Origin of the sequence: Mesorhizobium sp. M3A.F.Ca.ET.175.01.1.1, from assembly GCF_004791945.1 — a bacterium.
Lineage (GTDB): Bacteria > Pseudomonadota > Alphaproteobacteria > Rhizobiales > Rhizobiaceae > Mesorhizobium.
Genome location: NZ_SRTP01000009.1, coordinates 1 through 115,343 on the forward strand (window position 1 = coordinate 1; position 115,343 = coordinate 115,343).

Sequence of the window (115,343 nt, forward strand, 5' to 3'; positions counted from 1 at the left end):
CGAGGCCGACCGTGGTCGTGGTCTTGCCCTCGCCGGCCGGCGTCGGGTTGATCGCGGTGACCAGGATCAGCTTGCCGTCCCGGTTGCCCTTCACCGACTTGATGAACTCGGCCGAGACCTTCGCCTTATCATGGCCATAGGGCAAAAGATGCTCGTGCGGAATGCCGATCTTGGCGCCGATCTCCTGGATCTGCTTCTTCTTGGCGGCGCGCGCGATTTCGATGTCGGACTTGAATTCAGCCATGGGAATTGCCTCGAAGATCGGGTTGTCGGGAATGTATGCTGCCGGACCTAGAACTGTGGCCTCGGCAGGTTGCTGGCGAGATAGGCCGAGGTCAGCGTGTTGGCCATCAACAATGCGATGGTCATTGGGCCCACGCCGCCGGGTACGGGTGTTATTGCGCCGGCGTGGTCCGCCGCCTCGGCATAGGCGACGTCGCCGACCAGGCGGTTCTTGCCGTTGCCCTTCTCCGGCGCGGCGATGCGGTTGATGCCGACATCAATAACCGTGGTTCCGGGCTTCACCCATTCACCCCTGATCATTTCCGGCCGGCCGACAGCCGCGACGAGGATGTCGGCACCACGGCAGAGCTCGGGCAAATTTTTGGTCCGGCTGTGAGCGACGGTGACCGTGGCGTTCGCGGCAAGCAAGAGGTTCGCCATCGGCTTGCCAACAATGTTGGAGCGGCCCACGACGACAGCGTTTAGACCCGAAAGATCCTTGCCGTGCACGCGCTCGATCAACAGCATCGAACCGGCAGGTGTGCAGGGAACGAAAGCCGTATCGAGCTCACCAGTGCCGAGCTTGCCGACATTGACGAAGTGGAAGCCGTCGACGTCCTTCTCCGGCGCAATCGTCTGGATCACCTTGCCTGCATCGATGTGGCCTGGGAGCGGCAGCTGCACCAGAATGCCATGGATCGTCCGGTCACGGTTCAAGACCTCGATCAGGTCGATCAGGTAGGCTTCGCTGGTATCGGCGGGCAGCGTATGCTGCAGGGAATTGAAGCCGCATTCCTTCGCCGTACGCGACTTCGCTGCTACATAGACCTGGCTTGCCGGATCCTCCCCGACGATGATCACCGCAAGGCCCGGCGTTACATTCCTGGAGGCAGCCAGGTCGCTGCTCGCGCTTGTCACCTTTGCAATCACGCTGGCGGCAGCCGCCTTGCCGTCGATCACCTCAGCCATTGCCTCTCTCCGCTCCTGGGAATGAATGCCAACGGCACATCATGCGATGCCCTCAGCCGGCCGAACTCGCAATATGGTTGGCAAAAAGCTTGCAACCATTTGCGCGGCAAGTCAACTGTAAGGAAAGAATATTTCATATGAAGAAAATGAAATTTCGCCTCTGTCCATTTCGAATGTGCGGGGCGGCCTAGGCCAGACCTTCCTGCCACTCGACCGGCGCTACCATGTTCTGGCAATAGCGCTGAACCAGCCCGGCCCAGTCACCATAGGTATGGGTTCTGCCCGTAGGCGCCGGGGCATCCAGCCTGCGCGCCAGGACGGCAAGAACGTCGGATGTGCGCATCGGCACGAGGTCGGTGCAATCGCGCATCGCCGAGACAACCTCGGTGACGGGAAAGCACCGGCCTTCCACCGAGACGCGGTGCCTGTGGATGGCGTCAGGGCTGGTTTCGATCGCCTCAAGGGCCTCATGAAAGGCCTGCTGGAGTGTTATGGGCGAGTGTCCATCGTGGAGGGCAGGCAGTTTCATCGGCATCATCTCCAATCCTTGGCAGAAACGATCCTGAAGATGCGCATTCGCAGGCTCCCGGGAGGACCGCCATCAGACATCTCTGTTGCGCCCTGGTTTTACCATAAGGAAATAAAGTTGCACAGAGGGCAAGTTCGACCGCGCACCGATATTCGGCATACGGCGTTGCGGTCGTTCGATGGAAACGCCGGTCGCCGGTGCAAAAAAGAAGCCACCGCCTGCGCGGGCAGGGCGGTGGCTGAACAACCGCGGTTCAGGGTAAACGCGGTCCGGGAGGCGATTTTGTCCGTTCAGCCGGTGGCTGAATCCGTGCTGCTCAGAGAACAAAGAACCAGTTGGCGATGAGCACCACGACCACACCCGCCACCAGCGTCAGGTAGGGCAGGATGCCAGCTTTCCTGGTCGCGAGATCGGCGGAATTCATGCCGAGATCGTCCAGCATGTGGTCCGGGAACTTGCCACCGTCCTGGATGTAGTGTCGGAAGCAGAACACCGGGATGATCAGCGCTGCGGTAATCAGGCCAGCCCACAATGCCTTCGGGTTCCACACCTTGGCCCCGGCACCCATGAACATGGCGTTGACGAAGGCGAAGACCGCCCCGGTCGCCAGCAGCCAGGTCGGCGCCTTCCAGGGCCGATCGATATGGCCGTTGTCGATGCGGTGGATCCAGCCGGAGTTGAGGTTGAGGAAGTTGAAGATGATGTAGCCGCAGTTCGACACGGCCAGGATGAAGAAGAAGCTCGTCGCGTCGGCCGAAGCGATTGCCAGCACGATCAGGTTGAAGCAGAGGTCGGTCCACATTGCACGCGTCGGCGCGCCGTGTTCGTTGACGTGGCTGAGATAGCGCGGCAGCCAGCCATCGACCGAACCCTGGTAGAGGGTGCGCGAAGACCCGGCCATCGCCGTCATGATGCAGAGCACCAGTGCCAGGATCATCAGCATCACCAGCAAGGCGTGAACCAACTGGCCGCCGCCAACCATGCCAGCCAGCGCGTCTGCGACGCCCGAGCCATCGACGATCGGCGTCGCCAGCATGCCGTTCAGGCCCAGCACGCCCTGGAAGGTGAAGGGCACCAGGATGAACAGCAGCATGCACAGCAGGCCGGAATAGAAGATGGCCTTGAAGGTGTCGGTGCCAGGGTTCTTGAATTCGGACGTGTAGCAGACCGCGGTCTCGAAGCCGTAGGTCGACCAGGCCGCGATAAACATGCCGCCGAGCGCCAGCGTCCATCCCGCGATGTTCCAGGTGCCGGGTTCGGGCGCGTAGGCGGCCGCGAGCGGCACCAGCGGCGAGAAGTTGTCATAGTTGATCTGTCCGGTGAAGAACGGGACGACACCGACGATCAGCATCGGGACGATCACCAACAGACCAATGTATTTCTGCACGCTGGCGGTCCCCAGAATGCCGCGATGCTGGATCGCGAAGATCATCAGCATCAGGACCGCGCCGATGAAGAAGGTAGCGTTGAGCGAAAAGCTGACAGGCCCGAGCACGTGACTGTAGAGCGTCCAGTTGCGGACGGCAGGCGTTGCGGCGGCCGTCACTGCCGTAATGGCGTCGGCGGCACTCGTGCCGGCGTGGGCGCCGATGTAGGCCAGGACCTCCGGAGAGTTCTCGGTGAAGATCGGCACCGGCGCCAGCGAGTTGAGGATATACGCTGCAGCGATGGAGCAGCCGAGCGACAGCACCGGCGACCACGCGAACCAGTTGCACCAGACCGACAACGGCGCGATCAACTTCGAATAACGCAGCCACGCCGTCGCGCCATAGACCGACGCGCCGCCGGATTTGTTCGGAAACAGACCGGCGATTTCAGCATAGGTGAACGACTGGATGAAACCCATGATCATGGACACGGTCCAGATCAGGAAGGCAAGCTTGCCGGTCGTCCCGGCAATGCCGCCAATCGAGAACAGGACGAGGGCGGGGACGCCGCTTGCCACCCAGAAGGCGCCTCGCCAGTCAATGGTTCTATGCAGTTGCCCCGCGGCTCCTTCAGTGTAGGTGTCCGTTAAAGCGCTCATGGCTTTGAATCCCCATTGTTCGAGTTTTGAGTGTCCCAGCGGGCCGGCTTCTCCTTGCCGGGGGTCCTGTTTCCTGTCAGGCTTGTTTTTTTCCTAATAATAAAGTCTGGCTGCAATCGGCACTTCCGTCAAGCTGTTTTGTGCGCTTACCCCCAGACGGCGCGAGGGCCGGATAGCTGCGCTGCTCCCGGCACCCATAAGGCCAATCATTCCACCACCCGAACGAATGGGGATTCTACCCATCCGGGCGTTTCCAAACTTGAGTGAAACGGTGTCTGCTGGTATATCCGCGTATCCACTAGTATGAAAAAAAAATTCATGGTAGGAATTTTGGAGTTCAGTCATGCTCGTTGAGGACATCGGACGGATGTTAAGCAGTGACAGCCTGGCCCAAGCACGCGCCGCCGCGCCGGAGGAGGGGCGTCCCGTCAGTTTCCGCGAGGACGTGCGCAGCCTGCTGCTGCGGCTGCTTGTGTCGGTGGTGAAAGAACGGGAGCCCGAGGTTGCGGCGCTTCTGACCGGACAAGTCAGCATCGGTGAGCTGGAGGAACGGTACCGCATTCCTGCCCTGCAGGCGACCGGCATCTGGTTTCAACTGCTGACGATTTCAAACGAGCTGCTGGCGATCCGCTCGCGTCGCGAGCTGGAGCAGGCCGGAGGTGCCGACGACGTCGTTGGTTCGTTTGCCAACGTGGCCGCCGAGGCCGCCGCCGGTGGCTATTCGGCCGAAATGGTGCAGGAGGTGATGGACGGACTCTGGGTCGGCCCGACCATGACCGCGCATCCGACCGAAGCCAAGCGCGTCACCGTGCTGCAAATCCATCGCCGAATCTATCGCAAGTTGACCGAAATCGAGCAACAGCGTTGGGCGCCGCGTGAGCGCGACCTGCTCGTCGATGACCTGCGTGGCGAGATCGAGTTGTTATGGGCGACCGGCGAGCTCAGGATCGAGCGCCCATCGGTCGAGCGCGAGATCGCCTGGGGCCTGCATTTCTTCCGCGAGGTTATCTTCGAGGCCACTCCGATACTCTACGAAACCGTCGAGCTGGCTCTACGACGCCATTTTCCGAACTACGAGCTGAAGGTTCCGTCGTTCATGCGTTACGCCTCCTGGATCGGCGGCGATCGCGACGGCAATCCCAACGTTACGGCACGCACGACAGCCTTTGCGCTATCGGAAAACCGCAAGGCCGCTGTCGAGTGGCACATCCGTCAACTTCGCCGAATGGTGACGGTGCTCAGTGTCAGCGCCAACGTCGTAGACATTCCGGATTCCTTCCAACAGGCTCTCGAGCGCGCGCTGGCGGCCAGCGGTGCCGCAGCGGAGATACCGGCGCGGAACCCCAACGAGCCGTTCCGCCAGTTCGCAGCCGCTCTGCTTGCCCGCCTGGAGATGAATGTCGGCAAGGGGCAGGGTACAGCCTACCCGAACGTGGAGGCCTTCATCGCCGATCTTCGCTGTCTGGAGAAGGCGCTCGATCAGGTCGGCGCCCGCACCGCTGCTCGTCGCCTGGTTCGGCCTGTCGTGCGACAAGCCGAAAGCTTCGGTTTCAGCACGGTAGCGCTCGACATCCGCCAGAACTCGACCGTGGTGAATCGTGTGCTGGCCGAACTCCTTGCCGCCGGCAAGCCCGGCGAGCAAGCACCGCAGCCTGACACGGCCAAATGGTCGCAACGTATCCGCGAGATTCTGCGTAACGGCGAAAGACCGAAAATCGACCTCGAACGGGTGTCCGATGAAGCTCGCGAATTGGTCGATCTGATGACCGTGGTGCGGGATGCGGCGGCCGAGCGAAGTGGCGCCATTGGGGCATTCATTCTGAGCATGACCCGCTCGGCGGATGATATTCTTTCCGTCTACGCGCTCGCACAATTTTGCGGATTGGCGACGGCTGCCGACGGCAGCGGCACCATCAATCTTCAGGTGGTTCCGCTGTTCGAAACGATCGCCGATCTGCGCGCGGCGCCGGCAATTCTCGAGCAACTTATCGATGTGTCGATCGTTCGCCGCTCTGTCCGCGAATTCGGCAACCGACAGGAAATCATGCTGGGCTATTCCGATTCCAACAAGGATGGCGGCTTCCTGGCGGCCAACTGGGAACTGAACAAGGCGCAAAAGCGTCTCGCTGCCCTCGGCGCCAAACGAGGCATCGGCATCCGTTTCTTCCATGGACGTGGCGGTTCCGTCAGCCGCGGCGGAGCGCCGACGGGCCGGGCCATTGCCGCGCAACCCGCCGGCACGGTGGCCGGGGCGATGCGGGTGACCGAACAGGGCGAGGTAGTCTCTTCGAAATTCGCAAATCGCGGCACGGGGCTGCATCAGCTGGAGATCCTCGCCGCCAGTGTGTTCGCGCACAGCCTGAAGTCTGCGAACGAAGCGGAGCTGCGCGACAACCCGGAATTCAATGAAGCGCTCGAGGCGCTTACCGGCATGTCGCAGGCGGCCTATGCCGGCCTTATCGGCGAGCCCGGTTTCATCGGCTATTTCAACCAGGCAAGCCCGGTCGAAGAGTTGGCGCTTCTGAAGATCGGCTCCCGTCCGGCCCGGCGTTTCGGCGCGCGCGACATTGCTCATCTGCGGGCGATTCCCTGGGTTTTCGCCTGGAGCCAAAATCGCCATCTGCTGACCGGCTGGTACGGTATCGGGAGCGCCATCAACGCGTTCGTGACGGTTCGCGGAGAGTCCGGTCGCGAACTGCTGCGCCAGCTGTTTGAGCGCTCACGCTTCTTTCGTCTTGTCATCGATGAGGTCGACAAGACGCTTTACCAGGCGGATATGGATATCGGTCGCCAATATGCCGAACTCGTCAGCGACCGCGAGATCGGCGAGCGCATCTACCGCAAGATTGCCGCCGAATACGCCCTGACCAGCCGAATGATCGTCGATATCGCCGGTGGCACCGATTTTTCGCTGCGCTTTCCGGCGTTCAAGCGCAGTTTCGACCGCATCAGGCCGGAGATGGACAGCATCCACGCCTTGCAGGTCACACTTCTGCAGGAGGTGCGCGAGCGCGCCAAGGCCTCTTCCGGCTCGCAGCGGGCCGTCAACGCGCTCCTTCTTTCGATCAATTGCATCTCAGCCGGACTCGGCTGGACCGGATAGCGCCGGGCGACGCGCAGAGGGAGGAACACATGAACATACCCACAAGGCCAGGCGTCGGCAGCCTGGTTCAATTCTTTCGCGCAGGCGTGGCTCAAAGCGATGCGGCCGTCAGTGACGCAATGCAGCGCGAACTGCACCGGCAGCGCGACGAGATCGAATTGATCGCATCGGAAAACATCGTCTCCAAGGCGGTGCTCGAGGCGCAAGGGTCCGTGCTCACCAACAAATATGCCGAAGGCTATCCGGGCCGCCGCTATTATGGCGGATGCCAGTATGTCGACGAAGTCGAGGATCTGGCGCGGGAGCGGGCGAAGAGCCTGTTCGACTGCCGCTATGTCAATGTCCAGCCGCATTCGGGCAGCCAGGCAAACCAGTCCGTGTTCATGGCGCTGATGCAGCCCGGCGACACGTTCATGGGATTGAACTTGGCAGCCGGCGGACATCTTACCCACGGCTCGCCAGTGAACCAGTCGGGCAAGTGGTTCAACGTGGTCTCGTACGGGGTGCGGCAGCAGGACCAGCGCATCGATCTGGACGAAGTCCGGGATCTGGCGCGCAAGCACAGGCCGAAAGTAATCCTTGCGGGCGGTTCGGCCTATCCGCGCGTCATCGATTTTGCGGCGTTTCGCGAAATATGCGACGAGGTCAACGCAAAATTGTTCGTCGATATGGCGCATTTTGCCGGCCTCGTCGCCGGCGGCGTGCATCCTAGTCCGTTGCCGCATGCGCATGTGGTTACGACCACGACGCACAAGACGCTGCGCGGTCCGCGCGGGGGCATGGTGCTGTCCAATGACGAGGACATCGGCAAGAAGATCAGTTCCTCGGTGTTTCCGGGCCTGCAGGGCGGCCCGCTGATGCATGTCATTGCCGCCAAGGCAGTCGCCTTCGGCGAGGCGCTGACGCCGCAGTTCCGGAGCTACGCGACCAATGTGGTGGCCAACGCAAAGGAACTCGCAGATATATTGGTATCGGGTGGTGTCGACATCGTGTCGGGAGGTACCGACACACATCTCATGCTTGTCGACCTCAGGCGCAAGAATTTGACCGGCAAGGCCGTCGAAGCCGCGCTTGGGCGCGCCCACATCACCTGCAACAAGAATGGCATCCCGTTCGATCCGCAGGGACCGGCAGTCACTTCTGGCGTTCGCCTGGGCACGCCAGCCTGCACCACGCGCGGCTTCCTCGCCGATGAGTTTCGCCTGGTCGGGCAACTGACGATGAAGGTGATCGACGGCCTGTCGGCCAACGGTGAGCAAGGCAACGGTGAAGTTGAGGCGAATGTGCGCGAAGAGGTCGCTGCGCTGCTTCGCCGGTTCCCGATCTACAATTGAAGAACCGTGTCAGGACAATTGGCAAACGAGGTTGATGAGCTGCGGCACGGGGAGCTTTCGGGTTCAGAAATGAACGCCGCGCCGGTGTCCGCCAATGGCACGTTCAAGGTGCTTGTTGGCGAGCGCAACCCGCTGGTGGTGACCGCACTCGGCGGCATGATCGATCGCGACAGCCGGTTCGAGATGGTCGGCAGCGTCCAGACCGGTGAAGCGTTCCTGGATTCAGTCGCCCAAGGCCAACCGGCGTTCGACATCGCGGTGCTGGGCTGGAAGCTCTCCGACATGGACGGCGGCATGGTGCTGTCGGAGTTGCAGCGACGAAAGCTTTCCGCGCGCGTCATCATTTTCTCCAACGACCACGACGTGGCGATCCTGAAGCAATGCGTGCACCTTGGCGTACAGGGGTTTTGCTACCAGTTCGAGGATCCCTGCATACTTTTCGACACGCTGCTGGCGGTCGCGCACGGCCGTATCTGCATCCCCTATGTCGATGTTTCAAGAATCAACGAGTCGCCGCTTTCGAAGCTCACGCCGCGCGAGCGGGAGCTTCTCAGCGTTCTTGCCGATGGCTGGACGAACCTGCAGATCGCCACACGTACCGGGATCTCGGAAAATACGGTGAAATACCATCTGAAGAACCTGTATGACAAACTCGATGTCCGTAACCGCGCGATGGCGGTCGGTCTGTTTGCGAGCGAGAGAAACCGTGGCTCCCAACGAAACTCTTAAAGCGGGTCGCGCTGAAGGGGATCCAGGCTGCACACTTTTGCGCGACGCGCAGTAAAGCGCGTCGCGCTGAAAGCATTCTGCCGACGCTCCCGCAATCAATATGGATCGTGCGCTCGCTCGCGCCTTCACTCCGCCGCGAGCTTGTCCGCCACGCCATAGGTCGCCTGGTAGAGCGCGCGCTGGCGGCTGAGCGCGACCATGGTGTTGCGCAGCAGGATCGCCACCGTGATCGGGCCGACGCCGCCCGGCACCGGCGTGATCCATGAGGCGACGTGCCTGACGCTGTCGGTGTCGACGTCGCCGACGATGCGGCTTTCGCCGTCCGGTCCGGTCTCCGCATTGATGCCGATGTCGATCACGGCAGCACCCGGCTTGACCATGTCGGCCTTGATCAGCCGCGGCTTCCCGACGGCGACGAACAGCGCATCGGCGCGCCGCGCATGCGCCGCCACCGAGCGCGTCATGTGATGGCACACCGTCACGGTGGCGCCCTCGCTCATCAGCAGGAAGGCGATCGGCTTGCCGACGATCTCGGAATGGCCGACGACCACTACCTCGAGCCCCTTGAGGTCGAGACCCGTCTCTTTCAGCAGTTGGACGGAAGCAGCTGCCGTGCACGGGGCGAGATCGAGTTGGTTGTAGACGATGTTGCCGATCGAAGCCGGATGCATGCCCTCGACGTCCTTGAGCGGATGCACCGCCGCCTGCAGCGTCTTGATCGGGATATGCGCCGGGACCGGCCGCTGGATGATGATGCCGGTGACGCGCGGATCGGCGTTGAGCCCGTGGATCGCCGCTTCCAGCTCGCCTGCTGTGATATCGGCGGCGAAGCGCCGCTCCTCGAAGCCGATGCCGGCAAGCTCGGCCTTGGCGCGCTGGTTGCGGACATAGACCTCGACCGCGGCGGTGTCGCCGACGGTGATCGACACCAGCTTCGGCGCAAAGCCTTCGGCGGTGGCGATCGCCGCTTCGTCGCGCACGGAAGCGATGATGCGATTTGCGACCGGGCCACCCTTGAGATAGCGGCTGTCGTCAGACCGGGACATGGCTAAGACCTCCTGTCTTGGATTCAGATCGATACAGCTTGCGTCGATCATGCCTGTACATTATTCTTCTCATTAAAGATATTTTCCATATGTGCAACTCGTCGATGGAGGAGTGCCCGATGCCGAACACGCTCTATCCTTCGAAACGTTGTGGCCCGCCGCAGCTTCGTCAGGCGCGACTTATGGCGACGCACTTGTCGCTGCCGCACCACCGCTCCAAGAAACCTCGTCCACAGCCCTGACGATATGGAACCACTCGCAAGAGACAGCCTTCTCTCGCAGATCGGCGGCGAAACGGTGCTGCGCGGCTTGGTCAACGCCTTCTACGATCTGATCGAGACGGATCCACGCGGAAAGTCGTTGTTGCGATTGCTTTTTCGCGGACATGGTGTCGACCACGCGCGCGAAGAACAATTCAACTTCCTGTGCGGCTTCCTCGGCGGTCCCCGCCATTATCTGGAAAAGCACGGTCACATGGACGTGCGCCTCATGCATGCGCATGTGCCGATCTCGGCAGCCGACGCCGAGGACTGGCTGGCGCTTATGGATCAGGCGATCGCCAGCATGCAGCTCTCAGGTCCTCCTGTCGACAAGATGCGCGTCGCATTCCGCCGTGTCGCCTTGATGCTGGTCAACGATCTTGGGGAATGGGGAGTGCGAAAAGCGTAGCGCAGCGGCTCTGTTGGACTAGGCGGAGCGATGCGAACCTCAACGGTTTGCTGGCGGAGAGAGCGGGATTCGAACCCGCGTTACGGTTTCCCGTAAACACACTTTCCAGGCGTGCGCCTTCAACCACTCGGCCACCTCTCCGTCCTTGCATTCGCGCCGGCCGGTTTCGCCGCGCGGGTTGGGAGATGCATCTCCTTCGGGAAGTCCCAGTCGGGACCAGATGGGGGTGCCTTCAACCGGCGGGCAGCCCTTTCCCAGCGCCTGCAGCCGTTCAGGCAAACAAGGCGCGGGGCTCATCTAGTCGATCCTAAAGCGAATGCCAAGCCATAATGGCATCGCAAAGGCTTTTGCCGTGGATGGCCTTAAAGCGCGTCGCTCTGAAACGGAATGAGGCGGCGCGCTTTGATTGTCCCGGAACCGCTGCACACTTTCGGGCGACATGCATCAAGCCGGGCTTTCACAAAGGGGCCGGCGTTGGAATGATGTGCACAGGCCGTTTCGGCCGGGTTGCCGCGCTTGACTTCGGCCCCGGCGGCCTGTCGAGTGCCTGAATTCACTGTTTTCTGCGCAATTCCGGACGCGACAACCGCTGTGCTTTTCCTGGAACTGCCTGGGCTTTGCGAGGGGGCATCGTCCTGACATGGCGTCGATCGACCAGCAACCGAGGGGCAGGCCGGACAGCGGGCTCTCCTACGTCCCGGTAGCCTGGCTGATCATCGTCATGGGCCTATCCGCCTACGGCCTGATCTCGAACTGGCGGCTGATCGGTGACTTCAACCTGCCGGAAAGCGTCTCCTTCCTGATCTACAGCGGGCTGGCCGGCGGCGTCGTCACCATTCTGTGGGGCCTTTACCTGCTTGGCCTTGCCTTCAACCGGTCGGCGCGTTTCCCACGCCACTACACCATCTGGCAGGGGGCCATCATTCTGTGGCTCGTCCTGCGGCAGGCCTACACGCTCATGGTGCCCGACTTCGTCTTCTCGGCCGAAGCGCTGGGCTTCACGATCGCCGAAATCGCCATCGGCCTGCTCTGCATCTATTTGCTGCGGCGCGGTGCCGGAGCCGAAGCGGTCTATGCCAATCCTGAGACCGAGCGCCCGTCGCTGCTGGTCTCGCTGCTTGCGGCCTTGCTCGGAATCATCGTCGGCGGCGCCATCGGCGCCTGCGCCGGATTTTTCGCAGGGTCGCTGATCGCGGACGCAACCCATATGAGCTGCTTCGAGGGCGCCTGCGGGTTTTTCGCCGTCTTCGTCGGCCTTGCAGGGCTGGTGGTCGGGGCGATCGCGGGCGCAATCTTCGCCGTCTGGCGCGTCAACCGGCGAAAGACAGCGCCGGCGGCCTAAAGATCCCTTCCAAAAAAGGGTGGGGCCGGATTTTTCAGCGGGGAATGCGCGGTTCAAAATCGCGTGTCGCGATTGCGCGCCGGCAGCGCAGGCCCTATGTCGGTTGCGGGGCAGATGGGAGCTTTCCCGGGGAGCGTTGGATGCTGCGTTTCATCTTCCGGCTGGCGGCAATGGTTGCGCTGTCGATTTCCGTGATCATGGCGGTGATCGACGCTACACGCTCGGTCGCGGCATCGGCCCTCGTCATGACGCCGCTCAACACCAGTTGGCTCGCGGTGTCGCCCGATACCCGCGCGGCCTTCGAGACCTATGTGCGCGCCAAGGCCAATCCGCTGGTCTGGGACGCCGCCATCGCCTGGGTGCTCGGCCAGCCGGGCTTCGCGGTGTTCGCGCTGCTGGCGTTCCTGCTCTACGCCGTCGGCTACCGGCGGCGGCGCCATGAATTCGCTCCCAGCAACTGACACGAACCGCGGTCGCATGGGCTGAACTGGCCCGTCCGTCCGGTTTTCCAAAAGGTCAAAATTCCGCGTGAATTTTGTTTCGGGCCGTGCCAGATTGGCCGCGAGCGGGAGGGGCACGCACTTCCTGCCGGTGCCGCATGCCCGCCGGAGAACCGGGCAGGTCAGCGGTGCAACGGAAAATAACCGACAGGGTGTGGATCACATGAAACGTATCGTTCTCGGCCTCCTGGCCGCAACCGCAATGGTTCTTCCGGCCTTCGCCGCGGATGTGCAGCCGGCCATCCTCTACGATCTGGGCGGCAAGTTCGACAAATCCTTCAACGAGGCCGCCTTTCATGGCGCCGAGAAGTTCAAGGCCGAAACCGGGGTCGCTTACGTCGAATTCGAAGTGTCCAACGCCTCGCAGCGCGAGCAGGCGCTGCGCCGCTTCGCCGAGGACGGCCGCAACCCGATCGTGATGGCCGGCTTTGCCTGGGAAGATGCGCTGAAGAAGGTCGCGGCAGAATATACCGACCTCAACTTCGCCATCATCGACGATGCCGTCGACCTGCCCAATGTCCGCTCGCTGGTCTTCAAGGAGAACGAGGGCTCCTACCTCGTCGGCATCATGGCGGCGATGGCCTCGAAGTCGAAGAAGGTCAGCTTCGTCGGCGGCATGGACATTCCGCTGATCCGCAAGTTCGAATGCGGCTATGTCGGGGGTGCCAAATCCGCGGGCGCAACCGAGGTCATCCAGAACATGACCGGTGACACGCCGGCGGCATGGAATGACCCGGCCAAGGGTGGCGAGATCGCCAAGACGCAAATCGACCAGGGCTCCGACGTCGTCTACGCGGCCGCCGGCGGCACCGGAGTCGGCGTGCTGCAGGCGGCGGCAGATGCCGGCAAGCTCGGCATCGGCGTCGATTCCAACCAGAACGGGCTGCAGCCCGGCAAGGTGCTGACCTCGATGCTGAAGCGCGTCGACGTTGCCGTGTACAACGCCTTCATGGACGGCAAGAACGGCACCTTCAAGGGCGGCGTCGAAAACCTCGGCCTCAAGGAAGGCGGAGTCGACTACGCCATGGATGACAACAACAAGGCGCTGGTGACCGACGAGATGAAGGCCGCTGTCGAAAAGGCCAAGGCCGACATCATCGCCGGCAAGATCGAGGTGCATGACTACACCTCGGACAACAACTGCCCATATTGATCAGCGACGGAGCTGGATTTTTGGACCGCCGGGCGAAAGCCCGGCGGTTTCGCTTTTCCGGCAGCCCCCAAAGTGGAGCGAGGCAGCGTTCTGTGGAAAGCTGAATCGCTCAACGTTTGGACATCATCGCCTGGATCCGCTCTTTCAAGATACGATACTGCTCAAGCGAGGTATCAGAAAAGGCTTCGCTGCGATCCGATCGAAGATCGAGGTAGGTTGGGGGCACAGGGAATTGACTTTGAGAGAAATCCAGACGCCTGCCATCTACGAGATTGTAAAAATGCCAGGCGCCGTCGACATCGGTTTTTGCGATATCGCCTCCGAGGAGATCCTGAACGACGAGCGCTGAAACACTGCACTGGCCCTTTGCCGGATTTTCCGGCAACCACTTCGAGGAAGTCTCGACAGACCAGGCGTTTTGCAAGGCAGATCGCAGAGCCTCGATTGGTTCTGGCTGGCTCATCGTGCTTCCCGGACTGCTGTTCATAGCGAGCCGGCGAGATAGCCTAGCGCGAAAACTGCCAGCAGGGCGAGCGCGATCACAAATCCAAGCCTGCGACCGAGGGAATGCAGACCGACTCCGTAAGGCTTGCGCTCGAGCCTGTGGATCACAATGGGCGGCGGCCTCGCTTCGGCGTCGGCGAGGCCGGCAAGCCGCAGCTGCGGCAGGTCGGCGAGCCCGCGCTGGACAAGGCGCCAGCGCTCGTCGGAAACCGCGTTTGCCGGCTCTGCCGGACCCAAGCCACGCATGCGCTCGGCAAGCCTCAGCACAGCATTGCGAAAGGCGGGGTCGACCTTAAGGTCGCGCTCGGCGCACGCCCGCTCCCGTTCATCCATCAGACCGAAAACATAGTCGCCGGCCCTTGCGATGCGGTCTCCTTCACCTGGCATGACCGTCCTTCTTAAAGCTCGTTTTCTTACGGCTCACCAGTGCGGCGGCTTGGTCACCGGCACGTCGGGAGACGCCTGCTCCTCCAGGGCGAGGAACCGGTCGGCAAGGGCGGCAAGCTTGCGTTCCATGCGCTCGATCACCTTCCATTGCTCGGCGAGCTGGCCGGACAGTTCCTCGATCGTCTTTTCCTGCTCGGCGGCGCGGATTTCCAGCGTCGTCAGCCGATCCTCAGGCATGGTCATTCAAAACCCGGTCTCCGTGAATGTGAAGCTCTCGGCCACCTTCGAAATTGACAAGCGCGGGGGGATTTGTCGAGAGTGAATGGCGTTCCGGCCAATTGGCACGGGCGGGGCATCATGCTAGGCGTTTTGACCAAGCGATAAAAAAATAAGAGTGGGACAGGCTGCATGGCGCAGGCCGCAATCGAGCTCATAGGCATCAACAAGAGTTTCGGCGCCGTGCGCGCCAATCGCGACATCAATTTGGAAGTTGCGCGCGGCACGATCCACGGGATTGTCGGCGAGAACGGCGCCGGCAAGTCGACGCTGATGTCGATTCTTTATGGCTTCTACCAGGCCGACAGCGGCGAAATCCGCGTCGGCGGCAAACCGGTGTCGATCACCACCTCCAACGACGCGATCGCGCTTGGCATCGGCATGGTGCACCAGCATTTCATGCTGGTCGACAATTTCACCGTGCTGGAAAATGTCATCCTCGGGGCTGAAAACGATGCGCTCTTGAAGAGCAGCATCGCCAAGGCGCGTTCGGAGCTCGAGCGTCTCGAGCGCGAATACGGCCTGGAGGTCGATCCGGACGCCATCATCGAGGAATTGCCGGTCGGCCTGCAGCAGCGGGTCGAAATCCTGAAGGCGCTCTATCGCGGCGCCGAGATCCTGATCCTCGACGAGCCGACAGGGGTGCTGACGCCGGCCGAGGCCGACCACCTCTTCCGCATCCTCAAGCAATTGAAGGAGCAGGGAAAGACGGTGGTGCTGATCACCCACAAGCTGCGCGAGATCATGGCCATCACCGACACCGTCTCGGTCATGCGGCAGGGCACGATGGTGGCGACAAGGGTCACCAAGGAGACCACGGTCGGCGAACTGGCCGAACTGATGGTCGGGCGGCGCGTGCTGCTCCGGGTCGAGAAGGGTGAGTCGGAAGCCGGCGCGATAAAACTCTCGGTCAAGAACCTGACGGTGAAGGACCAGCGCGGGGTCACCATGGTCGACGACGTCTCCTTCGACGTGCGCGGCGGCGAGATCGTCGGCATCGCCGGCGTCGCCGGCAACGGCCAGTCCGAGCTGCTCGAAGCGATCTCCGGCATCCGCCACGCCGTCTCCGGCGAGGTCATGCTGGGCGGCAAGCCGGTCGACCTCACCGGCAAGGCCGATCCGGGCGAATTGCGCGACCGCGGCCTCGCCCATGTGCCGGAGGACCGCCATCATGTCGGGCTGGTGCTGGCCTTCGAGGAGAACGAGAATTCGATCCTCGGCTATCACGACGACGAGCGCTATCTGAAGGGGCCGTTCCTCAACGTCGACGCCATCCTGGCCGACGCGAAGGACAAGATCGAGAAATACGACATCCGCCCCGGCAATCCGCGGCTGAAGACCGCCAATTTCTCCGGCGGCAACCAGCAGAAGATCGTGCTGGCGCGTGAGATGGAGCAGGACCCCGGCGTGCTGATCGTCGGCCAGCCGACCCGCGGCGTCGATGTCGGCGCCATCGAGTTCATCCACAAGCGGCTGATCGCCATGCGCGACCAGGGCAAGGCGGTGCTGGTGGTATCGGTCGAGCTCGACGAGATACGCTCGCTCTCCGATCGCATCCTGGTGATGTTTGCCGGCCGCATCGTCGGCGAGCGCGGCCCGGAGGCGACAGAAGGCGAGCTTGGCCTGCTGATGGCCGGTGTCGAGCACCAGGAGGCCGCCGAATGAGCACGCCTTACGCCAAGCTGCCGGCCTGGGCCGATTACGGGCTGATCCCGCTGATCAACCTGTCGGTCGCCTTCGTCGTCGCCGGCTTCGTCGTCATGCTGGTCGGCGAGAACCCGTTCCGCGCCGCCGTCATCCTGGTCGAAGGCGCCTTCGGCAGGGGATCCGGCATCGCCTTCACGCTGTTCTACGCCACCACCTTCATCTTCAGCGGGCTGTCGGTGGCGGTCGCCGTCCATTGCGGGCTGTTCAACATCGGCGGCGAGGGGCAGGGCTACATAGCCGGCCTCGGCATCGGCATCGTCTGCCTCGCCTTCGACAGCATCCTGCCGTGGTGGCTGACCTTCCCGCTGGCGATCATCGCCTCGGCCGGCATGGGTGCGCTATGGGCGCTGATCCCGGCCTATCTGCAGGCCAAGCGCGGCTCGCATATCGTCATCACCACCATCATGTTCAACTTCATCGCCGCCAGCGTCATGGTCTATGCGCTGGTCGACGTCCTGAAGCCGGCCGGCTCGATGGCGCCGCAGACGCGCAACTTCCTGCCCGGCGCGGAGCTGCCGAAGCTCAACTGGATCCTCGAGCTGTTTGGCGCCAAGATCCGCTCGGCGCCGCTCAACGTCTGCTTCCTGCTGGCGCTGGCGATGGCCTTCCTGGTCTGGCTGCTGATCTGGCGCACCCGGCTCGGCTACGAGATGCGCACCTATGGCCACAGCCCGAAGGCGGCGCGCTATGCCGGCATTTCGGAAACCCGCATCATCCTCATCGCCATGGTGCTCTCCGGCGCGCTGGCCGGCATGATGGCGCTCAACCCGGTGATGGGCGACCAGCACAATGTCGCGCTCGACTTCGTCTCCGGCGCCGGCTTCGTCGGCATCGCGGTGGCGCTGATGGGGCGCTCGCATCCGGTCGGCATCGTGCTGGCGGCGATCCTGTTCGGCATGCTCTACCAGGGCGGCGCCGAGCTCGCCTTCGAGATGCCGGCGATCAGCCGCGACATGATCGTCATCATCCAAGGCTTGGTGATCCTGTTCGCCGGCGCGCTGGAGCACATGTTCAGGCCATACATCCAGGCGCTGTTCGCCTCCTTCAGCCCGAAATCGGTCGGCATGCAGGCGGTCAAGGGCAAGGGGGCCTGAGATGGACACTTTCAACGCCATCATCCAGGTGCTGGACTCGACCATCCGCCTCTCGGTGCCGCTGCTGCTCGCCTGCCTCGCCGGCCTCTATTCGGAGCGGGCCGGCATCTTCGACATCGGCCTCGAAGGCAAGATGCTGGTCGGCGCCTTTGCCGGCGCGGCCGCGGCGTCGGTCTTCCATTCCGCCTGGATCGGCCTTGCCATGGCCATCCTGATCGCAATCGCCTTCGCGCTGGTGCACGGCTTTGCCTCGATCACCCATCGCGGCAACCAGATCGTGTCCGGCGTGGCGATCAACTTCGTCGCCGCCGGCTCGACCATCATCCTCGGCCAGGCCTGGTTCGAGCAGGGCGGACGCACACCGGCGCTGCAGCCCGGCGAGCGGTTCGAGGCGATCATCTGGCCGGGCGCCGACGCGGTCAGGGGGGTGCCGATCCTCGGGCCGATCTATTCCGAGCTGATCTCCGGCCATTCGATCCTGGTCTACTTCGCCTTCGCCATGGTGCCGTTCACCTGGTGGGTGCTGTTCCGCACCCGCTTCGGGCTGCGCATGCGCGCGGTCGGCGAGAACCCGGCCGCCGTCGACACCGCCGGCATCTCGGTCGCCTGGCTGCGCTACCGCGCGCTGATCTGCACCGGCGTGCTTACCGGCGTTGCCGGCGCCTATCTCTCCATGGTGCAGAACGGCGGCTTCGTGAAGGACATGACCGCAGGCAAGGGCTACATCGCGCTGGCGGCGCTGATCTTCGCCAAGTGGAAGCCGGTCAACGCCATGTTCGCCTGCCTGCTGTTCGGCTTCCTCGACGCGCTGTCGATCCGCCTGCAGGGCACGCCGCTGCCGATCATCGGCAAGGTGCCGGTGCAGTTCATGCAGGCGCTGCCCTATGTGCTCACCGTCATCCTGCTCGCCGGGTTCATCGGCAAGGCGATCCCGCCGCGCGCCGGCGGTGTGCCTTACGTCAAGGAACGTTGAGATCGAGAGCGCTGAGCATCTGGAAATACTGGGTCTGGGAAGGTTGGGACACATGCGCAGAATTGGCGCGGCCCCGACGCGACCGGCTTTTGAACAAGATCGTCGGAGAGAAGTACTGAATGTCGCATGATCTGTTCAAGGCGGCGAAGGCGGCGATGACGAAGGCCTATGCGCCCTATTCGAAATTTCCGGTCGGAGCGGCGCTGCGCACCGAGGACGGGCGCGTCTTCACCGGCGCCAATGTGGAGGTGGCGTCCTATCCCGAAGGCTGGTGCGCCGAGACCACGGCGCTTGCCCATTATGTGATGGGCGGCGGCGGCAAGATCACCGAGATCGCCGTCATCGCGAAACGCATGGCCAAATGCTCGCCCTGCGGCGGCTGTCGGCAAAGGCTGGCGGAGTTCTGCCGGCCGGACACGAAACTCTATCTCTGCGACAATGGCGGCGTCGTCGAGACAGTGACCATGGGCGACATGCTGCCTTTCGGCTTCAAGGGCGACACATTGATATGAAGGAAGCGCTGGATCATCTGGTCGAGAAACTGGACGGGCTGGCGCCGGCCACGGCCCTTGTGCTGGGCTCCGGCCTTGGCGGCCTGGTCGACCAGGTCGAGGACGCCCGCCGCATTTCCTATGCCGATCTGCCGGGCTTCCCGCGCAGCGGGGTCTCAGGCCACGCCGGCGAGGTGGTGGCAGGGCATTTCGCCGGGACCCCGGTGCTGATGCTGTCCGGCCGCGCGCATTATTACGAGCACGGCAATGCCGCGGCGATGCGCCCGGCGCTGGAGGTGCTTGCCGGTCTCGGCATCTCGCATCTCATCCTCACCAACGCCGCCGGCTCGCTTGATCCGGGGATGGGTCCGGGATCGGTGATGCTGATCACCGATCACATCAATTTCTCCGGCTCCAACCCCTTGATCGGGGAGCCGAGCGACCGCCGTTTCGTCGGCCTCACCGGGGCTTACGATGCCGGGCTGCGCAAGGCGGTCGAGACGGCGGCCGAAGCGACCGGCACGGCGCTGCATCAAGGCGTCTACATGTGGTTCTCGGGACCCTGCTTCGAGACGCCGGCCGAGATCCGCATGGCGCGCATCATGGGCGCCAACGCCGTCGGCATGTCGACCGTGCCGGAAGTGATCCTCGCGCGCTTTCTCGGCCTCAAGGTCGCCGCCTGTTCGGTCATCACCAACCTGGCGGCAGGCATGACCGGGGCGGAACTCTCGCATCAGGAAACCAAGGACATGGCGCCGGTCGGCGGCGCGCGGCTGGCGACGATCCTGCGGCGCGTCTTCGAAAACGGCCTGGCCGAAAGCTGATGCTCCCGCAGGAAATCATCCGCCGCAAGCGCGACGGCCACAAACTCTCGGCGACGGAGATCGCGACCTTCATCGAGGGAGTTGCGGCGGGCACGCTCTCGGAGGGCCAGATCGGCGCCTTTGCGATGGCCGTGTTCCTGCAAGGCATGAGCCGTGAGGAAGCGATAGCGCTGACGATCGCCATGCGCGATTCCGGCGACGTGCTCGACTGGTCGGATTTGCCGGGGCCGGTCACCGACAAGCATTCGACCGGCGGGGTCGGAGACAATGTCTCGCTGATGCTGGCGCCGATCGTCGCTGCCTGCGGCGCCTATGTGCCGATGATCTCGGGCCGCGGGCTCGGCCACACCGGCGGCACGCTCGACAAGATGGATGCCATTCCCGGTTACATCACTCAGCCGGATTTGGCGCGCTTGCACAAAACCGTGCTGGAGGCCGGCTGCGCCATCATCGGCCAGACCGCCGATCTGGCGCCGGCCGACCGCCGGCTCTATGCGATCCGCGATGTGACGGGCACGGTGGAGTCGGTGCCGCTGATCACGGCTTCGATCCTGTCGAAGAAACTCGCCGCGGGGCTCGGTTCGCTGGTGCTCGACGTCAAGGTCGGCAACGGCGCCTTCATGGAGAAGTCGCGTGATGCGGCGGCATTGGCAAACAGCCTGGTCGAGGTCGCCAATGGCGCCGGGTTGAAAGCCTCGGCATTGGTCACCGGCATGAACGAGCCGCTGGCCTCGGCTGCCGGTAATGCGGTCGAAGTCCGGAACGCGGTCGACTTTCTCACCGGGCGGTTCCGCGACCGGCGGCTGGAGGACGTCACGCTGGCCCTGGCCGCCGAGATGCTGCAGTCGGCGGGTATCGTTTCGTCCAACCAGGACGGGCTCAGGCGGGCCGCCGAGACGCTTGCGGGCGGCCGCGCGGCGGCCGTGTTCTCGCGCATGGTTGCGGCGCTGGGCGGACCGGCCGATTTCGTCGAGCGTTCGGAGAAATACCTGCCCAAAGCGCCGATCGAACGGGCGGCAAAGGCGGGCGAGAACGGCTTCGTCACCGGCATCGCGACGCGCGACATTGGGCTTGTTGTCGTGGCGCTGGGCGGCGGACGCACGCGTCCGGACGACAAGATCGATCACGCCGTCGGCCTGACCAGGCTCTTGCCGGTCGGCGCGGAGGTGCGGGCGGGCGAGGCGCTGGCGCTGATCCATGCGCGAACCGAGGCGGAAGCGGAGAATGCGGCGATCGCGGTGCGTTCAGCCTACACGGTCGGAACGTCGAAGCCGTCGGCTGAAAAGACCGTGCTCAGGCGAATCCTGCTGCGCTGAGCGCCCTACTGCACGAGCAGCAGTTCGCCGTTTTCGACCTGATATTTCTGCAGCCTCTGCAGGAAGCTCATGCCGATCAGATTGGTTTGCAGCGCGCGGTCGTCGAGCACCACAGCCTGGACGTTGTCGACGGATATCTTGCCGATCTGCAGGCGTTCGAGGGTGACCACCGCGGCCTTGATGGGGCCGTTCGCCGTATTCACCTGCTGGGTAAAATCCGACTGGTTGAGCGAGATGCCGATCCGGCGCGCGGTCGAGGTGTTGATGGCGACCAGTGTGGCGCCGGTGTCGATCATGCCGTCGATCTGACGGCCGTTGAACCTGAACTGCGAGGTGAAATGGCCGCGCGCGTCGGCGCTGACCACGACCTTGCGGCCAAGCGGCAACAGCGTTGCCGGCTTGTCGGGGGCCGAGGCGAGACTGAGGTCCGGCTGGGCGTCCGGCGCCGCCGGCCTGGAAGCGACCGCCGACTTGAGCAGGCTGTCGACCAGTTGCGGATTCGATTGATAGATGATCGGGATCGATGCCGAAGTCCCGGTAAACACGCCAAGGATGAGAAGCTTGCGTAGCATGACTGGGCCTCGTGAAGGTCCATTCGTAGCGCCGGCATGGTGATTGCCGCTTTAACGCGCGGCGGAACCGCGCCCTTGCGTAAACGGCTGGTTAACGCCTTGCGCTCACTTGGTCCCGTACATGCGGTCGCCAGCGTCGCCGAGGCCGGGCATGATGTAGCCCTTTTCGTTCAATTGGCGGTCGATCGAAGCCGTGAAGATCGGGACATCCGGATGCGCCTTGGTGAAGCGCTCGATTCCTTCAGGTGCTGCAAGCAGGCAGAGGAAACGGATATTGGTCGCGCCGCGGCCCTTCAGCTTGTCGATCGCCGCGATCGCAGAATTGGCGGTGGCCAGCATCGGGTCGACGACGATCACGAGCCGGTCGGCCAGGTCGCTCGGCGCCTTGAAGAAGTATTCGACCGCTTCGAGCGTCTCGTGGTCGCGGTAGAGGCCGATATGGGCGACGCGCGCCGCGGGAACCAGGTCGAGCAGGCCTTCGAGCAGGCCATTGCCGGCGCGAAGCACGGAGGCGAAGACCAGCTTCTTGCCCTCCAGCACCGGCGCTTCCATCTCCTCGATCGGCGTCTCGATCGTGGTGGTGGTCAGCTCGAGTTTGCGGGTCACCTCATAACCCAGGAGCAACGAGATCTCGCGCAACAGCCGCCGGAAGCCGGCCGTCGACGTCTCCTTCTTGCGCATGATGCTGAGCTTGTGCTGGACAAGGGGATGGTCGACGACGGTGACGCCCTGCATGGTCTGCTCCAGAATGGTGAATGGTGAATGGTGAATAGTGAATAGTGAATAGTGAATAGTGAGGGGGTTTGCGAGTCCTGAGGGATCGACGATCGTGGTTGACAGGCGAAAAGCCGGCGAACCATCCATTCACCATTCACCATTCACCATTCACCATTCACCATTCACCATTCACCATTCACCGGCCCTTCGCGTCGAGCCGGCTCAGCAGCGCCGCCTTGGTCTTGCGGTCGACGAAGGCCGCCTCGATCGCCGTTCTGGTTACAGCGGCAAGCGCCTTGTCATCCATCGCGAAATGCTCGGCGGCGAGATCGTATTCGCGTTTCAGCGAGGTCCAGAAATAGGGCGGGTCGTCGGAATTGAGGGTCACCTTGCAGCCGGCCGCGCGCAATGCCGGGAAGGGGTGCTCGGCGAAGCTTCCGAACACCTTGAGCGCGATGTTGGAGCCGGGGCAGCATTCCAGCACCACGCCCTGATCGGCGATGCGGCGGACGAGGTCGGGGTTTTCGATGGCGCGCACGCCATGGCCGATACGGGAGGGGCGGATATGGTCGAGCGCGGCGGCCACACTTTCCCAGCCCATCAGCTCGCCGGCATGGATGGTAATGCCCAGCCCTGCCTCGCGCGCAATCTCGAAGGCGCGGACATAGTCCTCGAAATCGCCGATCCGCTCGTCGCCGGCAACGCCGAAGCCTGTGACCAGCGGATGGCCGCAGCGCGCCGCGAAGCGCGCCGCCTGCTCGATTGCCTCGACGCCGACATGGCGCACGCCGGTGACGATCATGCGGCCTTCTATACCGGTCCTGGCCTTGGCCCGGACCATGCCTTCGCCAAGCGCGTCGGTATAGGCCTTGGGCGACAGGCCGGCCTTGACGGCATGATCCGGCGAGGTGAAGACCTCGGAATAAATGGCGCCGTCGCGGGCGAGGCTGGTCAGATAGTGGTCGGTCAGACGGGCGTAGTCCTCCTCGCTGCGGAACAGGTCTGAGGCAAAGTCGTAGGCCTCGAGAAAAGAGGTGAAATCGTGCCAGACGAAGGAGCCGTTCTGGATGTAGGCTGAAGGATCCTTGCCGTATTTGCGGGCTTGGGCGACGACGAGCTCGGGCGCCGCCGCCCCTTCGATGTGGCAGTGCAATTCCGCTTTCAAGACCATGCGACCGTTCCGTCCGGTATGCCGTTCCCGCTCGGATTCTGGTTGGAAAATCATGCGAGACTCTTCCCGAAACTGTCTGGAAGGCGCGGCCGAAAACCGCGCTTCCGACAATAGCGTTGCAACCATCGATCGGCTATGGTCCCGCCGGTTTTATGACGGATCACAACAATGTCAGTTGAGAGAACCACGGCCGCGGGCGGCATGGAAACCTCCTATGGTTTCAGAAAGGTGGGCGCGGGCGACAAGCAGTCGCTCGTCAACGACGTGTTCCACAAGGTGGCCAATCGATATGACCTGATGAACGATCTGATGTCCGGCGGGTTGCATCGGCTTTGGAAGGACGCGATGGTCGCGTGGCTCCATCCGCCGAAACGGTCGGGCTGGAAAGTGCTCGATGTCGCAGGCGGCACGGGCGACATCGCCTTCCGCATCGTCGAGGCGAGCGACGGCCTGGCGCATGCGACCGTGCTCGACATCAACGGCTCGATGCTCGAAGTCGGCCGCGATCGGGCGGCAAAGAAGGGTCTGTCCGACAACACCGATTTTGTCGAGGCCAATGCCGAGGCGCTGCCCTTCGGGGACAACACGTTCGACGCCTACACCATCGCGTTCGGCATCCGCAACGTGCCGCGCATCGATGTGGCGCTCGGCGAGGCGTTTCGCGTGCTGAAGCGCGGCGGGCGACTGCTGTGCCTCGAATTCTCAGAGGTCGAGATGCCGCTGCTCGACAAGGTCTACGAAGCCTGGTCGTTCAATGCGATCCCCGTGATCGGCAAGGCGGTGACCGGCGACGGCGAACCTTATTCCTACCTGGTCGAATCGATCCGCAAATTCCCCAACCAGGTGAATTTTGCTTCCATGATCACCCGCGCTGGCTTCGACCGCGTGACTTTCCGCAACTATTCGGGCGGCATCGCAGCACTTCATTCGGGCTGGAAGCTTTGAGGCGGGCAGCTTTGGCCATGAGCAGCGTTCGATGACCAGCGTCGGCGCCGCCTTTCGGCTCGCCAGGGCCGGCTGGGTGCTGGTCCGCGAGGGCGTCGTCGCGGCGCTGCCGGGCGAAGAGCTCTCCGGCATGCCGAAGCTCGGCTGGCGGCTGGCGCGGCTGCTGACCCGTCGCCGCGCGCGAGCCCACCAGCGTGGCGACCGGCTGGCGAAGGCGGTGGTCCGGCTCGGGCCGTCCTACGTCAAGCTCGGCCAGTTCCTGGCGACGAGACCGGATGTGGTCGGCAACGACATGGCGGTCGACCTGGCGCTGCTGCAAGACAAGATGCACACCTTCCCGACGGCTGCGGCGATCATGGCCGTCGAAGCCTCGCTCGGACGCGGGATCGGCGATCTCTATTCGCGCTTCGGCGAGCCGGTAGCGGCCGCCTCGATCGCCCAGGTGCACAGCGCCGAAGTCGTTCGTGACAGGGGACGGGCGCGGGTGGCCGTGAAAGTCATCCGGCCGGGTGTGCGCCGCCGCTTCTTCCATGATCTCGAGAGCTATTTCCTCGCTGCCCGTCTGCAGGAGAAATACGTTCCTTCCTCGCGCCGACTGCGCCCAGTCGAGGTCACCCAAACGCTGGCGCAGACCACCAAGATCGAGATGGACCTGCGGCTCGAGGCCGCCGCCCTGTCGGAACTCGGCGAAAACACCAAGGACGATCCGGGCTTCCGCGTGCCCGCCGTCGACTGGGAACGGACCGGCCGCGATGTGCTCACCATGGAGTGGATCGAGGGCACCAAGATGAACGATCTGGCCGGCCTTGCCGCCGCCGGCCACGACCTCAAGGCGATCGCCGCCAATCTCATCCAGTCGTTCCTCAGGCATACGCTGCGCGACGGCTTCTTCCATGCCGACATGCATCCGGGGAACCTGTTCGTCGAGGCGGACGGCACGATCGTCGCCGTCGATCTCGGCATCGCCGGTCGGCTCGGCAAGAAAGAGCGGCATTTCCTCGCCGAGATCCTCTACGGCTTCATCGTGCGCGACTACCAGCGCGTCGCCGAGGTGCATTTCGAAGCCGGCTACGTGCCGCGCCAGCACAATGTCTCGGCCTTCGCGCAGGCGATCCGGGCCATCGGCGAGCCGATCCACGGCCAGTCGGCCGAGACGATCTCGATGGCGAAGCTGCTGACGCTGCTGTTCGAGGTCACCGACCTGTTCGACATGGCGACGCGGACCGAACTGGTGCTGCTGCAAAAGACCATGGTGGTGGTCGAAGGCGTGGCCCGCACGCTCGATCCTGCCTTCAACATGTGGAAGACGTCGGAGCCCGTGGTCAGCGACTGGATCGCCAGCAATCTCGGGCCGCGCGGGATGCTGTCCGACGCGCGCGACGCCGGCAAGGCGCTGGTGGCGCTGGCGAGGCAGGCGCCGGACATCGCCGCGCGCACCGAGCGGCTGTCGCGTGAGATCGACCTGATGGCCGCCAACGGCCTGCGCTTCGATGAGGCGACCGCGCACGCCATCGGCAAGGCGGAGGCGCGCCATACCCGCTCCGGCCGGGTGGCGCTGTGGCTGATCGCGCTGACGCTGCTCTACATCGCATGGAAATTGCTCTGATTGCAATGCTAGCGGTGCTAGCATTGCAATCATCCGTCTACGCCCCTAAATTGAAGGGGCAGGGGAGCAAAGGCATGAGCACTCTTACAATCCGTAATTTGGATGACGGTGTGAAAAAGATCCTGCGCCAGCGGGCGGCGGCGCGCGGCGTCTCCATGGAACAGGAGGCCCGAGACGTTTTGCGCGAGGCGACAATCCCTCAAGCGAAACTGCAGACTGCGGGGTGGCGGTTGAAGGCGTCTCGTGACGAAATCCTGGCGCTTGGCCGAAAACCTGAACGTCCATTCGACCTCAAGACACTCACCGACCAAATGTGGGACGAGGGGCTTCTATGACAATTGCTGTCGATACGTCAGCGCTGATCGCCATTATGGGAGCGGAGCCGGACGCGGGAGAGCTTGTCGACATTTTCGGCACTTCGCCCGCTGCGCTGATAAGTGCTGCCACACTCTTCGAAGCACATTGCGTTGCGTGTCGATCCGGTGGTGCGGTCAACGCTGACGAACTCCAGGTTCTCGTGAACAGCCTCGAACTGACGGTGATCCCGTTCGACTTGGGACAGCTTGAAGTCGCACGGCTCGCTTATTCTCGATACGGCAGGGGATCTCATCATCGCGCTGCTCTGAATATGGGCGATTGTTTTGCCTATGCCTTGGCAAAGACACGAAATCTGCCTCTGCTTTTCAAGGGCGATGATTTCAACCATACCGACATCCAACCGGCGTTGAAGCTTGCGTAAAACTCGACTGGTATCAGGCATGATGACTCTTTCCGGCAAGCGCATCCTGCTCATCATCGGCGGCGGCATCGCCGCCTACAAGGCACTCGATCTGATCCGTCGTTTGCGAGAGCGTGGCGCGTCGGTCCGGGTGGTGATGACATCGGCCGCTCAGGAGTTCATCACCACGCTGTCTGCCGGCGCGCTTTCGGCCGACCATGTCTTCACCGAGTTGTTCGACCGCAATGACGAACACGATGTCGGCCATATCCGGCTGTCCCGCGAAGCCGACCTGCTGGTGGTGGCGCCGGCCACCGCCGACCTGATGGCCAAGCTCGCCAACGGCCATGCCAACGACCTCGCCTCGACCGTGCTCCTGGCCACCGACAAGAAGGTGCTGATGGCGCCGGCGATGAACCCGAAAATGTGGTCGCATCCGGCGACGCGCCGCAACCGCGCGACGCTGCAGAAGGACGGCATAATTTTCGTCGGCCCCGCCAAGGGGGAGATGGCGGAGAGCAACGAGGCCGGCGAAGGCCGCATGGCCGAGCCGTTGGAGATTGTCGCCGCGATCGAGGCCATGCTCGATGAGAAGTCGAAGCCGCTTGCGGGCCGCAGGATCATCGTCACCTCGGGGCCGACGCATGAGCCGATCGACCCGGTGCGCTACATCGCCAACCGCTCGTCCGGCAAGCAGGGCCATGCCATCGCGGCGGCGCTCGCCAGGCTCGGCGCCGATGTCCGGCTGGTCTCGGGTCCGGTCAACATCGCCGATCCGGCCGGGGTCAAGACCACGCATGTCGAAACCGCCTGCGAAATGAAGGAAGCGGTCGAGAAGCTGTTGCCGGTGGACGCGGCGGTCTTCGTCGCTGCGGTCGCCGACTGGCGCACGGCAAACGCTGCCGGCGACAAGATCAAGAAGATGGCGGGCGAGGGCCCGCCTTCGCTCAAGATGGTCGAGAATCCGGACATCCTGGCCGGGATCGGGCATCACTGCCAGCGGCCCGGTCTGGTCGTCGGCTTTGCCGCCGAGACGCAGGATCTCATCAGCAACGCCCAGGCCAAGCTGAAGAAGAAAGGCGCCGATTTCATCGTCGCCAACGACGTCTCGCATGCGAGCGGCATCGGCCCGTCCGGCGTAATGGGCGGTGACCGCAACAAGGTCCGCATCGTCTCCAGGACCGGCGTCGAGGAATGGCCGGAAATGGGCAAGGACGAAGTCGCGGCACGGCTTGCTGCGCTGATCGCCGATCGGCTGCAGACAACCGCTGTCTAACCAGCTGCCTCCTGGGGCCGCATGGCCGGCAGCGCGATCCTCACGGCAGCAATACAGCCCAAGATTCCAACTGGCACGAAGGCCAGGAAGAGCCAGCCGGCAACGCTCGCTGCCGCCTCGTGGTTGAGGCCCTCTGAAAAGCCGCTGGCGTTGGCAACAATGCCGGCAAGGGCAGCGCCCACCGCGTAGCCGATGCGCTGCATGGTCGGCACGGCGGCCGATGCTATTGCCTGCTCGCCGTCGCGGGCCGACGCGACGATGACGCGCGTGAGGAATGGCCAGCAAACGCCGAAACCGCCGCCTTGCAGCAGGGCGCAGAGCAGGATGAGCGGGATCGAGCCCGCCGGAATGGTGTAGGCGAAACCGGCGAGGCCGGAAGCGATCATCAGCGCGCCGACGACGATGATTGTCCGTTCACGTTCCAGCGGCGCATTGGCGACCAGGATCGCCAGGATCGACCAGGCGATCGACTCCGCAGCGATGATATAGCCGGTGGTCAGAATCGGAATGGCGTGAAGCGTGGTCAGCAGCAGCGGCCCGTAGATCGCGAAGGTGCAGGTTGCCACGGAGAAGGCCGCAACCATGGTCATGCCGGAGCCGAGCGGCGAGCGCCACGAAAACAGCGGTGACGGGAAGAGGCGCGAACGTGGCCGGAGAGCATCGATGCGGAAGAACAGCGCCAGGCCGAAAAGGCCCAGCGCCAGCAACAGCGAGGAACGAAGCAGGGCGATGTCGATGCCGGCCGCCGCAATCAAAACCACGCTGAGGGCGAGGCAGGCGAGCGTCGCATAGGGGAAGGGCGGCGCCATGCCGCTGTCCGCCTGTGGTTTCGTTGCGACAGGGGTGTCGAGCACCATGAAGCTCGCCAGAGCCATTGCCGCGCCGCCGAAAGTGAAGACGCCGAAGGCCCAGCGCCAGGACAGGAACTCGGTCATGATCGCGCCGAGCTCGGGCCGCTGAAGGCGGCGACACCCCAGATCGCCGACATGATGCCGAAGAGCTGCGGCCAGATGTTGCGCGGGAAGAGGCGTTCGACCGAGACGAAGGCGAGCGAGACAAGCGCGCCGCCGCCAAGGCCCTCGACCAGGCGCCCGGCGAGGAACAGGGGCATGGAAGGGGCTGTGGCGCAGATCAGCGCACCCGCGGCATAGAGCAAGGCAGCGACCATCATGTTGGAGCGCAGCGCGACATAGCTCACCAGCCGGCCGGCCGCGGCACCCGCGACAATGGCCCCGAGCTCATAGATCGCCAGCGACCAGCCAACCAGCTGCACGCCCGCCAACTCGCCGACCATGGCCGGCATCACGGTCGCCACCATCGTCTCATTGGTGGCATGCAGCAGGATGCCCAGGCTGATGAAACAGAAACGCGCCAGGTCGCCGCTTGCCCATAGCGCCCGCCAGTCAACCTTGTTGCTGCCCGCCTTGCCGTTGGTTGCCGTCACGTCGATCTCCTGCCTGCCAATCGCAACCTCGTCCCTCTTCGGAAAGGCCGCCAGATCCAGTTCGGCAGGGTTTGTAGAACCTCAAGCGCAGTTGAGCTCAAGAGGCTTTTTTCACGAATGCGCCCAGCAGAGGCCGAAAGAGCAAACAGGCCTGATCGATCCCGGTCGGGAGTCAGTTCGCCGTGCTGCGCAATTGGAACTGACTGACACCGATGGCGATGTTGACGCCGGTTTGCGTCTGCACGCTCAGCGGCTGCAGCGTGAAGGCCTGTCCGGAACCGCCGGCCAGCAGGTTGGCACCGGCTCCCACCGCTGCCGTCAATTCGGCGCTGGCGCCGACATAGTCGCCGGCGAGCGCGCCCGGCGCATAGACGTTCTTCAGCGGCGCCAATACCAGCCACCTCATGATGCTCTGGCTGGTGGTGCCGATGTCGAGCCCGTATTTGTTGACGGCGCCGAAATAGGCCTCGGGCGCGAAAGTCGTGTCGGCGGGCGTGAAGGTGCAGCTCAGGTCCTTGCTCGAGCCGAAGATGAAGCCGGTGCCGCCGCCAATGGCGCAGTCGAGGACGCCGAGTTCGACGCCGCCGTTCTGTGTCCACGCCTCTCCCGCCAATGCGACCAGTGCAAGCACGGTTGCGGCAATGGTCCTCGGCATCATTCCCCCTCAACAAGATGCGGCCCAGAACAGCTACATTGTCCTGTTCCGGGCCGCTCGTATAGGGCGAAAGACGTTACCGGCCGGAATGCCTCACTTGTAGGAATGGACGAGGTCGAGCGAGGCCACCGCCACGGCCAGATTGACGCCGGTCTGCGCCTGGACGCTCAGCGGTTCCAACATGAAGGCGCCGTCCAGTCCGCCGACCAGGACATTGGCGCCGCCGCCGGTGATGACGCTCGCCTCGGCGTTGACGCCGTAATAGCTGCCGGCCAGATCGCCGGCTTCATGGTGGCGGGTCGCGGCAAGCACTGCCCAGACCAGCTGGCCCTGATGAGTCTGGCCGACATCGACGCCAAGCTTGGAAATCATTCCCGTGTAAAGCTCGGCCGGCCCGTGGTGGTAGGGGCGGAAGACGCAGGACACACCCTTGTTGGAGGTGATGACATAGCCGATGCCGCCGTCGATGGTGCAGTCCAGCGTGCCAAGCCGGAGCGTGCCGGCGCTGACTGGAGAGGCGAGGACCGTGGTGGCAAGCGCAGCGGCACAGACAATTGTCTTGATCATCGGAATGGTCCTTTCGCAGATTGGCCCCGGATCAAACGATCGAGGTGCGAGGAGCGTTCCGCCGAAACTTGGCGCCAGCAAGGCAAGGATGAAGCCATTTCCGGCCGGGGCTAACTCAGGACCAGCCCAACGGCGCCGCAATCGGCCTGGCATCGGTGCTGGAATTTGCCGTGCGGCGTCAGCCTATGGTCAGCTGGCGTCGCCGGAGGTGCGGGAAAGACCGTCCTTGGCCGGCTGGTAGTTCGGATTGAGATGGACCGCCTCGCGATAGGACTTCGCCGCCCTCGACTTGTCGCCGCGCCGCTCATAGATCAGCGCCTGGTTGGCCCAGGCCTCGGCGTTCTTGGGGTCGAGCTTGATGGCCATGTTGAAGTCGGAGAAGGCGTTGTCCTCGTCACCCGTTGCCAGATAGGAAAGACCGCGGCCGTTGTAGGGCTCTGCGGCGTCCGGCGCCAGCGAAATCGCGGTCGAAAAGTCCTCGATGGCGAATTTGTGCTGGCCCTGGCTTTGATAGATCAGGCCGCGATTGTGATAGGCGCGCGCGTCGGTGGTATCGAGCTGGATCGCCTTCTGGAAGTCGTTGAAGGCGTCCTGGACGCGGCCCGCCTTGCGGTAGAGATTACCGCGGCCGATATAGGCAGCGTCGTAGTTGGCATTGATCTGGATCGCGCGGTTGTAGTCGGCGAGCGCCGCTTCCTGGTTGCCGAGGAAGCGCTGGATGAGCGCGCGGTTGGAGTAGGCCTGATAGAAATTCGGATTGAGCTGGATGGCGCTGTCGAAGTCCTTGAGCGCCGCCTGGTACTGGCCGCCGCGGCCATAGGCGGAACCGCGCACATTGTAGCCTTCCGGATCCTGCGGATTGCGCTGGATCACCGCCGTCAGCGACGAGATGTTTTCGGTCGACCCCTGCGCCTTGTCGATGTTGTTGAACTCGCCGGTCGGGGCTGTCTGGCATGCTGCAAGCGCCAGGCCCGAAAACAGGGCCGCCGTCAGGGCGAGGCCGCGAAAGGCGGTTCTGCGCTCCACGGAAATTGCGTTCATCTCAGTCCTCACTGCCGCGGCGCCGTCAGGTCCGTTCCCCTCCGAACCGAGGTCGAATCATCAAAACAAAAAGGTGGCGGCGATTCCGCATCGCGCCACCCTCGGTATCCTTCGAAAAGGACGAAAAATTGGCGTTATCAGCGCGGCGAACGCGATGCGCCGGCAGCACCAGCCGGAGCCGGACGCGGAGTCATCGGCAGCAGGCCTTCGCGCTGCGCGCGCTTGCGGGCCAGCTTGCGGGCGCGGCGAACGGCTTCAGCCTTCTCGCGGGCGCGCTTCTCGGACGGCTTCTCGTAGTGACCGCGCATCTTCATTTCGCGGAAGATGCCTTCGCGCTGCATCTTCTTCTTCAGCGCGCGAAGCGCCTGATCAACATTGTTGTCGCGGACGAGTACCTGCACGTGCAATCCTGTCTTTCGGGTTTGAAATCAACAGGCAAACGGCCATAGCCGCTATGCCTCCGCAGTGGCATGCACCGCGAATTGTGGCGGCTGATAGCAGAATCAGGGCGTCCTGTCCACCGTTGATTGCAGGAAACCGCGATCAAAGGCCGAAGCGTTGAGGTCTGCCCGCCCGCAAGCGCGCCGCGATGGGGCGGATTCAGGCGCCGCGCTTTGGATCGTTGTCTTGATCCATGTCGTTCTCAAGGCCGCCGCACAGTTTTTGCGACAGGCATCAGGCCGTCGCGAGATGGAGGCGGGCGAAATCCTCGAAGAACTCGCCGTAGTCGCAGGTGATCTCCTCGCCGGCTGCAATGTCGCGAATGGCGGTGGCGCCGCCATATTGCGAAAAATCCGTGTTCGGCCGCTCGGAATGGTTCATGAAACGGCCGTTGTCGACTTCATAGACCATGAAGCCCGGGCGGTCGGGGCTGGGGTAGGCGTAGCGGTCGAGCAGTTCCTGGAGATGTGGGGGTGCCGCTTGGTATTTGTCGATCGGGATCAGCCGGTCGAAATCGGGATCGAGCCGCCAGATCGAGGCGCCCCTCTTGATTGGCTCGGCGGCGAAAACGCCGACGCCCTCGATCGGGCTGGACGCGACATAGGTTCTGATCAGCAGCATCGTTCCTGTCCGTTCTCGACGGGAAACGAAATCGTCAAAAACGGATCGGAATGCAAGGCCGGCCCATGACATTTTAGCTGACGTTCGACACGGATCACGTCCGATTGATCGATGCCTTTCCGGCGGAGACATTCATCGATCTCGGTTCGGCGCGTCGCAGGGCTGCGGCGCAAAACGGCAAGCGCCGTCGCAAACAGTGCAAGGCCGGCGGCGCGCTTTCGCTAGTAATGTAGCTCGTGTGCCGGGGGATGCCCGGCCGCAAATCCGCGAGGCTGGAACGTGAAGAAATATTCGGTATTCGCCATTGCCCGAGAGGCGATGCGCGGCCACAAGGGCTGGGAACAGCAATGGTCGTCGCCAGAGCCGAAGAAGGAATATGACGTCGTCATCGTCGGCGCCGGCGGCCACGGCCTGGCGACCGCCTACTACCTGGCGACCGAGCACGGCATCACCAATGTCGCGGTGCTGGAGAAGGGCTGGCTCGGCGGCGGCAACACCGGCCGCAACACCACCATCATCCGCTCGAACTATCTCTACGACGAGAGCGCCGGCATCTATGACCATGCGCTGAAGCTGTGGGACGGGCTGAGCCAGGAACTCAACTACAACGTTATGTATTCGGCGCGCGGCGTCATGATGCTGGCGCACAATGTGCATGACGTCCAGGTGTTCAAGCGCCACATCCATGCAAACCGGCTCAACGGCATCGACAATGAATGGCTGACGCCGGAGCAGGCGAAGGAATTCTGTCCGCCGCTCAACATCGCCAAGGAGGCGCGCTATCCGGTGATGGGAGCCGCCCTGCAGCGGCGCGGCGGCACGGCGCGCCATGACGCGGTCGCCTGGGGCTATGCGCGCGGCGCCTCGGCGCGCGGCGTGCACATCATCCAGAACTGCGAGGTCACCGGCATCAAGCGCGCGCCCAATGGCGCGGTCGCCGGCGTCGAGACGACGCGCGGCTTCATCGGCGCCAAGAAGGTGGGCGTGGTCGCAGCCGGCCACTCCTCGGTGATCATGAACATGGCCGGCGTGCGGATGCCGCTCGAAAGCTATCCGCTGCAGGCGCTGGTCTCGGAGCCGGTCAAGCCAGTGGTGCCGTGCGTGATCATGTCGAACACGGTGCACGCCTATATCTCGCAATCGGACAAGGGCGAACTGGTGATCGGCGCCGGCACCGACCAGTATGTCTCCTATTCGCAGACAGGCGGCCTGCACATATTGCAGCACACGCTCGACGCCATCTGCGAGATGTTCCCGATCTTCACCCGCATGAAGATGCTGCGCTCCTGGGGCGGCATCGTCGATGTGACGCCGGACCGCTCGCCGATCCTGGCGAAGACCCCGGTACAAGGCCTTTATGTCAATTGCGGCTGGGGCACAGGCGGCTTCAAGGCCACGCCTGGGTCGGGCAATGTGTTTGCCCACACCATCGCCCGGGATGAACCGCATCGGATCAATGCGCCGTTCACGCTCGAGCGCTTCCGCACCGGCCGCCTCATCGACGAGGCGGCGGCGGCGGCGGTGGCGCACTGATGACGGCCATGGCGATGCCGCAAACAGCCGACGAACAGGAAATCCGAAGCACCGGCGCTCGCGTCGGTCATGGCGAAGTGTAGGACCGACCGAAAATGCTTCTCATCCGCTGCCCCTATTGCGAGGAAGAGCGTCCGGAACTCGAGTTCCGCAATGCCGGCGAAGCGCATGTCGTGCGCTCGACCAACATCGCCGGCGAGAGCGACGACGATTTCGAGAAATTCTTCTTCATCCGCTCGAATCCGAAAGGCGTCATCTATGAGCGCTGGCGGCACATCCACGGCTGCGCGCGCTTCTTCAACGCCGTGCGCGACACCGTCACCGACAAGTTCGTCATGACCTACAAGGCCGGCGAGCCGAAGCCCGCGAAGCTGCCTGGAGCCACGAAATGAAAGCCTCGTTCCGCATCTCCGGCAGCGGGCGCCTGAGCCAGGCCAGGACCGCTTCCTTCAGCTTCGACGGCCAGTCCTATGTCGGCATCGAGGGCGACACGCTGGCGTCGGCGCTGCTTGCCAATGGCGTGCACCTGGTCGGCCGTTCCTTCAAGTACCACAGGCCGCGCGGCTTCCTGTCGGCCGGCGCGGAGGAGCCCAACGCGCTGGTGCAGATCGTGCGCGACGACGCGCGCAAGACGCCGAACGTGCGGGCGACCGTGCAGGAGCTTTATGACGGCCTCGTTGCCAATTCGCAGAACCGCTGGCCGTCGCTGGCTTTCGACATCGGGGCGGTCAACGACATCGCCTCGCCGATGTTCTCGGCCGGCTTCTACTACAAGACCTTCATGTGGCCGAAGTCGGCCTGGCTGAACTTCTACGAACCAAAGATCCGCGCGGCGGCAGGCCTTGGCATATCGCCGGACCGGCCGGACCCCGACCACTATGCCGCGCGTTACGCGCATTGCGAGGTGCTGGTGCTGGGCGGCGGCGCGGCGGGCATTGCCGCAGCGCTTGCCGCGGCCGAAACCGGCGTGCGGGTGATCCTTGCCGACGAGCAGGCCGAATTCGGCGGCAGCCTGCGTTTCGAGAGCGGCGCGAAGATCGACGGCGAGAACGGCTTTGCCTGGGCGCAGGCCGCGATCGCGAAGCTGAAGGCGATGGACAATGTCCGCGTTCTGCCGCGCACGACGGCGTTCGGCTACTACGCGCAGAACTTCGTCGGCCTGGTCGAGCGCGTCAGCGATCACATGAAGAACCCTGGACGCGAGCTTGCACGCGAGCGCTTGTGGCAGGTCCGCGCCAGGCGCGTCGTACTGGCGACGGGCGCTATCGAGCGCCACATGGTGTTCGCCAACAACGATCGGCCGGGCGTCATGCTCGCCTCGGCGGCGCGCACCTATCTCAACCATTACGGCGTCGCTGTCGGCAAGAATATCGGCGTCTATACGGCCAACGACTCCGCCTATGCCGCGGCGATCGACCTGAAGAAGGCCGGGATCAATATCGCGGCAATCGTCGACCTGCGCGACAATCCGAGTGGACCGGTGATCGACGAGGCGCGGAACCTCGGCATCGAGATCAATTTCGGCCGCGCGGTGGTCAGTGCCGGCGGCAAGCTGCGCGTGTCCTCGATGACCGTGCAGCCGAAGAACGGCGGCGGCGAGCGAACCATCGCGGTCGACGCTATCCTGATGTCGTCCGGCTGGACGCCGTCGGTGCATCTGTTCTCGCAGTCGCGCGGCAAGGTGGCCTTCAACGAGGAGACGCAGCGCTTCGTGCCGGGAACCTATGCGCAGGATTGCGTTTCGGTCGGCGCCTGCAACGGCACGGACGGCCTGTCGGCTACGGTCGATGAAGCCTATGCGGCCGGCGCCAAGGCTGCGAAGGACGCCGGCGGCAAGGATTCCAGTGTCAAGACGGGCAAGGGCACCAAGCCGAAGGTCGATGCCGGCGAAAGCTGGTCGCGCGGCATTGTCGGTGCAGCGCCCGGCGCCGGGCCGGGCACGACGGTCAAGGCCTTCGTCGATTTCCAGAACGACGTCACCGCCAAGGACATCCGTCAGGCGGTGCATGAGGGCATGCACTCGATCGAGCATGTCAAACGCTTCACCACCAACGGCATGGCGACCGACCAGGGCAAGACTTCGAACCTGCATGGTCTGGCGATCGCGGCCGAGACGCTTGGCAAGCCGATCCCGCAGGTCGGCCTGACCACCTTCCGCGCGCCTTACACGCCGGTGACCTTCGGTTCGATCGTCGGCCATGCGCGCGGGGCATTGTTCGACCCGACGCGCAAGACCGCCATCCATCCCTGGGCGGCTGCACAGGGCGCGGTGTTCGAGGATGTCGGCCAGTGGAAGCGCGCCTGGTATTTTCCGAGGGCAGGCGAAGACATGCACGCTGCCGTGGATCGCGAATGCGTCACGGTGCGCAAGGCAGCCGGGCTGTTCGATGCCTCGACGCTCGGCAAGATCGAGGTGGTCGGGCCCGATGCGGCCAAGTTCATGGAACTGCTCTACACCAATCCATGGGAGAAGCTGGAGCCGGGCCGCTGCCGGTACGGCATCATGCTGCGCGAGGACGGCTTCATCTATGACGACGGCGTCGTCGGCAGGCTGGCGCCGGACCGCTTCCATGTGACGACGACCACCGGCGGCGCGCCGCGCGTCATGCACCACATGGAAGACTACCTCCAGACGGAATTCCCGCATCTCAATGTCTGGCTGACCTCGACCACCGAACAATGGGCGGTGATTGCGGTGCAGGGGCCGAGCGCGCGGAAGATTATCGAACCCTTGGTCGAAGGCATCGACATGTCGGACGAGGCGTTGCCGCATATGTCGGTGCGCGAGGGCAAGATCTGCGGCGTGCCGACCAGGCTGTTCCGCATGTCCTTCACCGGCGAGCGCGGCTTCGAAGTCAACGTGCCGGCCGATTATGGCCAGGCGGTCTGGGAAGCGCTGTGGGCCGAAGGCCAGAAGCATGGCGCTTGCGCCTACGGCACCGAGACGATGCACGTGCTGCGTGCCGAAAAGGGCTACATCATTGTCGGACAGGACACGGACGGCACGGTGACGCCGAACGATGCCGGGCTCGACTGGGCGGTCGGCAAGAAGAAGACCGACTTCGTCGGCATCCGCGGATTGACCCGGTCTGACCTGGTCGCCAAGGGCCGCAAGCAGCTGGTCGGGCTCAAGACCAAGGACCCGAAGGTCGTCCTGGAAGAGGGCGCGCAGATCGTCGAGGATCCGAAGCAGGCGATCCCGATGAAGATGATCGGCCACGTCACCTCCAGTTACTGGTCGGAAAATTGCGGGCGCTCGATCGCACTGGCGCTGGTCGCCGGCGGCCGCGACCGCATGGGCCAGACACTCTACGTGCCGATGCCGAACGGCGTGATCGAGGTGGAGGTCACCGGCATGGTGTTCATCGACGAGAAGGGAGAGCGCCTCAATGGCTAAGGCTGTCGCGAACAAGGCCGTGGCCGCGGCCTCTGCCGACCGGCGTCCCGCGCTTGCCGGGAGCGCCGTCTCGGCAACCGGCGTCAAGGTCGAGATGCTGCCGCCGGCCGAGCGTATTTCGCTGCGCGCTCCGGAGCTGTCGGTCGCCGCGCTGTCCAAGGCGCTCGGCCTGACGCTGCCGACCAGCCCGAAGGCTTCGGCTGCGAAGCAAGGGCGCACCGCGCTGTGGCTCGGGCCGGACGAATGGCTGATCATCGACGAGGCCGGCAACGATCCGCTGGCCGACTGCGCCAAGGTCTCGGCCCTGCATTCAGCCGTCGGCATCTCGCATCGCAATGTCGCGATCTCGGTCACCGGGCCGGCGGCGGCCGTGACGGTCAGCTCCGGTTGCCCGCAGGACCTGTCGCTCGACGCGTTTCCGGTCGGAGCTGCCTCACGCACCATCCTCGGCAAATCCGAGATCGTTCTCCTGCGCACCGCCGCGGATGCCTTCCGGGTGGAATGCTGGCGTTCCTTCTCGGACTATGTCTTTACTTTGCTGGCCGAAGCGGCAAGCGACGCGGCGAACTGATCTTCTCGGCCGCCGCGGCCCGCAAGAGATTGCGGGCGTTGCCGGAACCATCGGCGGCGCGGCCCGTTGCTGCGACTCGCAAGAGCGGTTCAGCTTACAGAATCGCTGACCCGCTCCAAGTTCCTGGAATCGCTCTAGGGAGAAGCCGATGCCGTCCAAACCCGCGCCGAGGTCACCCAAGAAGACGCAGGCGGTGCGTTCGCTAGAGCAAGATCGGCAGCATGAGCTCGAGGAAGAGGAGCTCGAGGAAGGCCTTGAGGATACGTTCCCGGCCAGTGATCCGGTGTCGATCACCAGCACGGCCATTCCCGGCGCTCCCGCCAAGCCCGGCAGCGCCAATACGGTGCAAGGCAGGAAACCGCGGAAGAAATAGCGCCATCGCTGCAGGCGATTTGGCTAAGGCAAACGAAAACGGGCGGCCTGGAGCCGCCCGTTGCTTTGCCAATTTCCGACACTCAGATTCTCAGATTAGAGGCCGGGCACGAACCAGGGGTCAACGTCGATGCCGAGCCGCGGGCCACTGGTTGGCTGGGTCTTGGCGGCGTCAGCCTTCTCGACCGAACCGGTAGCCGTGCAATCGAGCTTGACGCTGGTCTGAGCACAGGAAGCGGGCGCGTGCTTTGCCGGCTGGTTCGCGCCAGCGAAAGCGGCGCCCGAGAAAGCCAGCACGGCAGCAAGCGCAAGGATCGCCTTCTTCATTGTCCATCTCCGATGGTTGGGTTCGTACATGTACGATGCAATGTACAAATACGGCGCGCCAAGGCGAAGTTCAAGGGCAATCATGTACATGTACGACAAATTTTATTGAACGTAGCAATTGGCTGCCCCGTCGCGAGGATCGACGCGGCGGAAAGGGGCTGAAACAGCCCGCTCAGCAGTTGACGGATGCGTCGGTGAGCGGCGCGACGTCCTGCGCCGCCAAGGAGGCCAGCGTGAAGTCGCACATCCGCTTCACATAGGCCTCGGGATCGCCGAAGGGATAGAAGGGGAATGTGATCAGGAGCGAGATGGTGCCGTGACCCACCGTCCATAGCATGGTGGCGATGGCACGCGCGTCACCCCTGAGCTTGCCGGCGGCGACGCAGGCCTCGACCCTGCTGATCAGCACCTTCATGGCGGGGTTGCCCTCTTCCATGTCTTCGTAGCCGCGGCCCTCCGGCAGCCGCGTCTTTTCGGTCATGAAGACGGTGCGGTATTCATTGGGATTGCCGAGGCCGAAGGCGGCATATTCGGTCATCACAGCCCGCAGCGCTTCCATGGGGTCGTCGGCGGTATGCTCCTCGATGCGGCGCGCCAGAGTCTCGAAGGCGTCTTCAGCGAGCGCGAACAGGATGTCCTGCTTGTCGGCGAAGTAGGAATAGACCGACATCGGCGCGTAGCCGACCCGCTTGGCAAGCTTGCGGATGGTCAAGCCTTCGTAGCCCTCTTCCTGGACGAGCTTGTGGGCGGCCTCGACCAGTTCGGAACGAAGTTCGGCTTTCTGTTTCTCCCGGCGCTTTTGAACGCTCAGCGGCAATATCGGCCTGCCTGTATCGTTGGTTGCCTGCAATAATATACGCTGTACGGAAACGAACAAGACACGAGGCTGGTTCCCCAGCGTAGCCGCAGCCTCAGGCCATGCGTCAGATGGCGCCGATGCCGCCGTCGAGCGCCAGCGCATGGCCGGTCATGAAGGAATTGGCAGGGTCGGCGAGAAACAGGATGCCGGCAGTAATCTCGTCGACTTCTCCGACCCGCCTCATCGGCACGCCGCGCGTGAGTTCGGCCAGCGCTTCGTCCTCCGGCGCGCCGGTCGAGCGGATGAAACCGTCGACCATCGCCGTCCTCGTATGTGCCGGGCAGATAGCGTTGATGCGCACGCCCTTGGTGGCATATTCGACTGCCGCCGAACGCGTCAGCCCGACCACGCCATGCTTGGCGGCGGCATAGACCGAGAGCTTCGGCGCGCCGGAGAGGCCGGCAACAGAGGCGACGTTGACGATGACGCCGCCCTTGCCGCGCTGCTTGAACTGGCGTTCCATCTGCGGGATCTGCTGCTTCATGGCGTAGAAGACGCCAAGCAGGTCGACCTCGAGCACGCGGCGCGCTTCCTCCGACGTTACCTGCGGCAGGCGCACGAAGGAGTGCACGATGCCGGCATTGTTGACGGCAACGTCCAGCCGGCCGAATCTCTGCACGGCGAGCTTCACGAGATCCTCGGAGAGCTTCTCGTCGGCGATATTGCCGGCAAGTATCGCGGTGTCGGCGTCGAGCGTCGCCGCGAAATCGCCGAGCGCCGCCTCGTCGAGATCGGAAAGAACCAGCCTTGCGCCTTGCGCCGCGAATGCTTTTGCCGCGGCACTGCCGAGACCGCCGGTCGCCCCGGTGATCAGCACCGTCGCCCCTTCGAAACGGCTCATGTCTCAGCTCTCCTCGTCAAGTCTTCGGATCGATCAGTTCGACCGCGAGCGAAGCGAGCAGCTTGACCGCCTCACCATAGGTCTTGGCTTTTTCCGGATTGGAAGCGTTGCCGTCGAGCGCTCGGCGGTAGACACCCTGGCAGATCGCCGCCAGCCGGAAAAAGGAAAAGGCGAGGAAGAAGGTCCAGCCACCGATATGATCGAGGCCGCGCCGGCGGCAGTAGGCGGCGACATAGGCTTCCTCGGAAGGCAGGCCGATGGCTGCGCGGTCTACGCCGCCGAGGCCGCGAAAGCCGGACGCATGCGGCAGCCGCCACTGCATGCATTGGTAGGCGAGGTCGGCGAAGGGATGGCCAAGCGTCGACAGCTCCCAGTCGAGCACCGCGATCACGCGCGGCTCGTCCTGGGCGAAGATCATGTTGTCCAGCCGGTAGTCGCCATGCACCAGCGAGACGCGGCCGTCATCGGCCGGCATGTGCGTTTCCAGCCAGGCAACCAGCCGGTCCATGTCGGCGATGGTTTCGGTTTCCGAGGCCCGGTACTGGCTGGTCCAACGGGCGAGCTGACGCTCGAAATAGCTGCCCGGCTTGCCGAAATCGCCGAGACCGACGGCATCGACGTCGACGTCGTGGAGGGCGGCGAGCGTCGCGTTCATGGCGTCATAGATTGTGGCGCGCTCGCCATTGCCTGATGCGTCCGGCAACGACGGGTCCCAGAAGATGCGGCCGTCGAGGAATTCCATGACATAGAACATACGGCCGATCGGCGTCACCTCGCCGGACAGATGCAGCATGCGCGGCACCGGCACGGCAGTGCCGGCGAGCGCCTGCATGACCCGGAATTCGCGGTCGACCTGATGCGCCGATTTCAGCAATTGCCCCGGCGGCTTGGCGCGCAGCACATAGCGGCCGCTGGCGGCGGTGAGGAGATAGGTCGGGTTCGACTGTCCGGACTTGAACTTCTCGATCGTGGAAAGTCCGGCAAATCCGGGGATGCGCGCTTCCAGGTAGGGCGCAAGCACCGACTTGTCGAGCGCAAGCGCCGACTTGTCGAGCGCGCCGGCGTCGCCGCTCATGCGGTCTCTGGCTGGCGCTCGATCAGCGTCAGGGTGAGCCAGCGCGCGGTGAGTGCCGGCTTCTTCGATCCCTCGATCTCGATGGTCACGTCATGCGCCGTCTGCACCCAGCCGGAGGGCCGCACCTTGACATCGGCCAGCACGAAGCGAGTGCGGATGCGCGAGCCGGTCTTCACCGGCGCCAGGAAGCGCAGTGTGTCGAAGCCGTGATTGACGCCCATCTTGGTGTTTTCAAGCGGCGGCATGGTCTCGAAGGTCATGGCCGACAGGAGCGACAGCGACAGGAACCCATGCGCGATCGTGCCGCCGAACGGCGTCTCACGCTCGGCGCGTTCGGGATCGCAATGGATGAACTGATGGTCGTCGGTGGCGTCGGCGAACTGGTCGATCATGCGCTGCGTCACCGTGCGCCATGGCGACACGCCGACCTCCTTGCCGACATTGGCCAGAAGCGTATCAAGACTGATCGGTTCCACGCGATGTCCTCCGCACCCCCGCCCGGATAACGAGCGCTATTATTCCTTAAACAACGTCAATCCATGCTGCACCGACTGGCCGCCGTCGATCGGCAGTATGGCGCCGGTGACATAGCTTCCGGCACGGCTGCACAAATAGAGCGTTGCGCCGGCAATGTCATCCGGTGTGCCGATGCGGCCGATCGGAACGTGGCTGCCGACATGTCTCGCCTGCTCCTCGGTGGCGGTCGCAAAGGCCGTCATGCGGCTCTGGAAAGGACCCGGGGCAAAGGCATTGACGGTGATGCGGCGGGCAGCGAACTCTATCGCCAGTGTGCGCGTCAGGTGATGCACCGCAGCCTTCGAGGCGGTGTAGGAATAGGCATCGTCGGCGAGCGGCTGGGTGCCCATCACAGAGCCTAGATTGATCACGCGGGCCGGATCTTCGTCGCTCGCCGCAGCGTCGAGGAGAGGCAGCAACTCGCGCGTCAGATGGAAGACGGCGGTGACATTGACGCCGAACACCTTGGCCCAGGCGTGGTAAGGAAACTCCTCTAGCGGCGCGCCCCAGGAAATGCCTGCATTGTTGACCAGGATGTGCAGGCGCTCGGTGCGCGCCTTCACCTCGGCGACCAGCGCGGCGATGCCGGCTTCGCTGGAAACATCGCCGGCAAACCCTTCGGCCCGGCCTGAGCCGCCGAGGGCGTTCAATTCGCCGGCGACCCGGATACAGTCCTCGCCCTTGCGCGAGGCGATCATCACGGTAGCGCCGGCCCGGACCAGCCCTGTCGCCACCATGCGGCCGATGCCGGTCGCTGCGCCCGTCACCAGCGCGGTCTTGCCGGCGACCGAGAACAGCTCGTCAAGATAGCTCATGGCATTTCCTCCCGTGCGCTGATCTCCGAGCCGGACCATGGACTCGCGTTGACAAGGCTAGCCGAAGTACGGTCATCCTTGCCACAGATGCAACTTCAAAAGGGCCGACACCGATGGCGGACATGAATCTCGGCATGACCGAACGGCTGAAGCCGATCCACCAGCGCGTGACGGCAATGGTGCGTGACGAGATCGCGCCGCTCGGCGAGGAATTTCTGGCCGAGGTCGGCAGGAACGGCGATCGCTGGACCTACACTGCAAGACAGACCGAGATCCTGGAAGGCTTGAAGGCGACGGCGCGCGAGCGCGGGTTATGGAATTTCTGGCTCACCGACTCCAAGCGCGGCTATGGCCTGTCGACGGTCGAATACGCCTATCTGGCGGAGGAGATGGGCAAGGCGCATCTGGGCGCCGAAACCTTCAACTGCTCGGCGCCAGACACCGGCAATATGGAGGTGCTGGAGCGCTACGGCTCGGGAGAGCATAAGCGAGAATGGCTCGAGCCGCTGCTCGAGGGCAGGATTCGCTCCGCCTATCTGATGACCGAGCCGGATGTGGCATCCTCCGACGCCACCAATATTTCGATGCGATGCGAGCGGCAGGGCGACCGCTATGTGCTGAATGGCGAGAAATGGTGGGCTTCGGGGGCCGGGGATCCGCGCTGCGCCATCTACATCGTCATGGTCCGGACCGGATCGGACGCCGAACCGCGGCATCGCCGGCATTCGATGATCCTGGTCCCTACGGACACCAAGGGCATCACCAAGGTCCGCGCCATGCAGGTCTATGGCGACGACGACGCGCCGCACGGCCATATGCATCTGAGGTTCGACGATGTGCGGGTCCCGGCGGCCAACATCATCCAGGGCGAGGGCAGGGGCTTCGAGATCGCACAGGGGCGGCTGGGACCGGGACGCATCCACCACTGCATGCGCGCCATCGGCCAGGCCGAGATGGCGCTGGAGATGCTGTGCCAGCGCTCGGTGCGGCGCGAAGCCTTTGGCCAGTCGCTGGCGAAACTCGGCGCCAATTTCGACATCATCGCCGAATGCCGCATGGAGATCGAGATGGCGAGGCTCTTGTGCCTCAAGGCGGCCTGGATGATCGACCAGGGCGATGCTCGAGCGGCAGCGCCTTGGATCAGCCAGATCAAGGTTGTGGCGCCGCGTGTCGCGCTCAAAGTCACCGACGAGGCGGTGCAGATGTTCGGCGCACAAGGCATCAGCCAGGACACGCCGCTGGCACGCTCGTGGACGAATCTGAGAACGCTGCGGCTGGCCGACGGCCCGGACGCCGTGCACCGGCGGCAGGTGGCTCGCACCGAACTCAGGAAATGCACGCAGGAAAAGGTCTGACCGCGATGACGCTACCTTCGGAAATGAAGGCTCTGCTGCTTGTCGGCGATGGCTACACCAGAACGCCGGCCGCCAGCGCGCTGGAGGCGATGGAGCCTTATTTGCAACCGGGAACCATCGGCGTGCCGAAGCCCGGGCCGACGCAGGCGCTGATCAAGGTCAGCCTCGGCTCGATAAATCCCTCCGACATCGCCTTCATCGAGGGCCAGTATGGGCAGCCACGGATGAAGGGCCAGCCGGCCGGCTTCGAAGGTGTCGGCGCCATCGTCGCGACCGGCGACGATCCATATGCCAAGAGCCTGCAAGGCAAGCGCGTCGCCTTCGCGACTGGCGTGACAAACTGGGGCTCCTGGGCGGAATATGCGATCGCCGAGGCGGCGTCCTGCATTCCGCTGCTCGATACGGTGCGCGACGAGGACGGCGCGGCGATGATCGTCAATCCGCTGACTGCGCTCGCCATGTTCGATATCGTCAGGCAGGAGGGCGAGAAGGCCTTCATCATGACCGCCGGCGCGAGCCAGCTCTGCAAGCTGATCATTGGGCTGGCGAAAGAGGAAGGGTTCCGGCCGATCGTCACCGTGCGCCGCGACGAGCAGATCCCCTTGTTGAAGCAACTGGGCGCCGCGCATGTTCTGAACGAGAAGGCATCCGATTTCGAGGCAATGCTGCGCCAGGTGATGAAGGCCGAGCAGCCGCGCATCTTCCTGGACGCGGTGACCGGACCGCTGGCTTCGGCCATTTTCAACGCCATGCCGAAGCGCTCGCGCTGGATCGTCTATGGAAGGCTCGACGCCGAGCCGACGGTGATCCGCGAGCCTGGCCAACTGATCTTCCAGCACAAGCGGATCGAAGGCTTCTGGCTGGCCGAATGGATGCGGCAGTTCCGCGACAGGATGGGACCGGCGGTGCTGGAAGCGCAGAAGCGCTTTTCCGATGGGCGCTGGTCGACAGATGTGACGGCGGTGGTGCCGCTGGACGAGGCGATGGCGCGGCTGCCGGCAGCGTTGGCAAAGCCGAACGGCAAGGTGTTCATCAAGCCGTAGCTCGACTCTTCCTTCGCCCCGTTCACGGCGAGAAGGTGCCCGAAGAACGTAGGGCGGCGCCTTATCGCGAGGTTGGCGCTTCCCCTCACCCGCCTGCCGGCACTCTCTCCCCGCAAGCGGGGCGAGGATAGCTGATCACTCCGCCGGGTCGATATTGGTGTAGGCGGCTTCCTCCAGCTCGCGCTTCAGGCGCGCTTCCTCATGCGTCTTGGGCGTGACGAAGCGGCCGAGCAGCAGATAGGCGACAGGGGTGAGGAACAGCGTCGAGACCGTGGCGAGGCCGAGGCCGCCGACGATCACCCAGCCGAGCGCGATGCGCGCTTCCGCACCGGCGCCGGCGGCGAGCACCAGCGGCACGCCGCCGAGCACGGTGCAGATCATGGTCATCATCACCGGACGGAGCCGGATGCTGGAGGCCTCTTCGATCGCCTCGCGTACGCCAAGCCCGCGGTCGCGCAGCTGGTTGGCGAACTCGACGATCAGGATGCCGTTCTTGGCCATGACGCCGACCAGCAGCACCAGGCCGATCTGGCTATAGGCGTTGAGGCTCGTACCGGAGAGCAGCAGCGCGAAGATGGCGCAAGCAAGGCCCAGTGGCACTGTGGCCATGATGATGACGGCGCTGACGAAGCTCTCGAACTGGGCGGCCAGCACCAGAAGGATGATGACCAGCGCGAAGCCGAAGATGGTCGCCATGGCGCTGTTTGTCTCGCCGAGCGTCGCCGCCTCGGCCAGCGGCACGATGCGCGCGTCCGACGGCAGCAGCGGCGTTGCGATCTCCTCGGCGCGGGCCAGCGCATCGCCGAGCGCGAAGCTGCCGCCGAGGTTGGCGGTGATCGCCACCGAAGGCTGCTGCTGCTCGCGGGTCAGGGACGGCGGCACGGCGCGCTCGGTCAGCGTGGCGATGGTCGACATCGGCACGAAGCGGCCGTCCGAGGTTTTCAGGAAGATGTTTTCCAGATCGGTCGGATCGTTGATCGGATTGGTGGTCGAGACCAGCTTCACGCCATAGCTGCGGTCGGCGATGTAGACGTCGACGACATCGTTGCCGTCGAGCATGGCCTGCAGCGTATCGGCGAGCCCGGTGATGTCGATGCCGAGGTCGGAGGCGCGCTCGCGGTCGATGGCAACGGCAAGCTGCGGCTGCGTCAGGTCGACGGAAAGCCGCGGTGCCTGGAAGCGCGGATCCTGCCGCATCTCCTCGACGATCTTCACCGCCGCCGCGCTCAGCGCCTTGCGGTCGTTGCCGACCAGCGCGAACTGCAGGCCGCTGCCGGCGCCACGGATGCGAAGGCTGTTGGGCTGAACCGGGAAGACGCGGACGCTCGGCACCTGCTTCGTCAGGCGGCTGATCTCGGCCATGATCTCCTGCTGGCTGCGCGTCCGCTCGGCCCACGGCGCCAGCGTCATGACCATGAAGCCGCTGTTGTAGGCGCCGTTATTGCCGGCATTAGCGAAGGTGCTGCGGATCTCGCCGGAATCGCGCAGCGGCTGGATCAGCCGTTCGATCTTGCGCATCTGCTCGCTCGTGTAATCGAGGCTGACGCCCTGCGGCGCGTTGATGCGCAGAAGCACGACGGCGCGGTCCTCGGTCGGGGTCAGTTCCTGGCGGATGGTGCCGAACAGCGCAAACGCGGTACCGGCAAAGATCAGCGCGACCAGCACCACGATCCACGGCGCGCCGAGGCAAGCGTGCAGGCAGCGGCGATAAAGCGCATGCAGCGCGCCACCGATTCGGGCGCCGATACCGCTGCCGCCTTGGTGATGGAGTGATGCGCTGGAAAGCATGCGCGAGGCCAGCATCGGACAAAGCGTCAGCGCCACCACGCAGGAGAGCAGCACCGACATCGCCAGCACGAAGCCGAATTCGCGGAAGAGGCCACCGGTCTGTCCAGGGAGAAAGGAGATCGGCACGAAGACCGCGACCAGGGTCAGCGTCGTGGCGACGACGGCGAAGAACACTTCCTGGGTGCCGAGGACGGCCGCTGCACGAGGTCCCATGCCTTCGTTGCGGCGCCGCACGATGTTTTCGAGCACGACGATGGCGTCGTCGACGACAAGACCGGTCGCCAGCACCAGCGCCAAAAGCGTCAGGATGTTGATGGAAAAGCCGGCGAGATAGATCGCGGCAATGGTGCCGATCATGGCGACAGGCATCGACAGGCCGGGGATCAGCGTCGCGCGCCAGTCGAGCAGGAAGGCGTAGATGACGATCAGCACGATCGAGACGGAAAGCGCCAGCGCGATCTCGACCTCGTGCACGGCGCCGTTGACGAACACGGCATCGTCGCTGGTGACCTTGATCGACATGTCTTGCGGCAGGTTTGCCTGAAGCTTCGCGACGGCGGCCCGGACGCCGGTCGAAATGTCGAGCGTGTTCGATTCGGCCTGGCGGATGATGCCGAGGCCGATGCCTGTCTTGCCGTCGGAGCGCAGCGAGGTCTGGCCGATGTCGGGGCCCAGCGTCACCGTGGCCACGTCACGGATGCGCGTCGCCCCGCCGACAACTATGTTCTCGAACTCCTCCGGCGTGGTCACGTCGGCCGTCGTGCGCACGATGAGGTCCTGATTGGTGGTGGTGATCGAGCCGGCCGGCGAATCGAAGGCGATCGAGGCAAGCGCCTTGCGCAAATCCGCGACGGTGAGGCCTTGGCTGGCGAGCTTGTTCTGGTCGACGTCGATGCGGAAGATCTTGTCGCGGTCGCCGGAGACCTGAACGTCGGCGACGCCGGGCACGGCGGCGAGTTCGTCCTCGATGCGATCCTGCACGATGACGGTCATGTCCTGCACCGTCATGGTGTCGGACGTGACTGCCAATCGCATCACCGGATCGGAATTGGCATCGGCCTTGACGATGCGCGGAGCGTCGGCAGTGTCGGGCAGTTGGTTGGCGACCCGGCTGACGACGTCGCGCACATCGGAGGCGGCGACGTCGAGATCGACGCCGTCGTTGAACTCGATGGTGACGCGGCTCTGGCCGAAGGACGAGGTCGACGAGATCGACTTGACGCCGGAGACTCGGGACACCGCGCCTTCGATCGTGTCGGTGAGTTCGCGATCGACCGTCTCGGCGGCGGCGCCCTCGAAAGTGGTGTTGACGGTGATGACCGGACGATCGACATCCGGCAACTCGCGGATCTCGACGCCCCAGAAGGCGGCGAGGCCGGCGACCGCGATCAGAGTGTTCAGCACCAGGGCCATGACCGGCCTGCGGATGAAAAGCGCGGTGAGGCCCGATCCCGCGGCCGGATCGCCGGCGGCGTTCATGAGCCTTCGGCCCTGGCGGCGCGCGGCTCCTCGCCGGCGATGCGGACATCGCCACCTTCGCTGACGCTCTGCGCGCCCTCGGTGACCACCATGTCGCCGCTTTCAACCGGCGCTTCGATCAAGACCGTCTCGGTGTTGCGCTGGACAATGCGCACCGGAACACGCTTGGCCTTGCCGCTCTCAACGGCCCAGATATAGGCGCCGTCCGTTCCCCACTGGATCGCTAAAGGACTGACGGCCGGATAGGTGTCGCCGGGGAACCGCATGCCGATCTGGAAAGACATGCCGGCGCGCAAGGAGTCGGCAGGGTTGGCGATGGTCGCCTTGACCAGCAAGGTGCGACTGTTCTCGTCGATGTGATTGTCGATGGCCGACACCGTGCCGGTGTAGACCTGGTTCGGATTGGCAAGCGGCGTCGCCGACAGTTGCTGGCCGACCTTGACCGCGGCGGCGAAGCGCTCAGGCACCCAGAAGTCGACCAGTATGCTCGAACGGTCGTCGAGGGTGGCGATCGCCGACTGGCTGGTCACGTAGTTGCCGGCCGATATCGGCAGGATGCCGACCGTGCCGGCGATCGGCGCCACGATCGAGCGGCGCTCCAGGGCGAGCTCGGCATCGCGCAATGCAAGCTTGGCGTTGGCGAGCGTCACTTCGGCATCGGCGACGGCAACCGGCGTCGCGGCGTTGGAAGCCCGCAGCGATCTCACCCGGTCGAGCTTGGCCTGGGCGTCGTCGAGCCCAACCCGCGCGCGGTCGCGCGCGATCACTTCCATCTCGGAATCCAGCCTGGCGATGACGTCGCCCTTCTCGACATGAGCGCCTGACTGGACCGGCAGTTCGGCGAGGCGGCCAGAGGAGTACGGATTGACCGTCACGGTCGCGTTGGCGCGCCCGGTGCCGATGGCTTGCAGCCTGTCATTGATGGTCGCGGTGCCTGCCGGCGACGCGACGATGGTCACCGCCTGGCCGGCGCGGTTACGCCCCGGCTGCCCGACACTGGCTGTCGCGCCTTCCTTGTCGGGAGGCGTCACGGCCACGGCCCAGTCCATTCCCCACCTTGAAAGCATTTCGTTCGAGCCGGGATAAAAGCGCGCCCAGGCGGCCGCGGCGGTGACCACGATCACAAGCGCAAGAACGATCTGTTTCCAGGCGGACATCAATACTCCGGTTGCACGTCGCTACGCCTCCGGCCGGGAGCACACGTGGCGACGAAACGAGCTGGCGCGAAAACCGGCCACGCCAGTTCCCGATATCACCGGTTTATCGCAATTATCACGCAAACGTGCACATTAAATCTCGGTAACGTGAAGTCGGATCGAGTCCGGGCGCTTGGTTTCACCGCATTCCTGCGCGTGACCGATCGGCGTGCCATTGGCTTGACAGTTTCCTGGAATTACCTAGCGCAGGCTTTCCAGATCGCGGATGCGCTTGGCGCCGGCGGCCTCCAGCTGCCTGGTGACGGCGCCGATCAGTGTCTCGGCGACGACAAAAAGGGCGGCGGATGAATCCCAGGCCGAGGGCACGGCTGTGCGGCCGGCGATCACATGGCGGGCGAAGCGCGCGATCGGCGACAGCCACTGATCGGTGAAGAGCACGATCTGAACGCCGCGTTCATGCGCCTTCTCGGCAAAGCGGACGAGACTTTCCTGGTAGCGCCGGATGTCGAAGATCACCAGCACGTCGCGCTTGCCCATATCGATCAGGCGGTCGCGCCAGATGCTCTCCTGGCCGGCGAGATGGTAGACTTCCGGCTGGATGATGGCGAGGTGGGCGGCCATGTAGCGCGCCAGCGGGTCGGTAAAGCGGCCGCCGATCAGGAAGGTCTTGCCGCGCCGCTCGGCAAGCCGCGCGGCAATGTCGGCCAGTTGCTTGTCGGACAGGTGCCGGAACGTCTCGCGCATGTTCTCGAGCGTGGCCTCCAACATCGGCGAGGTGGTGCTGCCGCTGCCGGACGAGGCCGGGTTGAGCGTGCGCGATGCCGGTGACTGCAACTGCGCCGCCAGTTCATCCTGCAGCGCCGACTGGAACTCGGGATAGTTCTGGAAGCCGAGCCTGGCGACGAAACGCAGGATCGTCGGCGAGGAGACGCCCGCCGCGGTGGAAAACTCGGCCACCGTCTTCAGCCCGGTCAGCGGATAGTTGGCAATCAGCGTCTGCGCAGCACGGCGTTCGCCCGGCGGCATGGCCCCGATACGGTCCGAAATCAGTTCGGCAATGCTGAAGATCATCGGTTTTCCCCACCCTTGGTCTATGCCCAACGCCGTTTTCGGAATTCGTGTTTGACAAAGCCTGCCGAACTGTATGAAATCATCCATAGGGACGCAATGAGGCAAAATACGTAACATAAGATACAGCGCTCCCCAGGGGACAATATGGAGAGAGCACGGCCAGCCAGCCCTGCACCGTCTGAAACCGTAAGGGTGACGAACCCCGGCGGGTCCAGTCCTTTCGTCTTGACCTGCGATCACGCCTCCAATTTCCTGCCAGCCGAATTCGGCACGCTCGGCTTGCCCGTCGAGGACCTTTCCCGCCATATCGCCTGGGATCCGGGCGCGCTCCCCGTCGCCAGCCGCATGGCAGAGGCGCTCGATGCCACGCTGGTCGAAACACGCGTCTCGCGCCTCGTCATCGACTGCAACCGGCCGCTCGATGCGCCAGATCTCGTGCCGCCGATCAGTGAAGCGACGGTCATCCCCGGCAATTCCGGTCTCTCCGACAAGCAGCGCGCCGCGCGCATCGATCTGTCGTGGCGCCCATTCCACGACACGATCGCACGCATAATCGACGAGCGGCTGGCGAAGGGTCAGGAGACCAGGCTGGTGTCGGTTCATTCGTTCACGCCGGTCTACAAGGGCAAGAACCGGCCCTGGCATATCGGCATCATCCATGACGAGGACCGCAGGTTGGCGTCGCCGCTGATTGCCGCGCTGCAGCGGCTATCCGGCGTCTGCGTCGGCATCAACGAGCCCTATTCGCCGGCCGACCGCGTCTATTTCACACTGGAACGGCATGCGCGCTCGCGCGGCCTTGCCTGCGCGATGATCGAAATCCGCAACGACGAGATTTCCGGCGAGTCCGGGCAGCGGAAATGGGCGGATCTGCTCACAGGCATCTTTTCGAATCTGGAGCCCGAGGAGGCCAGGGGCTCCCGAGTGGGAAAGTCAGTACAATCGGCCAGCTGAGAAAATAAGGGGACTTCAACATGGCAGAACCGGGTTACACCGAAGTCGACAAAGCGGAGGACATGAAGGTCCTCCACAACATGGGCTACGCCCAGGAACTGGAGCGGCGCCTCAGCCGCTTCTCGAATTTCGCGGTTTCCTTCTCCATCATCTGCATCCTGTCCGGCGGCATCAATTCGCTGGCGCAGGCGACCTCCGGCGCCGGCGGCATCGGCATCGGCATCGGCTGGCTCGTCGGCTGTTTCGTGTCGCTCACCTTTGCGGTCGCGATGTCACAGATCAGCTCGGCCTATCCGACGGCCGGCGGCCTCTATCACTGGGGCTCGATCCTCGGCAATCGCGGCACCGGATGGGTGACGGCCTGGCTCAACCTGCTCGGCCTGATCACCGTGCTCGGCGCCATCAATGTCGGCACCTGGACCTTCTTCCTCGGCGCTTTCGGGCCGGCGCTCGGCATCGAGGGCAATCTGACCAACCAGATGATCTTCCTGGTCATCATTACCGGCGCGCAAGCGCTGATCAACCACCTCGGCATCAAGCTGACGGCCAAGCTCACCGACTTCTCGGGCTACCTGATCTTCTTCGGCTCGATCCTGATCGCGGTGGTCTGCCTGCTCTCGGCCGAGACGTGGGACTTCAGCCGTCTCTTCACCTTCCACAACTACTCCGGCGACGCCGGGGGCGGCGTGTGGCCGCAGGTGTCGAATGCCTGGGTTTTCGCGCTCGGCCTCCTGCTGCCGATCTACACGATCACCGGCTATGACGCTTCCGCGCACACCTCCGAGGAGACCATCAAGGCGGCGTCTTCGGTGCCGCGCGCGATGGTGATGTCGGTCATCTGGTCGGCGCTGTTCGGCTATCTCTTCCTGGCCTCCTTCATCGTGATGATCCCGAACATGGACGAGGCCGCCAAGCAGGGCTGGAACGTTTTCTTCTGGGCCTTCGATCAGCGTGTCGGCACCGGGCTCAAGGAGTTCGTCTACCTCATCGTGTTCGTTGCGCAGCTCCTGTGCGGCCTTGCCACCGTCACCTCCGCCTCGCGCATGATCTTCGCCTTCTCGCGTGACGGCGGCCTGCCGGGCTCGGCAGCGCTCGCCAAGGTCAGCCCGACTCATCGCACCCCGGTGGCGGCGATCTGGACTGCGTCGATCCTGTCGGTGCTGTTCGTGTGGGGCTCGTCGGTAGTCTCGGTCGCCGGCACCTCGGCCTATACGATCGTGGTGTCCTGCACTGTCATCTTCCTGTTCCTTTCCTTCATCGTGCCGATCGTGCTCGGCATGATGGCCTGGGGAACCCCGAAGTGGGACAAAATGGGGCCATGGAACATGGGCCGCGCCATCTTCATGCTGTTCGGGTTCCTGTCGATCGTGTCGATGATCCTGATCTTCGTCATCGGCATCCAGCCGCCGAACGACTGGGCGCTCTACATCACCGTCGGCTTCTTCATCCTGACGGCGATCGTCTGGTTCGCCTTCGAGCGCAACCGCTTCCAGGGTCCGCCGTTGGGCGACATCATCGCGGCGCGGCAGGCAGCGATCAAGGCGGCCGAACGGGCGGTGGGCGAGACCGGCCACTGATACTTCGCGTGATTTCCATGGCCGGCATTGCGCCGGCCATGGTTTCATTTCTCTCTTTCAATCGACACGTATTGGAGTGCCACAAGAATGGCCGGGAATTTCTCGTTCGATGAGTTGAAGAAGGCGGTCTCCAACGGCGAGATCGACACGGTGCTGGCATGCATCGTCGACATGCAGGGCCGGCTAGCGGGAAAGCGTTTCCTGGCCCAGTATTTCGTCGATTCCGCGCATGGGGAGACCCATGGCTGCAACTATCTGCTCGCCTGCGACATCGATATGGAGCCGGTGCCCGGCTACAAGGCCGCAAGCTGGTCGAAGGGCTATGGCGATTTCGTCATGAAGCCCGATCTTTCGACACTGCGGCGCATTCCCTGGCTGGAAAAGACGGCGCTGGTCATCTGCGACGTGCTCGATCATCACACCCATGACGATCTCGGCCATTCGCCCCGCGCCATCCTGAAGAAGCAGGTCAAGCGTCTGCAGGAGCGCGGCTATATCGGCTACTTCGCCTCCGAGCTCGAATTCTACCTGTTCAACGAGACCTACGATTCGGCCCGCAAGAAACATTGGCAGGCCCTCGACTCGGCCTCGCCTTACATCGGCGACTACCAGATCGGCATCACCACCAAGGAAGAAGGCGTCATGCGCCGGTTGCGCAACGAGATGGAGGCAGCCGGCATACCGATCGAGAACTCCAAGGGCGAGTGGGGTCCGGGCCAGGAAGAGATCAATGTGCGCTATGCCGAGGCGCTGGAGATGGCGGATCGCCATGTCATCCTGAAGAACGGCGCCAAGGAGATCGCCGATTCCGAAGGCAAGGCGATCTCCTTCATGGCCAAGTACAATTACGGGCTGGCCGGCAATTCCAGCCACATCCACAATTCGCTGTGGAGCGCCGACGGCAAAACGCCACTGTTCTTCGACAAGAACGCTGAATGGACGCTGTCGACGCTCGGCCAGCAATGGGCCGCGGGCCAGCTCAAATACGCCAAGGAATTCACCTGGTTCCTGGCGCCTTACATCAACTCCTACAAGCGCTTCCAGGCCGGCACCTTCGCGCCGACCAAGATCATGTGGAGCGAGGACAACCGCACCGCCGGATTCCGCCTCTGCGGCGAAGGCACCAAGGGCATCCGCATGGAGTGCCGGATCGGCGGCGCCGACCTCAATCCCTATCTCGCCTTCGCGGCGCTGATCGCGTCCGGGCTTGCCGGCATCGACGAGAAGCTGGACTTGCAGAAGCCCTTCGTCGGCGATGCCTACCAGGCCTCGCAGCTGCCGGAAATCCCCAAGACGCTGCGCGACGCCGCCGAGACGCTGGCGCAGTCCACCATGCTCAAGCAGGCCTTAGGCGAGGACGTGGTCGAGCATTATGTGCACACCGCGCGCTGGGAGCAGTTCGAATACGATCGCCGCATCACGGATTGGGAACTGCACCGGGGGTTCGAGCGGTACTAGGGATATTGGCAGCGGCGGCGCTGCCCCTCACCCTTACCCTCTCCTCGTGATGACGAGGAGAGGGGCGCCGACGCCGAAGCTTCTTCCTTCTCCCGGTCCTTCACGGGAGAAGGTGCCGGCAGGCGAACGAGGGGCGGCGCCAGCCATATGATTTTCGATTGTCGTAAACTGCGAGGAAGAAAATGACCGAAACGGTCAAACTGAAATCTCCCATCGACGGCTCGATCTATGCCGAGCGGCCGGTGGCGAGCGACCAGGCGATCAACGCTGCGGTCGAGCGCGCCAGGGCGGCTCAGGAAAAATGGGCCGAGACGTCGGTGGTCGAACGCGGCAAGTACATGCTGGCGATGCTCGAAGCACTGGTCGACATGAGCGATGAGATCATCCCCGAGATCGCCTGGCAGATGGGGCGGCCGGTGCGCTATGGCGGCGAGTTCGGCGGCGTCAGGGAACGCGCCAACTACATGATCGAGATCGCTGAAGCTGCGCTGAAGCCGGTGATGGCCTCCAACCCGAAGGACGGCTTCCGCCGTTACGTGAAGAAGATGCCGCTCGGCGTCGTGCTGGTGATCGCGCCGTGGAATTATCCTTACCTGACCGCGGTCAACACGATCGTGCCGGCATTGATGGCTGGAAGTGCGGTCATCCTCAAGCATGCGGCGCAGACGCTGCTCGTGGGGGAGCGTTTCCAGCAGGCTTTCGACAAGGCGGGCCTGCCCAAGGGCCTGTTCCAGAATCTGGTCATGAACCACGGCCAGACGGAGCGGCTGCTCGGTTCGGGCAAGATCGACCATGTCAACTTCACCGGGTCGGTGGCTGGCGGCCGCGCCATCGAGAAGGCGGCGGCGGGCACCTTCATGACGCTCGGGCTCGAACTCGGCGGCAAGGATCCCGCCTATGTGCTGCCCGACGCCAAGATGGACCACGCGGTCGCCAATCTGGTCGACGGCGCCTTCTTCAATTCAGGCCAGTGCTGCTGCGGCATCGAGCGCGTCTATGTGCATGAGAAGGTCTACGACGCGTTCGTCGAAGGCTTCATTGCCGAGACCAAGAACTACGTCGTCGGCAATCCGCTGGAGCAGGCGACGACAATGGGCCCGATGGCGGAGGCGCGGTTCGCCGACCTGATCCGCGAGCAGAAGGCCGAAGCGCTGCGCAAGGGCGCCATGGCGCACATCAACATGAAGGTCGAGAACGACCGGCCGGGCTCGCCCTATCTGGCGCCCGAGGTGCTGACCGATGTCGACCATCAGATGAGCGTCATGCGCGAGGAAAGTTTTGGGCCGATCGTCGGCATCATGAAGGTGCGCAACGACGAGGAAGCCATCGCGCTGATGAACGACAGTCCCTACGGGCTGACGGCCTCGATCTGGACGCGCGACATCGAGCGGGCGGCGGCAATCGGCGACCGCGTCGAGACCGGCACGGTGTTCATGAACCGCTGCGACTATCTCGACCCGGCGCTGGTCTGGACCGGCGTCAAGGACACCGGCAAGGGCGCTGCCCTTTCGGCCATCGGTTACGACAATTTGACCAGGCCGAAATCCTATCACCTGCGCGAAGCAATCTGACCTTCGAAAGACAAGCAATGTCCAAGCTCATCTCCAAATGGAATTACCCCACCACGGTCCGCTTCGGCGCCGGTCGCATCAAGGAACTGCCGGACGTGCTGGCCGCCACCGGCATCAAGCGGCCGCTCTTCGTCACCGATCCGGGTCTGGCGAAGCTGCCGGTCGTCGCCTCGACGCTGAAGATCCTCGACGATGCCAAGATCCCTTATGGCGTGTTCTCCGAGGTCAAGCCGAACCCAGTCGATTCCAACCTCACCGCCGGCATTGCGGTGTTCAAGAAGGGCAAGCATGACGGCGTCATCGCCTTCGGCGGCGGCTCGGCGCTCGACCTCGGCAAGCTGATCGCCTTCCAGGCCGGGCAGACGCGTCCGGTGTGGGATTTCGAGGATATCGGCGACTGGTGGACCAGAGCCGATTCCGACGCCATCGCCCCGATCATCGCGGTGCCGACCACGGCGGGCACCGGTTCGGAAGTGGGACGCGCCGGCGTCATCACCAATGAGGCGACCCACACCAAGAAGGTCATCTTCCATCCGAAGCTTCTGCCGGCGATCGTGATCGCCGATCCGGAGCTGTCGGTCGGCATGCCGGGCTTCATCACCGCCGGCACCGGCATGGATGCGCTCGCCCACTGTCTCGAGGCCTATTGCGCGCCGGGCTATCACCCGATGGCCGACGGCATCGCCGTCGAAGGCATCAGGCTGGTGTTCGAGAACCTGCCCAAGGCCTTCGCCAACGGCAAGGACCTTGCCGCCCGCGCCCATATGATGAGCGCAGCCGCCATGGGCGCCGCCGCCTTCCAGAAGGGGCTCGGCGCCATCCACTCGCTGTCGCATCCGGTCGGCGCGCTCTACGACACCCACCACGGCATGACCAACGCCGTGTTCATGCCCTATGTGCTCGCCTTCAACCGCGAGGCGATCGAGGACCGCATCGCGCGCCTTGCCGCCTATTGCGGCATCAAGGGCGGCTTCGACGGTTTCGCCAAGGCGATCATCAAGCTGCGCAAGGAGCTCAAGGTGCCGCATGCGCTGCCCGGCCTCATCAAGGGTCTCGACATGGACAAGAAGCGCAAGGGCCTGATCGCCGACATGGCGGTGGTCGACCCGACCGCCGGCGGCAATCCGGTCAAGCTCACCAAAAAGGCGGCGCTGACGCTGCTCGAAAACACCATCGCCGGCACAGTCTGAGATCGGCTGCGGCGCGCCGGAAGTTGATCTGAAAACAAGGGGAAAGCAAAGGGAGAAGGGCGAAAGACCAGGAGGAGATTGTTTAGCCGGAAAAATAATCGCGAGGCGATTGCTACAACCGGTTAAAAAGAGTTTACTTTTTCGTGCTGCGGGGCGCCGGTTTCACGAAGCTTTCATCTGGCTGTCACAGGAAAACGATACCGCATCGCAGGCGTCCAACGGCGTCAGTTCAACGGAGAGAACACATGTTCAAATTCACGGGGAAAGTGCTTTCCCTTTCGGCCGCGGCGCTCTTCGCGTCGACGGTGATTTCGTCCGCCGATGCGATGGACGATCTCGTCAAGGCGGCGAAGGCGGAGGGCCAGCTCACCACCATCGCGCTGCCGCATGACTGGTGCGGTTACGGCGATGTCATCGCCGGCTTCAAGGCGAAGTATCCGGAAATCACCGTAAACGAACTCAACCCGGATGCGGGTTCGGGCGACGAGATCGAGGCGATCAAGGCCAACAAGGACAACAAGGGCCCGCAGGCACCCGACGTGATCGACGTCGGCCTGTCCTTTGGTCCTTCGGCCAAGAACGACGGCCTGATCCAGGCCTATAAGGTGTCGACCTGGGATTCCATTCCCGACAGCGCCAAGGATGCCGACGGCTTCTGGACCGGCGACTATTACGGCGTGCTCTCCTTCCAGGTGAACAAGGACCTGGTCAAGGAAGCGCCGGCGGACTGGGCTGACCTGCAAAAGCCGGAATTCGCCAACTCGGTCGCCCTTGCCGGCGATCCGCGCGCTTCGAACCAGGCCATCCAGGCCGTCTACGCCGCCGGCCTCTCCGGTGGTGCAGCCGCCGGCGAGGCTGCCGGCACCGCCGGCCTCGACTTCTTCAAGAAGCTCAATGCCGCCGGCAATTTCGTGCCGGTCATCGGCAAGACCGCGACGCTTGCCCAGGGCCAGACGCCTATCCTGGTCACCTGGGACTACAACGCGCTCTCCGGTCGCGACACGCTGAAGGGCAATCCGCCGGTCGACGTCATCGTGCCGAAGACGGGCGTCGTCGCCGGTGTCTATGTGCAGGCGATCAGCGCCTTTGCGCCGCATCCGAACGCCGCCAAGCTTTGGCTCGAGTATCTCTACTCCGACGAAGGCCAGATCGGCTGGCTGAAGGGCTATTGCCACCCGATCCGCTTCAACGACCTTGCCAAGAACGGCAAGATCCCGGCCGAGATGCTGGCGAAGATGCCGCCGGCGGAATCCTATGCCGCCGCAGTGTTCCCAACTCTCGACGAACAGGGCAAGGCAAAGGAAGCCATCACCAAGAACTGGGACGCCGTTGTCGGCGCCAACGTGAAGTAACAGCATGATATTGGCCGGGCGGCCTTGGCCGCCCGGCTGCTTTTCAGGACGGTAACCGGCGCATGACCGATCTCTCGCTCTCCAACAAAGCAATTGCGGGAAAGACTGCGCCGCCAGCCGAGGCACGAAGCCTGAAGCTGCCCACGCAGTGGCTTGGCGTCACGCCGTTCTTCGTCTTCGCCATCATGTTCCTGATCCTACCCACGCTCTACCTGATGCTGGGCGCGTTCCAGAACGAGGCGGGCGAATTCACCTTTGCAAACATCGTCGCGCTCTTCTCGGCCAACATCGTGGCCGCCTACTGGATCTCCATAAAGGTCAGTCTGGCGTCTTCGCTGATCGGCGCTTTCGCTGGCCTCGCCATAGCCATCGCGATCGTGCGCGGCGGACTGCCCAACTGGATACGATCGGCGACTCTGACCTTCTCCGGCGTCGCGTCCAATTTCGCCGGCGTGCCGCTGGCCTTTGCCTTCATCGCAACGCTGGGCCGCCTCGGCCTCGTCACGGTCCTGCTCAACACGCTGGTTGGTCTGAACATCTATGCGCATGGCTTCAACCTGCTGTCGTTCTGGGGGCTGACGATCACCTATGTCTATTTCCAGATCCCGCTGATGGTGGTCATCATCGTGCCGGCGATCGATGGGCTGAAGCGGGAATGGGGCGAGGCCGCCGCCACGCTCGGCGCCACCCAGGCGCAATATTGGCGCATGGTGGTCATTCCGGTGCTATGGCCGAGCTTCCTCGGCACCGTCATCCTGCTCTTCGCCAATGCTTTCGGGGCGATTGCGACCGCGTACGCGCTGACCGGCTCTTCGTTGAACATCGTGCCGATCCTGCTCTACGCGCAGATCCGCGGCGACGTGCTGCACAACGCCCATCTCGGCTATGCGATCGCTTTCGGCATGATCTTCATCACCGGGCTTGCCAACATCTTCTACATCTGGTTCCGGACGCGCTCGGAGAGGTGGCTGAAATGAAGTCCGGCAGGTTCTGGGCCTGGGTCGTCTTTCTTCTCGGCGCGGCCTATTTCTTTATCCCGCTGATCGCGACGATCGAGTTCTCGCTGCGCATGCGACGCGGCGTCTATTCGTTCGACGCCTACAAGGTCGTGCTGGGCGACAGCCAGTTCCAGGCGACCTTCATGTTTTCCGTGATCGTCGCCGTCTTCACCATCATCCTCGGCGTGCTGATCGTCGTGCCTACGGCCTACTGGATCCGCTTGCGCCTGCCGCAGATAAGGCCGGTCGTGGAATTCATCACGCTGCTGCCGCTGGTCATCCCGGCCATCGTCATCGTCTTTGGCTATATCCGGATGTACGGTTCGAATTCACCGCTGCCGTTCCTGGGGTCGAATTTGGGAGCTAACGCGCTGCTGGTCATCGGCTATGCGGCGCTTGCGCTGCCCTACATGTATCGTGCCGTCGATACCGGTCTTCGCACCATCGACGTGCGCACGCTGACCGAGGCCGCGCAGATCCTGGGGGCGGGCTGGGGCACGATCATCGCCCGGGTCATTTTGCCCAATGTGCTGATCGCCGTGTTGTCGGGTGCGTTCCTCACCTTCGCCATCGTCATCGGCGAGTTCACCATGGCCAGCCTGCTCAACCGTCCCGCCTTCGGTCCCTATCTGCAGAACCTGGTGGCCAACCGCGCCTATGAACCGGCCGCCCTGTCCATCATCGCTTTTGTGATAACCTGGGGCTGCATGTCGCTGATCCAGGTGCTGTCCCGTTTTGCGCCGAGATCGGCGAACCGCCCGAATTGAAAGAAGAAGCCATGGCCGAGCCGTTCCTCTCCATCCAGCACGTGCGAAAGTCCTTCGGCGCCACGACGGTGGTCGAGGATTTCAATCTCGACGTGGCGCCGGGCGAATTCGTTTCCTTCCTCGGCCCGTCCGGCTGCGGCAAGACGACGGTGCTGCGCATGGTGGCCGGCTTCGAAGAGCCGAGCGCCGGCAAGATCGTGGTTGCCGGCAAGGACATCACCAGGCTGAAGCCGAACCAGCGCAATGTCGGCATGGTGTTCCAGGCCTATGCCCTATTCCCCAACCTGACGGTGGCGCAGAATATCGGCTTCGGGCTGAAGGTGGCGGGCATGTCAAAGGCGGCGATCGATGCCCGCGTCGCGGAGATGCTCGACATCATCAAGCTGCCGCAGATGGCCGATCGCTATCCCTATCAGCTCTCCGGCGGCCAGCAGCAGCGCATCGCGCTGGCGCGCGCCATCGCGCCGAAGCCGAAGCTGCTTCTGCTCGACGAGCCGCTGTCGGCGCTCGATGCCAAGGTGCGTATTTCGCTGCGCGAGGAGATCCGCTCGATCCAGAAGAAGCTCGGCATCACCACCATCTTCGTGACGCACGACCAGGAAGAGGCATTGTCCATCTCCGACCGCATCGCCGTCATGTATGGCGGCAAGGCCGAGCAGGTCGGCACGCCGTTCGAGATCTACAACCGGCCGGCGACCAAGTTCGTCGCCAATTTCGTCGGCACGCTCAACGTGCTGGAGGGCAGGGTCACCGATGCCGCTTCGGGCAAGGTGCAGGTCAACGCGCAGGAAGTGTCGCTCAAGGGCAAGCTCAACGGCTCGAAGGCGGGGGACACGCTGTCGCTGGCGCTCAGGCCCGAGGCGATCTCGCTCGGGCGGCAGCCGGGCCACGACACCAGCCTGTCCGGCGAAATCGCCGAAGTGCATTTCCTCGGCTCGGTGATCCGGGTGCGCGTCGGCATCGGCGGCAACACGGTCTCGCTCGACACGTTCAACAACTCGTCGACACCGCCACCGGTCGTCGGCGCGAAGGCGGATATCTCCTTCTCATCGGGCGATATGCTGGTGCTGCATTAGGGAAAGAGCGAATAGTGAATGGTGAATGATGAATGGTGAATAGTGAATGGTAATCGGCCAAGGGAGCGCTTTACGTGCTCGAATTCTTCTGACAGTGCCCATTCACCATTCACCATTCACCATTCACCATTCACCATTCACTTTTTTGCAATGCCAACGCCTGCTTCCATCGCTACGATGAGCCATGGCGCTCTTCGAACTCACCCTCGTCCTGCTTTTGATCGCCGTCGCACTGACGGCGGTGTCGCGGTGGCTGGAGGTTCCTTATCCGTCGTTGCTGGCGCTCGCCGGGGCGGGCATTGCCTTCCTGCCCGGCGCGCCGATGATCGAGATCGATCCGGATCTGGCGCTCGCGCTTTTCATCGCGCCGGTGCTGCTCGATGCCGCCTACGACACCTCGCTGCGCGACCTGAAGCGCTACCGGCTTTCGCTCGTGCTGTTGGCGCTTGGCGCCGTCATCTTCACCACCGTGGTGGTCGCCTTCGTCGGCTGGAAGATGGCAGGGCTGCCGATCGCGGCAGCCATCGCCCTCGGCGCCATCGTCGCACCGCCTGATGCGGTGGCGGCGAGCGCCGTGCTCGGGCAGTTCAAGGTGCCGCACCGCCTCACCGCCATCCTGCAGGGCGAGAGCCTGCTCAACGACGCCACCGCACTGCTGATCTACCGGATCGCGGTTTCGGCTGCCGTCGGCACGGTCATGCTCAAGGACGCAGTGCCGGTCGTCCTTTTGTCGACGGTGGGCAGCGTTGCCGCCGGCTATCTGTTCGGCCGTTTCTCGCTGCTGACGCTGACGCGCATCGAGGATGCGGCGAGCAGCACGGTGGTGCAGTTCGCCGGAACCTTCGCGGTCTGGATCATCGCCGACAGGATCGGTCTCTCGGCCATCATCACGATCGTCGTCTACGCCATCACCATCGCCCGCACGGCGCCGCGCCATATGTCGGCCCGCAGGCGCGTCAGCACCTATTCGGTCTGGGAGTCGGCGGTGTTCGTGCTCAACGTGCTGGCTTTCGTGCTGATGGGGCTGCAGGCGCGGTCGATCGTCGGCCGGCTCTCCGGGGACGGGCAAGGCGATGCATTTCTCTTCGCCGCAACGGTGCTGGCCGTCGTCATCGCGGCCCGCCTCGTCTGGGTCCTGGGATACGTCGCGATCATACGACGGCTTGCCCGCTTCGGCGGCGACGAGCAAAGTCGGGATGCGCCGACGTTTCGCGGGGCCGTGCTCGTCGGCTGGTGCGGCATGCGGGGGCTGGTGACGCTGGTGGTGGCCTTTGCCTTGCCCGGCAATTCCCCGGGGCGCGATCCGATCGTGCTTGCCGCCTTCGCGGTCGTTCTCGGCACGCTGGTGCTGCAGGGCATGAGCTTGAAGCCGCTGTTGCGCCTGCTCGACTTCGAAAGGGATACGACGATAGACCGCGAAGTGGCTCAGGCGCGGGTCGCCATCATGCAGGCCGCGCTCGACGTGCTGAGCCGCAAGACGTCGGCTGCGGCGGCCGTGGTGCGCGAGCAATATGAGGCCCAGCGCCGGGTCGCGGAGAACCACGAGGATGCGCAGGCGGCGACCGAGTACGACCGGCTGCGCCTCTACGCCATCAAGCGCCAGCGCGATACGCTGGAGGAATTGCGCCGCGACGGGACGATCGGCGACGAGGCCTATCACCGTCTGGAAGAAGAGATCGACTGGTCGGAACTGGCGGCGTCGCCGGCGGGGCGGTTCCAGCCGCTGACCACTTAGAGCGCGTCGCGCTGAAAACGGATCCAGGCGACGCGCTTTTAGGTCTATGTTTTTTGCATGGCGTTTTCGCAAAACCGCTGCACGGTTTTGCGCGACATGCAGTAGAGCGGATGCGCGGCTGGACCATGCCGCGCACTGCTGCGGTCCATTGCAACGCTCCGGCCGAGGCGCTACTGCCGGGCCGGATATTCAGCCGGTTAATCGATGAAGCTGGTCAGCTACAACATCCAGTACGGGTTCGGCAGCGACGGCCGCTATGATCTGGCGCGCGCCGCGCGCCTCGTCGACGGCGCCGATATCATCGCCCTGCAGGAGGTCGAGCGTCACTGGCAGCGCAGCAATGAGGACGACCAGCCGGAGATGCTGTCCAGGCTGCTGCCAGACTATCACTGGGTGTACGGCCCGGCCTTCGACATGGACGCCAGCGAAAGGCGCGACGGCCGTCTCCTCAACCGCCGCCGGCAGTTCGGCACGATGGTTCTGTCGAAGCTGCCCATCGTCTGGTCGCGGCTGCACACGCTGCCGCTGCGCCGCACGCTCAGGCCGCTCAACACCCGCAACGCGGCGCTCGAATGCATGATCCGCACGCCGGCCGGACCAGTGCGATTGTTCTCGCTGCATCTTGCGCATGTTGCGGCCGAGGAGCGGCTGGCACAGATCGACTACCTGCTTGCCGAGCATCGCCGGGCGCCATCCGAGGGTGGCCCGTGGAGCGGTGCCGACGACGAGCCGGAACGCAACTGGAGCAATGGCCAGCCGGAACCGGAATGCCCGCAGGCGGCGATCTGGCTCGGCGATTTCAACATGGAGCCGGGAAGTGCTGAATACCGGCGCATCGTCGGCAGCACGCCCTATCACCGCGGCGCCGTCTACATCGACGGCTTCGTCGATGCCGCTGCCGTTGCCAGCGAGCCCGTGCGGGACTTCCATACGCATGAGAAGATCATCGACGGCAAGCTGGCGAGGCGCCGGCTCGATCACTGCTTCATCGCCGGCATGCTGGCGCCGCGGGTGCGCTCGGTCGGCGCCGATATCGGCGAGGTTGCTTCCGACCACTTTCCGCTGAGGGTCGAAATCGATCTCGAGACGCCGGGGATCGTCTCAAGGTCGGCGGACAGGTGAAACAGTGACGCTCTTCGTCTTTCTTGCAGTGCTTTCGGCGGCAGCCATGCACGCGATCTGGAACGCTCTGGTCAAGGTCCATCTCGACCGCTTCCTGTCGATCACATTGATGACGCTCGGCATGGGCGCCGCCGCGCTCGTGGTGCTGCCTTTCGTCGACGTGCCAAAGGCCGAGGTCTGGCCATTCATTCTCGCCTCGGTGTTCTTCCACATGGGTTATCGGACATTCCTGATCGGCGCCTACAAGGCCGGCGATTTTGCCCAGACCTATCCGCTGGCGCGCGGCACCGCGCCGTTGCTCTCCGCGCTCGGCGGCATCGTCGTGGTGCGGGAGGTTCCGGCGCCGCTTGCCATCCTCGGCATCCTGCTGCTGTCGGCCGGAACGCTGGTCATGTCGTTTCGCGGCGGCGCCCATCTTGAGCGGCTCAATCTGCGCGCCGTGGCCTTCGCGCTCGGGACATCGATCTTCATCGCCAGCTACACGCTGTCCGACGGCAGCGGCGCGCGACTGGCTGCAACCGCGACAAGTTATGCGGCATGGCTGTTCGTCTGCGACGCCGCGTGGGCGCTGGTGCTGTGCTTGGCCTTTCGTGGGCCGCAGTCGCTTCCGGTGCTGGCGCGCGACTGGAAGGCGGGGCTGCTCACCGGCGTGCTCAGCGGTGCCGCTTACTGGATCGTCATGTGGGCGATGACCAAGGCGCCGATCGCTTCGGTGGCGTCGCTGCGCGAGACCTCGATCCTGTTCGCCATGATGATCTCGGTCTTCGCGCTGGGCGAGAAGATGACGGGCTGGCGCGGCGCTGCCGCGCTCAGCATCGTCGCAGGCGTCGTCGCGCTCAGGCTCGGATAGAGCGCCTGATCAACAGCTCCATCCTGCTGTTTTGAGGCAACTCCGGACGGAGTGCTCAGGCAAAGTCGCCGAGCCTTACCGCTTCACACTTTTCCTGGAACTGCTCCGACCTCGTGGTCCAGCACCGTCATGACCTGGCCGCGCCGCTCCGGACTGAAGCGGATGACGACGATGATGCAGACGGCGACCACACCGGCAAACAGGGCCAGAGCGTGGCCGTAGCTGCCGCCGGGGGATTCGGCGATGCCGGCCTGATAGGGTCCGCCATAGGAAGCGGCGAGATTGCCGGCCTGGTAGATGAAGCCGGGCAAGGTCGCCCGCACGGCGCCCGGCGAAAGCTCGTTGAGGTGCACCGGAATGACGCCCCAGGCGCCCTGCACCGCGACCTGCATGACAAAGGCGCCGATGGCGAGCATGAAGGGCGTGGTCGAATAGGCCCAGAGAGGGATGGCCGGCAAGGCAATCACGCAGGCAAGGGTAATCGCATTGACGCGGCCGATCCTCTCCGACAACGCGCCGAAGGCCAAGCCGCCGACGATGGCGCCGATATTGGCGACGACGGTTATCCAGCTCACCGTGTGCGGATCGAACCCGTGCTGCTTCTTCAGGAAGGTCGGGTAGAGGTCCTGGGTGCCGTGGCTGAAGAAGTTGAAGAACATCATCAGCACGATGGCATAGAGCGCGATGCCCCAGTGTCTGCGCAGCGTCTCGACAAGGCCGGGCCGCGCCTGCGCGCGGCCTTCGACGAAGGCCGGCGATTCCGGCACGTGCGTGCGGATGAACAGCACGATCAGCGCCGGCACGAAGCTGAGCAGGAACATCAAGCGCCAGCCGACGGTGAAGCCACCGATCTTCTGCTGATAGATCAGCCCGTAGACCACCGCGGCGAGCAGGTAGCCGGCCGGATAGCCGCATTGCAGGATGCCCGAGACCATGCCGCGGGCCCTGGGCGGAATGGATTCCATGGCAAGCGAGCTGCCCAGCCCCCATTCACCTCCCATGGCGATGCCGAACAGGGCGCGCAGGGCCAGGAATATGCCGAGATTGGGCGAGAAGGCGGCGAGCGCGCCAATCACCGAATAGCTGACGATGTTAAGCATCAGGATGGGCTTGCGGCCGTATCTGTCGGCCAGCATGCCGAAGACGAATGCGCCGATGAAGCGCGTCGCCAGGGTCAGGAACAATGCCTTCGAGACGGCCGGCACGTCGGAGTGGAATTCAGTGGCAATGTCGGTGAGCAGGAATGTCAAAAGGAAGAAATCAAACGCGTCGAGCGTCCAGCCCAGGAAGGATGCGACGACGGTCTTCTTCTGCTCGGCGGTGAGATTCAAGGCGGTCCTCCTTTGCATCCCCCGGCGAACGATATGTTCCCAAAGGCACAAAAGAGAACCGTCCGTTTGCCGGTTTTCGGTAAACCGGCGGTCACATTTGCGTAAGCTCGAGGTCGAAGACCATCAGCCCGTCGGTGCCGCCCTCGAGCGCCGCGACCAGCCTGGCGCCGGCGCGCCGATGCGCTTCATCGACCAGATAGGCATCGCGGGCTGCTGCGTCGCGGAAGTCGACGGTGAAGCCATGCGTGCAGCCGCGCGCGAAAGGCTCGGGGCTGACATTCACGCTGAAATGGACCTTCCCCATCCCGTCGATCAAGGAGCGCAGCGCTTCGAGATCGGCGTGGATCGCCGTGCGTTCAGCGGCGGGAACGTCGTCGCGGAAGCGAACGAAGACGCAGTGGCGGATCATCGTTTGGCCCTCACGCCGCCTGGTTGCCCTTGAACACGGCCGGCGGCAGCGGCTCGCGGCCGAGGATCAGGTCGGCACCCTTTTCGCCGACCATGATCGTCGGTGCATTGGTGTTGGAGGAAGGCACGCGCGGCATCACCGAGGCGTCGCAGACGCGCAGGCCTTCTATGCCGCGCAGCCTCAGATCCGGCGTCACCACGCTCATCCCGTCATGGCCCATTCGACAGGTACCAACAGGGTGATGGTCGGTCTTGGATGTCCGGCAGGCATAGTCGAAGAGGTCGGCATCGCTTTGCAGGGCAGGGCCCGGCAGCACCTCGCGCAGCACATAGGGCTGGAGCGCCTTCTGGCGCATGATCTCGCGCGCCAGCCGCAGACCCTTGATCGACATGTCGCGGTCATGCGGATCCGACCAGTAGTTCGGATCGATCAGCGGATGGTCGGCCGGGTCGGCGCTCTTCAGTCGCACCGTGCCGCGCGAGCGCGGGCGCAAGAACGCGGAGTTGAGCGTCACGCCGGGGTTATTCAGCTTCTCGACGCCGGCCTCGATGCCGGAGCCGAGGCCGAGATGGAACTGGATGTCGGGCGAGGCGGCGGTCGGGTCGGCATACCAGAAGCCGCCGGTCTCAAACAGGCTGGAGGCCACCGGCCCTTTCTTCAACAGCAGATATTGCAGGCCCGCCCACATCGTGCGGTGCAGCTTGGCGTAGTTGTCGTAGGTGTGGTCGCCGGTGCATTCGGCGATCACGAACAGGTCGAGATGGTCCTGCATATTGGAGCCGACGCCGGGCAGATCGTGGACCGGCGTTATGCCCACCGACTGCAGATGGTCGGCCGGGCCGATGCCGGATTGCATCAACAGCTTCGGCGATCCGATGGCGCCGGAGGAGACGATAACCTCTCGCTCGGCGCGCAGGATCGTCTTCTCGCCGCCAGGCTTGTCGACAAGCTCGACGCCGATGGCGCGGCCTTTCTCGACGACGACGCGGGTGACGAGCACGTCGGTCCGGACGGTCAGGTTCTTGCGCGCGCGGATCGGCTTCAGATAGGCGACGGAGGCGGACGAGCGTCGCGCGTCCTTCTGGGTGAGCTGATAATAGCCGACGCCTTCCTGGCTGGCGCCATTGAAATCCGGATTGAAGGGGATGCCCATCTCCTGGCCGGCGCGGAAATAGGCCTCGCAGATCGGCAGCGGCGAGATCGGGTTGGAGACGCCGAGCGGTCCCTGGTCGCCGTGATAGTCGTTGGCGAAGCGCTGGTTGTTCTCGGCGCGCTTGAAATAGGGCAGCACGTCGCGATAGCTCCAGCCGGCCAGGCCCTCTTCTTTCTCCCAGGCATCATAGTCGCGGGCATTGCCGCGCGTGTAGATCTGCGCGTTGATGGACGAGCCGCCGCCGACCACCTTCGCCTGCGTGTACCAGAAGACCCGGTCTTTCATGTTCTTCTGCGGCACCGTCGACCAGCCCCAGGAGGCGATGCCCTTGGTCATCTTGGCAAAGCCCGCCGGCATGTGGATCAGGGGATGCCAGTCCTTGCCGCCGGCTTCCAGGAGCAGGACCGAATGGGACGGATCCTCGCTCAGCCGGTTGGCCAGAACGCAGCCGGCCGGGCCGGCGCCAACGATGATGTAGTCAGCCATGGTTCCACTCACTCACAAGCGAGGCACGGAAAGCGCGCCGTCGACATCGATGACCGATCCGGTCGAAAAGCCGAACCTGCCGGAGGCTAGCGCTGCGACCACCGCGCCGACGTCGGCGGCTTCGCCCCAGCGTTTGGCCGGCACCAGCCCGCCGTCGATCAGCGCGTCATATTTGGCGGAAACGCCCGAGGTCATGTCGGTGCGGATGATGCCCGGCCGCACCTCGAACACGCCGATGTTTTCCGCTGCCAGGCGCAGCGCCAGGTTCTTCACCCACATGGAAAGGCCGGCCTTGGAGATGCAGTAGTCGGCGCGTTCCGGCGACGCCATCGCGGCGCTGACCGAGGTGATGGTGATGATCGATCTGGCCGAACCTGCCGGCGCCGAAAGCATGGCCTTGGCAACGGCCTGGCTGAGAAATACCGTGCCGCGCAGGTTGATGGCCATCGCGCGGTCGAAATTCGCCGGCTTCAGCTCCAGAAGGTCGCCCCGCACCACGGCGCCGACGCCGGCATTGTTGACCAGGCAATCGATGCGGCCGAATGCATCCGTCGCGGCCTCGACGAGCGCGGCATGGTGGGCAAGATCGGCGACGTCGCAACGCGCGTAGGCGAACTTCGCCCCGCGTCCGGTGATGGTGTCGGCAAGTCCATCAGCGGGCTTCTCGGCGAGCTCGGCGACAAGGATGTCGAAGCCGGCGTCGGCCAGCGCCTCGGCACAGGCCAATCCGATGCCGCGCGCGCCTCCGGTGACGATGGCTGCGGGGCGGCTCATTGGAAATTGGTCCTGTGGAAGTTGGCGCTGCCCCTCATCGCCCTGCCCGGCACTTCTCCCCGTATAGTGACGGGGAGAAGGGCGCTGTCATCGGCGCTTTCACCAATCGCCAGCGCTAAGGAAAGGACGCCGGGGACGCGGCCATCCCCCTTCTCCCCGTTCACGGGGAGAAGGTGCCGGCAGGCGGATGAGGGGCAGCGCTGTCGTGTCATGCAGAAAGCTCCGTCCTGCGGATGTGGTCGGCGACGCGTAGCGCCTGGGCTGCGATCGACAGCGCCGGATTGACCGCTGCAGAGGTCGGCAGGAAGCTGCCGTCGACGACGAAGAGGTTTCGGTGGTCGAAGGCGCGGCAGAACGGGTCGAGCGGCGCCGTCGCCGGATCGTTGCCCATGCGCACGGTGCCGCACTGATGCGAGGGCGTGCGTTTGTCGAAGGGACGCGACAGGACGATGGGATAGCCGCAGGCGCGAAAATTCTCGCGCATGACCTTGGTCAGGCCTTCCAGCGACTGCATGTTGGAGCGCCGCCACTGCATGACGATCTCCTTGCCGTCGACCATGATGCGGCTTTCCGGATCGGGCAGGTCCTCGCACATCAGGTACCAGTCGACGGCATGGCCGGCCATGAAATCGAGCGCGAATTTCGGCGCAAGCTTGACGTTGGCCTTCAGCATGTTGCCGTCGATCTTGCCGAGCAACTGAACGTTGCCCAGCGGCTTGCCGCCCTTGCCGTCCGACAGATAGTAGTCGTTGAGCATCAGCGTCTTCTGATAGACGGCATCGTTGCGGCGGCGCGGATCGATTGCCAGCATCGCGCTGGAATTATGGTTCATGAAATTGCGGCCGACCTGGTCGGAGCTGTTGGCGAGACCCTTGCCGCCTGCCTTGCCGTTGTTGGCGGAAGGCGAGCGCAACAGGATGACGGCGGAATTGACCGCGCCGGCCGCGACGATGACGAGCTTCGGCGTGAGCCTCTTCTGCGCGCCACCCTGGGTGTAGTGGATGGCGGCGATCGACTTGCCGTCCGGCGCGGGCTCCAGCCAATCGACATGGGCGCCGGTTTCCAGCTTGATGTTGGAGTCGTCGAGCGCGGCCGCCAGAGGGCCAGTCTGGGCATCGATCTTGCCCTGGCCGGTGTTCGGGAAAGCGTCCCAACCGGTCCTGCCGTCCTTCAGCCAGGCTTCGATGTCGACCCCGAGCGGCAGCGAGGCTGGATGCAGCCCGAGCCTTTTCAGCTCGGCGCGGGCGCGCGCGATCGGCGGCTCGTCGGGCACCGCCTCGAAGGGGTAGGGCATAGAATGGAACGGCTCGGTCGGATCCTCGCCGAGCGTCCCGCGCACGCGGAAAAGCTGCTCGGCTCTAGAGTACCAGGGCTCGAACTCGTCATAGGAAAACGGCCAGGCCGGCGAGATGCCGCCGAAATGCTCCAGCTCGGAAAAATCCTCCTTGCGGTAGCGGATCAGCACGGCGCCGAAGAATTTCGAATTGCCGCCGACATAATAGTAGTTGCCGGGGTTGAAGGCCGGCCCGCCGGCTTCGCGCCACATCTCCTTCGGCCGGTAGTGCTCGTCGACGAAGATCGAGCGGGTCGAGCGCGCATGCGGCGTCGCCGGCAAGGGTTCGCCGCGCTCCAGGATCAGGATCGAGGCGCCGCTGCCGGCCAAGCCGGCGGCGATCGTGGCGCCGCCAATGCCGGAGCCGATGATGACGATATCCGGATTTGTCATGGTGGGTTAGAGAATGCGCTTCTCGGTGGCCGGATCGAAGAACACCGCCTTGCTGAGGTTGAAGGCGAGCGGCGTGCTGGTGCCGGGCTGGATCCGGGCATCCGCGCGCAGCCGCGCCACCACGCCCTTGCCGCCGAGATTGGTGACGGCGAAGGTGTCGGAACCGGCCGGCTCGACCACCTCGATATGACAATCGGCCGTGGCGATGTCGGACCCGTTGCGCTCGGCGCCTTCAGGATCGGTCAGCGCCTCCGGGCGGACGCCGAAGATCACCGGCTTGTCCCTGAAGGCCGCAAGGCCCGCCGGCGCCCCGGGCAGCGCCAGCGTGATCGGCTGGCGCGCCTCGCGATCGAGCACCACAGAAAAGCCGCTGCCATTGGCGCCGATCTTGGCCGGGATCAGGTTCATCGCCGGGGAGCCCATGAAGTCGGCGACGAAGACATTGGTGGGATTGTTGTAGATCTCGGCCGGCGTGCCGAACTGCTGCACCTCGCCGTCGCGCATGACGGCGATCTTGGTCGCCAGCGTCATCGCCTCGATCTGGTCATGCGTGACATAGACGATGGTCGTGCCGGTCGTCGCATGCAGGCGCTTGATCTCGATGCGCATGTCGACGCGCAGCTTGGCGTCGAGGTTGGAGAGCGGCTCGTCGAACAGGAAGAGCTTCGGGTCGCGCACCAGCGCACGGCCCATGGCGACGCGCTGGCGCTGGCCGCCGGAAAGCTGGCTCGGCTTGCGCTGCAAGAGGTGGCCGATCTGCAGGGTTTTGGCGACCTTGTCGATGGCAGCCTGGCGTTCGGCTGCCGGCACGCCGCGCATCTCCATGCCGAAGGCGATGTTTCCGGCAACCGTCATGTTCGGATAGAGGGCGTAGCTCTGGAAGACCATGGCGATGTCGCGCTTGGAAGGGTGCAGATCGTTGATCGCGCGACCTTCGACGCGGATCTCGCCCTCGGAGATGTTCTCCAGCCCGGCGATGGTGTTGAGCAGAGTGGATTTGCCGCAGCCGGATGGACCGACCAGCACGAGGAAGCCGCCCTTTTCGAGTTCGACATTGATGCCCTTCAGAATCTCGACATTCCCGAAGCGCTTCTTCAGCCCATCAATTTCCAGAAAAGCCATGGTCGTTCCTTCAAGAAAGAGGGTCAGCCCTTGACCGCGCCGGCCATCAGCCCGCGCACGAAATAGCGGCCGGCGACGACGTAGACGATCAGGGTAGGGAGGGCGGCGATCATCGCCGCAGCCATGTTGACGTTGTATTCGACGACGCCGGTCGAGGTGTTGACGACATTGTTCAGCGCCACCGTCATCGGCATGACATCGCCGGTGCCGGCATAGGCGGAGGCGAACAGGAAGTCGTTCCAGATATTGGTGAACTGGTAGATGACGGTGACGACGAAGATCGGCATCGAGTTCGGCAGCATGATGCGGCGGAAGATCTGGAAGAAGGAGGCGCCGTCGACCTGCGCCGCCTTGATCAGCTCCGTCGGGAAGGCTTCGTAATAGTTGCGGAAGAACAGCGTGGTGAAGCCCAGGCCGTAGACCACGTGGACGAACACCAGGTTGACCGTCGAATTGCCGAGGCCGAAATTGAAGCCGGTCGCGTTCTGCAGCGTGACGCCGAAGCGGCCGAGGCTGCCGAGGATCGTCGCCATCGGCAAGAGCACCGACTGGAACGGTATGAAGCAGGCGAACAGCATCATCGCGAAGACCAGCGTGTGGCCGCGGAAGCGCCATTTGGTCAGCACATAGCCGTTGAGCGCGCCGAGCAGCGTCGAGATCAGCACCGCCGGAACCACCATCTTGATGGAGTTCCAGAAGTAACCCTTGATCCCCGCACAAGTCAGGCCGACGCAGGTCTCGCCCCAGGCCTTGAACCAGGGCTCGATGGTCGGCGATTGCGGCAGCGCCAGCATATTGCCGTTCTGGATCTCGTCCATGCTCTTGAACGAGGTGACCAGCATGACGAAGAGCGGCATCAGGTAGAACAGCGCGAACAGCGCGAGCAGTCCGTAGATGACGATGCGGTTGAGCGTCCTGGCGCCGGCGCCGCTCGAGGCCTGGCGGGCAGGTGAGGTGACGGCGCTCATCGCGGCTTCTCCCGGAGCTCGGAATAGAGGTATGGCACGATGATCGCCGTCAGCGTCATCAGCATGATCACCGCGCTGGCGGAGCCGACGGCCATCTCGTTGCGCTTGAAGGTGAACTCGTACATGAAGTTGGACGGCAGCCACGCCGAGCCGCCCGGCCCGCCGCTGGTCAGCGCCACGACCAGGTCGTAGGACTTGATGGCGAGGTGAGCGAGCACGATGAAGGCCGACAGGAACACCGGCCGCAACAGCGGAATGACGATGCGGCGGTAGAGCTGGAAGGTGGTGGCGCCATCGATCTGCGCCGCCTTCATGATCTCGCCATCGATGCCGCGAAGGCCAGCAAGGAACATCGCCATGATGAAGCCCGAGGCCTGCCAGACGCCGGCGATGACCACGGTGTAGATGACGAAATCCTTGTTCTTGATCCAGTCGAAATGGAAGCTCGTCCAGCCCCATTGATGCAGCGTCTGCTCGAGACCGAGGCCTGGGTCGAGGAACCATTTCCAGGCGACGCCGGTGACGATGAAGGACAGCGCCATCGGGTATAGGTAGATCGGCCGCAGCACGCCTTCGCCCCGGATCTTCTGGTCGAGCAGGATCGCCAGGAACAGGCCGAGCGCAAGGCAGATGAGGATGTAGAGGAAGCCGAATATGCCCATGTTGGTGATCGAGGTGTACCAGCTCGACGGCGGGTCGCTCTCGAAGGTCCAGCGCCACAGCCGCTGATAGGCGCGGGCGCCCGTGATGTCATAGGACGGGAAGGTCTTGGAGTTGGTGAACGACAGATAGATCGTCCACAGGATGAAGCCATAGACGAAGACGATCGTCGCCGCGAAGCTCGGCGCTAGAACGATCTTCGGCAACAGATCCTGCAACCGCGAGCGGACTGTCGCGGTGGGGCGGGCGTCGTGCTCCGGCGTCAGCTTGATGCGTGTTTCGGCAACTGTGCTCATCGGCTCATCCAGTACCGGTTCGTGGGGACGTGCCGGCGCGGGGCGCCAGGCGACAATCCCGAACATGTCTCGACAGGAGACCTCCCCCGCCTGAGCGGGGGAGACTCGAGTGGTTTTGTTTATGCAATTCCGGACGGAAAACCGCTATGCACTTTTCCTGGAATTGCCCCAGCAAAACGCGTTACTTTGCGTCGTCGATCGCCTTGACCAATTCGGTCACGGCCTCGTCCGAGGTCTTGATCTGGCCATGGACGAATTTCGAGATCACGTCCTTGTAGGCATTGGCGACGGCCGGAGGCGCGCCGTAGCCCTGGGCCAGCGAGCCGAACAGCGTGCCGCCTTCGTTGGCGGCCTTCAGATCGGCGATGCCCTTCTTGCCGCAGGCGTCGAAGTCGGTGTCCGGCACGTCGGTGCGGGCCGGAACCGAACCCTTGACGACGTTGAAGGCCGACTGGAAGCTCTTCGACAGCGTTGCGGTGGCCAAAGCGACCTGGGCGGCCTTGCGGTCTTCCGGAACGTTGAACATGCCGAACATATCGGAGTTGTAGATCACCGAGCCGTCGGTGCCCGGGAAACGGTAGCAGAGGAAGTCGGTGCCGGGGGTCTTGTTGGCGGCGTGGAACTCGCCCTTGGCCCAGTCGCCCATGACCTGAACCAGCGCGTCGCCCTTGATGACCATGGCGGTGGCGAGATTCCAGTCGCGGCCCGAGAAGTTCGGATCGACATAGGTGACCAGCTTGGCGAGGTTGTCGAACGACTTCTTCATCGTGTCGGACTTGAGCGACTCCTCATCAAGGTCGTTCATCGCCTTCTTGTAGAACTCCGGGCCGCCGGTCGACAGCACGACGGAATCGAACATGGTGGCTTCCTGCCAGTTCTGTCCCCCGAGCGCGAGCGGGATGACTCCCGCTGCCTTGGCCTTGTCGAGCAAGGCAATGAAGTCGTCGAAGGTCTTCGGCTCGGTGCCGCCGATCTTGTCCATCACCGCCTTGTTGATCCACAGCCAGTTGACGGAGTGAACGTTGACCGGAGCCGCGACCCACTTGCCGTCATAGACGGAGAACTTCTGCAGGGCGGCCGGAACGGACTTGTCCCAGCCTTCCTTCTTGGCAGTTTCGGTGAGGTCGCCCATGACGCCGGCGGCGGCATAGTCGAGTACGGTGTAGCCGAGCATCTGCGAGGCGGTCGGATAGTTGCCGGCCGCGACCATCGCCTTCAGCGCGGTCATGGCAGCGTCGCCGCCGCCGCCGGCCACGGGCACGTCCTTCCAGGCATAGCCTTCCTTGGACAGATCCTCCTTGAGGACGTTCAGAGCAGCCGCTTCGCCGCCCGACGTCCACCAATGCAGCATCTGCACTTCCTTGACGTCCGCGGCATGCGCCGAGAATGCAAAGCTCGTCGCAAGAGCCGTTCCGATAAGCAATTTGCGCAACATGTACTACCTCCCTTGTTGCATGCATATGACCGGCGGATGTCCGCCGGGCGCTCCCAACTCAGCCGACCCACCATCCGGTGCGCTGGCCGCGATGAAACTGGATAGTCTTTTCCTCGGTGTAATCCTCGACGGCGCGTTTGCCGAGTTCGCGTCCTAGACCGGACTGCTTGTAGCCGCCGAAGGGCAGTTCGGGATAACCTTCCATGAACGTGTTCACCCAAACCGTCCCCGAACGCACACCGCGCGCCACCGACATGCATGTGTCGATATCGGCGCTCCACACTCCCGCAGACAGACCATAGGGCGTGTTGTTGGCGATGTGCAATGCCTCTTCAATCGTTTCAAAAGTCAGCACCGACAGCACTGGCCCGAACACTTCCTCGCGCGCGATCGCCATGTCCTCGGTAACGCCGCAGATGATGGTCGGGTCGAGATATTGGCCGGCATTCGAGGCCAGTTGCCGCCCGCCGTAGTAGACTTCGCTGCCGTCATTGGCGGCTGACGCCACATAACCGGCGACTTTCGCGAGGTGGTCGAACGAGATCATGGCGCCGACCTTGGTGCGGTCGTCGAGCGGATCGCCGACCCTGACCTTTTGCGCCAGCGACTTGACCGCGCCGAGAAAGTCGTCGGCGATCGCCTCATGGACGATCAGCCGGCTGCCGGCGTTGCAGCATTCGCCGGCGTTGAAGAAGCCGCCGAACACAGCAGCATCGGCTGCCGCTTCGAGGTCGGCGTCGGGAAACACGATCTGGCCGTTCTTGCCGCCGAGCTCCATCGAGACCTTCTTCAGCGAATTGGACGCGGCGGCCATGGTCATCTTGCCGACCCGGGTGGAGCCGGTGAAGGACACCATCTCGACCAGCGGATGGTTGACCATCGGCGCGCCAACGTCGCTGCCAAGACCGGCAAGGATGTTGACGACGCCGGCCGGCAGGCCTGCGTCGAGCAGGATGTCGCCGAGCACGAAAGTCGAGGCCGAGGTCATCTCGCTCGGCTTCACCAGCGCCGTGCAGCCGGCCGCGAGCGCGAAGGGCAGTTTCTGGCTGATGATCAGGAAAGGGAAGTTCCACGGCGTGATGATCGAGACGACGCCGATCGGCTCGCGCAGCACCACGCCGAGCATGGAATCGCCGAGGTTGGCATAACTCTCGCCGTGAAGGGTGCGGGCAAGCGAGGCGGCGTAGCGCCAGATGTCGACAGCACCGCCGATCTCGCCGCGCGCCTGGGCGATCGGCTTGCCGGACTCCAGCGCGTCGAGGCGGGCGATCTCTTCCAGCCGGCTCTCGATCAAGTCGGCCGCCTTGAGCAGCACCGCAGCACGTTCCGATGCCTTCATGCGCGGCCAAGGGCCAGTTTCGAACGCCTTGTGCGCGGCCTGCACAGCAGCTTCAACTTCCGCAGCACCGGCCAGGGCATAGCGCGAGACGGCAAAACCATGGCCGGGGCTGCTGCGCTCGATGGTGCGGCGGTCGCGAGCGTCGACATGCTTGCCGTCGATCAGGAGCTTGTAGCTCCTCGGCGCTGCAGACGCCTCGGCCGGCATGGCGATGTTGAGGGGTGCGTTCATGATATTCCTCTAGGATCTCGAAAAGGCCGGCTTCCGCTTGGCCTTGAAGGCGCCGACGCCGGCTTTGAGATCGGTCGTCAGCGCAATGAAGCCGCTGGCGAGCGCCTCGGTGGCGGCAGCGCTTTCCTCGCCTTCGGCGACGGCGATCATCAGCTTGGCGGCCTCGCTCGCCAGCGGCCCGCGTTCGGCGATCTTGTCTGCCCACGCTTTCGCTTCGTCGAACGCCCTTCCAGTATCGACAACGCGGTCGACGATGCCCAGGGCAAATGCATCGGCCGCCAGAAAGATCTCGCCGCCGAGCGCCATGCGCCGGACTGCCTGGGCGCCGAAGCGGCGGACGGCGCGCTGCGTGCCGGACCAGCCGGGCACGACGCCGATCGATGTTTCGGGGAAACCAAGCTTCACCTGGGTTTCGGCGACGCGGAAATCGCAGGCCGCGGCCAGTTCCAGCCCGCCGCCGAGCGCGTGGCCCGCCAGCACCGCGATGGTCGGCTGCCTGAGCCGCGCCAGCCGGTCGAAAACGCGGTGGCCATAGCGGACCCATTGCACCTGGAAATCGGCTGCGCTCATCGCACCCCAGGCCTCGACGTCGCCGCCGGCGCAAAAGCCCTTGCCTTCGCCGCGCAGGAGCACGACGCGGACGCCGTCGCCCAGTTCCGCCTCGTCGAGCGCCGATTCGAGCGCGCGCAGCATCGGGATGTCGAGCGCATTGAACTTTTCCGGCCGCCGCAGCGTGACCATGCCGACGGCGCCATCCTGCTCGAAGCTGACGAGACGCTCAGCCATGCGCGCCTCCGAGCGAGGCGTCGCCATTCAACGACAGGCCGATCGGCCGGTCATGGTAGAGCGGCGAGGGCGTCACCTTCAGGTCGTTGGCGACTGCGAGCGGTGTGTCGGCCTGGCCAAGAACGTCGCGTTCGAGGTCGATGCCGGGCGCAAGCTCCGTGACCATCAGCCCGTCAGGCGTCAGCTTCATCACGCAGCGCTCGGTGACATAGGTGATGTCCTGTCCTTGCGCGACGGCGCGCTTGCCGGAAAAGGAGATGTGCTCGACCTCCTCGACGATCTTCTTGACCTTGCCTTCCTGATCGATGCGGATGGCGCCATCGGCGAGCGAAAGCTTGGCGCCGGCATTGAAGAAGCCGGAAAAGACGATCTTCTTCGCTCGCGACGTGATGTCCACGAAGCCGCCGGCGCCGGCCGTCACATGTGGTCTGGCCGAGAGCTTCGAAACGTTGACCGAGCCGTTGCGGTCGATCTGCAGGAAGGACAGCAGCGAAGCGTCGAAGCCCCCGGCCTGGAAATAGGTGAACTGGTGGGGCGAGGGCATGATCGCCTCGGCATTCGAGGCGCAGCCGAACTTGAAATCGAGCAGCGGCACGCCGCCGACCGCGCCCTGCTCGATCACCCAGGTGACCTTGCCGTGCTGGCCTTCCTCGAGAAGGATGCGCGGCACGTTGGCTGAGATGCCGAAGCCGATATTGACGGCCATGCCGTCGCGCAACTCCATGGCGACGCGGCGCGCGATCACCTTCTGGATGTTCATCTCCGGCGTGCGGAAGGTCGAGAGCGGCCGGAAGATTTCACCCGAGATTGCCGGATCGTAAGGCGTCTGCGTGGTCTGCAGCTGATCGGGCGCGACGACGATATGGTCGACCAGCACGCCCGGCACGCGCACGTCATGCGGCTTCAACGTGCCGTTCTCGACCACCCGCTTGACCTGTGCAATGACGATGCCGCCGTTGTTGCGGGCCGCCAGCGCCTGCTCCAGCCCGCCAAGATAGGCGCCCTCATGCTCGTAGGTGAGGTTGCCACGCTCGTCGGCCGTGGTGGCGCGGATGATCGAGATGTTGGGGACGATGGCGCGGAAATAAAGCCATTCCTCGCCGTCGAACTGCTGCACCGAGACGATAGGCTCGCCCGCCGCGGCATTCATGGCGCAGCCCTGGTGGCGCGGGTCGGCGAAGGTGTCGAGGCCGACCTTGGTCAGCACGCCCGGCCGCTTGGCCGCAGCCTCGCGATGCATGTCGAAGAGGATGCCGGAGGGCACGTTGTAGGCGGCGACCGAATTGTCGCCGATCATCTGCCATATCCGCGGCGGCTCGGCGGAGGAGGGCCCGGAGGGGTAGGAGCCGCAGAGCGTTCGCTTCAACAGCCCTGACTTGGCGAGGTGGTCGATGCCCTTGATGCCGTACATGTCGCCGGCGGCGATCGGGTGCAGCGTGGTGATGTTCCTCGGATGGCCATCCGTATCGAAACGCGCGCCGATCGCGGCTAGCACGGCGTCGGGGCAGCCAAGGCCGCTAGACGACGACACCGACACGACCATGCCGTCCTCGATCAGGTTGGCGGCGTAAGCCGCCGAGACGAGCTTGCTCACGCGAGGCTCCCCAGTTGCGGATCGATCATAACCGCCTTGCCGGTCCTGGCGGATTGCAGCGCGGCCTCGGCGGACGCCAGCGACCAGATACCGTCCTCGCCAGTGGCGGAGGGCTGGCCGTCGCCCCGGATTGCGGCATGGAACTGCCGCAGCGAACGGGTGTAGAGATCCTCGCGGTCGAAATTCAGCTCTTCCTCGCCAGCCGCGGTGCGCAGCAGCACCGAGCCGACCGGCTTCTGCGTCATCACATTGGTGGCGATCAGCGAACCTTCCGATCCATGCACTTCGAAGCCGGTGCCGGCGAACTTGGTCGTAAAACCCTCATGCGACTGGGCAATGACGCCGGACTTGAAGCGCCAGATGCACATGGCGCCGTCTTCTAGCCCGCCGCTGGCCATGCCGGCCGACTGGGTGAAGGCTGAGACCTCGACCGGATCGACGCCGAGCACGAAGCGCAGCGTGTCGGCGTCGTGTACGGTGATGTCCAGCACAACGCCGCCACCGGCTTCGGGCCTGGTGACGCGCCAGCCCTGCAAAGTCTCCGGCAGGAACACGGAATGGAAGACGCGCGCCGCGATCGGCTTGCCGATCCGACCCGCGGCAATCGCCTCGCGCATGGCGCGGTGCGCGCCGGCATTGCGCAGATGGTGGTTGGTGCCGAAGACGATGCCGGCAGCCTTGGCGGCGGCGACCATCCTTCTGGCATCGGCACTGGTCAGCGCCAGCGGCTTTTCGCACAGCACATGCTTGCCGGCCTTGATGGCGGCGAGACCCTGGTCGAGATGCAGTTCGTTGGTGGTCGAGATATAGACGGCGTCTATGTCTGCAGCGAGGAGTGCGTCGAGCGAGGAGACAGCGGCAGCAATGCCGTTTTCCGTGGCATAGGCCCGGGCACGCTCGGCGCTGGAGCTCATAACGGCGGCGATCTCGCCGTCGGCCTGGGCGCGAATGGCGTTGATCATGAACTGTTTGCCGATCGTACTGGCGCCGATCAGTCCCCATTTCACGGTCATGCCGGATCTCCTGTTCCGATGCGCTGGGTGTTGCGATCCGGGCCGCAGCTTTCCCTGACGACGAGGCTGATGGCGCCGATATGGTCCTCGGCGCGTGTGGTGCGCGATTGGATCATCTTCAGCATGGCATGGGCGGCGCGTTCGCCGAGGCCTGCGGTGTTGACTGCGACGCTGGTCAGCGCCGGCATGTAATGCTCCGCCTCGACCACGTCGTCGAAGCCGACGACCGCAAAATCCGTTCCCGCTTCGAGCCCGCGCTTGCGCAGCGCCAACATGACGCCGAAGGCGACGGCGTCGTTGAAGCAGAGCGCAGCCGTGGGCGGCTCGGACGCCGCCAAGGCGGTCTCCAGGCAAGCCATGCCGCCCTTGCGACTGGTCTCGCCCTCGACGATGGTCCGCTCGGCTATGCCAAGCGCGTCACATGCTTCCAGAAATCCGCCGAGGCGCTCGTGATAGACGACGAGGTCGGAGGAGCCGCCGAAGAACGCCAGGCGGCGATGCCCCTTGCGGATCAGATGCTCGGTGGCGAGAAAAGCGCCGCGATGATTGTCGGGTGCAATCACCGGAATTCGGCTTTCGGGCAAACGACGCATCGCGAAGACGATCGGCACGCCGGCCGTTTCGATGCGGCGGAAGGCGCCCGGCGTGGTGCCGCGGGCCGGCGACACGATCAGGCCGGCAACACCCTGTTCCATCAGCGATTTCAGCACCTCTTCCTGGCGGACGGGATTTTCCGCGGTGTTGGCGATGAACGGCACGATGCCGGCAGCCTGAAAGACTCGCTCCATGCCCACTGCAAGCTCGGCGAAAAAGGGATTGGTGAGATCGTTGATCACCATGCCGATGACGTTGGAGTGAGCCTTGCGCAGATTGGCGGCGCCGCGGTTGTAGACATAGCCGACGTCCTCGATTGCCTTGCGGACCCTGGTCGCGGTCTCGGGCCGGATCAGCCCGCTGCCTTGCAGCACGAGCGACACCGTCGATTTGGACACGCCGGCTTCCCGGGCGATGTCCAGGATCGTCGCCTTGGCCCGGCTGGCCATCCCGAAGCGTCTCCCTTCTTGGACAAAAGCTATTGGAACGTTCTAATCATCGCGACAAATGAGAGTCAATCCCGATTCGTACGAAACCGACCAGAACCGCTGACCAGCATCGGAAAACGTGGAAATTCGGAAGCTCCGCAGGTGTAGGGCGCGGCAGTTCGGATCACGGAACGCCGAGTCACGAAGCGCCTTGATTTGTTGGAACGTTCCAGTTATAGCCGCCGAAAAGGGAGAGCTTCATGGTCATCACCCTGCCTTCGGAAAATGGCAGCCGTGCCAGCTATCGGCTGGTCGGCCAACCGGCCGAACCCCGGATCGGCGCGCAATTCTCGCGCATCGCCTATGCCGCCGCCCATGTCGTTGCAGATCCATTCGCCATGACGGATCCATGGTCGCGGCCGGTCATCGACTGGGACAAGACAATGGCGTTCCGCCATCATCTGTGGCGGCTGGGCTTCCGCATCGCGGAGGCGATGGACACCTCGCAGCGCGGCATGGGTTTCGACTGGACAAGCGCGAAGGAACTAATCCGGCGCTCCATTGCCGAAGCGCGCACGGCAAAGGGCGCCGACCTCGCTTCCGGGGCGGGGACCGACCATCTGGCGCCAGCGGCGGCAAAGACGCTGGCCGACGTGATCCACGCCTATGAGGAGCAGTTCGCCTTCATCGAGGGCGAAGGCGGCAAAGCGATCATGATGGCGAGCCGCGCGCTGGCTGCAGCCGCCAGGGGCCCGGGCGATTACGCCCATGTCTACGACCGTCTTCTCTCGCAGGCTTCCGGCAAGGTCATCCTGCACTGGCTGGGCGACATGTTCGATCCGGCATTGAAAGGCTATTGGGGCAGCCAGGATTTCGAACCGGCGCTCGACACCGTCGTTGCGATTATCGATCGCCACGCGCACAAGATCGAGGGCATCAAGATATCGCTGCTCGATGCAGACAAGGAGCTCGCGCTGCGGGACCGGCTGCCGGAGGGCGTCATCATGTTCACCGGCGACGACTTCAACTATCCCGAACTGATCGCCGGCGACGGCAAGAGACATTCGCATGCGCTGCTCGGGATTTTCGACGCCATCGCGCCGGTAGCCAGCGCGGCGTTGGCGAAGCTGGCCGAGAATGATCGAGCCGGCTACGACGCATTGATGGGGCCGACCGTGCCGCTGTCGCGTAAGATCTTCGAGGCGCCGACCGAGTATTATAAGGCCGGCATCGTCTTCATGGCCTGGCTGAACGGGCACCAGGATCATTTTGCGATGGTGGGCGGCATGCAGTCGGCACGCGGCATAGGCCACTATGCCGACGTCTTCCGGCTCGCCGATCAGGCAGGGTTGCTGGCCGACCCGGACCTTGCCGTCGCCAGAATGAAAGCTCTCTGCGCCGTTGCCGGTGTCTGAGCCGACTATAGGAGTGGCTGAAGAGTATCTCGCCGGTTTGATTTGCGTTCTCAGGCCAAATCTGTATTCGCTTGCCGAAATGCATGCGGATGAAATACGGCAATGGCAGGCAAAGTGGCCCTCATTACGGGTGTAACGGGGCAGGACGGAGCCTACCTTGCAGAGCTGCTGCTGCAGAAGGGCTATGTCGTCCATGGCGTCAAACGCCGGTCGTCTTCTTTCAACACCGAGCGCGTCGACGACATCTATGTCGATCCGCATGAGAGCGGGGCGCGTTTCTTCCTGCACTATGGCGATCTGACCGACGCGACCAATCTGATCCGGCTGGTGCAGGAGACGAAGCCGAGCGAGATCTACAATCTCGGCGCCCAAAGCCATGTCCAGGTCAGCTTCGAAACGCCGGAATACACGGCCAACTCCGACGCGCTGGGAACGCTCCGGCTGCTTGAGGCGATCCGCATCCTCGGCCTGGAGAAGTCGGTGCGCTTCTACCAGGCCTCGACGTCGGAGCTTTACGGCAAGGTGGCGGAAGTTCCGCAGAACGAAGCGACACCGTTCCGACCGCGTTCGCCCTACGCCGCGGCGAAGCTCTATGCCTATTGGATCACGGTGAATTATCGTCAGGCCTACGGCATGTTTGCCGCAAACGGCATCCTGTTCAATCACGAGAGCCCGATGCGAGGCGAAACCTTTGTCACTCGCAAGATCACGCGCGCCGTAGCCGCGATCCATCACGGACTGCAGAACACGCTTTACCTCGGCAACATCGATGCCATGCGCGATTGGGGGCATGCGCGCGACTATGTCGAGGGCATGTGGCGTATACTCCAGCACGACGAGCCGGACGATTTCGTGCTGGCGACGGGCGAGGGGCATTCGGTGCGCGAGTTCGTCGAGCTGGCTTTCGCCGAGACCGGCAGGACCATTCGCTGGCAGGGCGCAGGCGTCGACGAGATTGGTATCGACGCGGCCTCAGGATCGGTGCTGGTGCGCATCGACCCGCGCTATTTCCGCCCGACCGAGGTGGACACGCTGCTCGGTGACGCCTCCAAGGCCAAACGCAGCCTGGGTTGGTCGCACACGACCGGCTTCAGGGAATTGGTGGCGGAAATGGTGAAAGCCGACATGGCCTCTGCCGCAAGCGGCGCATGGCATGGCGGCCATTCAGCGTAGGACGTGTCGATGGGAGAAATCTTCGACCTGAGGGGCAAGCGGATTTTCGTTGCCGGGCATCGCGGGATGGTCGGCTCGGCGGTGGTGCGCCGGTTGGCGTGCGAGGACTGCGAAGCCCTGACGGTCCCGCGCGATGAGCTCGATCTTCTCGACCAGGCCGGGGTTCGGCGCTGGATGAACGAGCATCGGCCCGATGCCGTGGTGATGGCAGCGGCCAAGGTCGGCGGGATCCTGGCCAACGACCGGCTTCCGGTGGATTTTCTCTATGAAAACCTTGTCGTGGAAACCAATGTCATTGAGGCTGCGTTCCGCAGCGAGGTCCGAAAGCTCCTGTTTCTAGGCTCATCCTGCATCTACCCGAAACTGGCGCCGCAGCCGATCCCGGAGGATGCGCTGCTGACTGGTCCGCTCGAGCCCACCAACGAATGGTACGCGGTCGCAAAGATCGCCGGGCTGAAACTGTGCCAGGCCTACCGGCGGCAGTATGGCGCCGATTTCGTCTCGGCAATGCCGACCAACCTCTATGGCCCGGGCGACAATTTCGACCTCAACAGCAGTCACGTCGTGCCGGCCCTGATGCGCAAGGCGCATGAGGCGAAGCGGAGCGGCAGCAAGACGATCGAGGTCTGGGGTTCAGGCAGGCCCAGGCGCGAGTTCCTGCATGTGGACGATGCAGCCGATGCACTGGTCTGGCTGCTGAAAAACTACTCCGACGACAGCCATGTCAATGTCGGCTCGGGCGAGGACGTCACCATCGCGGAACTCGCCCACACCATCGTGTCGGTCGTGGGAGCCGGCACCGAGATCGTGTTCGACCCGACCAAGCCGGACGGCACGCCGCGCAAACTTATGGACGTGTCGCGCCTGTTCGCAGCCGGATGGCGACCGAACTATTCGCTGCGCGACGGACTGCAACAGACCTACGGCTGGTTTCTGGAGCGTCTCGAGACGGGCGAGATCCGGCTGGGGCAGGCTCGCTAAATCGTGACGCGCTGAAACGGATTCAGGCGACGTGCTTTAAGTCGATGCATGTCGTAGCCCCAGAACCGCTACACACTTCTGGGCGATATGCATTAGGTCCTTGTCTTTATGCATGTCGTTTTCGCAAGACCGCTGCAAACCTTTGCGCGACATGCAGTGAGGCGCTGCCGGCAGGGTCACGGCGTGTCTGACGGCCTCGGCGCTTCCGGCTTCGTGGGACAATTTGGCTGGCTCGGATTCGGACGGATTGCCGTTGCCGATCGCTGTCGTCGGCTGGTTTCCGCCCATTGGATTGGAAGCGCCGCAACGGTGCCTTGCGCCACCTAGTCCATGACGAAAAAAAGCCGCGCTCTTGCCGGGCGCGGCTTCTCTGGATGGCAAGTCCGCTATTTCGTCTGAAACCGTGCGACCGAAAGGAACTTCACCGCATTGCCGCTGAACCGGCTGGCATCCTGCACCTCGCCGTCCGTCTGGAAGCCCGCCGTGTAGACCTCGCTCGGCGCCGTATGGACGATGTTGTAGGCATAGCGCGGACCCGTCGTCGGGTCGGAAACGGCGGCGATATTCTCGCCGCTGCCCAGGGCCCAGCGCGCCGCCTGCGGCGGCGCTGCGACCACCATCGCCTTCGGCCCGGGTTTCAGGTCCCGGGTGGAAGGCCTGGCTTCCTTGCGCGTTGTCTTCACGCCGGCGCCGATCGCCTGCGCAGGATCGGTCCCGGCGGGGCGGGCAGCGATGGCGTCCCGCGGCGATGCCGCGTCGAGACCCGAGGGATCGTTGAAAGCGGAACGGGGCTGCGGTTCCGTCAGCGACGCAAGCTGATATTCGGCGCCGCTCGCGCCGGCCTCGGTCGTTGCGTTGGCCTGTTCGAGAACTGCCTTGATCTCATCCGGCTTGCTCGCATCGGGCCGCTCGGTCGGCAGCACCGAGAACGCATCGGTCGCGCTCTTGTCCTGCGAAGCCGTATCGGCCAGAGCCAGAAGCACAGCCTTGTCCTTGGGCGCCAGCTCCGCCGGCAAATCCGGCCGCCGGGTGGGCAGCGGAACGTTGTTGACCGCGACCTGGGCCGGATCGGCGCCGGTCTGGGGCGCACCGGAGTCGGCCATGCCGAACGGCACATTGGCCGGCGCATGAGCGGTCGCTACAGCCTGCTCGGTCGTAGCCGTGGCATCCGCCATACCGAATGGCACATTCTCAGGCGCCTGGCCGACATCGGCCTTCGGACGCGGCGCGAAGGCCGGCAACGGAATCTCCTTCGGCGGCAGCGCGGCGATGATGGTCTCAGGCGTATCCTGCTGCGGCTGCGAATCGTCGCTGCCGTCGTCGGCGATCTGCGGAATGTTGGCGCGCTTGGCGTCCTTCGGAGCGACGATTGCGATGCCCGGCAGATTGCTGCTCTTGGCCATCGCCACCTGCTTCACGACCTTCTGCTGAGGCGCCGGAGCGCCGCCGCCGGTATCGGCGTCATCATCGGCCTCGTCTGCGCCGCCACCAAACCAGGCTGCAAGCAGTCCGCCAGATCGCTTGGTCGAGCCTCCGGCACTGGCGAGTTCGATGTTGGGCGTCCCGGCACCCTTGCGTGCCTTGTAGGCAGCCATCGCCTGTTCGTAGCCCGGCAGCGGCCTGCCGTCGCTCGGCACATGCAATGTCTTGCCGTTCGGGAACAGGCTGACCAGCTCCTGACGGCTGATCCCCGGCCAGTGGCGCACATTGCCGACATCCATATGCACGAAAGGCGAACCCGACGTCGGATAGTAACCGACGCCGCCGCCCTGCATCTTGAGCCCGATATTGCGCAGCTTCTTCAGCGGCACGCCGGGAATGTAGAAGTCCATCGCCTTGCCGAGCATGTGCTGGCTTTTCTCGGCAACGCCCCTGCTGCGGCTGCGCAGCATCGAATTCGTGGCCGGCGAACGATAGCCGCAGACGACCTGGATGTAGTCCGTCGCCCCGGCCTGCCGATAGGCTTCCCACACGAGGTCGAGCAGCCGCGGATCCATCTTGGTCGGTTCGTTGCGGCGCCAGTCGCGCAGGAGGATGTTGATCTTGCGCAGGCCTTCCGGATCGTAGCGGCCATTGCGCTTGAAGACGATCTCCGCCTTTTCGTGCGTGTGCAGGTGATAGAGCTTCAGCGAACGAACTTCGGCCCTCGCCCCGGACGAGGCAGCTGAGAGAACCCCGACGGCCAGAATCACGGCAGCCAGCCATCTCGGCCAGACGCTCATGTGGAAATGCCGCCCGTTCTTGTATCGCTCGACTTTGTTCAAATCAAATGGCCTTGCAGGCTGCCGTTTGTCCCCGGATTTGACCAAACGGATGCAGAACTAGCACATCCGAATATCGACCCTAATGGTTAATCATCGCTTATTGAAGCCGAAATGCGGTAACACCATGGCGATATCCCGTCAAAAATGATGCACTGCGTTTCGTGGTAAATCACTGGTTTAGATCATGAATTCGGCTCAAGCCGAAACACGATCTGTTACCGCCAGCCTTATTGCGTGATCGCAGCGTGCGAATCGCAGGAAATCCAGGCTGCCCGAGTCGGGAGCCAAAAAATTGATTCAAACTTGAAACCGAGGGGCCCGCCGGGGTCTTCCGATTCAGGAGGCGAGCCGATCGACACGACCCGCTTCGGGATCAATGCCATATTCTTTCAACTTTCGGTAGAGTGTCGACCGGCCTATGCCCAGGCGCCGGGCGACCTCGCTCATCTGCCCGTTATAACGGTCGATCGCCAGCTTGATCATCTCGAGCTCGACCTCGGCCAACGCCCGCACGTTGCCGCGTTCGTCGAGCGCCCTGAGCGTGCCGAAGCGAGGCTGCAGCCTCGCCGGCGCTCCATATCCTGCGCCCTCGCCGCTGTCCTCGGCGGAAGCGACGCCATTGACCGCCGACGGTTCGTCCACGGCCATTTCGGCGACGGCCGATGCCGGCTCCGCCTCGAGTATGATCGTGCCTTCCACCTGGGCCCGGATCTGCGGGAATTCCTCCTCGGTCAAGAGGTCGCCATCGGCGAGCACGGAGGCTCTGAAGACGGCGTTTTCCAGCTGGCGGATGTTGCCCGGCCAGTCATAGGCCTGCAGCATCGCCAGCGCCTGGGCAGATATGCCGGTGAGGCGGCGGCGCGGATCGGCGGGCGCGACCTTTTCCATGAAGTGCCGCACGAGGTAAGGGATGTCGTCGCGGCGGTCGCGCAGCGGCGGCACGAAGATCGGATAGACGTTCAGGCGGTAGAACAGGTCCTCGCGGAATCTGCCATCTTTGACCTGCTGCAAAAGGTTGCGATGCGTCGCCGAGATGAGACGAATGTCGACCTTCACGGTCGAACGGCCGCCCACCGGGTCCACTTCTCCCTCCTGCACGGCGCGCAGCAGCTTCACCTGCACGTCGAGCGGCAGATCGCCGATCTCATCCAGGAACAATGTTCCCGAATGCGCTTCGACGAACTTGCCGGTGTGCTTGTCGGTCGCGCCGGTGAAGGAGCCTTTTTCGTGCCCGAACAGGATCGACTCGACGAGGTTGTCGGGGATGGCACCGCAATTCACGGTGACGAAGGGTTTCGAGCGACGATCGCCGCTGCCCTGGATGGCGCGTGCCACCAGTTCCTTGCCGACGCCCGATTCGCCTTCGATCAGGATCGGAATGTTCGAAGCTGCTGCCTTCTGGCCGAGGCGGATGACCCGGTCCATCGCGGGGCTGCGGGTGATCAGGTCCTTGAAAGTCAGATGGCCGCCGCGCCGCCGCGACGCGCGCTTCACCTCGTCCTCGATTGCCTCGACCTTCAACGCGTTGGAGATCGAGGTCTGCAGCCTGTCGGGCGAGGCAGGCTTGACGACGAAATCGAAGGCGCCCTGGCGCATCGCCGAAACCACGGTCTCGATGCCGCCCTGCGCCGTCTGCACGATGACCGGGACGTTGATGCCGCGCTCGCGCATCGCCTTCAGCACGGCGATGCCGTCTAGGCCGGGCATGACCAGGTCGAGGATGACGACCGACACCTCGCGCGCATTCGACCCGTCGAGCACATCGAGGCCTGCCTCGCCGCCGTCGGCGACGATCGCGGTGTGGCCGAACCTCGTCACCGCGGCCTCGAGCAGCCTGCGCTGCACGGGATCGTCATCGACTATGAGTATGGAACCTGTCATGACTGTCTTGAGTTGCCTGCCCGAGAAACCCCATGGATCATCTTGGCACAGGGTTCTAAATAAGGTTTCAAAAAACCCGGTGAACGAATTCCTTAGGATTTGACCGGCTTCTCCTTTCCCTTTGATTCTGGTCGTGATTCAAAAAGGTATTGCTGATGCGGATGATGTTTGGTCGGGGGCTTGCAGCGACGGCGTCCGGTCAGGGTGCGGCGGAACTCGGCGACCTGCCGGAATGGAATCTCGCCGATCTCTATGCCGGCATGGATGCACCGGAGTTGAAGCGTGACATCGCCAGGGCTGCAAGCGATGCCATCGCCTTCGAGACCCGCTGGAAAGGGACGCTCGCCGCAGAGGCCGGGCGCGGCAGCAGCGGCAGGCTCGGCGAAGCGCTGAAGGCCTACGAAGCGCTGGAGGAACTCATCGGCCGCATCGTGTCCTATGCGGGGCTGATCTATGCCGGCAACACCGCCGATCCGCAGCGCGCCAAGCTTTACGGCGATGTCCAGGAAAAGATGACGGACGCCAGCGCGCATCTCCTGTTCTTCGCGCTGGAACTCAACCTGATCGAGGATGCGATGGTCGAGGGCGCGCTTGCCGCCGATCCGACCTTCGCGCATTACCGACCCTGGGTGCTCGACCTCAGAAAGGACAAGCCCTATCAGCTGGAAGACCGGGTCGAGCAGTTGTTTCATGAGAAGTCGGTGACCGGTCGCGGGGCCTGGAACCGCCTCTTCGATGAGACGATGACCGATCTGCGCTTCGACCTCGACGGCGAAGAACTGGCGCTGGAACCGGCCCTCAACCGGCTCCAGGACGCAGACGGCGAAGTGCGCCGCCGCGCCTCCGAGGCGCTCGCCGCAACCTTTCGCAAGAATCTGCGCACTTTCACCCTCATCACCAACACTCTGGCCAAGGACAAGGAGATTTCGGACCGCTGGCGCGGCTTCGAGGACATCGCCGATTCACGCCATCTCGCCAATCGCGTCGAGCGCGACGTGGTCGACGCGCTGGCCGCTGCCGTGCGGGAAGCCTATCCGCGCCTGTCGCACCGTTACTATGCGATGAAGGCACGCTGGCTCGGCATGGAGGTGATGAACCACTGGGACCGCAATGCGCCGCTGCCGGAGACCCCGCAGGCGGTGATCCGCTGGGACGACGCCCGGGATACGGTTCTGTCGGCCTATCAGCGCTTCTCGCCCGAGATGGCGGAAATCGCGCGCGGCTTCTTCGACCGCAAATGGATCGATGCGCCGGTAAGGCCCGGCAAGTCGCCCGGCGCGTTCGCCCATCCAACCGTGCCGTCCGCGCACCCTTACGTGCTGCTCAACTACATGGGCAAGCCGCGCGATGTGATGACGCTTGCGCATGAACTCGGCCATGGCGTGCACCAGGTGCTGGCCGCCGGCCAGGGCGCGCTGATGGCGGCGACCCCGCTGACCCTGGCGGAGACCGCTTCCGTCTTCGGCGAGATGCTGACCTTCCGCTCGCTGCTAGACCAGACGGCCGACAAACGCGAACGAAAGGCCATGCTCGCCCAGAAGGTCGAGGACATGATCAACACGGTGGTGCGCCAGATCGCCTTCTATGAATTCGAGCGCAAGGTGCATGCCGAGCGCCGCAACGGCGAGCTGACCTCGGACAGGCTCGGCCAGTTCTGGCTGGAAGTGCAGGCGGAGAGCCTTGGACCCGCGATCAAGCTGCGCGATGGCTATGAGGTCTTCTGGACCTACATACCCCACTTCATCCATTCGCCTTTTTACGTCTATGCCTACGCCTTCGGCGATTGCCTGGTGAATTCGCTTTACGCGGTCTACCAGAATGCGGAGCGCGGCTTCCAGGAGAAGTATTTCGAGATGCTGCGCGCCGGCGGCACCAAGCATCATTCCGAGCTGCTGGCGCCTTTCGGCCTCGATGCCACCGATCCGGGCTTCTGGCAGATCGGCCTCGGCGTGATCGGGGCCCTCATCGATGAGTTGGAGGCGCTCGAAAGGTGACGGCGTGTGCTAGGGGAGCACAAGCCAGAAAGCGCGTGTTCGGGCCAGGTCTATTTCTTACCTAAATATCTGTTCTTCCACGTGTCTGCGCCTTATGATAGCCTCCAGCCAAGCTCAGCCGGACGGATCAGGCAGCCAGAGCGGGCTCTCGTTGCGCTCGGCGAACGCGAGGACGGGGCATCGGCGAAGGCCAGTGGCCGGCAGCTGAATGAGGCCGGGTTTTCTCGACTGCGAAGCCAATGACGATGACTGCGGCAAGGTCGCCCCTCTGGGCCCTGGCCGGCATCGGACGAGGAGAGAATGAGCACCTTCTTCTACATGCTCTTGGCCTTCGTTGCGGGTGTTTTGCTGGGCTGGTTCATATGGGGCCGATTGCGCAGCGACCTCGACAGCCTTCGCGCCGACCTTGATCGCACGCGCGGTGACCGCGACAGGATGCGTGCCGACGCCGATCGGCTGGCCGGAGAACTCGACGCATGTGTCCGCGCCCGCGACGACATCGAGCGCCAGCTTCGCGAAGCGCCTACCAAGCCTGCCGGGGTCGGTGCAGACAAGGCCTCGGCGCCGGCGCCTTCGGCGCTGATTTCGACACCTGCTGCCGCCCAGCCCTCAACGCCAAGATCGAAGCCTGCCAGGAAGCCGGCCGCGCCAACGGCGGCTGCGCCGCCGAAAAAGGCTGCCGTGGCTCCGAAGAAGAGCGCCGCTCTCAATGCGGCGGGTGGCAAGGCCGACGAACTGCGCCGCCTGATCGGCATCGGGCCGGTCAACGAAAGGCTGCTCAGGGAACAGGGCGTCACGACCTATGCCCAGATCGCCGCCTGGAGCGAGGACGACGTCAAGCGTATCGAGGAAGTGCTCAGTTTCGACGGGCGTATTGCGCGCGAGAAGTGGGTCGAGCAGGCGAAACTGCTGGCTGCCGGCGATGAGGCGGAATTCGCCCGTCTCTTCCCCTCGGCGGGAACCGCCAGCAACAGCTGATGCCGCTCGCCTACCTCAACGAAAGCGGCGTTCGGCGCGGGCGCCGTTTTGGGGCAGGTATTTGGACCAGAGCCGGCTTTGCGCCGCCCGACGCCGTTCTGTCGATTGCACCTCGCCGAGCCCCCATATAGAGCGATCGACGGCAATTGATCGCATTCGAGGCTCATGTCCCTGCCTTCCGCAATCTTCCGCAACGACGAGACCGCTCGCCAGCTGGTCTTCGATCGTCCGCATGAGATCATCGTCGCGCGCAGCGCGGACGAGTTCGCGCCCGCGCTGGAAGCCGCGCAGGCGGCATCGGACCAGGGCAGATGGCTGGCGGGCTATTTCTCCTATGAGGCCGGCTACCTGCTCGAGCCGAAGCTGGTGCCGCTGCTGCCGGAAAACCGCCGTGCGCCGCTGATCTGCCTCGGCGTCTTCGACGCTCCCGTCGAGCAGACCGTGCCGGGCAGCAACGGGGCCGCCACCAACGGTCCGATCTTCGACGCCAGGGCGGCCTGGTCGGCAGACGACTATGCCATCCGCTTCGCGCGGCTTCACGACCACCTTCGCAAGGGCGATTGCTACCAGGGCAACCTGACTTTTCCGGTGCACGCGCAATGGTCCGGCGATCCGCTGGCCGCCTTCAACGCGCTGACCGCGCGCCAGCCTGTGAAATACGGCGCGCTGGTTTCGCTCGGCGACCCGGTCGTGCTGTCGCGCTCGCCCGAACTGTTCTTCGAGATCGACGCCGAAGGCATGATCGAGACGCACCCGATGAAGGGCACGGCGCCGCGCGGCTCGACCAGGACCGAGGATGCGCGGCTGAAGGCGTTCCTTCGCAACGACGAGAAGAACCAGGCCGAGAACCGGATGATCGTCGACCTGCTGCGCAACGACATCTCGCTGATCAGCGAGGTCGGCACGCTTGAGGTGCCGGAGTTGTTTCGCATCGAGACCTATCCGACCGTGCACCAGATGGTGAGCCGGGTGCGCGCGAGGCTGCTGCCCGATGTCGGCATCCGCCGGATCTTCGCCGCACTGTTTCCGTGCGGGTCGATCACCGGCGCGCCGAAGATCCGCGCCATGGAGATCCTGCGCGATCTGGAGGGCGTGCCGCGCGACGTCTATTGCGGCGCTATCGGCTGGATCGCCCCCGGCGGCACGATGCGCTTTTCCGTCGCGATCCGCACCATCTCGCTCTTTGCCGATGGCGAGGCCGTCTACAATGTCGGCGGCGGCGTCGTCTTCGATTCCACCGCTGAGGAGGAGTATCGGGAGTGTCTGCTCAAAGCGCGCTTCGCGACGGGAACAGTGCCGACTTCGAGCTGATCGAGACGATGCGCTGGGAGCCGGCTTCGGGTTTCCTGCGTTTCGACCGCCACCTGGCAAGGCTCTATGCGTCCGCCGGCGAGTTGGGCTTCGACTGCGAGCCGCAGCCGATCGGCAAGGCGCTGATGGATGCTGTCGGCGGCCAGCAGGTCGCTCTGCGCGTCCGCCTTGCCCTGCAGCGCAGCGGCGAGGCGACAGCAGCAGCGCAGCCTTACGAGCCGGTTCCTGCCGACAAGGTCTGGCGCTTGCGGCTGGCACGAACCCGGCTCGATTCCGGCGACATGCTGCTGCGCCACAAGACCAGCCGGCGGCAGGTCTTCACGCACGCACGCGCGGAATATCTCACCAACCAGGCCGACGAAGTTCTGCTCGCCAACGAACGCGGCGAACTCTGCGAGGGCACGATCACCAACCTCTTTGCCGACTTTGGCGACGGCGTGCTGGCGACGCCCCGGCTCGACTGCGGCCTCTTGCCTGGAATACTGCGCGGCGAGCTTCTGGACGAAGGCCGCGCCGCGGAAGCCATCTACACCTTCGACGATCTGAACTCGGCGAAGGCGATCTTCGTCGGCAATTCGCTGCGCGGGCTGATTCCGGCGCAATTGGGCTGACGCCGGATCGGGCAGCCGTTTCTGTTTGAGAAAGCATGACCATTCGCCAGCCGACCCACACGCCCTATGACGGGTCCTCGAAACTTTTCACCATCGGTCTGAAGCCGCTCGAACTCGAACGCTGGATCGAGGTCGATGAATTTCTTTTGCCGCACCTTGCCGAAAAGCGACGGCTTTACGCCGAAATCCCGGAAAAAGTCTTTGTCGAGGAACACGGCACCCGCGATGCGCAGCAGGAAGTGCTCGACCTTCTCAGCGCCTATCTCCCGGCAAAATACCCCGAGAGCCATCGCGCCGCTGGCTCAACTGTCGAGGTGATCGGCCTCGAAGGAGCGGTCGACGAGCCGCCCTCCGGATTGCGAGAGGCACCGCTCTTCCGGGCTTCCCTGCTGGTCCAGGAAGACCTTATCCTGATGCGTCGCGGCGGGAACGGCTGGCGGCTCGCGGCGGGCTCGCTCTGCTTTCCCTCGTCCTGGTCCCTGCTCGAAAAATTCGGCAAGCCGCTGCAGGAAATCCATGCGCCGGTGCCGGGGTTCGGCCCCGGCACGCGCCCGGCCGATCTCATCAACCGCATGTTCGACGGACTGCAGGGCCAGGCGGTGGAACGCTTCAACTGGTCGATCCAGGCGGATGATGCGCTCTATCATCCGCTCTACAGCGCCCAGCGCATCGACCGCGCCACCAACCGTCCGACGCGCTTCGCGGACGGCGACATCAACGCCCACGCCTTTATCCGCGTCGAGCGCCAGACGCTGCGCAAGCTGCCGGTCTCGCGCGACATTCTTTTCACCATCCGCATCCATCTCGATCCGCTGTCCGTGCTCGCCCGCCATGCCGACAGGATTGCGCTGGCGGCTTCCTTTGCCGAACAGCTCAATGCCCTCGACCAGGCGCAGCTCGACTACAAGGGCCTGACCGCCGACCGTGACCGTCTGGTCGGATACCTCGCTCAAATGGCCAAGGGGGCTTGAAGAGATCGCCGGCAATTGGCGCTTTTCGCTGGTTTATGACAGTGATCTGTGGTGTAGGGCTACCGGCGAAAATTGCCGGCTTTGCCCGGGTTCGAAGGAGTGTGCGAAAAAATGGCGAATGAAAACTGGCCCGTTTACGGTGAAATCACCGGCCCTGTCGTGATGATCGGCTTTGGCTCGATCGGGCGGGGGACGCTGCCGCTGATCGAACGCCATTTCAAGTTCGACAAGTCGCGCATGGCGGTCATCGACCCGCGCGACACCGACCGCAAGCTCCTTGACGAGCGGGGGATAGCCTTCGTGCAGGAAGCGGTGACCAGGAAGAACTACAAGAAGCTCCTGACCCCGCTACTCACCAATGGCAGTGGCCAGGGCGTCTGCGTCAACCTGTCGGTCGATACCTCCTCGCTCGAGCTGATGAAGCTTTGCCGCAAGCTCGGCGTGCTCTACATCGACACGGTGGTCGAGCCGTGGCTCGGCTTCTATTTCGACGACACGGCCGACAACGCGTCGCGCACCAACTATGCGCTGCGCGAAAGCGTGCGCCAGGAGAAGGAGAAGAGCCCCGGCGGCACCACGGCGGTCTCCTGCTGCGGGGCCAATCCGGGCATGGTCTCGTGGTTCGTCAAGCAGGCGCTCGTCAATCTTGCCACCGATCTCGGGCTCGAGTTCAGCGAGCCGGCGGAGCATGACCGCGAGGGCTGGGCGAGGCTGATGAAGAAGGCCGGCGTCAAGGGTATTCACATCGCCGAGCGCGATACCCAGCGCACCAAGAAGCCGAAGCCGATGGACGTGTTCTGGAACACCTGGTCGGTCGAGGGCTTTCTCTCGGAAGGCATGCAGCCGTCCGAGCTCGGCTGGGGCACGCATGAGAACTGGATGCCGAAGAACGGCAGGAAGCACAAGGATGGCTCGCAGGCGGCCATCTTCCTGGAGCAGCCTGGCGCCAACACGCGCGTGCGCAGCTGGTGTCCGACGCCCGGCCCGCAATACGGTTTCCTGGTGACCCACAACGAGGCGATCTCGATCGCCGATTTCTTCACCCTGCGCGGCAAGAAGGGCAAGGTGCAATATCGCCCAACCTGCCATTATGCCTACCACCCCTGCAACGACGCGGTGCTGTCGCTGCACGAGATGTTCGGCGCCGCCGGCAAGGCGCAGCCAGTGCATCACGTCCTCGACGAGAACGAATTGGTCGACGGCATCGACGAACTCGGCGTGCTGCTCTACGGCCACGACAAGAACGCCTACTGGTACGGCTCGCAGCTGTCGCTGGCCGAGGCGCGCAGGCTTGCCCCCTACCAGAACGCCACCGGCCTCCAGGTCACCTCAGCGGTGCTTGCAGGCATGGTCTGGGCGCTGGAAAATCCGATGGCCGGCATCGTCGAGGCCGACGAGATGGATTACCGGCGCTGCCTCGACGTGCAGTTTCCGTACCTCGGACCGGTCAAGGGCTACTATACCGACTGGACGCCGCTCGACAATCGTCCGGGTCTTTTCCCCGAGGATCTCGACCGGAACGACCCGTGGCAGTTCCGCAACATCCTGGTGCGATAGCAGCCAGGCCTGCTGCGGTCTCCGCCTTGCAATCGCCCGGAAATCGGGCGATTGAAAAGGCGCGGAATGAGGAGAGGATTTTCAAATGACCGTTGCGCGCAAATTGCTTTCGGCGGGCGCCGCGGCAGGCCTTCTGGCCGCTGCCGCCTGCACCACCACCGGCCCGTCCGATCAGCCCTCAATGACGGCGCCCAAGGGCGTCGAAGGCAACTGGATCGACGCCAAGGGCACTGGCCTGTCGACCTTTGCCGCCGGCAGCTTCACCACTGTCGCGACCGACACCGGCCAGAAGCTGTCCGAGGGCAGCTACACCATGACCGGCCCGACCTCGGTCGAGATCCATGGCACCTCGCTGATCCGGCAGACTCCGGTCAGCTTCAATTGCCTGATGATTTCGACCAGCCAGCTCAATTGCACCAGCGCCAGCGGCCAGAACTTCGTCCTGACGCGCCGGGCCTAGAGCGCATCGCGCTGGAACGGATCAGGCGACGCGCTTTTAGGTCTTTGTTCTTATGCACGTCGCTTTTGCAAAACCGCTGCACACTTTTGCGCGACATGCAGTAGGCAATTTGCAGCAGGTGCATTCCCCTGACGTCGGGCAAATGCGTCAGGTCAGATCCGGAAAAATATCGACATGAATGAAGGATGGCGGCGTGAAGCCGCCGTCCTTTTTTGTGCCGGCAAACCGCTCCTGATTTCCGCTTGCATCGACCGAAACGCGATGTGAACATGATCCCGAGCTGACTGTAATGTTGCGGTCAAGCGAGGGGATTAAGCACCTTCGAGTCAGCTTATCCGGGAGACAAAGATGAAGAAGATTGCCGCCATTCTAACCCTGTCTGCCTCGACGCTTGGCCTGTCGGCCGGAGCATCCTTTGCCGACTACACGCTGAATATTCTGCATTTCAACGATTGGCACAGCCGCATCGAAGGCAACAACAAGTACGAATCGACTTGCTCTGCCGAGGAGGAAACCAAGGGCGAATGCATTGGCGGCGCCGGTCGGCTGATCACCGCGATCGCCCAGGAGCGCAAGAAGCTCGAGGGCCAGAATGTGCTGCTGCTCAACGCAGGCGACAGCTTCCAAGGGTCGCTGTTCTACATCACCTACAAGGGTGCGGCGGAGGAGGAGTTTCTCAACCAGATCAAGCCCGACGCCGTGACGCTCGGCAATCACGAGTTCGACGACGGCGAGAGCGCGCTGGTGCCTTACCTCGACAAGGCGAAGTTCCCGATCGTCAGCGCCAATGTGGTGCCCAACGACAAGTCTGGCGCCGCGGGCAAGATCAAGCCGTCGATCGTGCTTGACGTCGGTGGACAGAAGATCGGCATTGTCGGCGCCGTCACCAACGACACGCCGGAGCTCGCCTCGCCCGGGCCGAACATCGCCATCGAGGACGACGTCAAATCGATCACCGCCGAGGTCGAGAAGCTGAAGGGAGAAGGCGTCAACAAGATCATCGCCGTCACCCATATCGGCTATAACCGCGAACGCGACGTGATCGCCAAGATCCCCGGCGTCGACATCGTGGTCGGCGGCCACAGCCACACGCTTCTGTCCAACACTGATCCGAAGGCGGCTGGCCCCTATCCGACGATGGTCGACAACCCCGACGGCTCCAAGGTGCCGGTGGTGCAGGCGGCGTCCTATTCGAAATATCTCGGCGAGTTCAAGGTGGTGTTCGACGACAACGGCGTCGTCAAGGAAGCGAGCGGCGACCCGATCTATCTCGACAAGTCGATCACGCCGGATCCTGCCGTTCTCGCCCGCATCAAGGAACTGGGCGCGCCCATCGAGGCGCTGAAGAACAAGGAAGTCGCCGAGACCACCAAGCCCATCGACGGCAGCCGGGAGAATTGCCGCGCCCGCGAATGCGAGATGGGCAATCTCGTCTCGGACGCCGTCCTCGATCGCGTGAAGGGCCAGGGCGTCGAGATCGTCATTACGAACGGCGGCGGCCTGCGCGCCTCGATCGACCAGGGTGTCGTGACCATGGGCGAGGTGCTTACCGTGCTGCCCTTCCAGAACACGCTGGCGACCTTCAAGATCTCCGGCAAGGATCTGGTGGCCGCCCTGGAAAGCGGCCTCAGCCAGATCGAGGATGGCGCCGGACGCTTCCCGCAGGTCGCCGGATTGAAATATTCCTTCGACAAATCGGCCGCCCCCAACGCAGGTCGCGTCAAATCCGTCGAGGTGATGGAAAACGGCGCATGGACGCCGATCAATCCGGACAAGCAGTATCTCGTCGCCACCAACAACTATGTCCGCCAGGGCGGCGACGGCTACAAGGTCTTCGCGGAGAAGGCTTCGGATGCCTATGACTATGGTCCGGGCCTTGAGCAGGTGGTGGCCGACTATCTTGGCGCGCACCGGCCCTACACGCCGAAGCTCGACGGCCGCATCACCGAGATCGGCGCGACCGTAGCGGCAGCGGAGCCCGCGAAACCGGCCGCGACGGCGCCGGCCGCCGAACCGGCGAAGCCGGCGGAGATGGCGCCCGCGACCGCTGAGCCAGCAATGCCGGCCCTGCCGTCAAATTCCGGCGACATCGCCGGCACGCCGCCCAGCGTTCCGGCTGAAACGGCAACGTCGGCACCAGCCGAAGCAGCAAAGCCTGCCGAAACAGCCCCAACGGAGGCCAAGCCGGCCGGGAGCAGCCCGGAGAGCAGCCACGTGATCGCCGCCGGCGACACCTACTGGGACCTGGCCAAGAAAGCCTATGGCGACGGCACCAAATGGAAGCTGATCTCCGAGGCCAACAAGGACTACAAGCCGCGCCGGCTGCCGCTCGGCGGGACGCTGACCATTCCCCCGGCCGCGAAGTAGGCTTCCTCCGGAACTCATGGGCACCCGTCCGGGACACCGGGCGGGTGTTCCGTTTTCGAACGGTGACGGGATAAGGTGCGGCCACAGGCAGCATTGAAAACCGGCGCGGCATCGCTAGTTTCGCACCGATCCCGGAGATAGTTGATGACGCTTGCCGATCCCGCCGACGCAAAAGCCGCCGTGACCATCGGCCCGGCGCTGACGGGCGCCGCGGCGGCGCGGACGGGCAAGATCGGCATCATGCTGATCAACCTCGGCACGCCGGACGGCACCGAGTTCAAGCCGATGTGGCGCTATCTGCGGGAATTCCTGTCCGACCCACGCGTCATCGAGCTCAACAAGGCGATCTGGTACCCGATCCTCTACGGCCTCGTGCTCACCACACGGCCGAAAAAATCCGGCGCCAACTACGCCAGGATCTGGAATACCGAGAAAAACGAGTCTCCGCTGCGCACCTTCACCCGCGCGCAGGCCGACAAGCTGGCGGAAGCTCTCGGCGACCTGCCGAACGTCGTGGTCGACTGGGCGATGCGCTACGGCAATCCTTCGACGGCGAGCGTCACGCGCCGGCTGGTCGAGCAGGGCTGTGACCGGATCCTTTCCTTTCCGCTCTATCCGCAATATTCAGCGACGACGACGGCGACCGCCAACGACCAGTTGTTCCGCGCGCTGATGAAGATCAGGCACGCGCCGGCAGTCCGCAGCGTGCCGCCCTACTATGACGAGCCCATCTATATCGAGGCGCTCGCGCGTTCGATCGAAAAGCATCTGACCAGCCTCGATTTCGAGCCGGAGGTGGTGATCACTTCCTATCACGGCATCCCCAAGCCTTATGCCGACAAGGGGGATCCCTATCAGGCGCATTGCCTCGAGACGACTCGGCTGCTGCGAGCAAGGCTCGGCTGGGACGAGAAGAAGCTCATCACCACCTTTCAGTCACGCTTCGGCGCGCAGGAATGGCTGCAGCCCTATACCGACGTGACGGTCGAGAAGCTGGCGAAAGAGGGCGTGAAGTCGATCGCCATCGTCAATCCGGGCTTTTCCGTCGACTGCATCGAGACGCTGGACGAGATCGGCCGCGAAGCGGCCGAGACCTTCCATCATGCCGGCGGCAAGCATTTCGCCCACATCCCTTGCCTGAACGACAGCGCCGAGGGCATGGCGGTCGTCGAAGCGATGGTGCGCCGGGAATTGTCGGGCTGGGTCTGAGGTGCCGGCAGCAAGGCTGCAAAACCAGTGCACACAAGCCTTCGCTAATCAATATTCGTGATCACCTGATTGTAACGCTTCGGAAACACACTTAAGTGATTCCGTGAGGTCGCCGCCTTTTGAGGGAGAAACGAAATGGGCTTTAGCGGTTTCGACATTGCCATCATTGTTCTTGTATTCCTCGTCATCCTCCTTCTTTTCAAAGGCATCAGGACGGTGCCACAGGGCTATAACTACACAGTGGAGCGTTTCGGCCGCTACACCAAGACGCTGACGCCCGGCCTGAACATCATCAACCCGATCTTCGAGCGCGTCGGCGCCAAGATGAACATGATGGAGCAGGTGCTGGATGTCCCCACGCAGGAGATCATCACCCGCGACAACGCCATCGTCGGCGTCGACGGTATCGCCTTTTTCCAGATTCTGAATGCTGCACAGGCGGCCTACCAGGTCTCCGGGCTGCAGAACGCCATCCTCAACCTCACCATGACCAACATCCGTACCGTCATGGGCTCGATGGATCTCGACGAATTGCTGTCCAACCGCGATGCGATCAACGAACGCCTGCTGCGCGTCGTCGACGAGGCCGCGCACCCCTGGGGCATCAAGATCACCCGCGTCGAGATCAAGGACATCAACCCGCCGGCCAATCTGGTGGATTCGATGAGCCGCCAGATGATAGCGGAGCGCGACAAGCGCGCCCAGATCCTCGCCGCCGAAGGCATGAAACAGTCGCAGATCCTCGAGGCCGAGGGCCGCAGGGAAGCCGCCTTCCGCGACGCCGAAGCGCGCGAGCGCTCGGCGGAAGCCGAGGCCAAGGCGACCCAGGTCGTGTCGGAAGCCATCGCCAAGGGCGACGTGCAGGCGATCAACTACTTCATCGCCCAGAAATACACCGAGGCGCTGGCCAGGATCGGCTCGTCCAGCAACAACAAGATCGTGCTGATGCCATTCGAAGCCTCGTCGCTGATCGGGTCGCTCGGCGGCATCGGCGAGATTGCCCGCGAAGTGTTCAAGGCCGATGGCCCTTCCGGCCCGCAACGGCAGGGCTCGCGCACGCCGGTCGTGCGCCCGTCGGACAGCTGAGTCACGCCATCTTGGTGGGAGAACGTCAATGATCGAGCGCATCGTCTCGGAACTCGGGCCGTGGAACTGGATGGTCCTCGGATTCGTGCTGCTGGTGCTGGAAATCGTGGCGCCTGGCGTGTTCATGCTGTGGATCGGCATCGCCGCGCTCATCATCGGCGCGGCGTCGCTGCTGGTCTGGGAGGCCGCGTTCTGGACCTGGCAGCTCCAGGTCCTCGCCTTTCTCGTGCTGTCGCTGGTCTCAGCCTTCATCGGCAAGAAGGTGGTGAGTGATCGCAACGCCAATGCGGACCAGCCGCTGCTGAACCGCCGCGGCGCGCAGATGGTCGGCCGCACAGCGACATTGGCGGAGCCGATCAAGAACGGCCGTGGACGCATCCGCCTCGGCGACACGCTGTGGCGCGTCTCCGGTCCGGACCTGCCTGTCGGCACGCAGGTGCGTGTGACCGGCGCCGCCGACACCGATCTGGAACTGACGGTGGAGGCCGTCTAGAGCGCCCGGAGCGGGATGCTCCAAGCGATCAGTTTAGCCGGTCAAGCAGCGCCGATGCGCAACAGATCGTGGAAATGAACCACGCCGATTGGCGTATTGTCCTTGGTCACCACGAGCGCGCCGATATTGTGCTCATTGAGCATGGCGATCGCCGTGCCGGCAAGCGTTTGCGCATCGATCGTCTTGGGCGTGCGCGTCATGACCTCGTCAACGGTGACGTCGGCCAGATTGCGGTGCAGGTTGCGCGCAACATCGCCGTCGGTGACGATCCCGACCAGTTTGCCGTCCGTATCGACGATGCAGACGCAACCGACTTTCTTCTGCGACAGCGTCATCACCGCTTCCGGCATCTTGGTGCCGACAAGGGCTAGCGGAACTTGATCGCCGGTGCGCATGATCTCCGACACCAGGGCCAGATTGGCGCCGAGCTGGCCGCCCGGATGGAAGGTGCGGAAATGGTCGGGCGTGAAGCCGCGCGCCTCGAGCAGGGCGATCGCCAGCGCGTCGCCCATGACGAGTTGGAGCAGAGTTGATGTCGTCGGCGCCAGCCCGTGCGGGCATGCTTCAGGGGCCGGCGGCAACAGCAGCACCACGTCGGCGGCGCGCGCCAGGGCCGAACTCTCGCCCGAGGTGATAGCGATCAGCGGAATCGAAAAGCGCCGGGAATAGGCGACGATGCCCATCAGCTCCTTGCTTTCGCCCGACCAGGACATGGCGATGATGGCGTCGTCCTTGGCGATCATGCCGAGATCGCCGTGATTGGCCTCGGCCGGGTGGACGAAAAAGGCAGGCGTGCCGGTCGAGGCGAGGGTGGCCGCGATCTTCGACCCGATGTGGCCACTCTTGCCGACGCCGGTGACGATCACCCGGCCTTCGATTCGCGAGATGGTATCGACGGCGGCTGCGAACGGCTCGGCCAGGCCATTGCCGAGCGCCGCGGCAAGCACCGCCACGCCAGCCTGTTCCGTCGCCACCGTTCTCAGCGCCGATTCAATGGCAGCCTGTCTGTCCGGCTGCTTTCTTTCCGAGGACCCCGCATGCATGGCAGATGCCATTAGCGCCATGCCGCCCGCCTGTCCAACGGAATTGCCGTTTGGCGGCTATTTGAGGTAGCGGAGCCGGCCTGCCTCAACCCTCCGTTAACCATCCGCTTTTACGGTTCGGTAAGTATGGCGCGCCTGCGCCGCGCGAGCAGTGGTGACGATGTCCGGGCCCCAGCCTGATACGAAGAGAGGTCAAAAGGGCATAGCCGTCGGCACGCTGCTGGTGGCGGCGAGCATTCTGGCATTGCTGCGCCCGGTGGCACTCCATGCCCAGGAGACCGAGCTGCGCGGCGAGGTCTCCGAATCGGCCATTCTGGCCGACCAGCAGCGCAAGGCCAGGCAGCTCAGGGCGCAGGGATCGCTGGACCAGGCATCGCCGGCGGTCCAGACTGCTCAGGACGCAACGCCAGCAAATACCTACCAGCCGGTGAGCCCAGGTGCGGTCGCGGACGAAGACCAGGCTGCGGGTGCCACGGCAAGCATTTTCGACCAGCCGCAGGCCGGTGACGACCCGTTCGCAGCCAATCAGCCTCCGGCCAAGCCGCGCCGGCCCTCGACCGCAGGCCGGCGCGGGGCCGACGGCGACGCCAAAAACGACACCAAGCCTGCCGGCAAAAAAACCAACAACAAGCCCGGCCAGTCCGCCGGCAGCACGGCTAACACCGCCGCCATCGATGAGCGGGCCGATACCGCAACCGCGGACGATGACGGCACCAACCGCCGCGCCGTCACGATCGATAGCCTCGACAAGCAGAAGCTCGATCCCGGCGCCGAGCGCACCGGCTCGATCGAAGGCCAGAAGGCGAAACCGCAAGACGATCCATTCACCGCGACCGGCATCAAGGTCGGCAGCTTTGTCTTGCGGCCGACGCTCGAACAAGGCGTCACCGCAACGTCCAACGCCAATTCCAGCAGCGGCGGCAGCCCGGCGGTGCTGTCCGAGACGGCGCTGCGGTTCTCGGCAACGTCCGACTGGCGCGAGAATTCGGCCGTCATCGACGGCTATGGAATCTTCCGCAACACGCTGTCGGGCGAGGACATCAACGATGCGCAGGGCCGCATCGAGGGCCAGTTGAACGTCGATCTCGACAACGAACTGCGCGCCATCGCCAGGCTCGGCTACGAAGCGGTGCCGGAATCGGCCTCCTCGCCTGATGCCATTGCCGGCGTCACCTCGCAGCCGCTGCGGCAGAGCGTGGACGGCAGCCTCGGCATCGAGAAGGATGTCGGCAAGATGCGCTACGCGCTGACCGGCGCCGTCACGCACGACTTTTACGGGGACGCCAAGCTCTCGGATGGCACCATGCTGTCGCAGAAGGATCGCGATTCCACGCTCTACTCGGCGACCTTGCGCACCGGCTATCAGGTTTCGCCGGCCATCACCCCGTTCGGCGAAGTCGAAGTCGGTCGCCGGATCTACGATCAGCGCGTCGATTCCAACGGCTTCGAACGCTCCTCGACACGGTTCGGCGCGCGCGCCGGCCTCGAGCTCGATATGGATGAGAAGCTGTCCGGCGAATTCTCGGTCGGATGGCTGCGCGAAGGCATCGACGACGACCGACTGCCGGCCAATGTGGGGCCCTATGTCAACGCCGATCTCAAATGGTCGCCCGAACGCGGCACCATCATCGGCCTGACCGGAAAGACCACGATCGAGAGCACCACCACGGCCGGCGAGAGCGGCGATGTCCTCTATTCGGGCCGGCTCACCGGTGAGCGGCAGGTTCGCGCCAACCTGACGGCGAATTCAGCGCTTGGCCTCGACTGGCGCGATTATACCGGCTCCGACGGGCATGACCTGATCCTGGGCGCGGAGGCCGGGCTGACATGGTGGCTGAACCGCTATGCCGGCCTCACCACGCGGGTCAGGACTGAAAAGCTCACCAGCAACCTGCCGGGCCGCGACTACATCGCCAACAGCGTCTATCTCGGCCTGAAGGTGCAACGCTGACGGTGCCACCGAAGCGGGGTCCGGGCAACACCCGATCAGGCTAGGACGCGGCGCGCCGCTCCGCCGGACGCACCTCGTCGAGCAGGGTGCGAATGACACCGGCCATGCTCTCGTTCATGTCGCTGCGCCAGAGCGCGAAGGCGACATTGGCCTCGACGAAGCCCTCAGGCGAGCCGCAGTCGAAGGTCCGCCCCTTATAGTGATAGCCGTAGAAGGGCTGCTGCTTCTCGAGCTTCAGCATCGCATCCGTCAGCTGAATCTCGTTGCCCGCGCCGCGCTCCTGGCCTTCGAGAATGCCGAAAATCTCAGGCTGCAGGATGTAGCGCCCGTTGATGAAGAGATTGGACGGCGCCGTGCCCTGCTTCGGCTTCTCCACCATCCCGGTGATGCGAAAGCCGTGATGGGTGTCCTCGCCGCGGCCGACAATGCCGTATTTATGCGCCTCGGCCGGGTCGCATTCCTGGACGGCGATGATGTTGTTGCCGGTCTCGGCGTAGAGCTCGACCATGTCCTTCATGCAGCTCTTCTCCGATTGCATGATCATGTCGGGCAGGAGCAGCGCGAAGGGCTCGTCGCCGACAAGCTCGCGCGCGCACCACACGGCATGGCCAAGCCCCATCGGCACCTGCTGGCGCGTGAAGCTGGTCTGCCCAGGGGCCGGCTGCAGCCGTTGCAGGCGAGTCAACTGGTCGTCCTTGCCCCGCTGGGCCAGCGTGTCATAGAGCTCGAACTGGACGTCGAAATGGTCTTCGATGACCGCCTTGTTGCGGCCGGTCACGAAAATGAAATGTTCGATACCGGCATCGCGCGCCTCATCCACCACATATTGGATGACGGGCCGGTCGACGACAGTCAGCATTTCCTTCGGAATGGCTTTCGTGGCCGGTAGAAACCGTGTGCCGAGGCCGGCGACTGGGAATACTGCCTTGCGAACTCGTTTCATGATGCCAATTATCCGCTTGAGGGGTCTGCTGCCAAACTCGCTTCCGGCACATCTTCACGCCGAAATCATGGACTAACAAACAACTATTGAAAAATTTGACTGGGCCTGAAAGCGTCGGGACCTCTTTTCGTTCCCGGCGGCACCTATGGTAAACTAAATACTAACCGGCTTCGGCGTTCAATGATCTTCCTGATTTGACGAAGGAGGAAAAGATGTCCGTTCGCAACACTGCAAGGCGCCTGACGGCACTGGTGACCGCCGCCAGCCTCTCGCTCGCCTTGCTGGTGCCCGCAGGACCCGCTTTCGCTGATGCGGGGTTCCGCCAATGGGTCGCCGGCTTCCGGGCCACGGCGGTGGCCGGCGGCGTTTCGGGCACTGTTTATGACCAAGCCATGCGGGGCATCGAGCCCGATCCGGTGGTGCTGGAAAAGGCCCGCACGCAGCCGGAATTCACCGCTCCCGCCTGGGACTATTTCGACAATCGCGTGCACGACCAGTCGGTGGCCAACGGACGGGCGATGGCGCGCAAATGGAAGCCGTGGCTGGATCGAATCGAGGCCCGGTTCGGCGTCGACCGCAACATCCTTCTCGCCATCTGGTCGATGGAATCGAACTATGGCGAGATTCTCAAGCGCGACGACATCATGCGCAATGTCATCCGCTCGCTGGCGACGCTTGCCTATGGCGACCCGAAGCGGTCGAAATATGCCCGCACCCAACTGATCGCCGCGCTCAAGATCCTGCAGACCGGCGACATCGACGAGAGCCACCTGATGGGCTCGTGGGCCGGCGCCATGGGGCAGACCCAGTTCATCCCGACCAGCTACCAGCGCTATGCGGTCGACATGGACGGCAACGGCCGCCGCGACATCTGGAATTCCATCCCCGATGCGCTGGCGACCTCCGCCAACCTTTTGAAGAAGAATGGCTGGCAGGCCGGCAAGACCTGGGGTTACGAGGTCACCCTGCCGCCGGGCAAGTTGCCCGCCGGGGCGAAGACGCTGGCGCAATGGCAGGCGCTCGGCGTCGTCCGGGCCAGCGGCAAACCGTTCAGGAACCTGAGCGACAAGGCGACATTGAAGGTGCCGGACGGCAGGGGCGGCCCGGCCTTCCTGATGGTCAGGAATTTCTCGGTCATCAAGGCCTACAACAACGCCGACAAATATGCTTTGGCCGTCGGCCTGCTGGCCGACGAGATCGCCGGCGGCAACGGCCTGGTGCAGGACTGGCAGCGGCCCTTCACCAAGCTGACGTTCGAGCAGCGGCAGGAGTTGCAGAAGCGGCTCTCTGAGCACGGCTATTACGAAGGCAAGTTCGACGGCAAGATCGGCGAAGGATCGAAGGCCGCCATCATGGCCTACCAGGCAAAGGTTGGCTTGACCCAGGATGGCTATCCGAGCCTGGAAGTGCTGAAATGGCTCCGCAAGCAGTAGGGCCGACCATGGCGCGAGGTATCCTTTTCAAGACGGCCAGGATGCGGTAGCGCTTCGGCTCGCGCATGACTGACCGCGTCACCCGGTCATGCGGCAAGGGATGGAGAAACGATTGGTTCCGGTTGCGCGTATCTGGTCGATCGTTTGCCGCCTGCCGATCCTCGTTGTGGCCGTCGCCGTGCTTGCCGTCGCCGGCGCCAGTGCTTTCCACACGCCTGCCTTCGCGCAGGAGCAAAGCCGCGGCTGGTCGCTGCGCGACCTTCTGTTTCCGCGCCGCAGCGAGCGGATCGAGCCGCTGCCTGAGTTCGAGAGGCCAAGGCAAAAGCCGAAGCTGAGGAAATCCAAGCCGCGCCCGCCGCCCGAACCGGAGATCCCGGTCGTCGAAAAGGCGCCTGATGCGCGCGTGGTGCTGGTGGTCGGCGATTTCATGGCGAGCGGGCTGGCTGAAGGCCTCGACACCGCCTTCGCCGACAACGCAGCCGTCAGGGTGGTGTCGCGCAGCAATGGCTCTTCCGGCTTCGTGCGCGACGATTTCTACAACTGGCCGGTCGAGATCAAGTCGCTGATCGAGACGGAGAAACCATCCGTTGTGATCGTCATGCTTGGCTCCAACGACCGCCAGCAGATGCGGGTCGGCGACGTGCGCGAGCAGCCGCGTTCGGAGAACTGGACCAAGGAATATGAGCGTCGCACCGATGCCATGGGCAAGGCCATACAGGACGCCAAGGTGCCGTTCCTGTGGGTCGGCATGCCGGCGTTTCGAGTGGCGAAGATGTCCTCGGATATGCTGGCCTTCAATGACATCTATCACTCGGCCGCCGAGAATCATGGCGGCGAGTTCGTCGATGTCTGGGACGGCTTCGTCGACGAGAACGGCGCCTTCGTCACCTCGGGTCCGGACGTCAACGGCCAGGCGGTGCGCCTGCGCTCCGACGACGGCATCAACGTGAGCAAGGCCGGCAAGCGCAAGCTCGCCTTCTATACGGAAAAGCCGCTGGCCAAGATACTCGGACTGGCTGCGCCTGGAAGCGTCACGACGGTCTCCGCACCGGCCGGAGCTCCCGTGGAGGAGTCGAAGCCGGCCTCGGCACCCGTCATCGTCGACCGCACGCCGCCGATGCTGCTCAGCGATCCCGCCCTCGATGGCGGCTCCGAACTTCTGGGTGCTGCACCGCCCGCCAAGCCCGACCCGAACCTGCCGGGTGAAAAGCTGACGGTCGAGGGCAAGGCGCCGGCTGCCTCGCCAGGCCGTGCCGATGATTTCTCCTGGCCGCCGAAGACACCGACCGCTTCGTCGGACACGACGACGGCGATCAATCGCTAAAACGCTTAGCGCTGAAACGGATCCGGGCGACGGCTTTCCGCCCGGAATTGCGACAAGAACAAATAGATGGGAGCGGTTGGCCGTTTCCCTGAAAAGGTGAACCGCTCTAACGCGGCAGGACGCTCGATCCCATCAGCGCTTCGTCGATGGAGCGCGCCGCCTGGCGGCCCTCGCGGATCGCCCACACCACCAGCGACTGGCCGCGGCGAACGTCACCCGCCACATAGAGCTTGTCGACGCTGGTCTTGTAGTCGCGGTCGTTGGCCTCGACATTCCTGGAGCGGCGGCTGTCGGTGACGACCTTTATCTCGCCTTCGAGTTCCTTCATCACGCTGTCGGACGCCGGACCGGCAAAGCCGATGGCGATGAAGGCGAGATCGGCGCGGATGACGAATTCGGTGCCGGCGATCGGCTTGCGCTTCTCGTCGACCTCGCAGCAGCGGACGCCGGTGAGCTGGCCGTCCTCGCCGATGAATTCGAGCGTCGCCACCTGGAATTCGCGCTCGGCGCCCTCGGCCTGCGAGGAAGACGTGCGCATCTTCGTCGCCCAGTACGGCCACACCGCGAGCTTGTCTTCCTTCTCGGGCGGCTGCGGACGGATGTCGAGCTGGGTGACGCGCACAGCACCTTGCCGGAACGCGGTGCCGATGCAGTCGGACGCGGTGTCGCCGCCGCCGACCACGACGACATGCTGGCCGCTGGCGAGGATCGGATGCGAGGGCCATGCCACCGACTGGATCGGCTCGCCGCCGACGCGGCGGTTCTGCTGCACCAGATAGGGCATCGCGTCATAGACGCCGCCGAGATCGTCGCCCGGAATATTGGCCGGACGCGGCGTTTCCGAGCCGCCGCAATAAAGCACCGCATCGTAATCGGCGAGCAGTTCCGAAACCTTCTTGTCGACGCCGACATTGATGCCGCAATGGAAGGTCACACCCTCGCCCTGCATCTGTTCGATGCGGCGATCGATATAGTGTTTCTCGATCTTGAAGTCGGGAATGCCGTAGCGCATCAGCCCGCCAGGCCGGCTCTCGCGTTCATAGACATGCACGTCGTGGCCGGCGCGTCCGAGCTGCTGCGCCGCCGCCATGCCGGCCGGACCGGAGCCGATGACAGCGACGCGCCTGCCGGTCTTCCTCTCCGGCGGATAGGGGCGGATATGGCCGGTGTCGTAGGCCTTGTCGGCGATCGCCTGCTCGACCGTCTTGATGGCGACCGGGATGTCCTCGAGGTTCAGCGTGCAGGCTTCCTCGCACGGTGCGGGACAGATGCGGCCGGTGAACTCCGGAAAATTGTTGGTCGAGTGCAAGTTGCGGATCGCGGCATCCCAGTCGCCATTGTAGACGAGGTCGTTCCAGTCGGGGATCTGGTTGTGGACCGGACAGCCGGTCGGCCCATGGCAAAACGGAATACCGCAGTCCATGCAGCGCGCGGCCTGTTTCTCGACTTCCTTGTCCGACATCGGCAGCGTGAATTCGCGGAAATGCCGGATGCGGTCGGAAGCTGGCTGGTACTTGTGCACCTGCCGGTCGATCTCGAGAAATCCAGTTACCTTGCCCATAGTCCAGTCCCTGCTGTTCCGAAGGCACGCTTTTGTCGCGCACCCGTTAACCCCATAAGGCTGCCGTGGCAACCGCAGTCCGGGGCCAGGATTGTTGGTGAGGATGGCGGCCGGAGATTCATCTCCCCGGCCTGGCCGATGCCTATTCCGCCGCCACGCTCATGCGCATGCGTTCCATCTCGATCAGCGCGCGCCGGTACTCGACCGGCATGATTTTCCGGAATTTCGGCCGGAAAGCCTGCCAGTTATCGAGGACCTCGCGACCGCGCACCGAACCCGTGTAATGGACATGGTTCGAGATCAGCTGATAGAGCCGCTCCTCATCGTGGCTGGTCATGTCGCCGGAGACGTCGACGCGGCCCTTATGGTCGAGGTCGCCGCCGTGATGGAGCAGCTTCTCCATCAAATCGTCCTCTTCCGGAACCGGCTCCAGCTCGACCATGGCCATGTTGCAGCGTTCGGCGAAATCGCCCTTCTCGTCCAGCACATAGGCGACGCCGCCCGACATGCCGGCGGCGAAGTTGCGGCCGGTCTTGCCGAGGACGACGACGATGCCGCCGGTCATGTATTCGCAGCCGTGGTCGCCCACGCCTTCGACGACCGCGACGACGCCGGAATTGCGCACGGCGAAGCGCTCGCCGGCGACGCCGGCGAAATAGGCCTCGCCTTCCGTGGCGCCGTAAAGCACGGTGTTGCCGACGATGATCGATTCAGCCGCCACGATCTTGGCCTCTTCCGGCGGCCGGATGACGATGCGGCCGCCCGACAAGCCTTTGCCGACATAGTCATTGCCTGCACCGACGAGCTCGAAGGAGACGCCGCGTGCAAGGAAGGCGCCGAAGGACTGGCCGGCCGTGCCGGTGAGCTTCACCTGGATCGTGTCCTCGCGAAGGCCCTTGTGCTTGAAGCGCTTGGCGACTTCGCCCGACAGCATGGCGCCCGCCGAACGGTCGACATTGCGGATCGGCAGCTCGATGGTGACGGGCTGCCTGGCTTCCAGCGCCGGCTTGGCCCGTTCGATCAGCTTGCGGTCGAGCACGTCGTCGATCGGATGCTTCTGCCGCTCGGTCCAGTGCAGCGCATCGTGCAGCGCATCGGGCTTGAAGAACATCTTCGAGAAGTCCAGCCCGCGCGCCTTCCAGTGCTGGATGACGTCCCGCTTCTCCAGGAGATCGGTGTCGCCGATGATCTGGTCGAGATGGGTGAAACCCATTTCGGCGAGCAGCGCGCGCACCTCTTCGGCCACATAGAAGAAGAAGTTGATGACGTGCTCGGGCGTACCCTTGAAGCGCTTGCGCAGCACCGGATCCTGCGTCGCCACGCCGACAGGGCAGGTGTTGAGATGGCACTTGCGCATCATGATGCAGCCCGCCGCGATCAGCGGCGCGGTCGAGAAGCCGAACTCGTCGGCGCCGAGCAGCGCGCCGATAATGACGTCGCGCCCGGTGCGCAGGCCGCCGTCGACCTGCAGCGCGATGCGTGAGCGCAGACCGTTGAGCACCAGCGTCTGGTGCGTTTCGGCAAGGCCCATCTCCCATGGGCTGCCGGCATGCTTGAGCGAGGTCAGCGGCGAGGCGCCGGTGCCGCCGTCATAGCCGGAGATGGTGATGTGATCGGCGCGCGCCTTGGCGACGCCGGCTGCAACCGTTCCGACCCCGACCTCCGACACCAGCTTGACCGAGACATCGGCCGCCGGGTTGACGTTCTTCAGGTCGTAGATCAGCTGCGCCAGATCCTCGATCGAATAGATGTCGTGATGCGGCGGCGGTGAGATCAGGCCGACGCCGGGCGTCGAGTGCCTGACCTTGGCGATGGTCGCGTCGACCTTGTGGCCGGGCAACTGGCCGCCTTCGCCGGGCTTGGCGCCCTGCGCGACCTTGATCTGCATGACATCGGAATTGACCAGGTACTCCGCCGTCACGCCGAACCGGCCCGAGGCGACCTGCTTGATCGCGGAACGTTCCGGGTTCTTGCCGCCGCCGGGCAGCGGCAGGTAGCGATCGGCTTCTTCGCCGCCCTCGCCGGTGTTCGACTTGCCGCCGATGGCGTTCATGGCGCGCGCCAGGGTGGTGTGCGCTTCCCTGGAGATCGAACCGAAGGACATCGCCCCGGTCGAGAAGCGCTTGACGATCTCGGAGGCCGGCATCACCTCGTCGAGGGCAACCTTCTTGCGGCCGGTTTCCTCGGCGAACTTGATCTTGAACAGGCCGCGGATGGTCTGCGCCCGCGCGGTCGCGCTGTCGATCTGGGCCGAATACTCCTTGAACGTGTCCCAGGAGCCCTGGCGCACGGCGTGCTGCAAGGTAGCGACCGCATCCGGCGACCACATATGCGCCTCGCCGCGCATGCGGAACATGTACTCGCCGCCGACCTCGAGGCTGTTGCGAAGCACCGGATCGCTGCCGAAGGCATCGGAATGGCGGCTGAGCGTTTCCGCGGCGACTTCGTCCAGACCGACACCTTCGATCAGCGTCGCCGTGCCGGTGAAATACTTCTCGACGAAGTCCGACTTCAGACCTATGGCGTCGAAGATCTGCGCGCCGCAGTAGGACTGATAGGTCGAGATGCCCATCTTGGACATCACCTTGAGGATGCCCTTGCCGATCGACTTGATGTAGCGCGAGACGACCTCGTGCTCGTCGACCTCTTCCGGCAGTTCGCCGCGCTTGTGCATGTCGAGCAGCGTGTCGAAAGCGAGGTAGGGGTTGATCGCCTCGGCGCCATAGCCGGCGAGGCAGCAGAAATGATGCACCTCACGCGGTTCGCCGGATTCCACGACCAGCCCGACCGCGGTGCGAAGACCCTTGCGGATCAGGTGGTGGTGCACCGCCGCCGTCGCCAGAAGCACGGGGATGGCGATCCGGTCCGGACCCACCTGGCGGTCGGATAGGATGATGATGTTGTAGCCGCCGGCGACCGCTGCCTCCGCCCGCTCGCAGAGCCTGTCGATGGCGCCCTGCATGCCGCCCGCACCCTCGTTCGAGCCGTAGGTGATGTCGATCGTCTTGGTGTCGAAGCGGTCCTCGGTATGGCCGATGGAACGGATCTTCTCGAGATCGCCATTCGTCAGGATCGGCTGGCGCACTTCCAGCCGCTTGCGGCGCGACGTGCCGACCAGGTCGAAAATGTTAGGCCGCGGCCCGATAAAGGACACCAGGCTCATCACCAATTCCTCGCGGATCGGGTCGATCGGCGGGTTGGTGACCTGGGCGAAGTTCTGCTTGAAATAGGTGTAGAGCAGCTTCGACTTGTCCGACATCGCCGAGATCGGCGTGTCGGTGCCCATCGAGCCGACCGCTTCCTGGCCGGTGGTGGCCATCGGCGCCATCAGAAGCTTGGTGTCTTCCTGCGTGTAGCCGAAGGCCTGCTGGCGATCGAGCAGGCTGACGTCCTTGCGCAGCGCGCGCGGCTCGACCGGCTTCAGATCTTCCAGGATGAGCTGCGTGTTGGCGAGCCAGGTCTTATAGGGGTGCTTGGTCGCGATCTCCGCCTTGATCTCCTCGTCGGAGATGATGCGGCCCTTGGCGAGATCGATCAGCAGCATGCGGCCGGGCTGCAGGCGCCACTTCTGGACGATCTTGTCCTCCGGCACCGGCAGCACGCCGGCTTCCGAAGCCATGATGACGCGGTCGTCATCGGTGACGATGTAGCGCGCCGGACGCAGCCCGTTGCGGTCTAGCGTGGCGCCGATCTGGCGCCCGTCGGTGAAGACGACCGCCGCCGGTCCGTCCCACGGCTCCATCAGCGCGGCATGGTACTCGTAGAAGGCCTTGCGGTCCTGATCCATGAGCTTGTTGCCGGCCCAGGCCTCGGGGATCAGCATCATCATGGCGTGGCTGAGGCTGTAGCCGCCCTGGAACAGGAATTCGAGCGCGTTGTCGAAGCAGGCGGTATCCGATTGGCCTTCGTAGGAGATCGGCCACAGCTTCGAGATGTTGTTGCCGAACAGCTCGGAATCGACGGAGGCCTGGCGCGCCGCCATCCAGTTGTTGTTGCCGCGCACCGTGTTGATCTCGCCGTTATGCGCGACCATGCGATAGGGATGCGCCAGCTTCCACGACGGAAAGGTGTTGGTGGAGAAGCGCTGGTGGACCAGAATCAGCGCCGTCTCGAAGCGCGGATCGGACAGATCCCTGTAATAGGCACCGACCTGATAGGCCAGGAACATGCCCTTG

Annotated in this window: 99 protein-coding genes, 1 tRNA gene and 1 pseudogene (1 of these 101 running past the window's edge); 54 read left to right on the forward strand and 47 right to left on the reverse strand. The window is 64.0% G+C overall.

Annotation, left to right across the window (positions count from 1 at the left end; all coding sequences use genetic code 11):
- The 4 genes from EN818_RS19980 to EN818_RS19995 form a co-directional block, all read right to left on the reverse strand.
- On the reverse strand, positions 1-244 hold a 244-nt coding region (locus tag EN818_RS19980; protein WP_135906542.1), incomplete at its 3' end, for a formate--tetrahydrofolate ligase.
- Positions 245-291: 47 nt separating this feature from the next.
- Positions 292-1,191: a bifunctional methylenetetrahydrofolate dehydrogenase/methenyltetrahydrofolate cyclohydrolase gene (locus EN818_RS19985; RefSeq protein ID WP_095809537.1), complete on the reverse strand. Its 900-nt coding sequence runs from the start codon at positions 1,189-1,191 to the stop codon at positions 292-294.
- A 187-nt stretch (positions 1,192-1,378) separates the two neighbouring features.
- Positions 1,379-1,720, reverse strand: a complete 342-nt coding sequence (locus tag EN818_RS19990; protein ID WP_129553807.1) for a hypothetical protein — start codon at positions 1,718-1,720, stop codon at positions 1,379-1,381.
- A gap of 316 nt (positions 1,721-2,036) precedes the next feature.
- Positions 2,037-3,746 carry an APC family permease gene (locus EN818_RS19995; protein WP_135904644.1) on the reverse strand — a complete coding sequence of 570 codons (1,710 nt, stop codon included), beginning with the start codon at positions 3,744-3,746 and terminating at the stop codon, positions 2,037-2,039.
- 343 nt (positions 3,747-4,089) lie between these two features.
- Here EN818_RS19995 and EN818_RS20000 point away from each other — a divergent pair, with 343 nt between their 5' ends.
- The 3 genes from EN818_RS20000 to EN818_RS20010 all read left to right on the forward strand — a co-directional run bounded on the left by EN818_RS20000 (position 4,090) and on the right by EN818_RS20010 (position 8,912).
- Positions 4,090-6,849: a phosphoenolpyruvate carboxylase gene (locus EN818_RS20000; RefSeq protein WP_245518824.1), complete on the forward strand. Its 2,760-nt coding sequence runs from the start codon at positions 4,090-4,092 to the stop codon at positions 6,847-6,849.
- A 29-nt stretch (positions 6,850-6,878) separates the two neighbouring features.
- On the forward strand, positions 6,879-8,183 hold the full coding sequence (glyA, locus tag EN818_RS20005; protein WP_095809534.1) for a serine hydroxymethyltransferase: 1,305 nt from the start codon (positions 6,879-6,881) through the stop codon (positions 8,181-8,183).
- A gap of 69 nt (positions 8,184-8,252) precedes the next feature.
- A complete protein-coding gene (locus EN818_RS20010; RefSeq protein WP_095809533.1) occupies positions 8,253-8,912 on the forward strand; it encodes a response regulator transcription factor in 660 nt (219 codons plus the stop codon).
- 125 nt (positions 8,913-9,037) lie between these two features.
- Here the strand turns inward: EN818_RS20010 and EN818_RS20015 are convergent, their stop codons facing one another.
- Entirely contained in the window at positions 9,038-9,958 is a 921-nt protein-coding gene (locus EN818_RS20015; RefSeq protein ID WP_095809532.1) for a bifunctional 5,10-methylenetetrahydrofolate dehydrogenase/5,10-methenyltetrahydrofolate cyclohydrolase, read from the reverse strand.
- Between the two features lie 246 nt (positions 9,959-10,204).
- Here EN818_RS20015 and EN818_RS20020 point away from each other — a divergent pair, with 246 nt between their 5' ends.
- Positions 10,205-10,627 (forward strand): group II truncated hemoglobin, encoded by a 423-nt coding sequence (locus EN818_RS20020; RefSeq protein WP_095809531.1) that lies wholly within the window; start codon positions 10,205-10,207, stop codon positions 10,625-10,627.
- A gap of 51 nt (positions 10,628-10,678) precedes the next feature.
- Here EN818_RS20020 and EN818_RS20025 read toward each other — a convergent pair.
- Positions 10,679-10,768: transfer RNA gene (locus EN818_RS20025), tRNA-Ser, on the reverse strand.
- A gap of 499 nt (positions 10,769-11,267) precedes the next feature.
- Here EN818_RS20025 and EN818_RS20030 point away from each other — a divergent pair.
- The 3 genes from EN818_RS20030 (at position 11,268) to EN818_RS20040 (ending at position 13,622) form a co-directional block, all read left to right on the forward strand.
- Complete coding sequence (locus EN818_RS20030) at positions 11,268-11,969, forward strand: hypothetical protein (protein WP_095806358.1); 702 nt, start codon at positions 11,268-11,270, stop codon at positions 11,967-11,969.
- Positions 11,970-12,109: 140 nt separating this feature from the next.
- Complete coding sequence (locus EN818_RS20035) at positions 12,110-12,430, forward strand: hypothetical protein (RefSeq protein ID WP_095806357.1); 321 nt, start codon at positions 12,110-12,112, stop codon at positions 12,428-12,430.
- A gap of 202 nt (positions 12,431-12,632) precedes the next feature.
- A complete protein-coding gene (locus tag EN818_RS20040; protein ID WP_095806356.1) occupies positions 12,633-13,622 on the forward strand; it encodes a BMP family ABC transporter substrate-binding protein in 990 nt (329 codons plus the stop codon).
- 109 nt (positions 13,623-13,731) lie between these two features.
- Here the strand turns inward: EN818_RS20040 and EN818_RS20045 are convergent, their stop codons facing one another.
- The 3 genes from EN818_RS20045 to EN818_RS20055 are packed head-to-tail and all read right to left on the reverse strand — an operon-like array spanning position 13,732 to position 14,756.
- Positions 13,732-14,085 (reverse strand): hypothetical protein, encoded by a 354-nt coding sequence (locus tag EN818_RS20045; protein WP_095806489.1) that lies wholly within the window; start codon positions 14,083-14,085, stop codon positions 13,732-13,734.
- A gap of 20 nt (positions 14,086-14,105) precedes the next feature.
- Positions 14,106-14,513: a hypothetical protein gene (locus EN818_RS20050; protein ID WP_135904642.1), complete on the reverse strand. Its 408-nt coding sequence runs from the start codon at positions 14,511-14,513 to the stop codon at positions 14,106-14,108.
- A 33-nt stretch (positions 14,514-14,546) separates the two neighbouring features.
- Positions 14,547-14,756 carry a SlyX family protein gene (locus EN818_RS20055; RefSeq protein WP_095806354.1) on the reverse strand — a complete coding sequence of 70 codons (210 nt, stop codon included), beginning with the start codon at positions 14,754-14,756 and terminating at the stop codon, positions 14,547-14,549.
- A gap of 165 nt (positions 14,757-14,921) precedes the next feature.
- On the opposite strand from EN818_RS20055, the gene EN818_RS20060 reads away from it, so the two are divergent.
- The 6 genes from EN818_RS20060 to deoA all read left to right on the forward strand — a co-directional run bounded on the left by EN818_RS20060 (position 14,922) and on the right by deoA (position 21,194).
- Entirely contained in the window at positions 14,922-16,454 is a 1,533-nt protein-coding gene (locus EN818_RS20060) for an ABC transporter ATP-binding protein (RefSeq protein WP_095806353.1), read from the forward strand.
- Positions 16,451-17,590: an ABC transporter permease gene (locus EN818_RS20065; protein ID WP_095806352.1), complete on the forward strand. Its 1,140-nt coding sequence runs from the start codon at positions 16,451-16,453 to the stop codon at positions 17,588-17,590. The genes EN818_RS20060 and EN818_RS20065 overlap by 4 nt, the downstream gene beginning before the upstream one ends.
- Before the next feature lies 1 nt (position 17,591).
- The gene (locus EN818_RS20070; RefSeq protein WP_095806351.1) at positions 17,592-18,563 is read left to right on the forward strand and encodes an ABC transporter permease; all 972 of its coding nucleotides are present in this window, start codon (positions 17,592-17,594) and stop codon (positions 18,561-18,563) included.
- 119 nt (positions 18,564-18,682) lie between these two features.
- A complete protein-coding gene (gene cdd / locus EN818_RS20075; protein WP_095806350.1) occupies positions 18,683-19,075 on the forward strand; it encodes a cytidine deaminase in 393 nt (130 codons plus the stop codon).
- A complete protein-coding gene (locus EN818_RS20080) occupies positions 19,072-19,878 on the forward strand; it encodes a purine-nucleoside phosphorylase (protein WP_095806349.1) in 807 nt (268 codons plus the stop codon). The genes cdd and EN818_RS20080 overlap by 4 nt, the downstream gene beginning before the upstream one ends.
- Complete coding sequence (gene deoA / locus EN818_RS20085) at positions 19,878-21,194, forward strand: thymidine phosphorylase (RefSeq protein ID WP_095806348.1); 1,317 nt, start codon at positions 19,878-19,880, stop codon at positions 21,192-21,194. Before EN818_RS20080 ends, deoA begins: the two co-directional genes overlap by 1 nt.
- 5 nt (positions 21,195-21,199) lie before the next feature.
- Here deoA and EN818_RS20090 read toward each other — a convergent pair whose 3' ends face one another.
- The 3 genes from EN818_RS20090 to EN818_RS20100 form a co-directional block, all read right to left on the reverse strand.
- Entirely contained in the window at positions 21,200-21,766 is a 567-nt protein-coding gene (locus EN818_RS20090) for a TIGR02281 family clan AA aspartic protease (protein ID WP_095806347.1), read from the reverse strand.
- 105 nt (positions 21,767-21,871) lie between these two features.
- A complete protein-coding gene (upp, locus tag EN818_RS20095) occupies positions 21,872-22,501 on the reverse strand; it encodes a uracil phosphoribosyltransferase (protein WP_095806346.1) in 630 nt (209 codons plus the stop codon).
- A gap of 178 nt (positions 22,502-22,679) precedes the next feature.
- Positions 22,680-23,654 carry an adenosine deaminase gene (locus EN818_RS20100; protein ID WP_095806345.1) on the reverse strand — a complete coding sequence of 325 codons (975 nt, stop codon included), beginning with the start codon at positions 23,652-23,654 and terminating at the stop codon, positions 22,680-22,682.
- 168 nt (positions 23,655-23,822) lie between these two features.
- On the opposite strand from EN818_RS20100, the gene ubiE reads away from it, so the two are divergent.
- The 5 genes from ubiE to coaBC all read left to right on the forward strand — a co-directional run bounded on the left by ubiE (position 23,823) and on the right by coaBC (position 28,199).
- On the forward strand, positions 23,823-24,599 hold the full coding sequence (gene ubiE / locus EN818_RS20105) for a bifunctional demethylmenaquinone methyltransferase/2-methoxy-6-polyprenyl-1,4-benzoquinol methylase UbiE (protein ID WP_135904640.1): 777 nt from the start codon (positions 23,823-23,825) through the stop codon (positions 24,597-24,599).
- 31 nt (positions 24,600-24,630) lie between these two features.
- Positions 24,631-26,205 (forward strand): 2-polyprenylphenol 6-hydroxylase, encoded by a 1,575-nt coding sequence (gene ubiB / locus EN818_RS20110; protein WP_095806343.1) that lies wholly within the window; start codon positions 24,631-24,633, stop codon positions 26,203-26,205.
- Positions 26,206-26,279: 74 nt separating this feature from the next.
- Positions 26,280-26,540, forward strand: coding sequence for a hypothetical protein (locus tag EN818_RS20115; protein ID WP_095806488.1), 261 nt, complete (start codon positions 26,280-26,282; stop codon positions 26,538-26,540).
- Positions 26,537-26,944 carry a type II toxin-antitoxin system VapC family toxin gene (locus EN818_RS20120; protein WP_095806342.1) on the forward strand — a complete coding sequence of 136 codons (408 nt, stop codon included), beginning with the start codon at positions 26,537-26,539 and terminating at the stop codon, positions 26,942-26,944. The genes EN818_RS20115 and EN818_RS20120 overlap by 4 nt, the downstream gene beginning before the upstream one ends.
- A gap of 22 nt (positions 26,945-26,966) precedes the next feature.
- A complete protein-coding gene (gene coaBC, locus EN818_RS20125) occupies positions 26,967-28,199 on the forward strand; it encodes a bifunctional phosphopantothenoylcysteine decarboxylase/phosphopantothenate--cysteine ligase CoaBC (protein WP_095806487.1) in 1,233 nt (410 codons plus the stop codon).
- Here coaBC and EN818_RS20130 read toward each other — a convergent pair.
- The 6 genes and pseudogenes from EN818_RS20130 to EN818_RS20155 form a co-directional block, all read right to left on the reverse strand.
- A pseudogene (locus EN818_RS20130) lies at positions 28,196-29,643 on the reverse strand (MFS transporter). The gene coaBC and the pseudogene EN818_RS20130 overlap by 4 nt on opposite strands.
- Positions 29,644-29,815: 172 nt before the next feature.
- Positions 29,816-30,298, reverse strand: a complete 483-nt coding sequence (locus EN818_RS20135; protein WP_165350108.1) for a DUF992 domain-containing protein — start codon at positions 30,296-30,298, stop codon at positions 29,816-29,818.
- Positions 30,299-30,391: 93 nt separating this feature from the next.
- A complete protein-coding gene (locus EN818_RS20140; RefSeq protein WP_095806340.1) occupies positions 30,392-30,865 on the reverse strand; it encodes a DUF992 domain-containing protein in 474 nt (157 codons plus the stop codon).
- Between the two features lie 189 nt (positions 30,866-31,054).
- Positions 31,055-31,906 (reverse strand): tetratricopeptide repeat protein, encoded by an 852-nt coding sequence (locus EN818_RS20145; protein ID WP_095806339.1) that lies wholly within the window; start codon positions 31,904-31,906, stop codon positions 31,055-31,057.
- A gap of 137 nt (positions 31,907-32,043) precedes the next feature.
- Positions 32,044-32,307 carry a 30S ribosomal protein S21 gene (gene rpsU / locus EN818_RS20150; RefSeq protein ID WP_040969057.1) on the reverse strand — a complete coding sequence of 88 codons (264 nt, stop codon included), beginning with the start codon at positions 32,305-32,307 and terminating at the stop codon, positions 32,044-32,046.
- 274 nt (positions 32,308-32,581) lie between these two features.
- On the reverse strand, positions 32,582-32,968 hold the full coding sequence (locus EN818_RS20155; protein ID WP_129553808.1) for an SET domain-containing protein-lysine N-methyltransferase: 387 nt from the start codon (positions 32,966-32,968) through the stop codon (positions 32,582-32,584).
- Positions 32,969-33,247: 279 nt separating this feature from the next.
- On the opposite strand from EN818_RS20155, the gene EN818_RS20160 reads away from it, so the two are divergent.
- The 5 genes from EN818_RS20160 to EN818_RS20180 all read left to right on the forward strand — a co-directional run bounded on the left by EN818_RS20160 (position 33,248) and on the right by EN818_RS20180 (position 38,842).
- Entirely contained in the window at positions 33,248-34,501 is a 1,254-nt protein-coding gene (locus tag EN818_RS20160; RefSeq protein WP_095806337.1) for a sarcosine oxidase subunit beta, read from the forward strand.
- 95 nt (positions 34,502-34,596) lie between these two features.
- A complete protein-coding gene (locus tag EN818_RS20165) occupies positions 34,597-34,893 on the forward strand; it encodes a sarcosine oxidase subunit delta (protein ID WP_095806336.1) in 297 nt (98 codons plus the stop codon).
- Positions 34,890-37,898, forward strand: coding sequence for a sarcosine oxidase subunit alpha (locus EN818_RS20170; protein ID WP_095806335.1), 3,009 nt, complete (start codon positions 34,890-34,892; stop codon positions 37,896-37,898). The genes EN818_RS20165 and EN818_RS20170 overlap by 4 nt, the downstream gene beginning before the upstream one ends.
- Complete coding sequence (locus EN818_RS20175; RefSeq protein ID WP_095806334.1) at positions 37,891-38,469, forward strand: sarcosine oxidase subunit gamma; 579 nt, start codon at positions 37,891-37,893, stop codon at positions 38,467-38,469. The genes EN818_RS20170 and EN818_RS20175 overlap by 8 nt, the downstream gene beginning before the upstream one ends.
- 148 nt (positions 38,470-38,617) lie before the next feature.
- The gene (locus EN818_RS20180; RefSeq protein ID WP_095806333.1) at positions 38,618-38,842 is read left to right on the forward strand and encodes a hypothetical protein; all 225 of its coding nucleotides are present in this window, start codon (positions 38,618-38,620) and stop codon (positions 38,840-38,842) included.
- A gap of 95 nt (positions 38,843-38,937) precedes the next feature.
- Here the strand turns inward: EN818_RS20180 and EN818_RS20185 are convergent, their stop codons facing one another.
- From EN818_RS20185 to EN818_RS20210, 6 genes are all read right to left on the reverse strand, one after another.
- Positions 38,938-39,168, reverse strand: a complete 231-nt coding sequence (locus EN818_RS20185) for a DUF680 domain-containing protein (RefSeq protein ID WP_095806332.1) — start codon at positions 39,166-39,168, stop codon at positions 38,938-38,940.
- Positions 39,169-39,340: 172 nt separating this feature from the next.
- On the reverse strand, positions 39,341-39,985 hold the full coding sequence (locus EN818_RS20190) for a TetR/AcrR family transcriptional regulator (RefSeq protein WP_095806331.1): 645 nt from the start codon (positions 39,983-39,985) through the stop codon (positions 39,341-39,343).
- A gap of 106 nt (positions 39,986-40,091) precedes the next feature.
- On the reverse strand, positions 40,092-40,868 hold the full coding sequence (locus EN818_RS20195; RefSeq protein WP_095806330.1) for a glucose 1-dehydrogenase: 777 nt from the start codon (positions 40,866-40,868) through the stop codon (positions 40,092-40,094).
- A 16-nt stretch (positions 40,869-40,884) separates the two neighbouring features.
- Positions 40,885-41,943 (reverse strand): phosphotransferase family protein, encoded by a 1,059-nt coding sequence (locus tag EN818_RS20200; RefSeq protein WP_095806329.1) that lies wholly within the window; start codon positions 41,941-41,943, stop codon positions 40,885-40,887.
- Positions 41,940-42,419, reverse strand: a complete 480-nt coding sequence (locus EN818_RS20205) for a MaoC family dehydratase (RefSeq protein ID WP_095806328.1) — start codon at positions 42,417-42,419, stop codon at positions 41,940-41,942. Before EN818_RS20205 ends, EN818_RS20200 begins: the two co-directional genes overlap by 4 nt.
- A gap of 39 nt (positions 42,420-42,458) precedes the next feature.
- Positions 42,459-43,274 (reverse strand): SDR family oxidoreductase, encoded by an 816-nt coding sequence (locus EN818_RS20210; protein ID WP_095806327.1) that lies wholly within the window; start codon positions 43,272-43,274, stop codon positions 42,459-42,461.
- Positions 43,275-43,387: 113 nt separating this feature from the next.
- On the opposite strand from EN818_RS20210, the gene EN818_RS20215 reads away from it, so the two are divergent.
- Complete coding sequence (locus EN818_RS20215) at positions 43,388-44,629, forward strand: acyl-CoA dehydrogenase family protein (protein ID WP_095806326.1); 1,242 nt, start codon at positions 43,388-43,390, stop codon at positions 44,627-44,629.
- A gap of 5 nt (positions 44,630-44,634) precedes the next feature.
- Positions 44,635-45,672 carry a zinc-binding dehydrogenase gene (locus tag EN818_RS20220; protein WP_095806486.1) on the forward strand — a complete coding sequence of 346 codons (1,038 nt, stop codon included), beginning with the start codon at positions 44,635-44,637 and terminating at the stop codon, positions 45,670-45,672.
- A gap of 135 nt (positions 45,673-45,807) precedes the next feature.
- Here EN818_RS20220 and EN818_RS20225 read toward each other — a convergent pair whose 3' ends face one another.
- The 3 genes from EN818_RS20225 to EN818_RS20235 all read right to left on the reverse strand — a co-directional run bounded on the left by EN818_RS20225 (position 45,808) and on the right by EN818_RS20235 (position 51,167).
- A complete protein-coding gene (locus tag EN818_RS20225) occupies positions 45,808-48,939 on the reverse strand; it encodes an efflux RND transporter permease subunit (RefSeq protein ID WP_095806325.1) in 3,132 nt (1,043 codons plus the stop codon).
- On the reverse strand, positions 48,936-50,096 hold the full coding sequence (locus tag EN818_RS20230; protein WP_095806485.1) for an efflux RND transporter periplasmic adaptor subunit: 1,161 nt from the start codon (positions 50,094-50,096) through the stop codon (positions 48,936-48,938). The genes EN818_RS20225 and EN818_RS20230 overlap by 4 nt, the downstream gene beginning before the upstream one ends.
- 240 nt (positions 50,097-50,336) lie before the next feature.
- Complete coding sequence (locus EN818_RS20235; RefSeq protein ID WP_095806324.1) at positions 50,337-51,167, reverse strand: MurR/RpiR family transcriptional regulator; 831 nt, start codon at positions 51,165-51,167, stop codon at positions 50,337-50,339.
- 144 nt (positions 51,168-51,311) lie between these two features.
- Here EN818_RS20235 and EN818_RS20240 point away from each other — a divergent pair, with 144 nt between their 5' ends.
- The 12 genes from EN818_RS20240 to EN818_RS20295 all read left to right on the forward strand — a co-directional run bounded on the left by EN818_RS20240 (position 51,312) and on the right by EN818_RS20295 (position 65,817).
- Positions 51,312-52,121: an N-formylglutamate amidohydrolase gene (locus EN818_RS20240; protein ID WP_135904637.1), complete on the forward strand. Its 810-nt coding sequence runs from the start codon at positions 51,312-51,314 to the stop codon at positions 52,119-52,121.
- A gap of 20 nt (positions 52,122-52,141) precedes the next feature.
- Positions 52,142-53,698 (forward strand): amino acid permease, encoded by a 1,557-nt coding sequence (locus EN818_RS20245; RefSeq protein ID WP_095806322.1) that lies wholly within the window; start codon positions 52,142-52,144, stop codon positions 53,696-53,698.
- Positions 53,699-53,785: 87 nt separating this feature from the next.
- On the forward strand, positions 53,786-55,156 hold the full coding sequence (locus EN818_RS20250; RefSeq protein WP_095806321.1) for a glutamine synthetase family protein: 1,371 nt from the start codon (positions 53,786-53,788) through the stop codon (positions 55,154-55,156).
- 182 nt (positions 55,157-55,338) lie between these two features.
- Positions 55,339-56,727 (forward strand): aldehyde dehydrogenase family protein, encoded by a 1,389-nt coding sequence (locus EN818_RS20255; RefSeq protein ID WP_135904635.1) that lies wholly within the window; start codon positions 55,339-55,341, stop codon positions 56,725-56,727.
- A 17-nt stretch (positions 56,728-56,744) separates the two neighbouring features.
- Positions 56,745-57,917: an iron-containing alcohol dehydrogenase gene (locus tag EN818_RS20260; protein WP_095806319.1), complete on the forward strand. Its 1,173-nt coding sequence runs from the start codon at positions 56,745-56,747 to the stop codon at positions 57,915-57,917.
- A 245-nt stretch (positions 57,918-58,162) separates the two neighbouring features.
- Entirely contained in the window at positions 58,163-59,269 is a 1,107-nt protein-coding gene (locus EN818_RS20265) for an ABC transporter substrate-binding protein (RefSeq protein WP_095806318.1), read from the forward strand.
- 62 nt (positions 59,270-59,331) lie between these two features.
- Positions 59,332-60,246, forward strand: a complete 915-nt coding sequence (locus EN818_RS20270; protein ID WP_095806317.1) for an ABC transporter permease subunit — start codon at positions 59,332-59,334, stop codon at positions 60,244-60,246.
- Positions 60,243-61,034 (forward strand): ABC transporter permease, encoded by a 792-nt coding sequence (locus tag EN818_RS20275; protein WP_095806316.1) that lies wholly within the window; start codon positions 60,243-60,245, stop codon positions 61,032-61,034. The genes EN818_RS20270 and EN818_RS20275 overlap by 4 nt, the downstream gene beginning before the upstream one ends.
- A gap of 11 nt (positions 61,035-61,045) precedes the next feature.
- Complete coding sequence (locus EN818_RS20280; protein ID WP_095806315.1) at positions 61,046-62,110, forward strand: ABC transporter ATP-binding protein; 1,065 nt, start codon at positions 61,046-61,048, stop codon at positions 62,108-62,110.
- A gap of 184 nt (positions 62,111-62,294) precedes the next feature.
- Complete coding sequence (locus EN818_RS20285; RefSeq protein WP_135904634.1) at positions 62,295-63,845, forward strand: sodium:proton antiporter; 1,551 nt, start codon at positions 62,295-62,297, stop codon at positions 63,843-63,845.
- 204 nt (positions 63,846-64,049) lie between these two features.
- The gene (locus EN818_RS20290; protein WP_095806313.1) at positions 64,050-64,967 is read left to right on the forward strand and encodes an endonuclease/exonuclease/phosphatase family protein; all 918 of its coding nucleotides are present in this window, start codon (positions 64,050-64,052) and stop codon (positions 64,965-64,967) included.
- 4 nt (positions 64,968-64,971) lie between these two features.
- Positions 64,972-65,817 carry an EamA family transporter gene (locus EN818_RS20295; RefSeq protein WP_129553809.1) on the forward strand — a complete coding sequence of 282 codons (846 nt, stop codon included), beginning with the start codon at positions 64,972-64,974 and terminating at the stop codon, positions 65,815-65,817.
- Between the two features lie 83 nt (positions 65,818-65,900).
- Here EN818_RS20295 and EN818_RS20300 read toward each other — a convergent pair whose 3' ends face one another.
- The 14 genes from EN818_RS20300 to EN818_RS20370 form a co-directional block, all read right to left on the reverse strand.
- The gene (locus EN818_RS20300) at positions 65,901-67,148 is read right to left on the reverse strand and encodes an MFS transporter (RefSeq protein ID WP_165349998.1); all 1,248 of its coding nucleotides are present in this window, start codon (positions 67,146-67,148) and stop codon (positions 65,901-65,903) included.
- A gap of 91 nt (positions 67,149-67,239) precedes the next feature.
- Positions 67,240-67,557, reverse strand: a complete 318-nt coding sequence (locus EN818_RS20305) for a Dabb family protein (protein WP_129553810.1) — start codon at positions 67,555-67,557, stop codon at positions 67,240-67,242.
- A gap of 10 nt (positions 67,558-67,567) precedes the next feature.
- Positions 67,568-69,196, reverse strand: coding sequence for a choline dehydrogenase (locus EN818_RS20310; protein ID WP_095806309.1), 1,629 nt, complete (start codon positions 69,194-69,196; stop codon positions 67,568-67,570).
- A 12-nt stretch (positions 69,197-69,208) separates the two neighbouring features.
- The gene (locus EN818_RS20315) at positions 69,209-69,970 is read right to left on the reverse strand and encodes a 3-ketoacyl-ACP reductase (protein ID WP_095806308.1); all 762 of its coding nucleotides are present in this window, start codon (positions 69,968-69,970) and stop codon (positions 69,209-69,211) included.
- 208 nt (positions 69,971-70,178) lie between these two features.
- Positions 70,179-71,696: a GMC family oxidoreductase gene (locus EN818_RS20325; protein ID WP_095806307.1), complete on the reverse strand. Its 1,518-nt coding sequence runs from the start codon at positions 71,694-71,696 to the stop codon at positions 70,179-70,181.
- Positions 71,697-71,702: 6 nt separating this feature from the next.
- Positions 71,703-72,818, reverse strand: a complete 1,116-nt coding sequence (locus EN818_RS20330; RefSeq protein ID WP_095806306.1) for an ABC transporter ATP-binding protein — start codon at positions 72,816-72,818, stop codon at positions 71,703-71,705.
- A 23-nt stretch (positions 72,819-72,841) separates the two neighbouring features.
- A complete protein-coding gene (locus tag EN818_RS20335) occupies positions 72,842-73,786 on the reverse strand; it encodes a carbohydrate ABC transporter permease (RefSeq protein ID WP_095806305.1) in 945 nt (314 codons plus the stop codon).
- Positions 73,783-74,742 (reverse strand): sugar ABC transporter permease, encoded by a 960-nt coding sequence (locus EN818_RS20340; RefSeq protein ID WP_095806484.1) that lies wholly within the window; start codon positions 74,740-74,742, stop codon positions 73,783-73,785. The genes EN818_RS20335 and EN818_RS20340 overlap by 4 nt, the downstream gene beginning before the upstream one ends.
- Positions 74,743-74,923: 181 nt before the next feature.
- Positions 74,924-76,177 carry an ABC transporter substrate-binding protein gene (locus EN818_RS20345; RefSeq protein WP_095806304.1) on the reverse strand — a complete coding sequence of 418 codons (1,254 nt, stop codon included), beginning with the start codon at positions 76,175-76,177 and terminating at the stop codon, positions 74,924-74,926.
- 58 nt (positions 76,178-76,235) lie between these two features.
- Positions 76,236-77,747, reverse strand: a complete 1,512-nt coding sequence (locus EN818_RS20350; RefSeq protein WP_095806303.1) for an aldehyde dehydrogenase family protein — start codon at positions 77,745-77,747, stop codon at positions 76,236-76,238.
- A 9-nt stretch (positions 77,748-77,756) separates the two neighbouring features.
- On the reverse strand, positions 77,757-78,533 hold the full coding sequence (locus tag EN818_RS20355) for an enoyl-CoA hydratase/isomerase family protein (protein ID WP_095806483.1): 777 nt from the start codon (positions 78,531-78,533) through the stop codon (positions 77,757-77,759).
- Complete coding sequence (locus EN818_RS20360; RefSeq protein ID WP_095806302.1) at positions 78,526-80,127, reverse strand: acyl CoA:acetate/3-ketoacid CoA transferase; 1,602 nt, start codon at positions 80,125-80,127, stop codon at positions 78,526-78,528. Before EN818_RS20360 ends, EN818_RS20355 begins: the two co-directional genes overlap by 8 nt.
- Positions 80,124-81,140 (reverse strand): Gfo/Idh/MocA family oxidoreductase, encoded by a 1,017-nt coding sequence (locus EN818_RS20365; RefSeq protein WP_095806301.1) that lies wholly within the window; start codon positions 81,138-81,140, stop codon positions 80,124-80,126. The genes EN818_RS20360 and EN818_RS20365 overlap by 4 nt, the downstream gene beginning before the upstream one ends.
- Positions 81,137-82,183, reverse strand: a complete 1,047-nt coding sequence (locus EN818_RS20370; RefSeq protein WP_095806300.1) for a LacI family DNA-binding transcriptional regulator — start codon at positions 82,181-82,183, stop codon at positions 81,137-81,139. The genes EN818_RS20365 and EN818_RS20370 overlap by 4 nt, the downstream gene beginning before the upstream one ends.
- A 239-nt stretch (positions 82,184-82,422) precedes the next feature.
- On the opposite strand from EN818_RS20370, the gene EN818_RS20375 reads away from it, so the two are divergent.
- The 3 genes from EN818_RS20375 (at position 82,423) to EN818_RS20385 (ending at position 85,731) form a co-directional block, all read left to right on the forward strand.
- Complete coding sequence (locus tag EN818_RS20375; RefSeq protein WP_095806299.1) at positions 82,423-83,577, forward strand: dihydrodipicolinate synthase family protein; 1,155 nt, start codon at positions 82,423-82,425, stop codon at positions 83,575-83,577.
- A 102-nt stretch (positions 83,578-83,679) separates the two neighbouring features.
- Positions 83,680-84,750 (forward strand): GDP-mannose 4,6-dehydratase, encoded by a 1,071-nt coding sequence (gmd, locus tag EN818_RS20380; protein WP_095806298.1) that lies wholly within the window; start codon positions 83,680-83,682, stop codon positions 84,748-84,750.
- A gap of 9 nt (positions 84,751-84,759) precedes the next feature.
- A complete protein-coding gene (locus EN818_RS20385; protein WP_095806297.1) occupies positions 84,760-85,731 on the forward strand; it encodes a GDP-L-fucose synthase in 972 nt (323 codons plus the stop codon).
- 386 nt (positions 85,732-86,117) lie between these two features.
- On the opposite strand, the gene EN818_RS20390 is transcribed toward EN818_RS20385, so the two are convergent.
- Entirely contained in the window at positions 86,118-87,953 is a 1,836-nt protein-coding gene (locus EN818_RS20390) for a DUF882 domain-containing protein (protein WP_095806482.1), read from the reverse strand.
- 378 nt (positions 87,954-88,331) lie between these two features.
- Positions 88,332-89,876 (reverse strand): sigma-54 dependent transcriptional regulator, encoded by a 1,545-nt coding sequence (locus tag EN818_RS20395; protein ID WP_095806296.1) that lies wholly within the window; start codon positions 89,874-89,876, stop codon positions 88,332-88,334.
- A 155-nt stretch (positions 89,877-90,031) separates the two neighbouring features.
- On the opposite strand from EN818_RS20395, the gene EN818_RS20400 reads away from it, so the two are divergent.
- The 11 genes from EN818_RS20400 (at position 90,032) to EN818_RS20455 (ending at position 102,913) form a co-directional block, all read left to right on the forward strand.
- Positions 90,032-91,870 (forward strand): M3 family oligoendopeptidase, encoded by a 1,839-nt coding sequence (locus EN818_RS20400; protein WP_176478373.1) that lies wholly within the window; start codon positions 90,032-90,034, stop codon positions 91,868-91,870.
- Positions 91,871-92,170: 300 nt separating this feature from the next.
- Positions 92,171-92,848 (forward strand): proton-conducting membrane transporter, encoded by a 678-nt coding sequence (locus tag EN818_RS20405; protein WP_095806294.1) that lies wholly within the window; start codon positions 92,171-92,173, stop codon positions 92,846-92,848.
- 165 nt (positions 92,849-93,013) lie between these two features.
- Positions 93,014-94,159 (forward strand): aminodeoxychorismate synthase component I, encoded by a 1,146-nt coding sequence (locus EN818_RS20410; RefSeq protein WP_095806293.1) that lies wholly within the window; start codon positions 93,014-93,016, stop codon positions 94,157-94,159.
- Positions 94,108-94,770 (forward strand): aminotransferase class IV family protein, encoded by a 663-nt coding sequence (locus EN818_RS20415; protein ID WP_095806292.1) that lies wholly within the window; start codon positions 94,108-94,110, stop codon positions 94,768-94,770. The genes EN818_RS20410 and EN818_RS20415 overlap by 52 nt, the downstream gene beginning before the upstream one ends.
- A gap of 35 nt (positions 94,771-94,805) precedes the next feature.
- Positions 94,806-95,741 (forward strand): DUF3445 domain-containing protein, encoded by a 936-nt coding sequence (locus tag EN818_RS20420; protein WP_095806291.1) that lies wholly within the window; start codon positions 94,806-94,808, stop codon positions 95,739-95,741.
- 111 nt (positions 95,742-95,852) lie between these two features.
- The gene (locus EN818_RS20425) at positions 95,853-97,298 is read left to right on the forward strand and encodes a homospermidine synthase (protein WP_095806290.1); all 1,446 of its coding nucleotides are present in this window, start codon (positions 95,853-95,855) and stop codon (positions 97,296-97,298) included.
- 85 nt (positions 97,299-97,383) lie between these two features.
- The gene (locus tag EN818_RS20430) at positions 97,384-97,758 is read left to right on the forward strand and encodes a hypothetical protein (protein WP_095806289.1); all 375 of its coding nucleotides are present in this window, start codon (positions 97,384-97,386) and stop codon (positions 97,756-97,758) included.
- A gap of 348 nt (positions 97,759-98,106) precedes the next feature.
- Positions 98,107-100,125 carry a bifunctional UDP-sugar hydrolase/5'-nucleotidase gene (locus EN818_RS20440; protein WP_135904632.1) on the forward strand — a complete coding sequence of 673 codons (2,019 nt, stop codon included), beginning with the start codon at positions 98,107-98,109 and terminating at the stop codon, positions 100,123-100,125.
- A 144-nt stretch (positions 100,126-100,269) separates the two neighbouring features.
- A complete protein-coding gene (gene hemH / locus EN818_RS20445; protein ID WP_095806287.1) occupies positions 100,270-101,334 on the forward strand; it encodes a ferrochelatase in 1,065 nt (354 codons plus the stop codon).
- 135 nt (positions 101,335-101,469) lie between these two features.
- Positions 101,470-102,420, forward strand: a complete 951-nt coding sequence (locus EN818_RS20450; protein ID WP_095806286.1) for an SPFH domain-containing protein — start codon at positions 101,470-101,472, stop codon at positions 102,418-102,420.
- A gap of 28 nt (positions 102,421-102,448) precedes the next feature.
- Entirely contained in the window at positions 102,449-102,913 is a 465-nt protein-coding gene (locus EN818_RS20455; RefSeq protein ID WP_095806285.1) for an NfeD family protein, read from the forward strand.
- Between the two features lie 41 nt (positions 102,914-102,954).
- Here EN818_RS20455 and EN818_RS20460 read toward each other — a convergent pair whose 3' ends face one another.
- On the reverse strand, positions 102,955-103,956 hold the full coding sequence (locus EN818_RS20460; RefSeq protein ID WP_095806481.1) for a KpsF/GutQ family sugar-phosphate isomerase: 1,002 nt from the start codon (positions 103,954-103,956) through the stop codon (positions 102,955-102,957).
- 160 nt (positions 103,957-104,116) lie between these two features.
- On the opposite strand from EN818_RS20460, the gene EN818_RS20465 reads away from it, so the two are divergent.
- The gene (locus tag EN818_RS20465) at positions 104,117-105,907 is read left to right on the forward strand and encodes an outer membrane beta-barrel protein (RefSeq protein ID WP_095806480.1); all 1,791 of its coding nucleotides are present in this window, start codon (positions 104,117-104,119) and stop codon (positions 105,905-105,907) included.
- A 40-nt stretch (positions 105,908-105,947) separates the two neighbouring features.
- Here the strand turns inward: EN818_RS20465 and galU are convergent, their stop codons facing one another.
- Positions 105,948-106,859 (reverse strand): UTP--glucose-1-phosphate uridylyltransferase GalU, encoded by a 912-nt coding sequence (gene galU / locus EN818_RS20470; RefSeq protein WP_176478380.1) that lies wholly within the window; start codon positions 106,857-106,859, stop codon positions 105,948-105,950.
- A 203-nt stretch (positions 106,860-107,062) separates the two neighbouring features.
- Here galU and EN818_RS20475 point away from each other — a divergent pair, with 203 nt between their 5' ends.
- Both EN818_RS20475 and EN818_RS20480 read left to right on the forward strand, forming a co-directional pair.
- Complete coding sequence (locus tag EN818_RS20475) at positions 107,063-108,283, forward strand: lytic murein transglycosylase (protein ID WP_095806283.1); 1,221 nt, start codon at positions 107,063-107,065, stop codon at positions 108,281-108,283.
- Between the two features lie 112 nt (positions 108,284-108,395).
- Positions 108,396-109,607: a DUF459 domain-containing protein gene (locus EN818_RS20480; RefSeq protein ID WP_095806479.1), complete on the forward strand. Its 1,212-nt coding sequence runs from the start codon at positions 108,396-108,398 to the stop codon at positions 109,605-109,607.
- A 106-nt stretch (positions 109,608-109,713) separates the two neighbouring features.
- Here the strand turns inward: EN818_RS20480 and EN818_RS20485 are convergent, their stop codons facing one another.
- Both EN818_RS20485 and gltB read right to left on the reverse strand, forming a co-directional pair.
- Positions 109,714-111,168 (reverse strand): glutamate synthase subunit beta, encoded by a 1,455-nt coding sequence (locus tag EN818_RS20485; protein WP_095806282.1) that lies wholly within the window; start codon positions 111,166-111,168, stop codon positions 109,714-109,716.
- 142 nt (positions 111,169-111,310) lie between these two features.
- Positions 111,311-115,343: the 3' portion of a glutamate synthase large subunit gene (gltB, locus tag EN818_RS20490; RefSeq protein ID WP_095806281.1), read on the reverse strand. It continues 689 nt past the right edge of the window; 4,033 of the gene's 4,722 nt are visible here — the last part of the coding sequence; the start codon falls outside the window, past its right edge; the stop codon is at positions 111,311-111,313.

Excerpts from the sequence above, each read along its gene's own strand:
- EN818_RS20140 (WP_095806340.1), bottom strand. The coding sequence starts at position 30,865 with ATGATCAAGACAATTGTCTGTGCCGCTGCGCTTGCCACCACGGTCCTC.
- EN818_RS20045 (WP_095806489.1), bottom strand. The coding sequence starts at position 14,085 with ATGAGCCAGCCAGAACCAATCGAGGCTCTGCGATCTGCCTTGCAAAAC.
- coaBC (WP_095806487.1), top strand. The coding sequence starts at position 26,967 with ATGACTCTTTCCGGCAAGCGCATCCTGCTCATCATCGGCGGCGGCATC.
- EN818_RS20145 (WP_095806339.1), bottom strand. The coding sequence starts at position 31,906 with ATGAACGCAATTTCCGTGGAGCGCAGAACCGCCTTTCGCGGCCTCGCC.
- EN818_RS20395 (WP_095806296.1), bottom strand. The coding sequence starts at position 89,876 with ATGACAGGTTCCATACTCATAGTCGATGACGATCCCGTGCAGCGCAGG.
- EN818_RS20345 (WP_095806304.1), bottom strand. The coding sequence starts at position 76,177 with ATGTTGCGCAAATTGCTTATCGGAACGGCTCTTGCGACGAGCTTTGCA.
- EN818_RS20070 (WP_095806351.1), top strand. The coding sequence starts at position 17,592 with ATGGACACTTTCAACGCCATCATCCAGGTGCTGGACTCGACCATCCGC.
- EN818_RS20460 (WP_095806481.1), bottom strand. The coding sequence starts at position 103,956 with ATGCATGCGGGGTCCTCGGAAAGAAAGCAGCCGGACAGACAGGCTGCC.
- EN818_RS20220 (WP_095806486.1), top strand. The coding sequence starts at position 44,635 with ATGACGCTACCTTCGGAAATGAAGGCTCTGCTGCTTGTCGGCGATGGC.
- EN818_RS20355 (WP_095806483.1), bottom strand. The coding sequence starts at position 78,533 with ATGGCTGAGCGTCTCGTCAGCTTCGAGCAGGATGGCGCCGTCGGCATG.
- EN818_RS20245 (WP_095806322.1), top strand. The coding sequence starts at position 52,142 with ATGGCAGAACCGGGTTACACCGAAGTCGACAAAGCGGAGGACATGAAG.
- EN818_RS20090 (WP_095806347.1), bottom strand. The coding sequence starts at position 21,766 with ATGCTACGCAAGCTTCTCATCCTTGGCGTGTTTACCGGGACTTCGGCA.
- EN818_RS20050 (WP_135904642.1), bottom strand. The coding sequence starts at position 14,513 with ATGCCAGGTGAAGGAGACCGCATCGCAAGGGCCGGCGACTATGTTTTC.
- EN818_RS20400 (WP_176478373.1), top strand. The coding sequence starts at position 90,032 with ATGCGGATGATGTTTGGTCGGGGGCTTGCAGCGACGGCGTCCGGTCAG.
- gmd (WP_095806298.1), top strand. The coding sequence starts at position 83,680 with ATGGCAGGCAAAGTGGCCCTCATTACGGGTGTAACGGGGCAGGACGGA.
- EN818_RS20270 (WP_095806317.1), top strand. The coding sequence starts at position 59,332 with ATGACCGATCTCTCGCTCTCCAACAAAGCAATTGCGGGAAAGACTGCG.
- EN818_RS20285 (WP_135904634.1), top strand. The coding sequence starts at position 62,295 with ATGGCGCTCTTCGAACTCACCCTCGTCCTGCTTTTGATCGCCGTCGCA.
- EN818_RS20440 (WP_135904632.1), top strand. The coding sequence starts at position 98,107 with ATGAAGAAGATTGCCGCCATTCTAACCCTGTCTGCCTCGACGCTTGGC.
- EN818_RS20055 (WP_095806354.1), bottom strand. The coding sequence starts at position 14,756 with ATGACCATGCCTGAGGATCGGCTGACGACGCTGGAAATCCGCGCCGCC.
- EN818_RS20340 (WP_095806484.1), bottom strand. The coding sequence starts at position 74,742 with ATGAGCACAGTTGCCGAAACACGCATCAAGCTGACGCCGGAGCACGAC.
- EN818_RS20100 (WP_095806345.1), bottom strand. The coding sequence starts at position 23,654 with ATGGTCTTGAAAGCGGAATTGCACTGCCACATCGAAGGGGCGGCGGCG.
- EN818_RS20450 (WP_095806286.1), top strand. The coding sequence starts at position 101,470 with ATGGGCTTTAGCGGTTTCGACATTGCCATCATTGTTCTTGTATTCCTC.
- deoA (WP_095806348.1), top strand. The coding sequence starts at position 19,878 with ATGCTCCCGCAGGAAATCATCCGCCGCAAGCGCGACGGCCACAAACTC.
- EN818_RS20215 (WP_095806326.1), top strand. The coding sequence starts at position 43,388 with ATGGCGGACATGAATCTCGGCATGACCGAACGGCTGAAGCCGATCCAC.
- EN818_RS20255 (WP_135904635.1), top strand. The coding sequence starts at position 55,339 with ATGACCGAAACGGTCAAACTGAAATCTCCCATCGACGGCTCGATCTAT.
- EN818_RS20235 (WP_095806324.1), bottom strand. The coding sequence starts at position 51,167 with ATGATCTTCAGCATTGCCGAACTGATTTCGGACCGTATCGGGGCCATG.
- EN818_RS20385 (WP_095806297.1), top strand. The coding sequence starts at position 84,760 with ATGGGAGAAATCTTCGACCTGAGGGGCAAGCGGATTTTCGTTGCCGGG.
- EN818_RS20170 (WP_095806335.1), top strand. The coding sequence starts at position 34,890 with ATGAAAGCCTCGTTCCGCATCTCCGGCAGCGGGCGCCTGAGCCAGGCC.
- EN818_RS20275 (WP_095806316.1), top strand. The coding sequence starts at position 60,243 with ATGAAGTCCGGCAGGTTCTGGGCCTGGGTCGTCTTTCTTCTCGGCGCG.
- EN818_RS20115 (WP_095806488.1), top strand. The coding sequence starts at position 26,280 with ATGAGCACTCTTACAATCCGTAATTTGGATGACGGTGTGAAAAAGATC.
- EN818_RS20060 (WP_095806353.1), top strand. The coding sequence starts at position 14,922 with ATGGCGCAGGCCGCAATCGAGCTCATAGGCATCAACAAGAGTTTCGGC.
- ubiE (WP_135904640.1), top strand. The coding sequence starts at position 23,823 with ATGTCAGTTGAGAGAACCACGGCCGCGGGCGGCATGGAAACCTCCTAT.
- ubiB (WP_095806343.1), top strand. The coding sequence starts at position 24,631 with ATGACCAGCGTCGGCGCCGCCTTTCGGCTCGCCAGGGCCGGCTGGGTG.
- EN818_RS20410 (WP_095806293.1), top strand. The coding sequence starts at position 93,014 with ATGTCCCTGCCTTCCGCAATCTTCCGCAACGACGAGACCGCTCGCCAG.
- EN818_RS20485 (WP_095806282.1), bottom strand. The coding sequence starts at position 111,168 with ATGGGCAAGGTAACTGGATTTCTCGAGATCGACCGGCAGGTGCACAAG.
- EN818_RS20120 (WP_095806342.1), top strand. The coding sequence starts at position 26,537 with ATGACAATTGCTGTCGATACGTCAGCGCTGATCGCCATTATGGGAGCG.
- EN818_RS20375 (WP_095806299.1), top strand. The coding sequence starts at position 82,423 with ATGGTCATCACCCTGCCTTCGGAAAATGGCAGCCGTGCCAGCTATCGG.
- EN818_RS20155 (WP_129553808.1), bottom strand. The coding sequence starts at position 32,968 with ATGCTGCTGATCAGAACCTATGTCGCGTCCAGCCCGATCGAGGGCGTC.
- EN818_RS20305 (WP_129553810.1), bottom strand. The coding sequence starts at position 67,557 with ATGATCCGCCACTGCGTCTTCGTTCGCTTCCGCGACGACGTTCCCGCC.
- EN818_RS20425 (WP_095806290.1), top strand. The coding sequence starts at position 95,853 with ATGGCGAATGAAAACTGGCCCGTTTACGGTGAAATCACCGGCCCTGTC.
- EN818_RS20230 (WP_095806485.1), bottom strand. The coding sequence starts at position 50,096 with ATGTCCGCCTGGAAACAGATCGTTCTTGCGCTTGTGATCGTGGTCACC.
- EN818_RS20430 (WP_095806289.1), top strand. The coding sequence starts at position 97,384 with ATGACCGTTGCGCGCAAATTGCTTTCGGCGGGCGCCGCGGCAGGCCTT.
- EN818_RS20030 (WP_095806358.1), top strand. The coding sequence starts at position 11,268 with ATGGCGTCGATCGACCAGCAACCGAGGGGCAGGCCGGACAGCGGGCTC.
- EN818_RS20000 (WP_245518824.1), top strand. The coding sequence starts at position 4,090 with ATGCTCGTTGAGGACATCGGACGGATGTTAAGCAGTGACAGCCTGGCC.
- EN818_RS20040 (WP_095806356.1), top strand. The coding sequence starts at position 12,633 with ATGAAACGTATCGTTCTCGGCCTCCTGGCCGCAACCGCAATGGTTCTT.
- EN818_RS20225 (WP_095806325.1), bottom strand. The coding sequence starts at position 48,939 with ATGAACGCCGCCGGCGATCCGGCCGCGGGATCGGGCCTCACCGCGCTT.
- EN818_RS20200 (WP_095806329.1), bottom strand. The coding sequence starts at position 41,943 with ATGAGCGGCGACGCCGGCGCGCTCGACAAGTCGGCGCTTGCGCTCGAC.
- EN818_RS20330 (WP_095806306.1), bottom strand. The coding sequence starts at position 72,818 with ATGGCTTTTCTGGAAATTGATGGGCTGAAGAAGCGCTTCGGGAATGTC.
- EN818_RS19995 (WP_135904644.1), bottom strand. The coding sequence starts at position 3,746 with ATGAGCGCTTTAACGGACACCTACACTGAAGGAGCCGCGGGGCAACTG.
- EN818_RS20260 (WP_095806319.1), top strand. The coding sequence starts at position 56,745 with ATGTCCAAGCTCATCTCCAAATGGAATTACCCCACCACGGTCCGCTTC.
- upp (WP_095806346.1), bottom strand. The coding sequence starts at position 22,501 with ATGCAGGGCGTCACCGTCGTCGACCATCCCCTTGTCCAGCACAAGCTC.
- EN818_RS20210 (WP_095806327.1), bottom strand. The coding sequence starts at position 43,274 with ATGAGCTATCTTGACGAGCTGTTCTCGGTCGCCGGCAAGACCGCGCTG.
- glyA (WP_095809534.1), top strand. The coding sequence starts at position 6,879 with ATGAACATACCCACAAGGCCAGGCGTCGGCAGCCTGGTTCAATTCTTT.
- EN818_RS20465 (WP_095806480.1), top strand. The coding sequence starts at position 104,117 with ATGTCCGGGCCCCAGCCTGATACGAAGAGAGGTCAAAAGGGCATAGCC.
- EN818_RS20240 (WP_135904637.1), top strand. The coding sequence starts at position 51,312 with ATGGAGAGAGCACGGCCAGCCAGCCCTGCACCGTCTGAAACCGTAAGG.
- EN818_RS20065 (WP_095806352.1), top strand. The coding sequence starts at position 16,451 with ATGAGCACGCCTTACGCCAAGCTGCCGGCCTGGGCCGATTACGGGCTG.
- EN818_RS20265 (WP_095806318.1), top strand. The coding sequence starts at position 58,163 with ATGTTCAAATTCACGGGGAAAGTGCTTTCCCTTTCGGCCGCGGCGCTC.
- EN818_RS20015 (WP_095809532.1), bottom strand. The coding sequence starts at position 9,958 with ATGTCCCGGTCTGACGACAGCCGCTATCTCAAGGGTGGCCCGGTCGCA.
- EN818_RS20280 (WP_095806315.1), top strand. The coding sequence starts at position 61,046 with ATGGCCGAGCCGTTCCTCTCCATCCAGCACGTGCGAAAGTCCTTCGGC.
- EN818_RS20310 (WP_095806309.1), bottom strand. The coding sequence starts at position 69,196 with ATGGCTGACTACATCATCGTTGGCGCCGGCCCGGCCGGCTGCGTTCTG.
- EN818_RS20365 (WP_095806301.1), bottom strand. The coding sequence starts at position 81,140 with ATGACCGTGAAATGGGGACTGATCGGCGCCAGTACGATCGGCAAACAG.
- EN818_RS20035 (WP_095806357.1), top strand. The coding sequence starts at position 12,110 with ATGCTGCGTTTCATCTTCCGGCTGGCGGCAATGGTTGCGCTGTCGATT.
- EN818_RS20335 (WP_095806305.1), bottom strand. The coding sequence starts at position 73,786 with ATGAGCGCCGTCACCTCACCTGCCCGCCAGGCCTCGAGCGGCGCCGGC.
- EN818_RS20195 (WP_095806330.1), bottom strand. The coding sequence starts at position 40,868 with ATGAGCCGTTTCGAAGGGGCGACGGTGCTGATCACCGGGGCGACCGGC.
- EN818_RS19990 (WP_129553807.1), bottom strand. The coding sequence starts at position 1,720 with ATGAAACTGCCTGCCCTCCACGATGGACACTCGCCCATAACACTCCAG.
- EN818_RS20420 (WP_095806291.1), top strand. The coding sequence starts at position 94,806 with ATGACCATTCGCCAGCCGACCCACACGCCCTATGACGGGTCCTCGAAA.
- EN818_RS20175 (WP_095806334.1), top strand. The coding sequence starts at position 37,891 with ATGGCTAAGGCTGTCGCGAACAAGGCCGTGGCCGCGGCCTCTGCCGAC.
- EN818_RS20185 (WP_095806332.1), bottom strand. The coding sequence starts at position 39,168 with ATGAAGAAGGCGATCCTTGCGCTTGCTGCCGTGCTGGCTTTCTCGGGC.
- EN818_RS20390 (WP_095806482.1), bottom strand. The coding sequence starts at position 87,953 with ATGAGCGTCTGGCCGAGATGGCTGGCTGCCGTGATTCTGGCCGTCGGG.
- EN818_RS20135 (WP_165350108.1), bottom strand. The coding sequence starts at position 30,298 with ATGCCGAGGACCATTGCCGCAACCGTGCTTGCACTGGTCGCATTGGCG.
- EN818_RS20325 (WP_095806307.1), bottom strand. The coding sequence starts at position 71,696 with ATGACAAATCCGGATATCGTCATCATCGGCTCCGGCATTGGCGGCGCC.
- EN818_RS20250 (WP_095806321.1), top strand. The coding sequence starts at position 53,786 with ATGGCCGGGAATTTCTCGTTCGATGAGTTGAAGAAGGCGGTCTCCAAC.
- EN818_RS20315 (WP_095806308.1), bottom strand. The coding sequence starts at position 69,970 with ATGAGCCGCCCCGCAGCCATCGTCACCGGAGGCGCGCGCGGCATCGGA.
- EN818_RS20020 (WP_095809531.1), top strand. The coding sequence starts at position 10,205 with ATGGAACCACTCGCAAGAGACAGCCTTCTCTCGCAGATCGGCGGCGAA.
- hemH (WP_095806287.1), top strand. The coding sequence starts at position 100,270 with ATGACGCTTGCCGATCCCGCCGACGCAAAAGCCGCCGTGACCATCGGC.
- cdd (WP_095806350.1), top strand. The coding sequence starts at position 18,683 with ATGTCGCATGATCTGTTCAAGGCGGCGAAGGCGGCGATGACGAAGGCC.
- EN818_RS20350 (WP_095806303.1), bottom strand. The coding sequence starts at position 77,747 with ATGAACGCACCCCTCAACATCGCCATGCCGGCCGAGGCGTCTGCAGCG.
- EN818_RS20010 (WP_095809533.1), top strand. The coding sequence starts at position 8,253 with ATGAACGCCGCGCCGGTGTCCGCCAATGGCACGTTCAAGGTGCTTGTT.
- EN818_RS20370 (WP_095806300.1), bottom strand. The coding sequence starts at position 82,183 with ATGGCCAGCCGGGCCAAGGCGACGATCCTGGACATCGCCCGGGAAGCC.
- EN818_RS20165 (WP_095806336.1), top strand. The coding sequence starts at position 34,597 with ATGCTTCTCATCCGCTGCCCCTATTGCGAGGAAGAGCGTCCGGAACTC.
- EN818_RS20405 (WP_095806294.1), top strand. The coding sequence starts at position 92,171 with ATGAGCACCTTCTTCTACATGCTCTTGGCCTTCGTTGCGGGTGTTTTG.
- EN818_RS20455 (WP_095806285.1), top strand. The coding sequence starts at position 102,449 with ATGATCGAGCGCATCGTCTCGGAACTCGGGCCGTGGAACTGGATGGTC.
- EN818_RS20080 (WP_095806349.1), top strand. The coding sequence starts at position 19,072 with ATGAAGGAAGCGCTGGATCATCTGGTCGAGAAACTGGACGGGCTGGCG.
- EN818_RS20180 (WP_095806333.1), top strand. The coding sequence starts at position 38,618 with ATGCCGTCCAAACCCGCGCCGAGGTCACCCAAGAAGACGCAGGCGGTG.
- EN818_RS19985 (WP_095809537.1), bottom strand. The coding sequence starts at position 1,191 with ATGGCTGAGGTGATCGACGGCAAGGCGGCTGCCGCCAGCGTGATTGCA.
- EN818_RS20290 (WP_095806313.1), top strand. The coding sequence starts at position 64,050 with ATGAAGCTGGTCAGCTACAACATCCAGTACGGGTTCGGCAGCGACGGC.
- EN818_RS20475 (WP_095806283.1), top strand. The coding sequence starts at position 107,063 with ATGTCCGTTCGCAACACTGCAAGGCGCCTGACGGCACTGGTGACCGCC.